Origin of the sequence: Clostridium thermosuccinogenes, assembly GCF_002896855.1 — a bacterium.
Taxonomy (GTDB): Bacteria; Bacillota; Clostridia; order Acetivibrionales; family DSM-5807; genus Pseudoclostridium; species Pseudoclostridium thermosuccinogenes.
Window position 1 is genome coordinate 3,460,293 of sequence record NZ_CP021850.1, and the last position, 115,343, is coordinate 3,575,635.

General features: G+C 41.9%; 90 protein-coding genes, 2 tRNA genes, 5 pseudogenes and 1 other annotated feature (2 of these 98 cut by a window edge). Of the genes and pseudogenes, 24 read left to right on the plus strand and 73 right to left on the minus strand.

The features are described 5' to 3' along the window. The 17 genes from spoIIAB to CDO33_RS15360 form a co-directional block, all read right to left on the minus strand. Positions 1 to 210, minus strand: the 5' portion of a protein-coding gene (gene spoIIAB / locus CDO33_RS15275; RefSeq protein ID WP_103081387.1) for an anti-sigma F factor. 234 nt of this gene lie to the left of the window's left edge; the window shows 210 of its 444 coding nt (coding positions 1-210); the start codon lies at positions 208 to 210; the stop codon falls past the left edge of the window. Positions 211 to 224: 14 nt separating this feature from the next. Then, entirely contained in the window at positions 225 to 560 is a 336-nt protein-coding gene (spoIIAA, locus tag CDO33_RS15280) for an anti-sigma F factor antagonist (protein ID WP_103081388.1), read from the minus strand. 284 nt (positions 561 to 844) lie between these two features. After that, complete coding sequence (gene whiA / locus CDO33_RS15285; RefSeq protein WP_103081389.1) at positions 845 to 1,810, minus strand: DNA-binding protein WhiA; 966 nt, start codon at positions 1,808 to 1,810, stop codon at positions 845 to 847. A 49-nt stretch (positions 1,811 to 1,859) separates the two neighbouring features. Continuing rightward, positions 1,860 to 3,191, minus strand: a complete 1,332-nt coding sequence (locus CDO33_RS15290; protein WP_103081390.1) for a gluconeogenesis factor YvcK family protein — start codon at positions 3,189 to 3,191, stop codon at positions 1,860 to 1,862. Next, positions 3,188 to 4,063, minus strand: a complete 876-nt coding sequence (gene rapZ, locus CDO33_RS15295) for an RNase adapter RapZ (RefSeq protein WP_103081391.1) — start codon at positions 4,061 to 4,063, stop codon at positions 3,188 to 3,190. The genes CDO33_RS15290 and rapZ overlap by 4 nt, the downstream gene beginning before the upstream one ends. Before the next feature lie 5 nt (positions 4,064 to 4,068). After that, positions 4,069 to 4,983 carry a UDP-N-acetylmuramate dehydrogenase gene (murB, locus tag CDO33_RS15300; RefSeq protein ID WP_103081392.1) on the minus strand — a complete coding sequence of 305 codons (915 nt, stop codon included), beginning with the start codon at positions 4,981 to 4,983 and terminating at the stop codon, positions 4,069 to 4,071. A gap of 212 nt (positions 4,984 to 5,195) precedes the next feature. Then, entirely contained in the window at positions 5,196 to 5,927 is a 732-nt protein-coding gene (locus tag CDO33_RS15305; protein ID WP_103081407.1) for a phosphatase, read from the minus strand. 44 nt (positions 5,928 to 5,971) lie between these two features. Continuing rightward, on the minus strand, positions 5,972 to 6,907 hold the full coding sequence (hprK, locus tag CDO33_RS15310; protein ID WP_103081393.1) for an HPr(Ser) kinase/phosphatase: 936 nt from the start codon (positions 6,905 to 6,907) through the stop codon (positions 5,972 to 5,974). Between the two features lie 129 nt (positions 6,908 to 7,036). Further along, positions 7,037 to 7,110 (minus strand) — tRNA-Gly (locus CDO33_RS15315). Positions 7,111 to 7,285: 175 nt separating this feature from the next. Then, a tRNA-Gly gene (locus CDO33_RS15320) sits at positions 7,286 to 7,360 on the minus strand. A gap of 390 nt (positions 7,361 to 7,750) precedes the next feature. Further along, positions 7,751 to 9,493 carry a glutamine--tRNA ligase/YqeY domain fusion protein gene (locus CDO33_RS15325; RefSeq protein ID WP_103081394.1) on the minus strand — a complete coding sequence of 581 codons (1,743 nt, stop codon included), beginning with the start codon at positions 9,491 to 9,493 and terminating at the stop codon, positions 7,751 to 7,753. 99 nt (positions 9,494 to 9,592) lie between these two features. Continuing rightward, positions 9,593 to 11,047 (minus strand): glutamate--tRNA ligase, encoded by a 1,455-nt coding sequence (gene gltX, locus CDO33_RS15330; RefSeq protein ID WP_103081395.1) that lies wholly within the window; start codon positions 11,045 to 11,047, stop codon positions 9,593 to 9,595. 431 nt (positions 11,048 to 11,478) lie between these two features. Beyond that, entirely contained in the window at positions 11,479 to 12,225 is a 747-nt protein-coding gene (locus CDO33_RS15335) for an OmpA/MotB family protein (RefSeq protein WP_103081396.1), read from the minus strand. A gap of 8 nt (positions 12,226 to 12,233) precedes the next feature. Continuing rightward, entirely contained in the window at positions 12,234 to 13,061 is an 828-nt protein-coding gene (locus CDO33_RS15340; RefSeq protein ID WP_103081397.1) for a motility protein A, read from the minus strand. Positions 13,062 to 13,765: 704 nt separating this feature from the next. Next, complete coding sequence (gene gdhA / locus CDO33_RS15345; protein ID WP_103081398.1) at positions 13,766 to 15,103, minus strand: NADP-specific glutamate dehydrogenase; 1,338 nt, start codon at positions 15,101 to 15,103, stop codon at positions 13,766 to 13,768. Between the two features lie 963 nt (positions 15,104 to 16,066). Further along, positions 16,067 to 17,461: an NADPH-dependent glutamate synthase gene (gene gltA, locus CDO33_RS15355; protein WP_103081400.1), complete on the minus strand. Its 1,395-nt coding sequence runs from the start codon at positions 17,459 to 17,461 to the stop codon at positions 16,067 to 16,069. Further along, positions 17,454 to 18,299, minus strand: a complete 846-nt coding sequence (locus CDO33_RS15360; protein WP_103081401.1) for a sulfide/dihydroorotate dehydrogenase-like FAD/NAD-binding protein — start codon at positions 18,297 to 18,299, stop codon at positions 17,454 to 17,456. Before CDO33_RS15360 ends, gltA begins: the two co-directional genes overlap by 8 nt. A 480-nt stretch (positions 18,300 to 18,779) precedes the next feature. On the opposite strand from CDO33_RS15360, the gene metF reads away from it, so the two are divergent. Then, positions 18,780 to 19,703, plus strand: a complete 924-nt coding sequence (metF, locus tag CDO33_RS15365; RefSeq protein ID WP_103081402.1) for a methylenetetrahydrofolate reductase [NAD(P)H] — start codon at positions 18,780 to 18,782, stop codon at positions 19,701 to 19,703. Between the two features lie 241 nt (positions 19,704 to 19,944). After that, positions 19,945 to 20,559 (plus strand): annotated as a pseudogene (locus CDO33_RS21350) (transposase family protein); the annotation flags it as partial. A gap of 100 nt (positions 20,560 to 20,659) precedes the next feature. Here CDO33_RS21350 and CDO33_RS15370 read toward each other — a convergent pair. The 3 genes from CDO33_RS15370 to CDO33_RS15380 all read right to left on the minus strand — a co-directional run bounded on the left by CDO33_RS15370 (position 20,660) and on the right by CDO33_RS15380 (position 23,435). After that, on the minus strand, positions 20,660 to 21,463 hold the full coding sequence (locus CDO33_RS15370) for an ExeA family protein (RefSeq protein ID WP_103083289.1): 804 nt from the start codon (positions 21,461 to 21,463) through the stop codon (positions 20,660 to 20,662). Then, entirely contained in the window at positions 21,456 to 22,790 is a 1,335-nt protein-coding gene (locus CDO33_RS15375; RefSeq protein ID WP_103083290.1) for a DDE-type integrase/transposase/recombinase, read from the minus strand. Before CDO33_RS15375 ends, CDO33_RS15370 begins: the two co-directional genes overlap by 8 nt. Before the next feature lie 78 nt (positions 22,791 to 22,868). Then, the gene (locus CDO33_RS15380) at positions 22,869 to 23,435 is read right to left on the minus strand and encodes a DUF6431 domain-containing protein (RefSeq protein WP_103083291.1); all 567 of its coding nucleotides are present in this window, start codon (positions 23,433 to 23,435) and stop codon (positions 22,869 to 22,871) included. A gap of 167 nt (positions 23,436 to 23,602) precedes the next feature. Here CDO33_RS15380 and CDO33_RS15385 point away from each other — a divergent pair. The 9 genes and pseudogenes from CDO33_RS15385 to tnpC all read left to right on the plus strand — a co-directional run. Next, a pseudogene (locus CDO33_RS15385) lies at positions 23,603 to 24,211 on the plus strand (transposase family protein); the annotation flags it as partial. 394 nt (positions 24,212 to 24,605) lie between these two features. Next, entirely contained in the window at positions 24,606 to 25,589 is a 984-nt protein-coding gene (locus tag CDO33_RS15390) for a hypothetical protein (RefSeq protein WP_133158712.1), read from the plus strand. 76 nt (positions 25,590 to 25,665) lie between these two features. Next, positions 25,666 to 26,592 (plus strand): annotated as a pseudogene (locus tag CDO33_RS15395) (IS256 family transposase); the annotation flags it as partial. 171 nt (positions 26,593 to 26,763) lie between these two features. After that, positions 26,764 to 27,156: a transposase gene (locus tag CDO33_RS15400; RefSeq protein ID WP_151898661.1), complete on the plus strand. Its 393-nt coding sequence runs from the start codon at positions 26,764 to 26,766 to the stop codon at positions 27,154 to 27,156. 8 nt (positions 27,157 to 27,164) lie between these two features. Continuing rightward, positions 27,165 to 27,929: an IS3 family transposase gene (locus CDO33_RS15405; RefSeq protein ID WP_338053270.1), complete on the plus strand. Its 765-nt coding sequence runs from the start codon at positions 27,165 to 27,167 to the stop codon at positions 27,927 to 27,929. 99 nt (positions 27,930 to 28,028) lie between these two features. Continuing rightward, positions 28,029 to 28,156, plus strand: a pseudogene (locus CDO33_RS21355) (transposase); the annotation flags it as partial. Positions 28,157 to 28,702: 546 nt separating this feature from the next. Then, positions 28,703 to 29,050, plus strand: a complete 348-nt coding sequence (gene tnpA / locus CDO33_RS15415) for an IS66 family insertion sequence element accessory protein TnpA (RefSeq protein WP_103083352.1) — start codon at positions 28,703 to 28,705, stop codon at positions 29,048 to 29,050. Then, positions 29,044 to 29,400 (plus strand): IS66 family insertion sequence element accessory protein TnpB, encoded by a 357-nt coding sequence (gene tnpB, locus CDO33_RS15420; protein WP_103083353.1) that lies wholly within the window; start codon positions 29,044 to 29,046, stop codon positions 29,398 to 29,400. The genes tnpA and tnpB overlap by 7 nt, the downstream gene beginning before the upstream one ends. Before the next feature lie 76 nt (positions 29,401 to 29,476). Next, a complete protein-coding gene (gene tnpC, locus CDO33_RS15425; protein WP_103083333.1) occupies positions 29,477 to 31,060 on the plus strand; it encodes an IS66 family transposase in 1,584 nt (527 codons plus the stop codon). A 37-nt stretch (positions 31,061 to 31,097) separates the two neighbouring features. Here the strand turns inward: tnpC and CDO33_RS15430 are convergent. The 5 genes and pseudogenes from CDO33_RS15430 to CDO33_RS15450 all read right to left on the minus strand — a co-directional run. Beyond that, positions 31,098 to 32,240: pseudogene (locus CDO33_RS15430) on the minus strand (IS256 family transposase); the annotation flags it as partial. Between the two features lie 97 nt (positions 32,241 to 32,337). After that, positions 32,338 to 33,063: an IS21-like element helper ATPase IstB gene (gene istB / locus CDO33_RS15435; RefSeq protein WP_103083303.1), complete on the minus strand. Its 726-nt coding sequence runs from the start codon at positions 33,061 to 33,063 to the stop codon at positions 32,338 to 32,340. Next, entirely contained in the window at positions 33,056 to 34,561 is a 1,506-nt protein-coding gene (gene istA, locus CDO33_RS15440) for an IS21 family transposase (RefSeq protein WP_103083304.1), read from the minus strand. Before istA ends, istB begins: the two co-directional genes overlap by 8 nt. A gap of 578 nt (positions 34,562 to 35,139) precedes the next feature. Next, positions 35,140 to 36,627, minus strand: coding sequence for a hypothetical protein (locus CDO33_RS15445; RefSeq protein WP_103083265.1), 1,488 nt, complete (start codon positions 36,625 to 36,627; stop codon positions 35,140 to 35,142). Positions 36,628 to 38,544: 1,917 nt separating this feature from the next. Next, positions 38,545 to 39,783 (minus strand): transposase, encoded by a 1,239-nt coding sequence (locus tag CDO33_RS15450; protein WP_103083335.1) that lies wholly within the window; start codon positions 39,781 to 39,783, stop codon positions 38,545 to 38,547. Between the two features lie 717 nt (positions 39,784 to 40,500). Between CDO33_RS15450 and CDO33_RS15455 the strand changes: the two genes are divergently transcribed. Continuing rightward, positions 40,501 to 41,907, plus strand: a complete 1,407-nt coding sequence (locus CDO33_RS15455; RefSeq protein ID WP_242973957.1) for a [Fe-Fe] hydrogenase large subunit C-terminal domain-containing protein — start codon at positions 40,501 to 40,503, stop codon at positions 41,905 to 41,907. Positions 41,908 to 41,918: 11 nt separating this feature from the next. On the opposite strand, the gene CDO33_RS15460 is transcribed toward CDO33_RS15455, so the two are convergent. Continuing rightward, the gene (locus tag CDO33_RS15460; RefSeq protein ID WP_103082834.1) at positions 41,919 to 42,818 is read right to left on the minus strand and encodes a site-2 protease family protein; all 900 of its coding nucleotides are present in this window, start codon (positions 42,816 to 42,818) and stop codon (positions 41,919 to 41,921) included. Further along, positions 42,815 to 43,681 carry a M23 family metallopeptidase gene (locus CDO33_RS15465; RefSeq protein WP_103082833.1) on the minus strand — a complete coding sequence of 289 codons (867 nt, stop codon included), beginning with the start codon at positions 43,679 to 43,681 and terminating at the stop codon, positions 42,815 to 42,817. Before CDO33_RS15465 ends, CDO33_RS15460 begins: the two co-directional genes overlap by 4 nt. A 436-nt stretch (positions 43,682 to 44,117) precedes the next feature. Between CDO33_RS15465 and CDO33_RS15470 the strand changes: the two genes are divergently transcribed. Continuing rightward, positions 44,118 to 44,801, plus strand: a complete 684-nt coding sequence (locus CDO33_RS15470; RefSeq protein WP_103082832.1) for a hypothetical protein — start codon at positions 44,118 to 44,120, stop codon at positions 44,799 to 44,801. A gap of 162 nt (positions 44,802 to 44,963) precedes the next feature. Here the strand turns inward: CDO33_RS15470 and minE are convergent, their stop codons facing one another. The 9 genes from minE to CDO33_RS15515 form a co-directional block, all read right to left on the minus strand. Further along, a complete protein-coding gene (gene minE / locus CDO33_RS15475; RefSeq protein WP_103082831.1) occupies positions 44,964 to 45,248 on the minus strand; it encodes a cell division topological specificity factor MinE in 285 nt (94 codons plus the stop codon). Between the two features lie 13 nt (positions 45,249 to 45,261). Further along, positions 45,262 to 46,062: a septum site-determining protein MinD gene (gene minD / locus CDO33_RS15480; protein ID WP_103082830.1), complete on the minus strand. Its 801-nt coding sequence runs from the start codon at positions 46,060 to 46,062 to the stop codon at positions 45,262 to 45,264. 257 nt (positions 46,063 to 46,319) lie between these two features. Then, positions 46,320 to 46,994, minus strand: a complete 675-nt coding sequence (gene minC, locus CDO33_RS15485) for a septum site-determining protein MinC (protein WP_103082829.1) — start codon at positions 46,992 to 46,994, stop codon at positions 46,320 to 46,322. 25 nt (positions 46,995 to 47,019) lie between these two features. After that, positions 47,020 to 47,535, minus strand: a complete 516-nt coding sequence (gene mreD, locus CDO33_RS15490) for a rod shape-determining protein MreD (protein ID WP_103082828.1) — start codon at positions 47,533 to 47,535, stop codon at positions 47,020 to 47,022. After that, entirely contained in the window at positions 47,532 to 48,380 is an 849-nt protein-coding gene (mreC, locus tag CDO33_RS15495; protein WP_103082836.1) for a rod shape-determining protein MreC, read from the minus strand. Before mreC ends, mreD begins: the two co-directional genes overlap by 4 nt. A 19-nt stretch (positions 48,381 to 48,399) precedes the next feature. After that, entirely contained in the window at positions 48,400 to 49,422 is a 1,023-nt protein-coding gene (locus CDO33_RS15500; RefSeq protein WP_103082827.1) for a rod shape-determining protein, read from the minus strand. A 33-nt stretch (positions 49,423 to 49,455) separates the two neighbouring features. Further along, positions 49,456 to 50,163, minus strand: coding sequence for a RadC family protein (radC, locus tag CDO33_RS15505; RefSeq protein ID WP_103082826.1), 708 nt, complete (start codon positions 50,161 to 50,163; stop codon positions 49,456 to 49,458). A gap of 33 nt (positions 50,164 to 50,196) precedes the next feature. Beyond that, the gene (locus CDO33_RS15510) at positions 50,197 to 50,772 is read right to left on the minus strand and encodes a Maf family protein (RefSeq protein WP_103082825.1); all 576 of its coding nucleotides are present in this window, start codon (positions 50,770 to 50,772) and stop codon (positions 50,197 to 50,199) included. A 208-nt stretch (positions 50,773 to 50,980) separates the two neighbouring features. Further along, entirely contained in the window at positions 50,981 to 51,919 is a 939-nt protein-coding gene (locus CDO33_RS15515) for a hypothetical protein (protein ID WP_242973956.1), read from the minus strand. A gap of 225 nt (positions 51,920 to 52,144) precedes the next feature. Between CDO33_RS15515 and CDO33_RS15520 the strand changes: the two genes are divergently transcribed. Then, positions 52,145 to 52,774 carry an adaptor protein MecA gene (locus CDO33_RS15520; RefSeq protein ID WP_103082824.1) on the plus strand — a complete coding sequence of 210 codons (630 nt, stop codon included), beginning with the start codon at positions 52,145 to 52,147 and terminating at the stop codon, positions 52,772 to 52,774. Between the two features lie 242 nt (positions 52,775 to 53,016). Here the strand turns inward: CDO33_RS15520 and CDO33_RS15525 are convergent, their stop codons facing one another. The 7 genes from CDO33_RS15525 to CDO33_RS15555 form a co-directional block, all read right to left on the minus strand. Beyond that, on the minus strand, positions 53,017 to 54,390 hold the full coding sequence (locus tag CDO33_RS15525; RefSeq protein ID WP_151898662.1) for a VanW family protein: 1,374 nt from the start codon (positions 54,388 to 54,390) through the stop codon (positions 53,017 to 53,019). A gap of 38 nt (positions 54,391 to 54,428) precedes the next feature. Then, entirely contained in the window at positions 54,429 to 55,283 is an 855-nt protein-coding gene (locus tag CDO33_RS15530; protein WP_103082822.1) for a PRC-barrel domain-containing protein, read from the minus strand. A gap of 52 nt (positions 55,284 to 55,335) precedes the next feature. After that, positions 55,336 to 56,334 (minus strand): ABC-2 transporter permease, encoded by a 999-nt coding sequence (locus CDO33_RS15535; RefSeq protein WP_103082821.1) that lies wholly within the window; start codon positions 56,332 to 56,334, stop codon positions 55,336 to 55,338. Positions 56,335 to 56,727: 393 nt separating this feature from the next. Then, a complete protein-coding gene (lon, locus tag CDO33_RS15540; protein ID WP_479690690.1) occupies positions 56,728 to 59,181 on the minus strand; it encodes an endopeptidase La in 2,454 nt (817 codons plus the stop codon). A gap of 246 nt (positions 59,182 to 59,427) precedes the next feature. Further along, on the minus strand, positions 59,428 to 60,840 hold the full coding sequence (locus tag CDO33_RS15545; protein ID WP_103082820.1) for a DUF4129 domain-containing protein: 1,413 nt from the start codon (positions 60,838 to 60,840) through the stop codon (positions 59,428 to 59,430). Between the two features lie 82 nt (positions 60,841 to 60,922). Continuing rightward, positions 60,923 to 62,068, minus strand: coding sequence for a DUF58 domain-containing protein (locus CDO33_RS15550; RefSeq protein WP_103082819.1), 1,146 nt, complete (start codon positions 62,066 to 62,068; stop codon positions 60,923 to 60,925). Between the two features lie 17 nt (positions 62,069 to 62,085). Beyond that, complete coding sequence (locus tag CDO33_RS15555; protein WP_192875022.1) at positions 62,086 to 63,042, minus strand: AAA family ATPase; 957 nt, start codon at positions 63,040 to 63,042, stop codon at positions 62,086 to 62,088. A 196-nt stretch (positions 63,043 to 63,238) separates the two neighbouring features. On the opposite strand from CDO33_RS15555, the gene CDO33_RS15560 reads away from it, so the two are divergent. From CDO33_RS15560 to CDO33_RS15595, 8 genes are all read left to right on the plus strand, one after another. Further along, positions 63,239 to 64,477 (plus strand): transposase, encoded by a 1,239-nt coding sequence (locus tag CDO33_RS15560; protein WP_103083335.1) that lies wholly within the window; start codon positions 63,239 to 63,241, stop codon positions 64,475 to 64,477. Between the two features lie 282 nt (positions 64,478 to 64,759). Next, positions 64,760 to 65,767, plus strand: a complete 1,008-nt coding sequence (locus CDO33_RS15565; RefSeq protein WP_103102802.1) for a substrate-binding domain-containing protein — start codon at positions 64,760 to 64,762, stop codon at positions 65,765 to 65,767. Position 65,768: 1 nt separating this feature from the next. After that, entirely contained in the window at positions 65,769 to 67,286 is a 1,518-nt protein-coding gene (locus CDO33_RS15570) for a sensor histidine kinase (protein WP_103080987.1), read from the plus strand. Between the two features lie 13 nt (positions 67,287 to 67,299). Further along, complete coding sequence (locus CDO33_RS15575) at positions 67,300 to 68,910, plus strand: response regulator (protein ID WP_103102803.1); 1,611 nt, start codon at positions 67,300 to 67,302, stop codon at positions 68,908 to 68,910. 19 nt (positions 68,911 to 68,929) lie between these two features. Beyond that, positions 68,930 to 70,006, plus strand: coding sequence for a sugar ABC transporter substrate-binding protein (locus CDO33_RS15580; RefSeq protein ID WP_103080989.1), 1,077 nt, complete (start codon positions 68,930 to 68,932; stop codon positions 70,004 to 70,006). Between the two features lie 229 nt (positions 70,007 to 70,235). Next, positions 70,236 to 71,360 carry a sugar ABC transporter substrate-binding protein gene (locus CDO33_RS15585; RefSeq protein WP_103080990.1) on the plus strand — a complete coding sequence of 375 codons (1,125 nt, stop codon included), beginning with the start codon at positions 70,236 to 70,238 and terminating at the stop codon, positions 71,358 to 71,360. Positions 71,361 to 71,453: 93 nt separating this feature from the next. Then, on the plus strand, positions 71,454 to 72,974 hold the full coding sequence (locus CDO33_RS15590) for an ATP-binding cassette domain-containing protein (protein WP_103080991.1): 1,521 nt from the start codon (positions 71,454 to 71,456) through the stop codon (positions 72,972 to 72,974). 11 nt (positions 72,975 to 72,985) lie between these two features. Continuing rightward, entirely contained in the window at positions 72,986 to 74,161 is a 1,176-nt protein-coding gene (locus CDO33_RS15595) for a sugar ABC transporter permease (RefSeq protein WP_103080992.1), read from the plus strand. A gap of 253 nt (positions 74,162 to 74,414) precedes the next feature. On the opposite strand, the gene CDO33_RS15600 is transcribed toward CDO33_RS15595, so the two are convergent. After that, positions 74,415 to 75,599, minus strand: coding sequence for a flavodoxin domain-containing protein (locus CDO33_RS15600; RefSeq protein WP_103080993.1), 1,185 nt, complete (start codon positions 75,597 to 75,599; stop codon positions 74,415 to 74,417). Between the two features lie 315 nt (positions 75,600 to 75,914). Here CDO33_RS15600 and CDO33_RS15605 point away from each other — a divergent pair, with 315 nt between their 5' ends. Further along, positions 75,915 to 76,469, plus strand: coding sequence for a biotin transporter BioY (locus CDO33_RS15605; protein WP_103080994.1), 555 nt, complete (start codon positions 75,915 to 75,917; stop codon positions 76,467 to 76,469). A gap of 513 nt (positions 76,470 to 76,982) precedes the next feature. Here the strand turns inward: CDO33_RS15605 and tuf are convergent. The 24 genes from tuf to CDO33_RS15725 all read right to left on the minus strand — a co-directional run bounded on the left by tuf (position 76,983) and on the right by CDO33_RS15725 (position 107,244). Then, entirely contained in the window at positions 76,983 to 78,185 is a 1,203-nt protein-coding gene (gene tuf / locus CDO33_RS15610) for an elongation factor Tu (RefSeq protein WP_103080995.1), read from the minus strand. Between the two features lie 178 nt (positions 78,186 to 78,363). After that, the gene (fusA, locus tag CDO33_RS15615) at positions 78,364 to 80,442 is read right to left on the minus strand and encodes an elongation factor G (protein ID WP_103080996.1); all 2,079 of its coding nucleotides are present in this window, start codon (positions 80,440 to 80,442) and stop codon (positions 78,364 to 78,366) included. A gap of 52 nt (positions 80,443 to 80,494) precedes the next feature. Further along, entirely contained in the window at positions 80,495 to 80,965 is a 471-nt protein-coding gene (gene rpsG, locus CDO33_RS15620) for a 30S ribosomal protein S7 (protein WP_103080997.1), read from the minus strand. A gap of 256 nt (positions 80,966 to 81,221) precedes the next feature. Further along, positions 81,222 to 81,650: a 30S ribosomal protein S12 gene (rpsL, locus tag CDO33_RS15625; protein ID WP_103080998.1), complete on the minus strand. Its 429-nt coding sequence runs from the start codon at positions 81,648 to 81,650 to the stop codon at positions 81,222 to 81,224. Between the two features lie 48 nt (positions 81,651 to 81,698). After that, positions 81,699 to 81,941, minus strand: coding sequence for a ribosomal L7Ae/L30e/S12e/Gadd45 family protein (locus CDO33_RS15630; RefSeq protein ID WP_103080999.1), 243 nt, complete (start codon positions 81,939 to 81,941; stop codon positions 81,699 to 81,701). A 393-nt stretch (positions 81,942 to 82,334) separates the two neighbouring features. After that, the gene (gene rpoC, locus CDO33_RS15635) at positions 82,335 to 85,844 is read right to left on the minus strand and encodes a DNA-directed RNA polymerase subunit beta' (protein ID WP_103081000.1); all 3,510 of its coding nucleotides are present in this window, start codon (positions 85,842 to 85,844) and stop codon (positions 82,335 to 82,337) included. 17 nt (positions 85,845 to 85,861) lie between these two features. Further along, entirely contained in the window at positions 85,862 to 89,596 is a 3,735-nt protein-coding gene (gene rpoB / locus CDO33_RS15640) for a DNA-directed RNA polymerase subunit beta (RefSeq protein WP_103081001.1), read from the minus strand. Between the two features lie 541 nt (positions 89,597 to 90,137). Continuing rightward, a complete protein-coding gene (gene rplL / locus CDO33_RS15645) occupies positions 90,138 to 90,524 on the minus strand; it encodes a 50S ribosomal protein L7/L12 (RefSeq protein ID WP_103081002.1) in 387 nt (128 codons plus the stop codon). A 43-nt stretch (positions 90,525 to 90,567) separates the two neighbouring features. Further along, positions 90,568 to 91,095 (minus strand): 50S ribosomal protein L10, encoded by a 528-nt coding sequence (gene rplJ / locus CDO33_RS15650; RefSeq protein WP_103081003.1) that lies wholly within the window; start codon positions 91,093 to 91,095, stop codon positions 90,568 to 90,570. Positions 91,096 to 91,265: 170 nt separating this feature from the next. Next, positions 91,266 to 91,405: a sequence feature (ribosomal protein L10 leader region), on the minus strand. 45 nt (positions 91,406 to 91,450) lie between these two features. Continuing rightward, complete coding sequence (gene rplA / locus CDO33_RS15655) at positions 91,451 to 92,146, minus strand: 50S ribosomal protein L1 (protein ID WP_103081004.1); 696 nt, start codon at positions 92,144 to 92,146, stop codon at positions 91,451 to 91,453. A 213-nt stretch (positions 92,147 to 92,359) separates the two neighbouring features. Next, positions 92,360 to 92,785, minus strand: a complete 426-nt coding sequence (gene rplK, locus CDO33_RS15660) for a 50S ribosomal protein L11 (RefSeq protein WP_103081005.1) — start codon at positions 92,783 to 92,785, stop codon at positions 92,360 to 92,362. A gap of 62 nt (positions 92,786 to 92,847) precedes the next feature. Then, positions 92,848 to 93,366, minus strand: coding sequence for a transcription termination/antitermination protein NusG (gene nusG, locus CDO33_RS15665; protein WP_170045810.1), 519 nt, complete (start codon positions 93,364 to 93,366; stop codon positions 92,848 to 92,850). A gap of 36 nt (positions 93,367 to 93,402) precedes the next feature. Next, positions 93,403 to 93,627: a preprotein translocase subunit SecE gene (secE, locus tag CDO33_RS15670; RefSeq protein WP_103081007.1), complete on the minus strand. Its 225-nt coding sequence runs from the start codon at positions 93,625 to 93,627 to the stop codon at positions 93,403 to 93,405. Positions 93,628 to 93,717: 90 nt separating this feature from the next. Then, on the minus strand, positions 93,718 to 93,867 hold the full coding sequence (rpmG, locus tag CDO33_RS15675; RefSeq protein ID WP_103081008.1) for a 50S ribosomal protein L33: 150 nt from the start codon (positions 93,865 to 93,867) through the stop codon (positions 93,718 to 93,720). Positions 93,868 to 94,217: 350 nt separating this feature from the next. Next, on the minus strand, positions 94,218 to 95,030 hold the full coding sequence (locus CDO33_RS15680; RefSeq protein WP_103081009.1) for a family 1 encapsulin nanocompartment shell protein: 813 nt from the start codon (positions 95,028 to 95,030) through the stop codon (positions 94,218 to 94,220). Positions 95,031 to 95,044: 14 nt separating this feature from the next. Then, complete coding sequence (locus CDO33_RS15685; RefSeq protein WP_103081010.1) at positions 95,045 to 95,401, minus strand: demethoxyubiquinone hydroxylase family protein; 357 nt, start codon at positions 95,399 to 95,401, stop codon at positions 95,045 to 95,047. A gap of 188 nt (positions 95,402 to 95,589) precedes the next feature. Beyond that, positions 95,590 to 97,557, minus strand: a complete 1,968-nt coding sequence (locus CDO33_RS15690; RefSeq protein ID WP_103081011.1) for a glycoside hydrolase family 3 C-terminal domain-containing protein — start codon at positions 97,555 to 97,557, stop codon at positions 95,590 to 95,592. Between the two features lie 270 nt (positions 97,558 to 97,827). After that, on the minus strand, positions 97,828 to 98,721 hold the full coding sequence (locus CDO33_RS15695) for a carbohydrate ABC transporter permease (protein WP_103081012.1): 894 nt from the start codon (positions 98,719 to 98,721) through the stop codon (positions 97,828 to 97,830). A 15-nt stretch (positions 98,722 to 98,736) separates the two neighbouring features. Beyond that, entirely contained in the window at positions 98,737 to 99,690 is a 954-nt protein-coding gene (locus tag CDO33_RS15700) for an ABC transporter permease (RefSeq protein ID WP_103081013.1), read from the minus strand. Positions 99,691 to 99,740: 50 nt separating this feature from the next. Then, positions 99,741 to 101,384 carry a type 2 periplasmic-binding domain-containing protein gene (locus CDO33_RS15705; protein WP_103081014.1) on the minus strand — a complete coding sequence of 548 codons (1,644 nt, stop codon included), beginning with the start codon at positions 101,382 to 101,384 and terminating at the stop codon, positions 99,741 to 99,743. A 117-nt stretch (positions 101,385 to 101,501) separates the two neighbouring features. Next, a complete protein-coding gene (locus tag CDO33_RS15710; protein ID WP_103081015.1) occupies positions 101,502 to 103,436 on the minus strand; it encodes an FAD-dependent oxidoreductase in 1,935 nt (644 codons plus the stop codon). Positions 103,437 to 103,446: 10 nt separating this feature from the next. Next, the gene (locus CDO33_RS15715; RefSeq protein ID WP_103081016.1) at positions 103,447 to 104,223 is read right to left on the minus strand and encodes a 3-ketoacyl-ACP reductase; all 777 of its coding nucleotides are present in this window, start codon (positions 104,221 to 104,223) and stop codon (positions 103,447 to 103,449) included. Positions 104,224 to 104,696: 473 nt separating this feature from the next. Continuing rightward, positions 104,697 to 105,689 carry a hydroxyacid dehydrogenase gene (locus CDO33_RS15720; RefSeq protein ID WP_103081017.1) on the minus strand — a complete coding sequence of 331 codons (993 nt, stop codon included), beginning with the start codon at positions 105,687 to 105,689 and terminating at the stop codon, positions 104,697 to 104,699. A 226-nt stretch (positions 105,690 to 105,915) separates the two neighbouring features. Further along, on the minus strand, positions 105,916 to 107,244 hold the full coding sequence (locus tag CDO33_RS15725; RefSeq protein WP_103081018.1) for an oxidoreductase: 1,329 nt from the start codon (positions 107,242 to 107,244) through the stop codon (positions 105,916 to 105,918). A gap of 140 nt (positions 107,245 to 107,384) precedes the next feature. Here CDO33_RS15725 and CDO33_RS15730 point away from each other — a divergent pair, with 140 nt between their 5' ends. Beyond that, complete coding sequence (locus tag CDO33_RS15730; RefSeq protein ID WP_161496467.1) at positions 107,385 to 108,188, plus strand: AraC family transcriptional regulator; 804 nt, start codon at positions 107,385 to 107,387, stop codon at positions 108,186 to 108,188. Between the two features lie 592 nt (positions 108,189 to 108,780). On the opposite strand, the gene CDO33_RS15735 is transcribed toward CDO33_RS15730, so the two are convergent. The 5 genes from CDO33_RS15735 to CDO33_RS15755 form a co-directional block, all read right to left on the minus strand. Next, the gene (locus CDO33_RS15735; RefSeq protein WP_103081020.1) at positions 108,781 to 109,803 is read right to left on the minus strand and encodes a sugar kinase; all 1,023 of its coding nucleotides are present in this window, start codon (positions 109,801 to 109,803) and stop codon (positions 108,781 to 108,783) included. Between the two features lie 12 nt (positions 109,804 to 109,815). Beyond that, positions 109,816 to 110,781, minus strand: coding sequence for a bifunctional 4-hydroxy-2-oxoglutarate aldolase/2-dehydro-3-deoxy-phosphogluconate aldolase (locus CDO33_RS15740; RefSeq protein WP_103081021.1), 966 nt, complete (start codon positions 110,779 to 110,781; stop codon positions 109,816 to 109,818). A 393-nt stretch (positions 110,782 to 111,174) separates the two neighbouring features. Next, a complete protein-coding gene (gene ilvB, locus CDO33_RS15745; protein ID WP_103081022.1) occupies positions 111,175 to 112,842 on the minus strand; it encodes a biosynthetic-type acetolactate synthase large subunit in 1,668 nt (555 codons plus the stop codon). Positions 112,843 to 112,921: 79 nt separating this feature from the next. Beyond that, positions 112,922 to 114,586, minus strand: a complete 1,665-nt coding sequence (gene ilvD, locus CDO33_RS15750) for a dihydroxy-acid dehydratase (RefSeq protein WP_103081023.1) — start codon at positions 114,584 to 114,586, stop codon at positions 112,922 to 112,924. A 285-nt stretch (positions 114,587 to 114,871) separates the two neighbouring features. After that, a protein-coding gene (locus CDO33_RS15755; RefSeq protein WP_103081024.1) for a CvpA family protein crosses the window boundary here: on the minus strand, positions 114,872 to 115,343 show its 3' portion. The gene runs 227 nt beyond the window's last position; 472 of the gene's 699 nt are visible here — the last part of the coding sequence; the start codon falls outside the window, past its right edge — the gene reads right to left on this strand; the stop codon is at positions 114,872 to 114,874.

Sequence of the window (115,343 nt, forward strand, 5' to 3'; positions counted from 1 at the left end):
TCTGCACTCCATCTTCACATAACCTATTGTATCTTCATATCCATGTATTATCGCATTAGTCACAGCTTCCGAAACAGCGGTCTTTACATCCGCAAGCTCTTCCATGGTAGGGTCCAGCTGTGACACAAATGCTGCCGCCACAACCCTTGCAAAAGACTCATTATTCGATTTGCTAAGGAACTCTATCTTCATCTCATTTATCGGTTGCATTTAAATTTCCCCCTCTACATACTGCTTACCGCATCATCCACGGTATTAAATAAAGGTATAATTTTCGGTATCCCTGCCATCTCCAGTATCTTCTTTATCTGGGCGTTGGGATTTACTATGGCAGCCTTTCCCTTTAGCTTTGATATGTTTTTGTATCTGCCTACTATCACTCCGATGCCGGAGCTGTCCATAAACCCAACCTTCGAAAAATCAAACACTATGTTTTTCGTCGTTGATTTTATCATCTGCGCATCTATCTTATCCCTTATATATTCAGCAGAATGGTGGTCAAGCTCTCCAATTATCCCGATTACCAATGTCGAACCTCTATTAGTAAATTTGACTTGCAAGAAAAATCCTCCTCCTCCGTGCAGTAACCGTTGGTACAATATACTTTTTGACTGAAAATTACAAACCGGTCCACGTTATATAATTCTTCATATGAGTTGATTTACCTTCCGTGAAATATGTAATTTTTTGCCAATTATTAAAAAGATTTCGCTATGAAATGACAAAAAGCCGTAATATACGGCCTTTTAATGAAAAATATGAAAGAAGAGAGCAACTCGTACCGAAAGAATCACACCCTGCTGTCCAATTCTCCCCGGACAGCTTATAATTCACACCAACCTTTTTAGCTTTCGGTGAGCCTTTCTCTTAAATTGTCGGCAATTTCGTCCAGTTTTCTCAACCTGTGATTGACGCCGGATTTGCCTAAAGGAGGATTCAGCATTTCTCCCAGTTCCTTGAGGCTTGCATCGGTATAATCCAAGCGTAGCTCAGCAATCTCCCGAAGTCCTGGCGGAAGCTTTTCCAAGCCCCCATGATCCCTGATGAACTTGATGTTTTCCACCTGGCGGAAGGAAGCATTTACTGTTTTTTCAAGGTTTGCAGTTTCACAATTGACGATACGGTTGACATTGTTGCGCATTTCTTTTATGATCCGCACATTTTCCAGGTCCATCAACGCGGAATGAGCCCCGATGATATTCAGAAAATCCACTATGTTTTCCCCTTCCTTCAGGTAAATAACATAGGATTCCTTTCTCTTTATCACCTTTGCATTCAATCCGAAGCTGTTAATAAGCTTGCTGGTTTCCACAGCTAGAGCTTTGGAGTGGCTTGTAATCTCCAGATGGTATGTCTTTTCCGGATCGGTTACCGAACCTCCGGCCAGAAAAGCTCCCCTTAAAAAAGATCTTCTGCAGCATTGGCTTTTGAATGCTCTCTTCCAGTCCAAAGAGCTGTTGATCTTCTCGGCTCCTTTCTCGTCTACAGTCAGCATGCCTATTTTTTTTAGTATATGCTCAGCTCCCATGGAGGAAGTAATTATCAAAATGTAAGATGTATGCCTTTTTAGCCGGTTGCTTTTTCTGGCTATCACTTCGGGATATATATTAAAATACTTTTTGATATAGGTAAAAATCCTCCGGGCAAAGGCAGCATTTTCCGTCACTATCTTAATATTGGCTTCACCTTCACCCAAAAGCCTGACCGTGCCGCTTACCCTTACTACAGCCGCCAGCTCTGCCAGCAGGCAGCAATCCTTTTCCAGTTCTATTCTGCAAAGTTCGTTTTTCACATTTGACGAGAACGACAACGCCTGCACCTCCAACCAAACAACCGCCCCACCGATGCCTTGCCGCGGTCTATATTACCCTGCTTTTCAGCCTGTCTTTCACATAGTAATAGTCTATTATACGCTTTTTATCCTTTGCCAGAACTTTTTCTGCCACCATGTCGATAATTACGCTTGCCAGTTTGTTGGCATCATGTCTTACAAGATTGTTCCTTATGCTTACAAAATCCCCTTGAATTATACTGACTCCGGCCTTCTTGATTTTGGCATAATCCACCTTCACCAGCTCTGCCCCATCGTCCAGATAGTTCTTTTTCAAATCGTCAGGTATATCCGCTGTATTTACAATGCAGTAATCCACTATTCCGGCAAAGGAATGGTCTTCAATAGCCTTTATATGGTCGTATACGGTATATCCTTCCGTTTCTCCGGGCTGGGTCATGACATTGCATACATATATCTTTACCGCCTTGGATTTCTTTATCACATCGCACACACCGTCAACCAACAGATTGGGTATAATGCTGGTATAAAGACTTCCCGGGCCAAGAATCACCAAATCGGCTTCCATTATGGCATCGAGGGCATCCTGCAGCGCCTTCGCATTCTCAGGCTCCAAATACACCCTTTTTATCCTTCCGGGATGGGTGGTATTGTGCTTGCCAATTTTAGACTCACCCCGGATTATATATCCATCTTCCAGTTCGGCACATAGATTTACGTCATCCAAGGTCACAGGGAGCACATTTCCTGTAACTGCAAGGACATCGCTCATTTTGCGCACAGCTTCTTCAAAACTGTCGGAAATGTTATTCATAGCTGCAAGAAAGAGATTGCCAAAGCTCTGGCCTTTTAGTATTCCATCTTCAAAGCGATACTGAAGCAGCTTTTCCATTATGGGCTCCGTATCCGCCAGGGCGAGCACGCAATTTCGTATATCCCCCGGGGGAAGCATTCCAAGATCCTGCCTTAAAATACCGGAGCCTCCGCCGTCATCTGCAACGGTAACAATTGCGGTTATATTGGAGCTGTATGCCTTAAGTCCCCTGAGCATGGTTGAAAGTCCGGTGCCGCCGCCGATGGCAACAATTTTAGGTCCCTTGATGAGTATCCGCTTCTCATACAAAAGGTCACTGAGCCGGTCGGCATCTAAAGATACCCTGAAACCACCGCCATAGGAAATTATTTTGATAAAAGCCTTTGTAGCATATTTGATGGAAAAGAATATATCAATACATCCGGATATTATAAGTATGACGGAAAGCACTATTTTCTCTATACTGGGATATATCTCTGTTATCAGAAACGATAATCCGACGCTGATGCATGCAATACCTGCCACGCCCAGCGCAATCCATCTTTTCAGCTTTATACCCGGCCTGAACCACTCAATCAACCTCATTTAACAGCACCCCTGCCGTCCTTTTCAATATCTCTGTGGTCTATTACAACGCTGTGCTGTCTCTCCAACAGCATATTATAAACCTTGTCCCCGATGGCCACCGACCTGTGTCTTCCTCCGGTGCATCCAATGCCGATAACCAACTGGGATTTTCCTTCTTTGATATAATTTGGTATCAAGAATTCCAGCATATCTATCAACTTGGCCAAAAATGTTTCTGTTTCACTGCATTCCAATACGTAACGTTTTACGGCTTCATTTTTTCCTGTGAGCTTTTTCATGGATGGTATATAATATGGGTTGGGTATAAATCTGACATCAAATACGAGATCGCAGTCAATGGGTATTCCATATTTAAAACCAAAGGTTATAATGCTGATGATTATACCTTTAAAGCTCTTTCCCTGGGAAAAAATACTGAATATTTCGTCCTTCAGCTGCCTCGTAGTAAGATTGGAAGTATCTATTACATGGTCAGCCCTGTCTTTAATTTCCTGCAGTATTCTCCGCTCTTCTCTTATGCCTTTGATGACTCTGCCCTCAGGGGCAAGGGGGTGACTTCTTCTGGTCTCCTTGTACCGCTTTATCAACACTTCGTCCGAAGCTTCAAGGAACAGCAGCTCGTAGGCAAAACCCGCCTCATTCAACGCCTGAAGCCCAGGAAACAAGTCCTTTAAAAGTGCGCCACCCCGGACATCTATAACCAGGGCTACTTTGTCAATGCTCTCACTGCTTTTGCTGCATATTTCTGCAAATTTGGGGAGCAATGCCGGTGGCAGGTTGTCGACGCAAAAATATCCCAGATCCTCCAGATACTTTACCACCTGGCTTTTACCGGCTCCCGATACTCCAGATATTATTACAAATCTCATTTAAATCACTCTTCTCCAATTATTTTGACTTCTGTTTGCAGATCCACTCCAAACCTGTCTTTCACCGTGTATTGTATATGTTTTATGAGATTGATGATGTCCTCGGCTTTTGCATTATCTATATTTACAATAAATCCGCAGTGCTTTGTGGAAACCTCCGCTCCTCCGATTCTGTATCCCCTTAATCCGCAATCCTGTACTAGCTTTCCGGTGTAATAACCTTCCGGACGCTTAAAGACACTTCCTGCACTGGGCAATTCCAATGGCTGTGTTTCCTTGCGCCTTCTTTTAAATTCATCCATGAGAGCTTTTATCTCGTCGACAGAACCCTTTTTAAGCCTGAGCTCAGTCTTTAGAACTACTCCGCCTCTCGTCTGGATAAAGCTGGTCCTCTTGCCAAATTGATGCTCACTTCCGCACACCGTTCGGATGTCTCCGTTCATATCCATGTATTCTGTTCTTTCTGCCACATCTCTGATCTCACCGTTATACGCTCCCGCATTCATAGCTATTGCACCGCCCAGCGTGCCGGGTATTCCCTCGGCAAACTCAAGACCGGTCAGACCATGTTCCATTGCAATCCTGGAGAGCTTTGAGATCAATATTCCTGCTTCGGCTTCGATGACATCACCTTTGACCGTGTAACGGCTAAAATTGTCCAGCAGTTTTATTACTACTCCTCTTATCCCTTTATCCCTAACTACAAGGTTCGTACCATTCCCCATTATGAAGAACGGAACCCCCTCGTTCTTCAGCAACTTGACTATTCGGCAAACATCTGCCGTATTCTTTGGGGTAACTAATATATCCGCAGGCCCTCCTACCTTAAAGGAGGTATGATTTTTCATCGGTTCGTCAACAAATACATTTTCAGTTCCGGCAATTTCCCCCAATGCTCCAGCAATATAATTTTTGTCCAATATATCCAGCTCCCTCGGAAATAATCATTGATTAAGATTGTAATATCCGCAGCATGCAGATACTTTCACAAGCAAAATGCAAAATCTCCTGTTTTCATTATATTATATTATAAATTATAATAGGCATAGTAATAAAATAATAATCTGCATGATACCAGCAAAAGGAGTTTGAATAAAGCCCCCTTCATCAGGTCATTTATGGCTGATATTGATCATCTAACACCGATGCCCAGCCTTTTCTTTCTCTCCATCAAAAACTCCTCCATCTTTTCGGTTGAGGTATTGAGGACAAGCTCTTCCGGCATATCGACATCCTCAAGAATCTTACAAACTTTTTCAAAGACTCCCACATCAAAGCTTATATGAGCATCGCTTCCGCAAACCACTCTCACACCATTTTCCTTGCACCGGTAGGCAAATTCTCTGCAGTTTTCCTCGCATCCCTTTCTCACTCTAAAGGAAGCATTGTTTATCTCTATTAATTTGCCGTTTTCCTTTGCAGCTTCAACCACCTTTTGAATATCAACCTGAAAAGCAGGGTTCCCAGGATGGGCTACCACATCGACATAGGGATTTTTCAGAGCATTTATCAGCGCATTGGTGTGCTGCTCAACCGTAGCGGGAGTTATGCAAACATCATGAAGGCTCGCTATGACAAATTCAAGCCTTGCCAGATATTCATCCGGCATATCCAGCTTCCCGGAATAATCAATTATGTTGGCTTCCACTCCTCTGATAATTCGAACTCCATATAATTCCTTGGGAATTACCTTGAGGTTTGCAAAATGATATAACTGCGGTGCTCCCAGCATCGCCGGTCCGTGATCGGTGACTGCAAACATCTTTATTCCGTTATTCGAAGCTTCCTTCGCCATTTCCTGCACTGTACTGTAAGCATGTCCGCTGGATATTGTATGCGTATGTGTATCAACAACTAATTTCACCGGCTGCAATCCTCCTATATAATGCAAAGTCATGTTCATGTTTACTACAGATTTTCAGATCCCTTGCTTATCTCCTTCATAAATCTTTCGTTAAGCACCTTCGCTGCATTGTAACCCATATTCTTCTGCCTGTTGTTCATGGCAGCCACTTCCATAATTATCGCCAGATTTCTTCCCGGTCTTACGGGAATAGTCAAAGAAGGCACCTTTATACCGAGTATGTCCGTATATTCATCCACCAAACCCAGCCTGTCATAGTTTTTATTAACATCCCACAGCTCCAGGTGAACTACAAGGTCGATGTTTTCTGTCATTTTTACGGACCCTACGCCGTATAGGTTCTTTACATCCAGTATGCCTATGCCCCTTATCTCTATAAAATGCCTGATTATATCCGGGGCTGTGCCAACCAATGTCTTGTCCGACACTCTTCTCACTTCCACCGCATCATCAGCTACAAGACGGTGGCCTCTTTTAACCAGTTCAAGAGCCGTTTCGCTCTTGCCGACTCCGCTTTCACCCAGCATCAAAATTCCTTCGCCGTAAACTTCCACCAGCACTCCATGCATCGTTGTCCTCGGGGCCAGCTGCACATTCAGATACCTTATCAGCCCTGACAAAAATTTGGATGTCACATCATTGGATCTCAAAACCGGAATATCATAACGCTTTGATACTTCCAGCATCTCAGGAAAAATATCCAGTCCCCTGGCTACTACCATGCACGGAAAACCGCATTTGAAAAAATTATCGAGTCTGCTTAAGCGCTCTTCCGGCGTAAGACTTGCCAGATATTCCGTCTCACCCTTGCCAATAATCTGAATCCTGTCGTTTCCGAAATATTCCAGATAGCCAAACAATTGCAAACCCGGCCGGTTTATATCGGAAGTCGTAATCTGTATATCATCAACCCTGTGGCAGTCACTTACATCCTCCAACTGAAACTCATCCATTATCTCCCTAAGACTAACAGAAAACACCCAAAGCACCCCCTGACACAAATATTGTAAATATTATAACCTAAAAAAATATATAAATCCATTAGTTAAATCTACAAATATGCTTCTTCCGTGCATGCAAAAAACCATCTAACCGAAGTTAGATGGTTTTGGAGCGGGTGAAGGGAATCGAACCCTCACAATCAGCTTGGAAGGCTGATGTTCTACCATTGAACTACACCCGCATACTGGAAAATATATACTGTATTCCAGAAAGCTTAAATTAAATTTTATACTTCATTGATAAATTTCAAATTGCCTGTGCTAAATACCGGCAGCTTCATTTCCAAAACCTACACTGTAAATAAATTCACCTGACATTTAATAGCTGCCTTAAGCACATAGCATTTATAAAAATATTGGAGCGGGTTACGAGATTTGAACTCGCGACTTTCACCTTGGCAAGGTGACACTCTACCACTGAGTTAAACCCGCATCTTCAACACGCAAGAGTTATTATACATGCTATCCTGAGCTTTGTCAAGAAATAAGTTTAGGGAATTTTAAGGAAATCCATACAGTTTAATTGAAAAAGTTATTTCCACCCCATCCGATTTATATATTGGCACTGTCTTCTTAACAAGGGACATATCAGATAGCCAAAGGGAATTTTACTCTTCATTTCACCGGAAATTCATAAAGCCTCTCATACAGATTCAACTGTAAAGGAAAAACCATATTGCAATCCCGGAATGATGGAATTCAGACAGCCGAAAAGGTGTATGATTTTTATTTAACTTAAGGCTCAAAAATCAAAGTGATTCCGGCTTAAGTTTACACTCCGGAATCACTTTATCACACCAAATTCATTGAATATTCACTTTGTTACTCCTTCGATGCCACCTTCGCCCAGGTGTCTTTCAAAGCAGCAATGCGGTTGAATACCAGCTTTCCGTCAGTGGAATCAGGGTCCACACAGAAGTAACCCATCCTTAAGAACTGGAACCGGTCCCCAGGTTTCGCACCTGCCAGATTGGGTTCAACCTTGCAGGAATGCAGCACTTCCAGGGAGTTGGGGTTGAGATTGGATATGAAGTCCATGCCTTCCTTTTCCTCTCCCGGGTTTGGATTGGCAAACAGGTTGTCATACAGGCGGACTTCCACATCAATTGCATGCTCTGCAGAAACCCAGTGCAATGTGCCTTTAACCTTGCGTCCGTCCGGAGAATTTCCGCCTCTGGACAGGGGATCATAAGTACAATGCAGCTCCACTATTTCACCGGTGCTTTCATCTTTTACAACCCTTTCACACTTTATGAAGTAAGCATTTTTAAGCCTTACCTCCTGTCCCGGAGCAAGCCTGAAAAATTTCTTGGGCGGATTTTCCATAAAGTCATCCTTTTCAATGTATATGACCTTGGAAAAGGGGACTTTCCTCGTACCCATGCCAGGGTTTTCCGGATTTATTTCCACATCAAACTCTTCTACCTGGCCGTCCGGATAATTGTCAATAACTACTTTCAAAGGACGGAGTACTGCCATTACACGGGGCGCTCTTGCGTTCAGGTCCTCCCGGATGCAATGCTCCAGCAGGGCAAAATCCACCGTGCTGTTGCTTTTTGCCACACCGATGCGCTCGCAGAAATCCCTTATGGCTTCAGGGGTATACCCTCTCCTTCTAAGTCCTGATATGGTGGGCATTCTTGGGTCGTCCCAGCCTGACACATAACCTTCTTTCACCAGCCTCAGCAGCTTTCTCTTGCTCATCACCGTATAAGTGAGGTTAAGCCTTGCAAATTCAATCTGCCTCGGGCGGTTTTTCAGGTTCAGTGCTTCAAGGAACCAGTCGTATAAAGGTCTGTGGTCTTCAAACTCCAGGGTGCATATGGAGTGGGTGATGCCCTCCAGATAATCCGACAAGGGATGGGCAAAATCGTACATGGGGTATATGCACCATTTGTTTCCGGTTCTGTGGTGGTGAGCCCTAAGTATGCGATACATTACAGGGTCTCTCATATTGAGGTTGGGCGAAGCCATATCTATTTTTGCCCTTAAAACCCTCGATCCATCCTCAAACTCTCCTGCTTTCATGCGGTAGAAAAGATCAAGGTTTTCTTCCACACTCCTGTTCCTGTAAGGGCTTTCCCGGCCTGGTTCGGTCAGCGTTCCGCGGTATTCCCTTATCTCATCGGCCGTCAAATCGCAAACATATGCCTTGCCCATCTTTATAAGCTCAACGGCAAAATCAAACAGCTGGTCGAAATAATCGGAAGCATAGTACATTCTGTCTTCCCAGTCAAATCCAAGCCACTTGATATCTTCCTGGATGGATTCCACATACTCGGTGTCTTCCTTGCTCGGGTTGGTATCATCGAACCTGAGATTGCAAAGCCCGCCATTTCTCGCTGCCAGTCCGAAATCAATGCATATGGCCTTGGCATGCCCTATATGCAGGTAACCGTTCGGCTCCGGTGGAAATCTCGTATGCACCTTGTTATACCTGCCGGATTTTAAATCTTCATCTATTATATCCTGAATAAAATTGGAATAACCTGGAACTTCTTTGTTCTCAACAGTTGATTCGGGATTTTTTCTTTCAGGATTGTTGCATTCTGCAGTATTACTCATTGTCCTTTACTCCTCCTTGTACATATACATCGGCATATTCCTACATATACATCGGTATATTCCCATATTCACATCACTACAACTGAAACTATTCCACGCCTAAGCAGATAATTTCTCAATGCCGATTTTAATTCTCCTTATCGTCTCTTCCTTCCCAAGGATATCGGCAATCTCTATAGCACCTCCGGGCGTTACCAGCTTTCCTGATATGGCTATTCTTATCGGCCACAACATCTGGCTGTTCTTTATGCCCATCTTTTCCACCAGCTTCAGCAATTCATCGTGTATCGTCTGCTCATTCCAATCTTCAATTGCTTCAAGAACAGGCACTGCAGCTTTAAGGCTTTCCAGAGAGTTTTCCAGATTGGTCTTCGACTTTTTGTGGACATACAGCTCCTTGTCATAATCCGGCAATGCATCAATAAAATCGACGGTTTCAGGTATGGTCTTGAGAACTTCTGTCCTTACCTGCAGCAGCTTGCTTATCTTCATAAAATCAATGTTCTTATTGGCTATAGCCTTTTCATAATAAGGCTTTGCCAGATTATTAAATTCCTCAAGGCTTAATTTTCTTATATATTCGCCGTTAAACCAGTTGAGCTTTGCAAAATCAAAAGCCGCCGGCGATTTGCTGATGCCATCTATGTTGAATACTTTTTCTAACTCTTGGAGAGAGAATATTTCCTGGTTGGTCCCAGGACTCCAACCTAAAAGAGCCACATAGTTGACTATGGCTTCCGGCAGATACCCCATTTCCATCAAATCCTCAAAGGAGGCATCTCCTGCCCGTTTGCTAATCTTTGCTCCATCCGTCTTTGTTATCAAGGGAAGGTGTACATAAGTAGGTATCTCCCATCCGAAGGCCTTATACAGCAAATTATATTTCGGAGTGGATGAAAGGTATTCCGAACCTCTGACAACATGGGTTATTCTCATCAGATGGTCATCTATCACGTTGGCAAAATTGTAAGTCGGCAGGCCATCGGATTTAATCAGTATCTGATCCTCCAGCTCGCTGTTGTCCACAGTGATGGTTCCATATACCGCGTCCTCAAAGGTAGTCACACCGGATTGAGGCATTTTCTGCCGTATAACAAAAGGCTCCCCGGCAGCAAGCTTTCTTTCAACTTCTTCCTTGCTAAGGCTTAGGCAGTGACGGTCATATCTGCATGTCATTCCCGCCGCTTCCTGCTCCTCCCTAAGCTTGGCCAGCCTCTCCTTGGTGCAGAAGCAGTAATATGCATCTCCCTGCTCCACCAGCTTTTTTGCATAGGGCATGTATGTATCCTTCCGCTGGCTTTGCACATAAGGTCCGTATTCTCCGCCTATATCCGGCCCCTCATCATGCTTTAATCCTACCAGCTTGAGAGTTCTGTATATTAAGTCGACAGCTCCTTCCACATACCTTTCCTGATCGGTATCTTCGATCCTAAGGATGAACTTCCCATTGTTCGACTTTGCTATAAGGTACTCATAAAGAGCAGTCCTTAAGTTTCCAATATGCATGTAACCTGTAGGACTTGGCGCATATCTCGTCCTTACTTCCACTGCCATAAGTAATCTCCTTCTTTCTGCTAATATGTAATATTAAAATCATCATAATATATAACACTTAATAAAATAAGCTTGATACTAATAAAGCGTGATATCAAGAAACTCTTTTTGCAAATAAGTCTGATATCAGAACTTCATAATAAAATATTTTGCTCTTTCCAAGGATGCCCTGCTTTTTCTAGAGCCTGCAAAAGCTTGTCCGCACTCTCTCCCATCCAATTTAGGAGCCATATATTCAGATAAATAATATTTTAATTTATATTATAACAAATTGCCATAGTTTTTTGCATTAAATTGCTCTTGGAACAGCATGCTTTTGCAGGATGATAGTCCATACCCTTAAGGCTGAGTTTCGCTATTGGCGTTAAGATATATTGCCAGTGCCAAATACCCATGCAAAAAACAGGCGGTATTTTTCAAACCGCCTGCTTTTATTTTATAATCACTATGTCTATCCTTCTGTTTTTCTGCCGGTTGGCCTCGGTATCATTGGGTGCCACCGGTCTGAATTCCGCATTGCCTGTAGGCGTTACTTTTGCCGGGTCCACACCGCAATTGGCTATCAGGAATTTCACCACATTGGTAGCTCTCTTGGTGGATAGCTCCCAGTTGGAAGGAAACTGAGGGGTATTTATAGGAAGACTGTCCGTATGGCCTTGTATCAATATTTCATTATCCAGCTTTGCCAGGAAATCTCCCAGTTTTTTAAGTACTTCCTCACCAGAGCTTTTTATGTCTGCTTTTCCCGAATCAAACAGGATGAGGGAATTAAACCTCAGCGTAACTTCTGTCGTTTCTTCGATAACACTGATATATTCATCCAACCCCAGGTCGCTTATTGCCTTGTCAACATTGATTTTAAACTCCTCCAGGGTCATGTCCTCGCCCACTGAAGCGTTGCTGGTTACTGAATCCTGCCCGCCCACAGCATTGTAATCAGCTATAAGGCTTACCAACGACTGCCCGTTGTTTTTCGTATAGATTTCCCCTTTGCTCATTTCCAGATAGCTGCTTTGCATTGATCTTGCGAATTGCTCAAATTTTGCTCTGTCAACCGTCGCAAAGGAAAATAGCAGCACGAAAAGGCACAAGAGGTTTGTCACAAGATCGCTGTATGTTGTCAGCCAATTGCCGGCTTCTACGCCGGAACCATCGGTCCTTTTTCTCAGACGTCTCATCTTTCACCTCATCCTAACGTTGAACTAAAATTCGGTTGAGCCTTTTCTTCCCTTTCATCACGTTCCTGGGTTAACTCATCATAACGCCGCTTTTGCTCGGGCGAAAGGAAAGTCTTGAGTTTTTGCTCCATTATCCTCGGGTTCTCACCAGCTTGTATGGATAGAATACCTTCTACTATCAACCTTTTTTCATGCAGCTCTTCCTCGCTCTTTATCGCAAGCTTGTTGGCAATGGGCAAAGCGATCAGGTTTGCCAGCACGCTGCCGTAAAAGGTGGTTATCAGGGCAGTCGACATTGCAGGCCCAAGAGAATCGGGATCATCCAAAGATTTTAGCATTACGACAAGCCCGACCAAGGTACCTATCATACCCCATGCAGGAAACATCGCACCCAAAGTTTTATACATTCCCTGCCCTCTTTTATGACGGGCTTCTATGCTTTCCAGCTCCAAATCCATGGTTTCAATTATTACATCGGGCTCTACTCCATCGACTACAAGCTGTATAGATTGCCTCATAAACTCATCATTAATATTTTCCATTTCTGCTTCCAGTGAAAGCAGACCTTCACGCCTAGCTTTATGGGAAAGGTCAACCAAGGTCTTTACTGTCTTTTCCAACTCAATACCCTTGTCCCTAAAAGCTTTTGCTGTAACCTTCAAGATCTGAATAGCTTCAGCAGGACGATAGCTCGTCAAGGTGGAAGAAACAGCTCCTCCTATTGTGATGAGAATAGATTTTAAATCCCAGTAAGCTGAAGGTTTACCACCTAAAAACATAGGAACAATAATACATGCTGTACCAAAAATAAGACCTAATAAAGTAGTTTTATCCATTGCAATCCCCTAATCTATCAGTTTTTATTGAGCTACCGCATAAATTTTGGCAGCTTCAAGTGTCTCATTATTTTATTCGGCATTACCATTAAAATATATTAGCTTTTTATTAAACTCAAAAAATATGTAATTACGCTTTTTTTCATAAGTAAATTGAAATATGCCCGTATTGCTTGATTTCGCTAAATATGTAAATGTTGCTTTTAATTCAGAAATGAACAATGATACCTTAAATTATTTGATTTCATAATAATTGCGCAATGTTTCTTTTAAATATAAATGAGTAAAAATCAGAAATGTGTAAAGATATCCTTGAACTACTTGACTTTTAAACACGTAACATTGCTCTTTATTTGGAAATAAGAACGGTATGCTTAAATTAAATGATTTCATATAAAATTATGTAATGTTGTTCTTTATTTTAGCAATGAGTCATGATAAACCTGAGTTGCTCAGTCTTATAAAACGTGCAATGCTGCTTTTTATTTAGTAATGAAAAATGACATATCTGAATTAATTGGTTCATAATAATGCGTAATTCCGCCCATTATTTTAATAAAAGCAAAAATATGACTGAATTACTTGATTTCATAAAAACATGCAATGTTACCTTTAATTAATATGCAGAAAGGTCATAGGACTATGAGCAATCCTATGACCTTTAATTAAAATGCCGATTAGCAACTTACAGCTTCAGATCAGTATTAGTATGCTATACCCTGAGCATACATGGCATTTGCCACCTTCAGGAATCCGGCAATGTTTGCACCCATTACCAGGTTGTCTTCATCCCCGTATTCTTTGGCAGCACTGCTTGCACTCTTGTATATGTTGATCATTATGTTTTTCAGCTTGGCATCCACTTCTTCAAAAGTCCATGAATACCTCATGCTGTTTTGGCTCATCTCCAGCGCAGATGTAGCTACTCCTCCCGCATTTGCTGCTTTTGCAGGGCCAAATATCAGCTTGTTTTCAAGGAAAACATTTATCGCTTCCGGAGTAGAAGGCATGTTTGCTCCCTCACCTACTGCGAAGCAGCCGTTTTCCACCAGAATTCTTGCGGATTTTTCATCTATCTCGTTCTGGGTAGCACATGGAAGAGCTATATCGCATTTTATGGTCCATATGCCCGAGCAGCCTTCAGTGTATGTCGCATTCGGATGATACTTGATATATTCGCTTATTCTCTTTCTTTCTACTTCCTTTATCCTCTTGACCGTATCAAGCTTGATTCCCTCGGGATCATATATGTAACCATTGGAATCGCTGAGGGCCACAACGTTAGCTCCCAACTGCTGAGCCTTTTCTGTTGCATATATTGCAACGTTGCCCGATCCGGATATAATAACCGTTGAACCTCTGAAGGATTTTCCTTTAGCCTTCATAGCTTCATCCATAAAATAGCACAGACCATAACCTGTAGCCTCTGTTCTGGCAAGGCTTCCGCCCCAAGTCAGACCTTTTCCTGTCAATACTCCGGTAAAGTCATTGTTCAGTCTTTTGTACTGACCATACATATATCCGATTTCTCTGCCTCCGACACCTATATCCCCTGCCGGAACATCGGTATCAGGACCTATATGCCTGCTCAGCTCCGTCATAAAGCTCTGGCAGAACCTCATAACTTCTGCGTCGGATTTGCCTTTGGGGTCAAAATCACTTCCACCCTTGCCTCCTCCAATAGGCAGTCCGGTCAAAGAATTCTTGAATATCTGCTCAAATCCCAGGAATTTGATTATTCCCAAGTTTACCGACGGGTGAAATCTCAGTCCTCCTTTGTAAGGACCTATGGCACTGTTAAACTGAACTCTGAAGCCACGGTTAACATGTACCTTGCCGTTGTCATCAACCCATGGAACTCTAAAAATGATCTGTCTTTCAGGTTCAACTATCCTGTCGAATATTCCAGCACTGACCCATTCCGGATGCCTTTCCGCTACCGGCTCCAATGACTCCAGGACCTCTTTCACAGCCTGGTGAAATTCAGGTTCATTCGGATTTCTTTTTATAACCTGATCCATAACGCTTTGCAGTATTTTCATGATGATTCCTCCTGATATAATTAAAGTAATGTATGTTTTATTGTCAAGCAACTAATGTAAATGCTTTAATAACTTTTATTGCCTAACATTAAAATTAAACGCCATCAACAAAACAAACAACTTAAAGCAAACTTAAGCCAGTAAAAATTTGCCAAAGTGCTCAATGCAAAAATTGCACAAACCATAACCTGCAACGAAATCCAGGCTGGTGAAACAAACCGGCTTGGTACTTTGCAGGTGTATCAATATTTTTTTGTTGTCTGTGGTATACGCCGTTGCACACCATAATAATATCAGGGAAAATAAGATTGGCCTGAAATGGTATTACCTAGTTCATTTGTAATCACAAACAACTAAAAAAATTATAGCAAAAGGATTAAAAATATGCAAGATTAATATGGAAAAGTTTCATTTCACATCTAAAATATTCTTTTCTATTTGCTTTTTGTATTCAATGTTTTGTTTGCAACATGCTGTTTTTGATAGATTTTGCAGGTTTTAATCCATAAGTTTGCCTTTTATTTGAAGGTGCAGGATTTGCATACCAGCTTCCTGGTAGATTCATAAAACAAGACTTGTTGAAAATCATGCCAAATCGCCTATTGTAGTTCATATAGAGCCATCTTGCCTAATTTCATGCTAAATTGCCTGATGCAGTCATATTCACAAACCTGCCAAAATTCATTCTAAACTACCTTATGTATTTCATATACAAAAACCTTCTTAATCTCATTAGTAAAACACCTGCTGTATATCATATGTACGAGCCTGCTAAAATTCATGCTGAATGCCGCCATATTTTCATGACCACTGCATAAAAAATCCCAACCTTCACTTCTTTCATATAGGAACTTCGGGTTGGGACCAGTTATCAGATCATATATTCGTTTGAAAGCATGAAATGACGCCACAGCAGGCAGCATTCCACCGCTTATTTATCTTCAAATTTTTAATTTAATAAAACTATTTATTCCTCAAATATTCATCAATAGCTTTGGCAGCTTTTTTACCTGCACCCATGGCAAGTATTACTGTTGCAGCCCCCGTCACAGCATCTCCTCCTGCAAATACACCCTTCTTGCTGGTGGCACCGGTCTCATCGTCGGCTATTATACCTCCCCACTTGTGGCTGTCAAGGCCCTCTGTGGTTGACACAATGAGAGGATTGGGGGTCTGTCCTATAGCGATTATAACTGTCTCCACATCCAGAACAAATTCCGAGCCTTTTTTAGGAACCGGCCTCCTTCTGCCTGAAGCATCGGGTTCACCCAGTTCCATCTCTATGCACTCTATGCCTTTTACCCATCCGTCTTCAGTTCCGAGAATCCTTGTGGGGTTGCTTAGAAGCTTAAAAATTATTCCTTCTTCCCTGGCATGGTGTATCTCTTCCAACCGGGCGGGCATTTCTGCTTCCGAACGCCTGTAGACTATATAAACATATTCAGCGCCCAGCCTCTTTGCGCTCCGGGCAGCATCCATGGCCACATTGCCGCCGCCAACTACAGCGACATTCTTTCCTACCTTTACAGGTGTGTCGTATTCAGGGAATTTATATGCCTTCATGAGGTTTATCCTCGTGAGGAACTCATTGGCTGAATAAACTCCATTGAGGTTTTCGCCTTCTATGCCCATAAAGCTCGGAAGCCCTGCTCCTGAGCCGATGAAAACAGCCTCAAAGCCTTCCTTTTCCATGAGTTCGTCTATGGATAATACCTTCCCTATAACCATATTTGTCTTTATCTCTACCCCTAAGCTTCTGACATTATCAATTTCTCTCTGAACCAAAGCCTTGGGAAGCCTGAATTCAGGTATGCCATACATTAAAACTCCTCCCGGAGTATGGAAAGCTTCAAAAACCGTAACGTCATAGCCCATCTTTGCCAGATCGCCTGCACAGGTCAAACCTGCAGGACCGGACCCTACAACAGCCACCTTTTTATTCAGCTTCTTAACCTTTTCCGGTTTTACCTCCCGGTTTGCCATGTACCAGTCGGCTACAAAGCGCTCCAGTCTTCCGATTCCAACGGATTCTCCCTTCTTTGCTCTTACGCACAGCTTCTCGCACTGGCTTTCCTGAGGGCATACCCTTCCGCATATTGCCGGAAGGCTGTTGGTTTCTGTGATTTTATAATATGCTTCCTCAAACTTTCCTTCCGCCACAAGCTGTATAAAATCAGGAATCTGCACATTGACAGGACATCCGGCAACACAAGGCCTGTGTTTGCAGTTGAGGCACCGTTGGGCTTCTTCCTTTGCCATGTCTTCCGTATACCCCAGGGCAACCTCGAGGAAATTCTTGTTCCTCACATTTGGTTCCTGTTCGGGTATTTTAACTTTATTCAATGACATATTAGGCATTCTTCATTCCCTCCATCCTGCATTCATGCGCTTCCAAAACCCGCTTTTCTTCGTTCTTGTACATCATCTGCCTTCTCATGGCCTCGTCAAAATCAACTTCATGCCCATCAAAATCCGGGCCGTCAACACATGCGAACTTCGTCTTTCCTCCCACGGTCAGGCGACATCCTCCGCACATGCCGGTACCATCTATCATAACAGGGTTCATGCTTACCAGTGTTTTTATTCCATACTCTTTTGTAAGCTTGCTTACCATCTTCATCATTATCAGCGGTCCTATGGCTATGACCAAGTCGTATCTATTGCCCTCTTCTATCAGCTTTTTCAGCATATCGGTAACAAATCCCTTGTTTCCGTTGGAGCCGTCATCCGTGGCAATAACCAATCTATCGCTCACTTCTGCCATCTCTTTTTCCAAAATTATCAGGTCTTTGTTTCTAAAGCCTGTTATCACATGCACTTCTGCGCCAAGCTTATGCAGCTTTTTAGCCTGTGGATATGCAATGGCTGTACCAAGCCCACCACCTATGACCGCCACCTTTTTATAACCTTCCAGGTGGGAAGCTTTACCAAGGGGGCCTACAAAGTCCAGAAGATAATCGCCTTCTTCCAATGTACCTAATTGTTTTGTCGTCTTTCCGACTTCCTGGAATATTATGGTTACAGTTCCTTTCTCTTTGTCACTGTCGGCAATTGTTAAAGGAACCCTTTCTCCATTTTCATCTATCCTGAAAATTATGAATTGTCCCGGTTCAGCCTTCCTTGCAACATATGGAGCTTCAATCTCCATAAGCTTCACTGCAGAATTAAGAACTTCCTTGCGGACTATTTTGTACATCAACTCTCCCCCTCACTTTCGCACCATGACAATTGAATATTTACATTTTATTGTATATCTCAAAGCTATTCGAGTCAACTGGATATAACTTGTCCCAGGCCTTTTCAAATTTGCCTGCGATTACATATTTTGCTTATTTAGATACGGTACGACAGCAAATCACTGGTAATCAGAAGGTGTCTTAACAGGAAACAGTTTAGATTTTACGTTTTATTTAAATGAATTTAAGTGAAAATGAATGAATTTAATTATTTTTTAGATATACTTGACTGTATTCCATAAAATGTTATAATTGATTTTAATATTTTTACATCATCAAGCTGTTTTATAATCCATACACTGCGCTTAAAATTCTATTTTTAATGCTTTATATTTACATCACCAAGAAAAATCTACCTGGTGATTGGCTGGTGAGCCAACCCGAAAATTAATTGGTATTGCTTAAAAATGTATTATATATAAATGGAAGGGAAGTAAAAGATGAAAATCGTAAAGCTGTTTAAAAATAAGCGTCCGGTAGTGTCCTTTGAGGTTTTCCCCCCAAAGCCGGATGTTCCTATTGAGAATATATACGACTCCCTTGATAAGTTCAAAGATTTGAACCCGGATTATATAAGCGTTACGTATGGTGCAGGGGGAAGCACCAGGGGAAGGACTGTTGAAATAGCGTCAAAAATAAAGAATGAACTGGGTATCGAAAGCATGGCCCATTTTACCTGCGTAGGCCACACAAAGGAGGAAATATGCGCGCTCCTCGATCAGATGCGCAGCCATAAGCTTGAAAACATACTAGCTCTGCGGGGAGATCCTCCTCTTAATCAACCTGACTTTGATTTCAGTAAAAATCCCTACAGGTATGCCAACGAGCTTATACGTGAAATAAAGGTAAAAAACGGCTTCTGCATAGCTGCTGCCGCTTATGTTGAAGGCCATGTGGAATCCGCGCGGATAAAGGATGATCTGATCAATCTAAAACGCAAAGTTGATGAAGGTGCAGACTTCCTTATCACCCAACTGTTTTTTGATAACCGGATGTTTTATGATTTTCTGGATAAGCTGATCTCACTGAATATAAATTGTCCGGTAACGGCAGGTATCATGCCGGTCCTCAAAGCCGACCAGCTTAAAGTCATTGCTGCCAAAAGCGGCTGCTCAATACCTGCCCGACTGGTACTGCTTATGGATAAATATGCTGATAATCCCGAAGACCTTAGAAAAGCAGGAATTGAATATTCGGCAGCACAAATAAGGGACCTGGTGGAAAACGGTGTGGACGGTATTCACCTCTATACTATGAACAGGCCTAAATCCACCCGGAAAATCCTTGAACAGGCAGGCCTTCTTTACAGGATGCACCAAGAAGCCTATGTAAGTAAGCAACTTTCTAGCTTTCCTTTATTTTAATCTCAAAAGTAAATCTATTGATTCTTTAATATCTGAGCGAATTTCATCCAATTGCTTTATATATTGGATAATTAGTTAATAGTATTAGCGAGCTTATGATTTTATTTAAACTATTAGTATTATGTATTTAAAAGTAAATAATTGTATCACCAAATTAATGGTAAAACAAAAGCATAAGTTGACGTAATGTGGTAGTTTTGAATTGCCGAGAAACAAAGCTATTTCCACGGAGGTCAAACTTATGTCTGAGATAATAATAGAGCAAAGCCAAGAAATTATCAGCTGTATAAATATGATATATTTAACTCATTCTGTAGCTTTATGAGACCATATGGTTCATATGGTCTTAGGCATTATTACCACCGAGGGAAGCAAAGATGCTTCTGCGATCTATTCAAAACATACCCGTAACCGGGACAGGAACTGCGGCTCAAGGTTTCTCGGAGAGTACAAGTGGAGCAATGAGTATGTTGACCACAAGTGAATCAAGCATTCTCTTAATATCGTCCGAAACAATATAGCGGAGTGGGATGTTGGTTTTCTCATCATAGACGACTCTTTGAGTAAAAAAATAAGCCTACAAAACAGAGTGAAGGTCTTGACTATCACCACTCCCATAGTGACAGAAAAACTATGTGGTATCGCTGCGTAGTTACTTCCCACTATAAAATCTCCGAATACTCACTGCCGGTTGATTACAAAATCTACCCAAAGAGGGATTTTTTGGTATTGAAACAAAGAAGAACTTTAAGAAAAACAATAGCTTGCAATACAGCTTATTAGTAAATTTACACCGGTTACAGAAACAACGTACTTATTGTTGGATGCTTGGCATACATCGGGAAAACTGATGCTGTCGCTGTTCGGCCTCTTTGACCGCAATCTGCTCATTCTTTTTGACCGCTAGTTTTGCTCATTAGCCCTGTCCGCAGATGTATACGGACAGGGCATATTAACTACCAGTTCAATTCTTCCTCAACAATAAGCCTTACCACATGATCGTCTATGATTTTTTTCTGTACCTGTGCCCCATGTAAAAGGCAAGCTGTACACGCCCGGTTGATTTTTCGCGGTACTCCATGAGAATATTCATATATCTCGTCTACCGCCATATCCGTAAATATCTCCCGGCTTTCTCCTGCATACTCCAGGTGCTTTCTTATGTATTCACCGGTTCTTTGCCGATCATATGGCATCATATGATATCGGATATCTATTCGCTGGCATATTGCCTCATATATCTGCTTCTTCAGGATGTCCTTCAACTCACTCTGGCCTACCAGGATTAAACTCATTGGGTTATACGAATCCATCCTGAAGTTTAGTAAAAACCGGATTTCCTCCAGCATCTCCCTTGAAAGTAGGTGTGCCTCATCTGTGATGATTATAGGAATACGTCTCTGTATTTCAATCAGGTTGCTGATCTCTCTCGTTAGTTGTCGTTTTGCATCGCTCCTGTAGAATTTCGCTTCACATCCCAGCTGGTTCAATACTTCCCAGTAAAAATTCCTCGGTGTCAACGCCGAATCGCTTATGTACATTACCTTGTACCGGTTGCTGTCCAGCGCCCCAACAAACTTCCTTATGGCTGTGGTCTTTCCTGTACCAACATCTCCCGTTATCACTGCAAACAACCGGTTCCGGGCCGCATACTCAAGCCTGCTGCAGACCTCTTCCAGCTCCGGATTGCTATACAAATGCTTCTCCGGTATATCCCGGGTGAACGGCGTGTGCAGAAAGTTGTAGTACTGCTCAAACATTTCTGTCACCGCCCTTCATGCTCCTGAAGGTTAATGCTCCGGTCTGCCGTTTTTGCCTCTTTTCATTCTCGCTCTCATATATTTTTAATAGCCGTGAATGAGTCGCCGATTTCGTTGCTGGTGTTTTTTCAACCTTTGAGCAGTATTCCCCAACCTTCAGCGGGGTTGCTGTCTTTCGGCGCTCACCATTGTACCATATCTCCAGAAGGCTCATATCAAAAGGATCATACCGCACATCCACTTTTTTGCCTATGTATTCGATTCCGGCTTCATATTCTATCCCTTGCAGCTTGAAACAGCCTGTGTTGTCAACTTTCCTTGTATCTTCCCATAAAAATGCGTCCCGGCATTCTTCAGGAGTTGCAAACCGCACCTTCTTTGGATCACTTGCATACGCCTGCGATGGAGAAACCCCTTTTAAACTGCTATGAGGCTTCCCGTTGTACCCTTCATCCAGCCATACCCGAAATTTGCGGTTAAGTTCCTCCAGGCTTTTTGCTTTCTCCAGCGATATCTCCTGGAAAAACTCTTCAACTGTGGCATTGAACCTCTCAATCTTGCCTTTGCTCTCCGGAGAATACGCCTTTGTGTTCATGTGACGGATTCCCAGCTTTGCACATGCTACTCTGAACCATTTCGAGATAAATACCTTGCCATTGTCAACGTATACTGCCTCCGGCTTGCCGTATTTCAATATTGCCTTGCGAAAACTGTCTTCCAATATCGGAAGCCTCTGATTGTCGTAAAATTCTGCATGACACACCAGCCTCGTCGCATCGTCAATAAATGCCACCATGTATGTCCGTTTCTTACCGCCGTCGGCAGTCGGTATGTACGGACCGTATTTGATATCTGCCTGCCACAATGTGTTCCTTCCGTTTTTGACGAACCGGCGGGCTGTCGTTCCTTCTATACGAACATTTCTGAAGTCTTTTGCACCAAAGCCCATCTTCAAAAGATGCCTGGACAAGGTGCTTCTGGAGACACTTCCTTTTTTGACAATCCCTTCGCCTTCAAGGATCTTTATGATCCTCCTGACACTTCTCTCCGGCAGTTCCTGTTTTATTTCGATTGCCCGATCTAATATTTCCTGAGATATCGCTCTTTGTTGCCCTGTATCTTTTCGTATCTTTGGTAATAGCCCTTCGTAACCATTCTCCCGGTACGCTGCAAGATACCTCCGAAGTGTCCTTTCCGAAATTCCTTCCCTCTCAAGTATCTCCTGCCGTATTCTCCGCTTTTCCGCCTCATCCAGATCCGGCTGCAATAGCGGCGATATGATCTCATGTTTCTTTAATGCTTTTTCCAATACTTCATTGTTTATCATTTCGATCCCTCCTGTGCTTTTTCCTAAAGCCTATCAGAAGGGAACTCCGGACAGCTACGCAAACTATGTGGGAATTTTCTATACAAATACTCCTGCCAGATGATTTGTTAGCCACATATTCGTTTCACCTATGGCAAGATGGCTGCTTTCTATCTGCGGCAGTAACCCAAGCAGCCGCTCAATCATGTGGAATACCTTTGTTTCTATCATCTCCAGCTCATTGACAAACTTGCCATAATACCTGTACAGTATAGCTCTTAATGCTCCTGCAGCTTGCCGCCCCCGTTGCCTGAATTCTTCTACCCACCGCCTTAATGTGGATATGCTGGCGGCAGTCTCAATCTCCTCAAGAGGTATACCGTCCTCCTGGTCCCGAAGGACCAGCTCGCTATCACAAGCCGAGTAATGCTTATACGGCCTGATGAAATCCGGTATGATTGCATGTGTCTTCCCACACTTGCTACAGATTACACGGAATATGTTAATCCATTCAATTTCCTCGCCCATATGCACATGACGTGCATATCTGTCATGAAAGGTTGTTTTCCCGCCGCATTTCGGGCATATCAACTCCAGCCTTTCCAAAAATTTTAAACAATTTCTGCGATACTCCTTAACATTCCGCCCCAGATATGCTATTATCATATTACAAATGTGTTAAAGGGCTTTGAGGGTTAGGTGCTGGAACACTTAACATATATATTCAAAGCTCTTATCATATCCTCCTTTTTTTCTTCCAGGAAGATATTAGCATACGTGCAAACGGTCACGCAACTTGAGCAACTCCGGGACATTTATCCGGGGCAGAAACACTGATGCTCCATGCGTTAAGAAAAGGTTATCACACCATTGGAATAATAAAATCCAATAGAGTGATTTACCCTGGAGGCATTAAAACAAGTGTCAGAGAATTTTCTACCTTTATCAATAGAGACGAAACCAGCTTAGTTACAGCAGGTGACGATACTTACTACGTTTACAGGTATGAGGGTAAAATCAATGACCTTGAAAATGCAGTTATCCTATTCTGCTGGAGCAAGTGCGATTTATCCGATAAACCAGCATTTATACTAAGTATGGATGTTAGCCTTGCCACCTCCGAAAGCCTTTTAAATTACCAGAATCACTGGGATGTTGAAGTGAGTTACTGGTATCAAAAGAATTCTCTTGGGTTTGATGAATACCAGGTAGAATCCCTAACCTTAATAAAGCGCTTATGGAGCATGGTCTTTATGACCTACACTTTCCTGGAGCTTTTCAGGGGTTCAAGCAAGAAATCCATAAAGCTTCAGAATTTGAGAGATACTATAGGGCATTTCCGCAAACAACACTTGGTTTCAACTTCCAAGCTTGCATATACTTGTGCAGTTAAAAGGGTATCTGTCGATGCTGTTGTTGCCAAGCTAGGGATAGCTGCATAAACATTTACAATTTACTGCACAACTACACTTTATTTTAAATAGAATTTCTACTTTCATTTAGCAGAACTGAAACAGTTTTTCACAAGTAACTTCTACTTTTCTAATTTCTACTTATTTGCAAAGTTAAATTCCGCTGTCTATGAAATTGAGGTCGAAATAACTTTTTCAGTTAAACACAATAAATTGATACCACTTACATATTATTGTAGTATTGAATATTATATTTCGAAGCTGTATAATATAAGCAACATTTGTTAACTATGGTTTAATATGAAAGAATATAGCGAATGGAACGGATAATATTATGATAAGTAGAACTCGAAAATCAATTTTATTTATGTCCTTTACCCTTATAATCATATTTCTGTGTATGCTATTTAAAGATCAAATAAAATTGAATATAAAGAATAATGAATTTTGCAATAAGGTTTTCTTTCTAATAAATAATGAGATTAACAATGTAAGAAAAAACATAATCAGAAAACATGTAAATCTTGATAAAAATCAGTTACTACTATATAGTCCAAGTACAAGTGAACTTGAAATTTACAGTTTGCTACCAGATAATAATATTTTGACCACGAAGTTTATAAAGAAGGATTGGGGAACGTGGAATATTCAGGGTTGGTATATCGTTTCCGATAATAATATTCCTTCAAAAAGCTTGCATTTACTAGCAGGTGGTGGAACAGACTGGGAGTATGTTTTTAGAGTTGCCAAGAATTTTGGAGATGCATATGTTTTTTCAGGAGGCAACCATGGTAGGGAGAGTTTAGAGGACATAAGATTATTGAATGCTGAAGATGGCTCCGAATTGAAGTTACAACCTGGAGAAAAAGTCAAAATAAATGCACTTAAGATTGTAGAAAATACGTTTTTAACTTTTGATGAAGCACTTACTCAAAAATACTCTGAAGTGCAAAGGACTTATATAATTTTTCCAACTAAGATTTTACTTGAGACAGATTTTAATTTCATATATGATGTATATATGGGCACATCATATGTCTGCATGTTTCCGACGACAAAAGAGCATGGAAGATATATAAGATTTGATGATACAGCTAGAACTTATGAAACACCTAAATCAGGAGATACTTTAACAGAAAATGGGCATACTAATTATTTAGGATATGAAAAATCACTTTCAGCAACTATTTGGGGAGACAGTGTATATAAATATGAGTTTAAAATACAAATTGATAATATAGATATGGTTGATGGATTTAAAAACAAGCTTAAAACATTTTACTGGGATGTAAATAAAATAGGTAATAAATTATATTTTTCTAAATTTGATAATGATGAGTATAAAAAGATTGAAGCTGGAACTACATGGCATAATGTGTCTAGTTGGGAAATAAACCTCAAAAATTAATTATTGTGATAGGGTAGTGTCCTAAGTTTTGTTTAAACTTAATGAAAATATTTTTTGGTGTTAGGATGCCAGATTTTTGGGCATCCCAGTTGGAGACGAGGGTGCAGGCATAAAGTCTGCACAAGACATCCAGGATGCTTTGAAAGACCTTTTGGGTAGTACAATCCAGAGTATGCTAGAAGCTGAGATGGACGAGCATCTTGGGTATAAACCATATGAACGCACAGATAGTACAAATTCCAGGAATGGTACAAAACCCAAGACTATACGTAGTTCATATGGCTAAACGGAAATCGATGTTCCTCAAGATCTAGAAAGTACATTTGAACCTAAAATCGTTAAGAAGCGTCAAAAGGACATTTCCAATATAGATGCCATGTATGCCAAGGGGCTTACAACACGGCAAATATCCGATCAGATTAAAGAAATATATGAATTTGAAGTTAGTGAAGACATGGTTTCAGATATCACAAGCAAACTTTTACCTGAGATAGAAGAATGGCAGCAAAGACCCCTATCCAGCATATATCCGATAATATTTATTGACGCAGTTCATTTTTCAGTAAGAGATAACAACGTCATCAAAAAACTTGCTGCTTACATTATACTTGGCATTAATCAAGATGGACAAAAGGAAGTCTTAAGCATTAACATAGGTCAAAATGAGAGCAGCAAATACTGGCTTAGTGTACTTAATGAGCTAAAAAATCGCGAAGTAAAAGACATACTAATTCTATGCGCTGATGGGCTTAGTGGCATCAAAGAATCCATAGCGGTAGCTTTCCCTAATACTGAATATCAACGCTGTATAGTTCATCAGGTCAGAAACACCCTGAAATACGTTGCGGACAAGGACAAAAAGGAGTTTGCAGCTGATTTGAAGACAATCTACCACGCGCCTACTGAGGAAACCGGATATGAGCGTATGTTAAAAATAACAGATAAATGGCAGGATCGTTATCCAAATGCTATGAAAAGTTGGGAGGCAAGCTGGGATGTCATATGATATGAACCCAAAATGTTAGACAAAATAATATGGAGAATGGAGGAAATGAGGATGAAGTATACATCAGAATTAAAGAAAGAGGCTGTCCGATTAGTCTTATAAGAAAATAATACTGTCATAGCTGTAGCGAATGTGCTGCAAATAAGTGATTCTTCTATAACATTTTGGGTGAGATTAGTTAATGAACATGGATACGAAATTTTAAATAAAAAGCCATCCAGGAATTATAGTGGTGATTTCAAAGTTAATGCGGTAGAATATATGCATAAACACCATTTGTCATTATGTGAGGCAGCTCCTGTCTTTGGTATCCCTACAACTAGTATTCTTGGTAAATGGGAAAAAATATATTATGAGAAAGGACCGCAGGGCTTAAGGGAATGGAAGCCTTGCAGGAAACCCAAAATGAATAAAGACCGCATTAATAATCCTCAAAATATCGAACCTACGTTAGAAAAAAATCTTATCGCTGAAGTAAAGCAGCTGCGTATGGAGAATGAATTCCTAAAAAAACTCAATGCCTTAGTTCTGGAACGCATAAAGCGAGAAAGTGCGAAATAATTAATGTCATCAGTGAACTAAGGCAGAGTTACGATTTGATGGCGTTATTGAAGTTGGCTGGGATAGCAAGAAGTACATACTATTATTATCAAAAACGTATGAAGCAGCCGAGTAAATATGAAAGTATTAGAGCAGAAATAAAGCGCATTTATGCCGAAAATCAGAGAAGATATGGATATCGCAGAATCTGCATCGAGTTAAAGAATAGGGGTATCCAAATAAATCATAAAACGGTATTACGCTTGATGAAGGAGCTTGGTTTGCGTGCTATAAAAAATAAGAAAAAGTATAAATCATATAAAGGAGAAGTTGGACATATAGCTCCTAATATAATTAACCGGGACTTTAATGCGAGTTCTCCAAATCAAAAATGGGCAACTGACATAACAGAATTCAGAATACCTGCTGGTAAACTATATCTTTCACCAACAATAGATTTATATAATGGAGAAATAGTCAGTTATAGTATTTCAAGAAATCCGAATTTTAAGCAAACTATGGAAATGCTCGATAAAGCATTTATCAAAATTCCAAAAAATACAAATCTGATTTTGCACTCGGATCAAGGATGGCAATACCAACAGGTTCGTTATCAAGAACGATTGAGGGAAAAGGGAATTACACAAAGCATGTCAAGGGAAGGAAATTGTTTGGATAATGCTGTGATGGAAAATTTCTTCAGTTTATTAAAGAATGAAGTTTTTTATGGGAATGAGAGCAAGTTTTCCACATTGAGCGACTTAAAGATTGTGTTGGAGGAACACATAGATTAATATAACAATAGAAGAATTAAAAACCGGCTTAAAGTTGTCGCCGGTACAATATAGACTTAAAATGGGAGCATAATTAAAGTCTAACATTTAGGGCTCATATCAATATGTCCAATCTTTAAGTTTTCGTCAGATGTGCGCAAAGTAATATACACACAACCAATTCCATAGAAAGTCCTAATAGTACTTACCGCCGTTTAAACCGTCAAAGAAGCGTATTTCCGAGTGATAGGTAGTGTCCTAAGTTTTGTGTAAACTCAAGGATAATATATTTTTTGGTGTTGGGATGCCAGATTTTTTGGTATCCCAGTTGTTTTAACTCTATCATTCGCTTATATTTTAGTCAATACATATTTGTGATTTCTGATTAGATTACGGAATCCTGAAAAGGCTTTTATGCCGCGAAAGCCTCTTGATAATGAGTAAAGCGGCATGTTAGGCTATCAGCCAGGCATCTTCCATGCTGCAGAGGAGTACTCCCTTGTTCAGAATGGGTGGTGCCTGCAGATGCCTTGTAACATGCCAGCAAAGGCTCATTGTCAAGAGGATCGTGGAATAAATGCCCGTAGCTTTATATGTCTTTTTCTGATATCCGCCCGTCAAAATAAATCATAAGCTGATCAAGAATGGTACCCCAACCTTGGTAAGCGCTTAATATAAGTGCGCATAGAAGTTTATCCGTCCATATGAGATAATCCATCCAAAAGTCTTTAGACTTTTTCGAGTTTTTCGACTCTGACTAAAAAGTCTAGAATCTCTAAGGAGGCTATCTCAATATGGATAAAATCACAAATGCCAAAACTGAATTCCGACTCAAGCAGTGGAGCAAGATTATCCAAGCCTGCCAAACCAGTGGAATGACAGTTGTCAGTTGGTGCAGCCAGAACAATGTAAAAATTAAATCGTACTACTACTGGCTGCGAAGAATCCGCACCTTGGCGTGTGAGACCGGATCACTTGTACCTCAGAAACCGGAACAAGAAATTGTCCCAGTACCATTTCACCAGACAAAGGTATCTGCAGCAGTCACAATCCACTTGCCTTCTTTTTGTGTTGATATACATGACGGAACTTCCAGAGAAACCATCGAGGCAGTTCTGTCGGCATTGAAAAGCATATGTTAGGCGATATTACAAGGGCAGAAGATATCTACATTGTCTGCGGGTACTCAGACATGAGAAAGTCAATTGATGGATTAGCGGCTATTATCAAAGAGACATTTGGCATGGATCCCTTTTCTCCGAGCCTGTTCCTCTTCTGTGGGAGACGTCGTGATCGTCTCAAAGCTCTCTTCTGGGAAGGAGACGGTTTTGTACTGCTATATAAGCGTCTTGAGAATGGGAACTTTAAATGGCCCCGTACACCGGAGCAAGCAAGACGGCTTACCCAGCAGGAATTCCGGTGGCTGATGGAGGGTCTGACGATAGATCAACCCAAAGCAATACGAAAAGCAAGAACAGGCGAAATCTACTGATAAAAAAGTGCGTAAAAGTATTGATTTTACAGCATTTAAGCTGGATTTTTCAGGTGAAATATGGTACAATTATCTTATGCAAAAGATAAATTTTACAGGGCTTACGCCAGAACAAATTGAATATGTTTCCACTCTGGAAAAAATAGTGGAAAACCAGCAAATCCGTATCAACCAGCTTACAGAGCTTCTTATCAAATCCCAAAAAGCTCTATACGGCCAATCCAGCGAAAAGCGTCGTTATGTTTTAGGAGAAGACAACGATCAAATCTCACTTTTCAACGAAGCAGAGGTCGAAGCGAACAACAAAGCAGAAGAACCTACCGTACAGACAATTGTGGCTGCCCATACCAGAAAACCTAAAAGAACAAAGGAAGAACTGGCACAGACAGTTCCTGTAGTGGAGGTTGTTTGTGACCTTGACGAGGACAAGCGCTCTTGCGGTATTTGCCAGGCTGACCTTAGATATCTGGGCAAGGAGCATGTCAGGGATGAACTTGAGATTATCCCTGCCCAAGTAAGAGTATTGAGATACATTCGTTTTAATTATGTGTGTACCGTCTGCGAGAAGGAAACCGGAGATGCCAACATTGTCAAAGCGCCGGTTCCAGCCCCGGTCATGAAACGCAGCCTTGCTTCTGCCTCAACAGTTGCTTATGTTATGTATCAGAAATATGCCAACGGAATGCCTTTATACCGGCAGGAGAAAGACTGGGCAAATCAGGGGGTGACACTTTCCAGAGCCACCCTGGCAAACTGGATCATACGTCCAAGCCATGAATGGCTTGAACCAATGTACAATGCCATTCATAAGCACTTGATTTCCGAACCCCTGATTCATGCAGACGAAACTGTACTGCAGGTATTAAAAGAACCGGGACGGAAAGCAACGACAGAATCGCGGATGTGGGTCTACACTTCCGGGCGAAGTCCAACCCCGGCTGTTTTATTTGAATACCAACCGACACGATCCGGCCAGCATGCCCGAAGATTTCTTGAGGGTTTTTCGGGTTACCTTCAGACAGATGGCTATAGTGGCTACAATGCAGTGCCTGATGTTATACATTGTGGATGTTGGGCTCATTTACAACGCAAATTCGAAGAAGCAATTCCCCAGGGGGCTGACACTAAGACTTCCAAGGCGGCTATCGGATATGATTATTGTAACCGTCTGTTTGCCATGGACAAGAAATGGGAGGAACTATCCGCTGAAAGGCGGTATGAAGAACGACTTAAAAATATGAAACCCCTTCTTGATGAGTTCTGGGAATGGGTGCAACAACTAAATCCGCTGCCAAACTCCAATCTGGGGAAAGCGATCACATATGCATTGAATCAAAAGGAATCATTGAATCGTTTCCTGTTGGATGGACGAATCGAGCTTTCCAACAATCGAGCCGAAAATGCCATTCGTCCGTATGTCACAGGCAGGAAGAACTGGCTGTTTGCCGACACAACTCGCGGAGCCAAGGCCAGTGCTATTGTCTACAGCATGATAGAAACTGCCAAAGCAAATCAACTTAATCCATATATGTATTTGGTGCATCTACTGACAAATTTACCAAGCTTAAAGGAATTGACGCATGAATCTCTGACACCTTATCTACCGTGGTCACCTGAACTACCCTCCTGGTGCCGTAATGATTCATACAAGGCACCCTAAAATTAAGCGCTTACCAACCTTGAATCCGTCCGGATCATTTTTTTGTAATATCCCGTACAGCCAGATAGAGGGCCTTAATAAGAGCATCATCAGAAGGATATGCTGATTTTGTCTTTGTAACCTTGCGAAGCTGTCGATTGAAGTTTTCAATCGCGTTGGTAGTATAAATGATTTTCCGTATTTCCCGAGGATACTTGAAAAAGACACTAAGCTCTTCCCAGTTATTCCTCCAGGATCGAACAGCATTAGGGTATTTGCTTCCCCATTTCGATTCAAATGCGTCTAACTCCTGTAGTGCCAAGGCTTCAGTAGCAGCCTTGTATATCGGCTTTAGATCAGCTGTGAATGATCTTAAATCCTTGTAAGAGATAAATTTGGTTGAGTTCCTTATCTGGTGAACTATACACCTTTGTATTTCAGTCATAGGAAAAACGGCCCTAATGACTTCAGAAAAACCATTTAAACCGTCAACAGAGGTGATAAGGATATCTCTGACACCCCTGTTCTTAATTTCGTTCATTATGGAAAGCCAGAATTTACTACTTTCTGCTTCTCCAATCCACATCCCGAGGATATCCTTCTGGCTTTCCAAATCTATCCCGATAGCTATATATACAGCCTTCTTTACAACAATCCCGTCTTTGCGAACGGAATAATGGATTGCATCCATAAACACTATAGGGTATACGCTCTTAAGCATACGACTTTGCCATTCTTTGATTTCAGGTAAAATTTTATCTGTTATTCTTGATATTAGTGTTGGTGAAACTTCGATGCCATATAGTTCTTGGAGATGGGTCTCAATGTCTCTGTTGCTCATCCCTTTTGCGTACATAGAGATAATCTGACCTTCAATACCCTTGATTTCAGTTTGGTTTTTCTTTACTATTTGCGGTTCAAATTCACCATTACGATCTCGTGGTATATCAAGCTCGATTTCACCGTATTCAGAACGTACAGTCTTTTTGCTGTATCCATTTCGTGAATTATCAGTTTCTTTATTTTGGACATCATACTTTTCATAATCTAATTCTTCATCCAGTTCGCTATTTAGCATCCTCTGAATGGTGCTTCCCATAAGGTCTTTCAGCATGTTTTTGATGTCATCTGTGTCTTTGATGTTATACTCCTTGATAAGCTGATCCAGGAGTTCATCTGAAAAATAATCTTCTTGCTTCAATGGAAAAATTGTGTTTTGTCAACTAGAAATGCATCAAAATGACAAGAAAAATGCAGCACCCAAGCAATCCAATTTTGTTAATATAAGGTATGAATTTTTATCGTACTTTCATCAAGGAGTTCTCTAAACGATTACTTGAACCTTCAAATACAATTAAGTGGCTGTGATGAATAATTCTATCAATGATTGCGCTTGTTAGCTTTTCATCGTAGAAAATACTGTTCCATTTACTGAATTCTAAATTAGTAGTAATAATTAGACTTTTGCGTTCGTAACAGTCTGATATAACCTGAAATAAAAGTTGCGCTCCCTCTTTTTCAAATGGAATGAAACCCCATTCATCGCAAATAATCAAATCTGCCTTATTCAATTGCTTCATAAAACGTTTAAGGCTTCCTTCAGCTTTGGCATCCAATAGTTGATTAACAAGTGAAGATGTGCGGAAAAACCTTACCCTTTTCCCACGGTTACAGGCTTCCACACCCATTGCCGTAGCCAGGTGAGTTTTCCCAAGCCCAACAGATCCATAGAGAATCAGGTTTTCCTTTTTGTCAACGAAAGAAGCTGTTTTAATAGCTTCTACATCGATAGTATTGGGTATACTCATCTTTTCAAACCGAAAGTCTCCAAAGGTTTTCAAGACATCAAATTGCGCTTGCTTCAGCAGGGCATTTTTACGATTGAGTTCTCTGGCCTCTATTTCCATAGCCAAAAGCTTAGCAAGAAATTCCTCATGGGTCTCGGCCTCAATCTGCGAATAATTCTTGGCAATTCTTGAGCCAAGTTTTAGAGTGTTACAGTAGGCAGCAATTAGTTCATGCATGAGGAAGCCCCCTCTCAAGCAGGTCGTCGTAGATTGAGTTATTCACCTCATATGACAGACAAGGGATTTCATCTTTCACAACAATATCAGGTATGGGAGCATTTGCGAAGACCATACTGTAATAACGGGCCCATATACTATCCAAGTCTTGTATACCTTTTTGAACACAGTAGTTAAAAGCATCCACTGCTGTTTCAAGCTCACTGTTAGCAACCATCTTCTTCAGCATTCTTAGGGTAGCTTTCTTTTGCTCGTAATCACAGCCAGAAAGGTACTCCTGCAATGTTTGGGGCAACTGCTGAAAAAAGCCGGTATATTTTATGGCATTTGGTCTGTTACTCATCAGTACCAGATAGGGTTCCCATTTCATAGATTCTTTTTGTTTTCCATATAATCGGTTATGCCATTGAACAACCTGATACTGATCATCAAGAATCCAGACATTGAAAGCATTGGCTTTCACAAAAAGCTCCCTTTGAGCATGCTCAGGACTGGCAGAGTATTTTCTGTTTTCAAAGTTCACTTTCCCGTATTTATCGGACTTCACTTTCTCAAGACGGTAGATCTCATACTCAGCTTTTGGCAAAGGTTTCATTGCTTTCTTATCCTGTTCAAACAGAGTTTTAATGAGGATATCTTTTAAGTAGTGCTTACGATGCATATCTTCATCACATTCGATCAGCAGGTTCTTATTAAATTCTTGAAGGTCTTTGAATTCCGGCACCGGAACCAGCATATTTCTTCTTGAATAGCCTACCTTGTTTTCCACATGCCCTTTTTCATGCCCACTGTCGGGATTGCAGAAATTACTCTCAAAACCATAATGCAGTCGAAATCTGTTGAATGCGTCTGTAACTTCCCTCTCACCGTTAGTCAATATCTTCTTTACAACAGCCTTATCGTTATCAAACCATATACAGGTGGGAACTCGTCCCATGTGATTGAATATATTTTGCATACCCTGGAGCAGGCATTCAATGTTGGTTCCCTTATAGGCCTGTATGTAACCGCCATTGCTGTATGGGAAAGACATGGCCACATAGCAGCCTTCATATCGAATCCCGTTTTCCACAAATTCTGCCATTCCAAAGTCTAACTGCGCCTCCCCGGCAGGATGATAAAGCGGGATATAGCTTTCATTGCTTCCATATAGTTTTCGTTTCTTTTCTGCTACATATCTGGCAACAGTTCGATATGATACAGTAAATTCATCTTTGTATAACTTACTAAGCCGATTATATATTCTTTTGGCTGTATGTCTCTGTTTCCTTGGTGCCTTTAAATCGGCTTCCAGCCATTCATCAATAGTTTTTGCAAATGAGTCAAGTACACTTTTGCTGTTCTTTTTTCTGGTTAATGGTTTTGACCAATCATCCTTATCCACATATTTCTGGACAGTTCTGAAGTTAAAACCGGTTATTCTTGAAATTTCTCGTAAGGATAAGCCTTTCTTATCCGATAAATCTTTGATATACTTAATATCAGCCATTGTTAGCATCCTTTCCGTACCCCCTTAGCATTGACAACTAAAGGGTACTATTTTTAATTGGGTGCTGGCAATGTTTTTTTTCTTCTATCAAAATCATGAATAGCTAAATATGCCTGCCGTTGACGATAGAAATCAACCGCAGTGAAAGTTGTATTAATATTTACTGTAAAATATTCTCAAATTTGTTTGGCAAGCTGCTGCACTTTTACGTGGCAACTTGCTGTACTTTTATTTTACAATACACAGAAAAATCGAAAAGATTACTATTGCCTATCCTGCTTCCGATTGATATCTATCGCTCTTTCCTACAATTACTATGATGAGTATTATATACCTTAAACCTTTCTGACCTATATAATCTTCATCAATATAATACTTTGACATATGAATTAGTCTTTATCTCTTCTGAAAGAAGCTTTTTCATAGCTTACCATATAGGGGTAGCAATGTTATATTTTTATCTAGCTATAGCTATAACTTTTTAAAAACTACCTGCATAGCAGGTGATACTCATAATACAAAAATGTTTCCAATCGTGTATTATCGAATAACTACACGATTGGAAACACGTTACTGATAATAGATATCTAGTTAGTAAAGCTAATTTCTAGTGGCATAGTGCTTTGACCACTTATGACAACATAGTAGACTACTTGTTGACCTTTGGGAACTGAATTGATAAATGTAACTTCAGGGTTACTTTTATTTAATCTAGCTTTAACTGGCGTAGATATACCAGTACCAGAAACTGTTACAAACATGTTACCACCAGTAGAAGTATTAGGATTTTCTGCAAGATTGGTATTAACTTTTGGGTTACATTTAATTATTCCTTTTACAGTACCTGAACTGCTTATATTACTAAATATAATTTTATATACTACTCCATAGTTCTGAGCGTTATCTTTTGATACACCGCTACTATCTGTTATTGTTATTTTTTCACCAGGATTTATATACGGTGCATCATAGCCTCCTATTGCTATATTATAAGGTGTACTAGGAGTTATTGTTGTTGTTCCTGTATTCCAAGTATAAAGCATTGCACCTGCTCCAGAACCACGTAGACTGTCTCCTGTTCCTGTTGCACTAACAGCTTTAGATACATTACCAAGGGTATAATCCTCTTTACCAGAATTCATTATATATGTATCACAATATAAGCTTACTCCTGTAGGAATAGAAATATCTATCACACCATTAAAAGTGTTATATACTGGGCTGCTTGGGTAGGTTGTGTGATAAGGCACTGTATATAAGCAAATCCATTTTGCAGAATTGCTTGGTATAGTTACTGTTGAAGTAAAACCTGAGTCATCAGCTTTTTTCACCATTATCATCCAGTCGGCCCATACTTCAGCCATTGCCATTGAACTCTCTGGCCAAGCTTTATAACTTCTTCGGTTTAGTGTAACTGTTACAGGCGAACTTGATGTGTTATAAAGAAGAACGCCGAACCTCATGTTTTTACCATACAAGTTTTGATGTTCCCAATATATGTTTGCATTACCTTGTATAAGGCTTCGTTGTAAAAAGTAACCGTTTTCTCCCAACTCATTAGCTGCATCTAGCTGTTCTGGAGAGTTTGATATACAGTATGTGTTTAAAGTGGAATTATTGCTCTTAGTATCTTGTTTTGTAAAGGAAACAGCTTCAAGTACTTTTACATTTAATGTATAACTTATGGAAGTACTTGAAGAAACTTCAACATAGTATTTCGTGTTAACTGAATCAGACGTTCTATAGAATATCATCCTGCTTAGTGAATACCACCCACCCGATTTTGTTGAAACTTCAGTATTTGTAGACTTGTTTTTTAATTTTAGAACACAACCATTTCCTGCTGAGACACCACTTAAAGACAATATTACCATTTTATTTGCAGGGATATTCATGTCAATATCATGAGTAGTTACACTACCACTAGATACACTACCTTGTACTGTGCCTTCTCCTAATGTTAGAGAAATTGAATTACCTACTGCTGCATGAGCTATCCCTGGTGGTATTAATTGAAGGAGCAGTGTTAATGATGTTAAAACAGAAAATACCTTAAGCTTATTTTTCAGCTTCATAATAGATACCTCCTATTAAACAATAGATTTATAGATTATTGCTAAACTCCTGAAACATTGAGATTTCAGGCATTTAACCGTTATTTAAGTAGGGATTATTTCCTGTTTTACCGAGATGTATTTATCCCACTAATACCACAATAGAGCAAATCAAGAAAGCATAACACAATGTTTGAGTAATTATCTGCTCTCGATGACTTACCGAAAGTAGCCTATCAACTACATTTTGATCTTTTGAAAGCCCATCTTAAAATCTAGAATTTGTTGCCTCCTCCATACGTTTTCAACTATTACATTTGTTTCGGTTTTGATTACAATTACTCTCTTTTTAACTACATATGCGCATTGCTCATTTAAAAGCTTTTCTCAATCCCCACTGATGCCCTATGCTGCTAATTCTAAATGTCTTCCAAGAACTTAAGACCCTCCGTAGTTTGGCAACAAGGTCTTTGACAAAACCATTCTCTCAAGGTTAAATCAAACTTTATAAATGATATAGAAAATTCTTTTCATGCTATGGTCAATTTAGCTGAACCAATCTTTCAAAAATATGATAAAGAAGATCTATTGCCTTAATTATTGATACTAAAAGATTTAAGTCTATGGCAGAAAGAATAACCCTAAATTCTCCAATGCCATCGTGAAACTTCTAGAACTACTATAACTCTGGAGCATTGATTATTCCTAAACCTACATTTGCAAAGCTGCCAAAGCTCAAACGCTCAAACTTACAGAGTCAAATTCTGAGGCCAAGCTTCAGTATATAAATGAGCATTTCACCTATACCCTGAAATGAGCTATTATATAAAACGGTACAGGCATTATCCGTCATATATAATTCTGGGATTCATTCATTGAGGATAAAATATACTCCTTTGATCACGAAGAAGATAAATAAAACTCTGACACTAAAATCTTCAAGTCTGCCTTAGATAATTTTTTCAAACGATACCCATTCTCGAAACTACTTAAAGATATTCATTGGTGATTCTGGTTACGATTCCAATATAACTAAAGGCATACCTATACAAACGTAAACTTATCTCATTGATTTCTTTGAGTCCAAGAAATTCAGGCCATACTCGTTCTCTGTCTGATGATGTTGATGGACCTCTGGTTTGTCTGTCGACTCAACCTTACCTTTGAAATTTGACTGTAAATAAAGTGCTAAAACCGCTTTTCCAGGCCCAAATACATGTGTCTAAATGCAGTGGAACTTTCAAAGAGTATATCAGCTCCTGTAAACATCCTTGCACTGACAGCAAATAAGGTTATGTACTATAAATAGCCTCGATGATATCTATTCCCATACCTCAAGATATTCAGAATAGAAGGAAGAAATCTCAGGTGGTAGGTAATTGCTGAAAAGATAATCTCAAGACTTAAGCTGCCTCTCAGAATGGGTAACTCCTACACCTGAAAACCCAAACTACTAAGACTGGTCTCTATATGAGTGATATCGCCAATCAGGTTATTGTCTATGTGGCTTACTAAGCTAGTTTGCACGACAAGTCAAAAGCGTCAAATCCATAACAGAATAATTCAAAAAACTTTAGGTCCTGAGGTTCTTGAATTATCCTGCTCACAATAATAAACTTGGTACTGCAGACTTTTTCGTATGCTCTTTTTCTCTTTTCCTGTAATATCTTTTTCATTTGTCAATGAGCAAATTACTTTTCTTTCCAGTATAATAGATCCCAATGCGCATACTGATGTAAGATTACAGAATCCTGTAAAAAAGTTCGAGCTTAGTAACTTTCTAATATTAGATTTTAGAATAAAAACTAAATTTATCTGCTTTTCTTATTAGCATTAGCTATCTCTAAAAACACGAAATATTATTACAGCTTAATAATATCAAGCTAAATTACATACAGTACTTACGCAAAACAAAATGATCCTTGAAAAATAAAGATTTCACGCACTTAATTTGTCCCAAATGGTTGTTGCGAGAGGATTTGAGACAGTATTTACCTCTTTACCTGTCCGGTCTTTGGATGTTACATTAATAATGTACACAATACCGTTGACTTTAACCTGGACAATGTCCTGCAGGAAGCTGATGGTTTCACCCATGGTATTCAAATTATTCTGTATCTGCAAAATCTGCACGAATACAGAAGTTATGAACACCAAGGAGAAGTGACCCTCAAGTTTTCTAATAGACCGGACTTGAACTTTTTCAAAGTTCAGAAACTGCTTGATGTCTCTGAAGAATACTTCAATGTCCCAACGGCAAAGGTATTTCTTGAGGATGTCTTGAGCAGCTACACCGGGCAAGTCAGTAATGATAAATCTGGTGTTTTGGATAGATGCGTTATAGCCGTTTTTGACTATTGCCATCATGGTGTTACCCACACCAGGTAAGATTACCGATAAAGCCTTGATGTAGAAGCCTGTACCGGGGTAGTACCTGTACTGTTTCTTGCTAAACAGCAGGCTTATGGTCTTAACGTTAAAGTTAACCCTGTTGTTGTACAGCACTTTGCGGTTATTCTTTATCATGCAGACATAGTGGTAACCGCACTCTGAGAGCTTTTGCAGGAGCTCTTTACAGGAATACCAGGTGTCGAATGTGACGTATTCGGCAGCCAAACCAAATTTGTGGGCGAAGGATATCATACGTATGGCTAGTTCAACCTTGGTATGATATTCTTCACACTTTTCTTCCGGTTTCCATATCCGAAACGCCACGGGGATTTTAATCCAACCATTAGACCATAGAAGGACTACAATGTGCATTCCCCAGACATACCGATTATTTGTGTGATCGTATACATAAGATGTCGGGAAAATGCTCTTGCCGAAAGGCTTCCTGATAATCACATCATCGATGATCAAATATCCAAGACCAGCCGTTTGTGACTGTATTGCCTGGATGAACAGGATCATGATATTTGTGTTATTAATAGAAAGCAACGGCAGCAGCCTTGTTATGGCATCATGGGATACCCAGTACAGCTTCTGCGCAATATATGTTGCTGTAGGATTATTAAACAGGATTATACCCATACATGCTGCAACGAAGACCAGTGTATACTTCTCAGGGAACAAAAACTTATCCAAATTGAACTTTCTCACCAGTTCAGTAATAATATCGTGAATGCCGTGCTTGGCAACGGTTATGTCGGAAATGCAATTTTTGGTAGACCTCATGGAACCCCTGCCAAAAGAATAGCATAATTCGAAAACTGGTGAATAGCTGTAATATATGGAAACCTCAATGCAACAACCTTTTAAGCTATATTCTGTTTTCAAAGTGCTGATATGACTTGTTTATGTTACTTTTGCGTAAGTACTATTACATATATTAATTGAGGAGCTTGTACACCTAATATCAATGTTATTTTTATGCCATTGTTATAAAGTTTTTTATAATTAAGTGACCACCTAAACCCATAATAAAAATGATAATTAATCAAAATAAATAAGTAAATTTTACAGATTAACTATATTCATACAGCATATACAATAGAATGAATTAACCTCTAAATTTGGATTCACTGTTAACTAATGTAAGTATATAATATTACATATTCTTTTAGAAATCAATATAATTTGATGTTCTATTTTCTAGACACTTTTCTTCATGTTAATATTTGCAGAACATTTTATGAGTCAATTTTTTTGCAAATGATTTCTACCTGTAGGAAATTTCTTTTAGAAAGGGAAGGAATTTAATGATTTTATTCTGCACACAACTTACAATTAATCTATATTATGGTAGATCTTTACGAGCCTTTTATAACTATGGCATGGGCTGAATTCCGGGAATTTCTTTAATTAAATATGGGCATTATACTAATTGGCAACATGGCCGATAACAATTATATATATAACAGCCAAGAATATATAAAAAGCTTATTGAGGGGAATGATTACGATAGATAACCGGTTTAGTGATTTTCAGGAAAAAAGAATGAAGATATTCGGAGAGCTGGTCAGAAGATACTGGAACGGGAAGCTTAAAAGCAACTATGATTTGAACGAGCTGGCCCAGGATATCAAGGAAAGATATGGGTTCACCGATGACGACATGCCGTTTATAAAAGATCACATAAGGATCGCCATGGGCCTGGATCCAAAGGGAGACTCCGAATTCAAGGACGAACTGGACATCATAAAAAAATCAAAGGAAATTGGCGTACCTGTGATTGCCAGGATACAGGGATCGTGCGAACACTGCGGCCATGATAGCTGCCGGTGTGAAGACGTATGTAAATACGAAGCTCATATTTATAGAAAAAGCGAAGGACCGGTTATTGTGGAAAATAAATGCCTGAGCTGCGGAGAATGCGTTACTGCCTGTGATTTCGGAGCCATAGCAGACAAAATCGAGTTCCTGCCCTTGATTGACCTACTGAAGGATTCCAACACTCCGGTGTTTGCTTCGGTAGCCCCGGCCGTCGTCGGACAGTTTGGAGATGACGTCTCCATGGGTCAGTTAAGGACAGCATTGAAGCTCATAGGCTTCACCGACATGGTTGAAACTGCATTATTCGCAGATATACTAACAATCAGGGAAGCCTTGGAATTTAACCACCAGGTAAAAAATGAAGGGGATGTTTTCCTTACCAGCTGCTGCTGCCCTGTATGGTTCAATCTGACAAAGAAACAGTATCCGGAAGTTTTCAAGCGCATGTCCCCATCGGTATCGCCCATGATAGCCTCCGGAAGAATCCTGAAAAAGCTGTACAAGGATGCCAAAGTTGTGTTTATATCACCTTGTATCGCAAAAAAAGCAGAGGTCAAAGAACCGGAGCTGAAAGGCGCCATCGATTTTGTAATCAATTTCAGGGAGCTGTCCGAAATCTTTTCGGCCTTGGACATTCATCTGAAGGACCTGCCCGGCGATGAAAAGGACCATGCCTCCATGGGCGGAAGAATTTATGCCAGGACCGGAGGTGTGAGCTTTTCCGTTAAAACCGTAGTAAACCGGCTGGAGCCGGAAAGGGTTATTAAGCTTAAGTCGAAAAGGGTGGACGGTGTTTCTGCGTGCAACAAGATACTGAGCGACCTGTCCAACGGAGTGGATATCAATGCCAACTTTGTTGAAGGGATGGGCTGCAGCGGTGGATGCGTAGGCGGACCAAGGACAAACATTGATGTCAGCAAGGCTACCCGGATGGTAAATGAGTTTGGTGAAGACTCTTTAATCCTCACGCCCTTTGACAATCTCAATGTAATGAAAATTCTCAAACAGCTCGGGATTAACACCATCGAAGAAATAATTGAGGACAATGAAGTGAACCGTCTGCTGACAAGGAAAACAGAGCTTTGATTGCTGTTCCTTCACCCCTGCTTGTTTGACTCTGACTTTTTTATAAGCTCATCGAAGGTGATGTCTGTAGTGTTTTCAAACAGGGCATCTATTATTTCCTGCTCTGTAAACGTCTTTACCAGCTTCAGGTCATCATCCAGGACATGGATTATATGAAACCTGTCAAAGTCCATGTTCTTTATGATTTCGCTCAACATGACGTTTTTAAGAACCACCAGGTCCCGGGCCTGATAAACACCTTTTCTAACCAAGCGGGAACGTCTGTAAATAATGCTTTTTACATTCATCAATGCAGCCTCCGTTTCATCCCACCTCAATGAGATTATTATATAAATGCTTATAAAAAAAATGCTGAAGTTATAACTGTTTATGTAAAGCTGAGCTATTCCCAGCAGAAATATAAAAGCAGCAAAAATCAAAGATATCTTTTTAGCATACCTGCCTGCCGGCAGAAATCCGACCTTATCGGCCATTGCAGTTTTTAATATTCTGCCTCCGTCCAAAGGTAAAACCGGCATGAGATTAAAAACAGCAAGATATATATTGGTTGATGCTATGAGATTAGCAACCTTTGAGCCGGGTAAAAAGCAAAGGCCGAACAGGTAAGCAGCCACTGAAAGCAGAATATTGGTAAAAGGACCTCCAAGATATACCATCAGCTGTTTTCCCGTATCAGGCATCTCATCTATTACCGCGTTTAGGCCGACGGGAATTATTCTTACAGCATGAACCTTCACTTTCAGCAGGCAAGCCAGCGCAATATGTCCCAACTCATGCAGCATAATGCTTATAAAGGCTGCTATGAATGTTTCAAAATAACCTGTCAGGTACATTGCGGGAATGATGGCAAAAGTGAAAATATTTATTTTTATATCGACCTGTCGGAATTTGAAAGCAAGCTCTGTTTTCACTCAACCTGAACCTTCAGCAAGTCCATGGGATCCAAATACTTGCCATCTTTCAGTATTTCAAAATGCAGATGGGAGCCTACGGAAACTCCGGAGTTGCCAACCTCTGCAATGACTTCTCCAGCCTGCACCTGCTGGCCTTCCTTCACCATAATATGCCAGCAGTGAGCATATTTGGTTGATAGGCCTCCGCCATGGTCAATTACCACATACTTCCCATATTCAGGAGATATGCTTACCAAAGCCACCTCGCCATCCAAGGCGGATTTTACAGCCTCTCCGTTTTTCGTTTCCATATCTATGCCTGTATGGAATTTGTCATCCCTTTCTTCATTGCTTATGCTCCCAAAACCTGACACAACAACGCCGTCTACAGGAGTGATAAATTCATAATTCTCCCTGATGGTCTCCAATACCTCTGCTGATGCGAGTTCAACCTTTTTTGATGTATCATTGCCGGTTTCTTCTAAATAATCGTATCCCCCAGGGTCCAACCCATATCTGTTGGAGTCGTCTCCGGAAACATCATCGGGAATATTGCCTCCGACAGGAGTATCATGTTCCCCTTCTTCGCTTTTTTTATCAATGCCCAGATTGGCGAGAGCCCCGTCAACCCACTGGTAAATACCTTTAAGATCTACTTCATGCAAAATTGCTGCTTTTAGTTTATCGCTCAGGAAGTTGGTAACCGGGGTATTGATGCTTCTGATAAGTCCAACCACAACCAGTATGGCCAGACATACTATAATCTTAAGGACAAGCTTCTCCGCCATGCTCATGCTGGCGTTTTTCTGGCTCCTTCTTCTTCTCCTTATTGCCGCACTATTCCGTGCATATCTAGGTCTGGCAATCACATCATCCATCATACTGCTGCACCTCTTTTGAAAATTGCTAAAGCACGGTCTGCCGGAAGTACCTTGCTTTTTTATCCGGCTGTTTCCTTTTAAACCACCGTATTTCCTTCGGTTTACTAAATTATATTTTTATTGAAATAGTTTTATTACAATAAACTTGTCATGCCGGAAAGTTAAAAAATCAACTCAAAATGACCATCACTAAAGACCTGATGAAATGAACACAACGCTAAACCTGTTGATAATTGGATATTTTTATAATAAAATTTATAAATAGGTACTGAATAATTTAACGGTTCGGCATGGCGGTACAGGCAGATACTTCATCAGAGGTATCGCCATCAACAGTGTTTTTCCATTTTAATATAGCTTTAGGAGGCATGATCTGGCCTCTTGATAAGTAAATGGAAACTCTGTGAACCTAAAATTAATTGGTGAGGGATGGCACATGAGAAATAATAATAGGAGAAAAACTCGCTCCTGGGGATTAATTGTTTTTATGTTTATTATTTTCTTTCCTGTTGGCATATACATGATGGTAAAGAAAGTCACAACGGAAAAGCATAATTACATAAAAAACGGAAAAGCTCTAAAAGCTTTTGGCTGGTCATTTTTTGTTATGGGCACAATTTTTGTAATGTCAGTATTGGATGGCTCATCAACATACGAAGGATCCGGAGAAGTCGTGAGCTTCAGCGATGCCTTTCCTATAATAGCGTTTTTTTATATCTTCAGTGGCGTTTGTATTCTTAAAGGTAGGAAATATGTCAAGCGAGGATTGCGTTTTGAACGCTATGAAGCAATAGTGAATTCAGGAAAGATCTACAGCCTTGAAGGTATAGCGTCCGCTTTCCCAACTGACTATAAAACTGCATGCAAGGATTTGCAGGAGATGATTGCCGCAGGTTTCTTCCCTTTTTCTTATATCGACTTGGATAAGAAAATGCTGATAACACCCGAAACACCATCCGCTCGTAAAGATTCCGGCAAGCAGGATGCTTCCGAACCGGGATTGGGTAAGGCAAAAGTGGTCAAATGCCCGAACTGCGGAGCAACCAATGCAGTATATTCTGAAGCTGTAGCCAAATGCAAATATTGCGATTCGCTTCTGGAGGCAAACGCCGCAAAGTGACAACAGTGACAACAGCTAAGTGACAACGCACAAAATAAGCCGCTCTTCAAATCGAAGTGCGGCTTGCTTTTTCAATTAGTCGTCAAACCTCTCTAATTTAAGTTGCGTAGGCACTCTAATAATAAGCAAAGCAGTTCCCTTCCACTGGCTTTGCTTCCAAATCTATTTTCCGCTGCTCTTAACATTTTTTATAGGAATGTTGGCAATCAGGGCGGGCACTACTCCATCCCCTTCATCGCTTTTAGTTCGCGTAAGCTGTATGTCAAGGCCACTCTCATCAACATCCATATAGTTTTTTATGACCTTTATGATTTCACCTTTAACCATTTCAAGGAATTCAGGAGAAACATTTGCTCTGTCATGTATCAGAACCAGCTTTAGCCTCTCTTTTGCGACATCCTTTGAATTCTTTGATCTTCCAAATAACTTTGATAAATCGAGCAGCATAGGTTTACTCCTTTCAAGACGTTTTTAAACCGAAGAGCTTCTTTATTTTTTGCATTATACCATCGTCAACTTCCATATCCATAATCGGCACATTTTCCCCCAGAATCCTCCTCGTGATGTTCCTGTAAGCTTGTCCTGCCTGGGATTTTTCATCGGTGACGGCTGGCTCTCCCTTGTTGGTTGATATGACTATCTTCTCATCATCCGGAACAACGCCTATAAGGTCAATAGCAAGAATATCAATAATGTCATCTATGGACATCATATCCCCACGTTTTACCATATCAGGCCTTACCCTGTTTATGAGAAGTTTTGGATTCCTAAGTTCATTTGCCTCCAGAAGACCTATAATCCTGTCCGCGTCCCGGACAGCCGAGACTTCAGGAGTGGTTACAACAATAGCTCTATCAGCCCCGGCAATTGCATTTTTAAAGCCCTGCTCAATGCCTGCGGGGCAATCGATGATTATGTAGTCAAACTCCTGTCTTAATTCATTGGTCAGATTAATCATCTGCTTCGGAGATACAGCTGACTTATCCCTGGTTTGAGCAGCCGGAAGAAGGTAAAGACCTTCATAGCGCTTGTCCTTTATCAGAGCCTGCTTTATCCTGCAAGCGCCTTCCACAACATCTACCAGGTCATAAACTATTCTATTTTCCAACCCCATAACAACATCAAGGTTCCTAAGACCTATATCCGTATCTATTAAAACAACCTTCTTACCTTTTAAAGCCAGGCCTGTTCCAATATTGGCGGTAGTTGTAGTTTTACCTACGCCTCCCTTTCCCGAAGTTATGACTATGACATCGCTCATTAATGGTTACCCCCTAGTTCATCGAATGCAGAATCAGCAATGAGAAGCGGAAATTTTGCAATTTATTTAAGTACAAAGATGCCGTAACATACCGGTACGGCCTTTAGCAGTAGCAACTCATCAGCACTGCTCTATTTTGAATTCTTTTCCCGAATGCCTATAATAAAATAATATCTTTGTTTTATAGTTTTGTCAATTCTCCAATCCATGGCCTGCAAAAAAGCTTAAATGGCTGTGCAGGCCTGGATTTCGACAGGTCATCTCTGGGGAAGGAAAGATTCTATGTATACAATGTCATCCTTCACATATGCCATTTCCGGTACAAGAATGTTTCCGGAGCTTTTCCCATCCGGTGACCGGGTAATGACATCAGCTATTCGAAGCTGCATAGGCTGCAAGTTCAGGGCTACGACTATTGCTTCCTTGTTTCCATCGGCTCCGGCGTGCACTATACCTCTAAGCGCTCCCACTACTACTACGTTCCCGTTGGCAATTACCTCTCCACCGGGATTTACGTCTCCAATTACCACCAGGTTGCCTTTCGACTCAACCAATTGACCGGATCGTACAGTGCCCCTATAGAATTTTGCCGGACCTTCATCAATGCCTTTAAAATAGAACTTGTTTATTTTGATTTTCTTATGGCTTGGCGCGTATTCGACGGTTTCAGGAGCCTCCTGTATATCCTCTTCAATTTTCCTGATTTCAGCTCCCGACCTGCGCACTAATAGTTCAAGAATCCGGTTCTCTTCATCTTTTGTAAGCTTCTTTCCTCTGTACTTTACATTGAGGGATACTCCCTTAAAAAATCTTCCTGCCGAATCTATTTTATTTGCTATCTGCTCCAAAATCGATTCAAAATCACTTTCTTCCTTCATTATTATAAATAAATCATTGACCGTAGCTTTGAACATAACACTACTCTCAGGCATTTGACAAGTCCCACCCTTTATATGCTTAATATTTTCTGGAAGCCCTTCCTGCATCCTCAAAAGCATAATGCAGCTTCAACATTATTATGAACAGCGGAATGGATAAAACGCAGTTATAAACAGCTTCAGGCAAAATTACAGCCTTCAGGGGAAAGAGAAGGTCTCCCTTTCCTTTTAGAAAAATGCTGAAAAAGTACACGGTATATTCATATGTAAAAGTAGCAACAAAGGTAAAAAATACGGCAATCAGGAAGTTCTCCCTGTAAAGGCGCTTGTTGACGGAACCTATTATGAGTCCGATATACATGCACAGCAGTGTATAAAATCCGATAAGTTTACCGGAAATTACATCCAGGCATAATCCGGACAGAAACCCAATGACTGCTCCTTCCATATTGCCTCTGAGCAAGGCCGTCACCACAACAAACGCCAGCAAAAGATTCGGTTTTACATTAAATACTCTTATGTAGTCCAAAACGGTGGATTGTATGAGCCCCAATACAAACAAACAAGCCGAATAGGCAACTATCTTTCTCCTCATCTTTCTTCATTACCTGTCTCAATATTTTTTGTTTTATCTACAAGGACGAAAACTTCTCTCAGCCTTCTGAAGTCGACTGCAGGTTCAACCACGGCATATCTGCTCAGTTCGGTGCTTCCCTGCCGGATTTCCTTCACTTTTCCGATTAATATGCCTTTGGGAAATATTCCTCCCACTCCTGAAGTTTCAACGGTATCGCCCACCTTCAAATCCAATTCGACAGGTATGCGGTCCATCCTCAATAGCCCCTGATCCTTCAGTGTTATGTCACCGCGCACTATTACTATGTAATTGGAAACCATCGCGCTGACAGCGCTCTCCACATCAATTATGGAAATTACTTTCGATGATAAGGGCCCGGTCTGGTAAACACTTCCAACAAGACCTTTGCTGGTTATGACGGGGGAATCTATTACCACTCCGTCCTTCGTTCCCGAGTCTATTGTGAAGATATTGAACCAGTTACCTACATCTTTTGCTATTATGTTTCCACCAATGCTTTCATAATCGCTAAATTGATCTTTCAGATTCAGGGTTTCCCTCAGCATCTTGTTTTCTTCCCTTAATCTGTTTAAATCCCTGCTATCTCTTTCCAGTTCATCCAGCTTTGCTCTTAATTCATCATTCTCCTTTTTCAGCTGCTTCATATCCTCAAAATATGTAAATATACCCCCTACCTTGCTTTCCAGAAAGGCAACGGCTTTCTGAAAGGGATTCAGAGGCGTACCAAGAGCGTTTCCCACAGTGTTCACTGCACTGCCCGCCCTTGAGGATATACCTATAATAACCAGCACTGTTATGGTCACCAGTGCCAATATGAATAATTTACTCTTAAAAAGGCGCAACAAAGGATTTGTCTCCCTTCTACTTCAGCTTTTTAGGAGAAATAAGTACCTTTTTCAGCACTTCAATTTCGTCAAGCACTTTACCTGCGCCCAATGCAACACAGTCCAGAGGATTTTCCGCTACGGAAACCGGCATGCCTGTTTCCTCATTTATCAATCTGTCCAGTCCGCTCAATAGCGCTCCTCCGCCTGTAAGCATGATTCCTTTGTCCATAATGTCCGCTGCAAGCTCCGGCGGCGTCTTTTCCAATGTGAATTTTATTGAATCAACAATAGCGTTTATAGGCTCTTTTAAAGCTTCGTTTATTTCGGAGGACGTAATAACTATATTCTTTGGAAGTCCCGTTATCAAATCCCTTCCTCTGACTTCAATGGATTCCTCCTTAGGCTTTGGATAAGCACCTCCGATGCTCATTTTTATATCCTCGGCTGTTCTTTCCCCTATCATTAAATTATATTCTTTTTTAACATAGTGCACAATAGCCTCATCCAACTCATCCCCGGCTATTCTCAAGGACTTGCTGGTAACAATTCCTCCCAGGGAAATAACGGCAACCTCACTGGTACCTCCCCCTATGTCAACCACCATACTGCCTGAGGGTTCCTCCACCGGAAGGTTTGCTCCTATTGCCGCTGCCATAGGCTCTTCTATCAGGTACGCTTCCTTGGCACCTGCCTGAAGAGTAGCTTCCTCCACTGCCCTTTTTTCCACCTCCGTGACTCCCGAAGGCACGCATATAACTACTCTAGGTTTGCTGAACAGCGCTTTTGGTGCTGCTTTATTAATGAAGTATTTCAGCATGCTCTGGGTTACGTCATAATCTGCAATAACCCCATCCTTCATAGGTCTTATGGCGACAATATTGCCCGGAGTCCTGCCTATCATCTCCTTGGCTGCATCCCCTACTGCCAGTATTTCGCCGGTTTTTACGTTAATTGCTACAACAGAAGGTTCTCTAAGGACAATACCTTTGCCCTTCACATGAACTAATGTATTGGCGGTTCCCAAATCAATTCCTATATCTCTGGAAAATAAGCTCATATTCTTCTCCTCTTCCTTTTACAAAATTCTGTCCTACATCAATCCTTTTTCTTTAAGACTTACATATCTTCCATCCCCGATTATTACATGGTCCAGAACCTTTATTCCCAATATTTTACCACTGTCTACAAGTCTTAAGGTAGTATCCACATCTTCGGTACTCGGTTCAGGATCTCCGCTGGGATGATTATGTACAAACAAAAGGCCTGCACACCCACTTTTAACCGCTTCGCTGAAGACTTCCCTAGGATGCACTATTGAAGCCGTAAGGCTTCCGACGGAAATGTCCATACACCTTATCATATGGTTCTTGGCATTAAGCAGAATTACTTTGAATACTTCCTTTTTTAAATGTCTCATTTCCTCCATCAAAAGCTTGCTTACATCTTCCGGTGTTTTTATAACAACCCTTTTGCCGGAAGTGTAAGTCGATGACATTCTTTTGGACAATTCTGCCAACGCTTTTATTTGAATAGCTTTGACCCTGCCTATGCCATTTATTCTTCTCAGCTCTTCTAAGCCTATGTCATGCAAGAAGGCCAGCCCTTTATTGGACTTGTCCTGTTTTAGTATTCTCTGGGCAAGAGCAACGGAAGTTTCATTCCTGCTGCCCGTTTTTATAATTATTGCCAACAGTTCTGCATTTGAAAGCATTTCCGGGCCATATTCCTCCAATTTCTCATATGGCCTTTCACATACAGGCAAATCCTTCATTTTCAATCTATAGTTAACATCGGGCATATCTTAAGCTTCCTCCCAGTCATTTCAACTGTACTAAAGCAATCTTACTCCGAAATTCTCCAGCATGGTGCCCAGCTTCATAAGAGGAAGTCCCACTACATTGAAATAACAGCCTTCAATAGCTTCAACAAGCAGTGCACCCATCCCCTGGACGCCGTAAGCTCCGGCTTTATCCATGGGCTCCTTGGTGCGGATATATGAATATATTACATCATCCGTCATGCTTCTCATCTTTACCCTGGTCTTTACATGGTCCTTAAGGCTTACCATGTCCCCGGCATTTATGATGGTGACTCCTGTGATCACTTCATGCCAGCTTCCCTGCAAGCGTTTTAGCATTTCATAAGCTTCTGCCTCATCCCGGGGCTTTCCCAAAACACCATCCTTGACAACAATGGTGTCAGCTCCGATAACAAGGCAGTCCCTTTTCAGCTGCTCTGCTATATAAAGCGCCTTGCTGTAAGACAACTCCTCAGCTAAAACTTCAGGCTCCCAGCTTACATCTATTTTCTCTTCTATATTTGAAGGCATAACACTAAAAGCTATACCTACCCGCTTCAATAGTTCGGAACGTCTGGGAGAAGCCGATGCAAGAACAATTTCCTTCATAACAGCCAAAATCAGCTCCCTTTTAGCCCATCCTCCGGGAAAACAGCTTGCTCAAGGCAGGCAGCAATCCCTTTGACGTTTTCAATAGCATAAAATCCTTTTTCTTAAATTTCTACAATTTTTTATTCTATTTTATTATACTACTCAAAAAAATACAATTAAATAGTATTTAAATTTTAAAGCCCTATTGCATAAAAGAAAATATCTTTCATTGCCTCAGGTTGGTCTGGGGTCTTGCAGCATTGTCATGCCCGAAGGCTTCAATACCGCTTCTTTGTTCCAGGGATTTCTTTACCTTCGGCATTATTATGCCTATGCTGTCGATTATTTTGCTCACTTCACCCGTGCTCAAGCTGTTTATGTCTTCGGCCTCAAAACCGCTTTGCCTTATTACCTCCTTCATTACCGTGCCATCATATGGGTCAGCTCCAAGGTTTTTGATTTTTGCTTTCAGATAATTTATCTGCCTTTCAGTGGCCTTTTTCGGAGCAGCAGTCTGGACGCTTCCGCTCTTATCCTGTGTTGCCTCTATTTTTTTCTGTACTGCAGAGAATTCTTCATCCAACAATCTTGCCTCTCCCGGATAGAGCCAGTCGTTTTCACCCATCAGCTTCCTTATGACCCTGTCGCATGCCCCTGTGATGGTTTTTTCCAGGCCGAATTCCTTGTCATCAAGGAGATCTTTTCCGATTTCAAAAAGCTCCCAGTCGGAGAGAACAAACTGGGGATTCTCCCAAGCGACCTCTTTTCTGCTTTCCTTTGCCGTCCTGCCTTTTCCATCCTTGATGCCGTTTTTTGATTGTATCCTTTCGGCAAGATACTGCTGGTACCTGTTATAATAATCTATCTGCTTTCCATCGGTTATAACCTGCCCGCTTTGCATGTGCCTTCCCCTTACCTTGACCAGCAAAGCAGGAAGGCTTATAAATCCCAGGCCCGGAAATTCTGCGCCATTATCTTTCAACTGGTTAACCTCGATATCCTCTATGGAAATACCCTTTTCCCTGGCTTTTTTGAAAAGCCCTTCGGCCTTATAACGCAATTCTCCTCCAATGCCCTTGTAAAAATCCTTTTCCGTATTATACACAACCTCTGTCTCACCGGCTTCATTTTCCTCCGAACCGGACCCGGTAACAAAATCATCCATATTGCAAAGCCCCTCCTTTCAAATAATAGTTTTTATTTATTATTTGAGCAAGTCAGTTAATTTACAATAGTTTTTATTTCATTATCAGGAAAAGGTATTCATTTCTTTACATAAGGTTGTAAAAATTTTTATACTTCTCTTTTCCTGTAACTATTAGTATAATATAATAAAGCTTGTTACAATTATATTGTTCGCATATAAAATTAATGGAATCGTGGTGATTTTATGAAAATTGAAAGAATAGGGGAGAATAAAATAAAAATTACTATATCTATGGATGACCTGGAAGAAAGAAATATAGATTTGACTTCTTTAAATTATAATTCCCCGGCAGCTCAGGAGTTGTTCTGGGATATGATGGAAGAGGCCGAAGCCCAGTTCGGGTTCGATTTGTCGGACTCACAGCTGGTAATAGAGCCTGTACCTGATTCCGATACCGGTTTTATAATAATGATAACCAAAGTGGACGATGACGAAGAGAGTTTTGAATCTATACAGAAATATATAAAGAACAGATTTAAAAGAAACGATCTCAAAGCAAAAAAGAGAAACCGCAAGGTTTATTCTTCTCTGCTCATTTATTCCTTCAGGGAGTTTGATGACTTGTGCGAGCTGTGCAAGAAAATCAGCTCCATGTACTGCGGGGACAGTTCGGTGTATAAGTTGAAAGGCATCTATTATCTGGCTCTTACCCGGAACTGTTTTACCGCAGGAGATGCAAAGATGCTGGAAGCACTCCTGGGAGAGTATGGCCGCAAGGTGCACAATCCGGGATTCTTTGAAGGCTATTTGAATGAATATGGGGAAACAGTGATTGATCATAACTCCATAGAAGTGATAAATAAATATTTCTAAAAACCAGCAACTTATTTGTTGCTGGTTCAGATTATTAACCAACCACCAAGTTAAGTTGCCGACTTGGTGGTTTTTACTTTTATTCATATAATTCTCTAAGCTAAGGTATGATTTATAATTTAATTTGCTTTTATCTAAAATCAGCTTGATCCAAAATAAATTACTCCTGGACTTTATTTGCATTTGCCATCTGTCGTTTCGATAAAGAGCCTTCTTTTCTTTTATCCATATTTGACCTTCTATTATTTCAATCCGGTATCCTCTTCCCATTTTGTATCGGGTCCGATTTCCACGACTTTGTCAATGGCGTCGTATTTGTCATTATACAAAAACTCTCGTCCTACCTCTTTTCCGTCTTTTTGCATTACCCTGTATACATTAACCTTTAATCCTTCCCTTCCCGGGAAGACCACTCTTTTCTCGCCTTGTTGGAGCTGCCGGCTTTCCACGTTCACCACGGCAGGTGAAAACCTCTGGATCACTTCGGTTTCTATCCTGTAATCCCGATCATCTCCGATTTCATCATTTCCGACAATGCTCACCGTAATCCTGTTATCTGCAACCTCGGCGAAAATAAACAATTTGGACTTAAGGCTGTTTTTAAACCTTAGATCCATTTCTCCTTCCAGGATTCTTGCATCCAAGCCTGGTTCCATATAATCAACCACCTCACCGTGAGGAGTCCTCACAATGCCGGAGTGGTCGATGCCAGCCATAAGCACGGCTTTATACAGCGTAGAAGCTACAATATTATATCCTTCATCATCTTCCTTTGCCGGACTTCCCATTTGGTTAAGGCACCGGTTAAAGGAGAAAGTATCGTCTTCAGCACCGCAAGCTTCCACGACAACTCCGTTTATCGCCTTGGCTGCAAGCACGGCAGAATTTATGTACGACTGGGAGCTAATATCTGTGGAACACTGGGAAATTATCAAATCCGCATCCTCAAAAAACCCGGAGGTATATTGGGGATGAACAACTTTCACCTCATAATTATCCGAAACGTTAAACTCTATAAGAGAATCGGGCAAATTTCCCATTTGAGCCTTAAGTTTGTTAATTGCATTATCCACATCGAGGGTTATCCCTGAAGAACCGTCCTTCTTTACAACTTTTCCGTCCTTAATATATACTGCTGCATTGACAGGCTCAGTGTTGACAGCCTTAGCAATTTCGGACACTTTTACTCTCAGCTTTCCTTCATTATAGTTGATGACCGGTCCTATCTGATTTCTGGTGCCATAAAAAAAACAACCGTTAATTACCCCCAGCACCCTATGGACGAAATCCTTTCCAAAGGCATTGCAGGCTGTTTCCATGCCGTTAATGGATGCATCTATTTCACCATAATCAATTTTGAATTCCCTTTTCCCGTCAAGCTTTATCGTAATACTGCCGCCATGCAAAATACCCTCGTAATATTGTGAAACTTTCTTCGCTGCTTCCTCACGGCTTAAAGAACTTATGTTTATACTTCCTACATATGTATTTGAGGGAATTTTATTTTCATATAATAAAAATATTGCCATGAGACCGAAGAAAATGGCAAGTGTTGTCTGAAAAGCCAAAAACAGGAATAGATTTTTCAGATTTCCAAGCTCAATCACCTTCTTCACTCCTGCTCAAAAAAGGGTTTCCTCATATGTATAATCTGTTATGCCTTATTGTTCATTGCCAGGTCTATCAGCTTGCCCTCCTGCGTTGCTTTGCTTATTATCTCTTCCGTGATGTCCATACCCTCGCTGACTATAATATTCCCAAGGCTATCGGTTATAGTTTTCGTAGCCTTTCTTCCCTTTAAATATTGAATCTGTTTTTCTTTAAACAGGCCGGCTGCATTATCCTGATATGCTTCCGGTGAATTGCTGTTGTTATTCACTGATAGCAGCTCGCTGGTATTTTCCGGCGCACCAGGCATTTCCGGACTGACGCCTGTTATTACAGCCTCATCAGAAAACTCTAGATTTTTTTTTTCAGCATCTGCTGCCGCTTTTTCCGACATCAGCTGTTCTGCATCATTCAACAGGGTTTCTTCAACATTCTCCGCTACAACTATAAGATTTTTTCCGAAAGTTATGACACTTTCCCTGGGAATAATCTTTATCTGTTCCTCAGCTGCATTGGAAATAAACTCAAGGCCAGCAATGCTGCACCGATTGTCTTCATCGATAAATATATCTCCCGTCTCTCCTATCAGTCTTCCTTTTTTTGTGAGAATCCTGGTGTTTTTCACTTTGACATCCTTTTGAAGAAGGTCGACAGCAGCAGGCATTTTGCTTATTTCCTCCATATCACTGCTGTTTTCAATTGTAAGGGCATATCCTCCTATACCAAGCACCTTTTCGGTGGGAATGACACTGGCTCCTAAAATCTGCGTACCGTTATCTACAATGACAAAATCCACGGCACCCTTTTCCGCGTTAACAACCAGTTCCTTCACCTTTCCCACTTCCGAACCGTCACAGATACTTATAACAGGTAAACCTATCACCTCTTGAGTTTTTTTCATTTACTCCCACACCCCTTCATATATATCAAATATGATCACGTCCAACAGAATCTCACAAATTTCTTTCTATTCTTTCTCTTACCGATGCATCCATCATATCTCCATATTTATATCCACAGTCCTCCAAGAACTTTCTGGACATTTCCACACGGCCCAGTTCCTTGTAAAGAATGCATATATCCGCAATAATTAATGAAAGAATTTCTCCCTGGGGCTTTAAATCCAATGCACGCATATACTGTGCGATGGCCGCCTCCAAATCTCCCTTTATCTTGCTGTCAAATGCTTCATTGATCAAATCGCTTAAACATGAACCATTTCCGGGATTATCCTTTTCTTCCAATGCCGGCGCTGCCTCTTTAATCGGCTCCTCTCCATTTTTCGTCTCCCCGGCATATGCTTTTACACCTTCCGGAATTGCTTCATTCACCGGTATTGTTACACTTGCCGTTTCAATCTGACAAACCGGTTCCGGCTCCCTTCCTTCCTCAGCATTTTCGACTGTAGCCGGCATATTTTTCTCCCGATTCTGCCCGTCCGGTGTCAGGGCACCATCTTTTTCGGTTTCCACCAAGGTTTTGGGGGATTCAGATATTGCAGCGGCAGCCGCTTCGCCTGGGGCTACATTGACATTCTCCCAAGTTTTAACTTCTATTCCCATTTTACCAATATTTCGTGCTCTGTCAACAAATTTTTCAAATATGTTTCTTATATAGTTCATTGCTTTATTTATAGTCATATTCTCTCCCTTATGATCCGCTATTCGTGCAATCCCTGTTGTGAGGGCTACAAGCATTATAACATATACTATGAAGGTCAAGAAAAGTGCAAGATAAAAATTGCTCCAGGAGAATTCTATAGTGTTTTTTTGCCGCAGGAGGCCGCCGACGACAGAAAATGTAACAGGAACCACAATACTGATTGCTATTGAGCCGATGAAAGAAATAATTGCGGCGTTAAGCCCTAATTCATCCTTCCCGCTTTTCCTTCTGAAAAACAAAACTGACGTAATAGCGACTGCTGCTGTGGCAACAATTAAATATATAACCATACTTCCACGCTTCCCCTTGTTGTATTTTTACTCTCATGATAAACTGCGGAATCCACGACCATAGATATAATTGCTTATTTACCATGAACGGCAGAATTATGTCTACTTCGTAAACATGAATATTTCATTTGAATTATCGAAAAAAAATTCTGAAACCTTAATAGAATCTTCATAAGCTATCACTTCTTCATAAATGAGCATAAAATTCCGTGACCGCTCATGTCTGCAAAGTGCCAGCAATGTATAAAAAACATCCATGTTTTCGTGCTAAAGCAAATAAAAAAAGAGATATGGAAATCTCTCCATATCTCCTGATTGCTATTGGGATGGCAAATGCCACCCAGTAAGGACTTTGTCTCAACATAAAAACCTGCCATGCTTCAAGGATCTAAGCTACTGCTGAATCATATCCGTGTTTTGATCGGCATCGCCCAGTATTGCCTGTTCTTCGGCAATTATCATCTTATCATCTTCACTTTTCATGCTGCTCGCCTTTGTCTTATCTTTTTTATTGTTAACCAGGGCTGCGCTCAAAACAGATTCCATCTTTTCCACAGGGATAAATTTGAGCTTCTCCCTGACATTTTGTGGTATATCCTCTATATCTTTTTTATTGTCCACAGGAAGGATTATTGTATCGATTCCGGCTCTGTGGGCTGCCAGAACCTTCTCTTTCAAACCGCCTATGGGCAGCACCCTTCCCCTCAGAGTGATTTCACCGGTCATAGCCACGTTCCTTCTCACCGGCATACCCGTCAATGCCGACACCATAGCCGTAGCCATGGTAATACCCGCCGAAGGTCCATCCTTAGGTATAGCTCCTTCAGGCACATGTATGTGGATATCGTATTTATTGTGGAAGTCCTTATCTATACCCAGCTGCTCCGCTTTCGATCGTATGAAGCTTATGGCAGCCCGGGCGGATTCCTTCATTACATCCCCCAATTGACCTGTAAGCTCCAGCTTGCCATCACCGCTCATAAGATTGACTTCGATAGATAATGTGTCACCGCCAACAGGGGTCCAGACCAAGCCTGTGGCAACACCCACTTCATCCTTTTCCTTAGCCTTGTCATACCTGTATACCTTCACACCGAGGAATTTCTCCAGATTATTGGAGGTAACCTTAACGGACTTCTTTCCGGTGGATACCAGTTCCTTGGCAGCTTTACGGCATACTGTAGCTATCTGTCTTTCAAGGTTCCTGACTCCGGCTTCCCTTGTGTAATAGTTTATGATATCCCTTACAGCCTTTTCATCAATCTTCAAATTTGCCTTTTTTAGGCCGTGGGCCTTTATCTGCTTTGGTACAAGGTACTTCATCGCAATATTGACCTTTTCTTCCTCAGTATAGCTGGTGAGGCTTATTACTTCCATCCTGTCCAGCAGTGGCCTCGGTATTGTGTCAAGATTGTTGGCCGTTGTGATGAACATTACGTCGGAAAGGTCGAAGGGCAGCTCCAGGTAATGATCCCTGAAAGCAAAATTCTGTTCTGCGTCCAGTACCTCCAGCATCGCAGAAGCCGGGTCACCCCTGAAATCACTGCTCATCTTATCAATTTCATCCAGCAGCACCAGAGGATTTTTCGATCCTGCCTGCTTCAAAGCTGCTATTATCCTTCCGGGCATCGCTCCGACGTAGGTTCTTCGGTGTCCTCTGATTTCTGCTTCATCCCTCACTCCGCCCAGCGACATTCTCACATATTTTCTGTTCAAAGCTCTTGCTATTGACTTGGCTATAGAGGTTTTGCCCACTCCCGGAGGTCCTACCAGGCAAAGTATCGGGCCTTTGAGGGCGCTCTTGAGTTTTCTTATGGCCAGATACTCGATAATTCTATCCTTAACTTTTTCCAGTCCATAATGATCCTCATCAAGAATTTTCTTTGCCTTATCCAGATCGATGATCTCCTCCGTGGATTTATTCCAGGGAAGATCCAATATCCAGTCCAGATATGTTCTTATGACAGAGCCTTCTGCCGACCCGGAGGGCATCTTGAGCAGGCGATCCAGCTCTTTAAGAACCTTGTTTTCTACCTCTTCGGGAACTTCGGCTTTTTTCAGCCTTGCCTTGTATTCCTCCACTTCACCGCTTATACCGTCCCTGTCACCCAACTCATTCTGTATTGCTTTCAATTGTTCCCTAAGGTAATATTCCTTCTGGGACTTGTCTATCTGCTTGCGCACCTTCGCATTTATTTCTTTTTCAATTTCCAGAATTTCAATTTCCTTCAGCATCAACCGGAACAATTTTTCGAGTCTTATCCGGGGATGGAATTCATCGAGAATTTCCTGCTTCTGTTCTACCTTAAGTGTAAGGTTGGAAGTTATCACATCCGCCAACTGCCCATGATCCTCTATGGAATTGACAGTCAACAATATATCGGGTGAAATTTTGTTGCTAAGCCTTACATACTCCTCAAAGGTTGACAGTGTACTTCTTTTAAGGGCTTCTATTTCATCTTTGTCATCTTCATCATAAGTGTATATCTTTTCTACAACCTCAGCCATGAAGAAGGGCTCTGTTTGCGTAATTTCGCCTATTTCAGCACGGCTTATGCCCTCCACAAGAACCCTGATGGTATCTCCTGGAAGCTTAAGCAGCTGCTTTACTTTGGATATGGTACCTACCCTATATATATCTTCTTCGGAAGGCGAATCAACTCTTGCGTCCTTCTGCGTCACCAGCAGGATCAACTGATTGTTTACCATAGCCTCTTCCAGAGCTTTTATGGATTTTGCCCTACCCACGTCAAAAGGCAAGGTCATATATGGAAACACCGTCAATCCGCGGAGGGGCAAAAGCGGTAGAATCTGCTTCTTTATTGCTTTATTTGACTCTATCATCATATCATCCCTTCAAACTCTAATAAAAATTGCCTCCAATTTATTACAACAGGCAGATGCAACTATACGCCGATTTAGACTAGCTACCTCTGCCTAATACCATAATCGTAACAATTATAACCTTTAACCCTCATCATTTCAATTGTTTTATCTGGAATATGAGGGAACTCTTTGGCTTACAGTAGCATTCGATACTATCAAAACACCATACTCTTCCCTCTCCAGGAACACCTTTCCTGTCTTGTAAACTCATCTGGGCTTCCGATTCGCTTTTGAAAGGCGTTCCATCACTGTGCTTAAGCACGCTTCCGCCTGGTCCATCTCTTTCGCGTCCGGGACAACATCACCATACCTCACCTTTTCATAAACCTTTGTGATACCTTCTATGGAAATATCTTCACTTCCGGCTTTTCTGCATATTTCACCCGGGGTATCCGACCTTGCAACTCCAATGCCTGCCGCATTCAATACATCCAGTATCATGCCGTATATATATCTGACCTTGGCTGCCGGATTTGTTATTTTCTTCAGTCCTCTCATGCTCCACCGGAGCTTTTCTTCCGATTTTTTCCTTTTTCCGGCGGAATTTTTAACCGGCTTTATTTCAACTACCTCATCGTTATAATCTTCCTCTTCCGGCTCAACTTTATCCGTGCTGCGAAGAATATTCAATACAAACATCCATACCTTTTGAAAAGCTTTCCTGACAGCCCGCAAGATGACCGGCAGAGCTTTATATATAAGATATATAAAAATAACAATAAATATCCCTTTGAGTATCAAATCCGCAACCGGATTCATGCCGCTCTCATCACCCAAATCCGGGAGCTGTGGGGGCTGCGCCTGACCAATGATGCCGTCCGTTTCCGGAGCACGGCTGAATAGAAATTCCAGCGCTCTCAAAAACAGCACTATTCCTTTGCGGACGACATTGTTGAGTATATTCAGGAAAAATACAATAATGCCTTTAAGGTTTAAAAACAGCAGAGTGATGCCAAACAGTGTCAAAACCGAAAATATGTTGAATTTCCTAATATCCTTTGATACTCCGGCCAGACGCCTGTTCATATGGAGGAATACACTGTCTATTCCGGCCTGGTTGAATACTATCATGGATGTCACCGTCAGGATATATGCATAGAATATAAAATTCAGCCTTATGTCCGAAAATGAGCAAATTGCTGTCGATATGGCTATAGTAATGATACCACCGTACAATTTCGTCCGGTTCAAAATATCATCGAACTCTCCATACCGGGCCCTCACTCCCACTATATAGAAAATCAACGCTGCTATAGCCTCAAAGGCAGCTCTGAATATTCCGTCCCTTTGAAATACCACAGCCGCTATTGCCGCCGGCACCAACGCTGCAATATGAACTACCAGTCCGCTTAGAAACAGCGCCGTGGCATGTTTATCCAATATGAACTCCGCCACCTTTCCCGAAGCCAACCGGGAAAAAAAGGCGGAATTCTCCCTTATAACAGCCGATGCGATGAAAAATCCGGCTGTCATCAGAATTGATGCAAGCAAAAGGGACAGCGCTCCGCCATCTGTTTTGAATAATAATGCCCTGACGGTGATTACTGCGGGGTAAATAAACGAAAACACCCCCAGCAGCGCTGTTGCCTTTAATGCATATGTTCTGAAGTTCTCATGCATTCATATCCTTCCCTGCTCTATTGATATTGTATCCACCTTTCAACTAAAACCAGCTTGCTGTGCCGGTATTTCGAGCCTTAGCTCATGCCTGCACTGCATAATCTTTTTCCGAATCCGTCGACAAAACATAGATGTTCATGTCTTCCGGCACTTTTGCACCTTCCGGTTCTTTCAAAAGCAGGATGGAAATCCGGTTGTCAAGCCTTTCCAGTTCCCTCACATGCTCACATATGGCATCGGTGAGATAGCAGGTTATTATTATGACATCGCAGTTCCGTATCTTTCCCTCCATCCAGCTTAAGAAATCCTGAAAATCCTTCACTCTCTTAAGCTCCAGCTTTGCCAGTATCTCCATGAGCATTGAAACATGCTCCCTGCCGGCAGCTTCTTCAGTAAATACCATCTTGCCGTCATCGTCGATTGTGGTGCCGTTGGTAGCAAATCTCACCGGAGCCCCCGACATAAGGGACGAATCAAAAATCGATGCCGCCACCTTTATTCCATACTCTACCAATTCCTTGTCGATGGTGTTGTAATATTCATTTTCTATGGATTGAATATTGAGCATAACAGTAAGGCTCAGCCGGGATGTATAATCGTTATTCCTGACCATAAGCCTGCCTTCTTTTGCTGTAGCCCTCCAGTGTATTCTGTTCATAGGGTCCCTCGGAGTATACTCCCTGGCTCCTGAAACTATAAAAGGGTCATCTATGATCCAGCGTCTGACTATCCTTTCCCCCTGGAGGTAGTTGATTGGAATAAAATACTGCTCAAAATCCACGACAGCCGGGTATACCTTGAGAGTCGCACCCACCTTGACCGGCATTGAGTTTGTTCTGAAACTCAGAAGATCACCGCTTACCAGAGTGGACGTATCTATATTATATATACCCCTTTTCAGGCACTTTACCTTCCATCTTCGGATTATCTTCTGATAGCTTTTTAATACGAAGCTGCTGGTGGCATAGCGGCTCTCCTGGTTGACAACCGAACGGGCACCTGCAAAATCCAGCCAGCGGGATGTGTATATATTGGCCTTAAGCCACGGTACAGGCAGCACTTTCCTGTTTTCCACCGTCTCTACCAAAAATATCTCATCCCCTTCATGAGCTTCCTTAACGCTGAACTCACATTTATATATAAGGTTTTTAAAGGCAAGCTTCCCAAAGATCAAGCTTTGCATCCCTATTACCGCAAGGACGATTATGATAAATGCCAGGATTTCCATTGGCTTTTCTCCCTCAATTATATTTCCTCCGTTGGAACAGGAATCTCCTTCAAAATATCCGATAATACCGCTTCCGATGGCTTAATGCCTTTGGTTGTGACTGCATGCCCTCTTAGTATTATCCTGTGGGCAAGCACTGGTAAAGCCAGATGCTTGACATCATCGGGGATGACATAATCCCGCCCTTTCAATGCAGCATATACCTGGGCTGCCTTCATAAGGGCAAGGCTTCCTCTTGGACTGACACCGAGGATGATTTTCTCATGGTTTCTGGTAGCCTCTATGATACTTATTATGTAATCCTTTACCGCATCATTTACCCTTACCGAAGCAAAAGCTTCCTGAGCTTCAACTATCTCCTCCGACGAAGCAACAGTATCTATATCCACCGACGAGGTTTTTGCCTGGAACCGGTCCAGAATTTCCTTACCTTCCTGCGCTGTCGGATATCCCATCCTGAGCCTCATCATAAACCTGTCCAGCTGAGCTTCCGGCAGCGGGAATGTTCCCTGGGTCTCCACAGGATTTTGGGTAGCTATGACAAAAAAGGGCTTGGCAAGGATTTTCGTATCCCCGTCTATAGTCACCTGGCGTTCCTCCATGCATTCAAGAAGGCTTGACTGTGTTCTCGGGGTAGCCCTGTTGATTTCATCGGCCAGAATTATGTTGGTAAATATGGGGCCCTGTCTGAAAACAAATTCCCCCTGCTTCTGATCAAAATAATTTATGCCTGTAAGATCGGTGGGCAGTAAATCCGGTGTAAACTGTATCCTCTTGAATTCACAATCTATCGACCGGGCAAGGCATTTTGCCAGCATGGTTTTGCCCACTCCGGGCACATCCTCCAGCAGTACATGGCCCGAGCAAAAAAGAGATATTATCACAAGATCGATTATGTCATCCTTACCGACAATAACCCGGGAAATATTAGATTTGATTCTTTCACCAAGACTTTTTACCTGCTGCAGTTCCAATTTCAACACTCCCTTATACCGGAAAAATGGTAATAAAATTAAATCATATAATAGTACTTACGCAAAAGTAACATAAACAAGTCATATCAGCACTTTGAAAACAGAATATAGCTTAAAAGGTTGTTGCATTGAGGTTTCCATATATTACAGCTATTCACCAGTTTTCGAATTATGCTATTCTTTTGGCAGGGGTTCCATGAGGTCTACCAAAAATTGCATTTCCGACATAACCGTTGCCAAGCACGGCATTCACGATATTATTACTGAACTGGTGAGAAAGTTCAATTTGGATAAGTTTTTGTTCCCTGAGAAGTATACACTGGTCTTCGTTGCAGCATGTATGGGTATAATCCTGTTTAATAATCCTACAGCAACATATATTGCGCAGAAGCTGTACTGGGTATCCCATGATGCCATAACAAGGCTGCTGCCGTTGCTTTCTATTAATAACACAAATATCATGATCCTGTTCATCCAGGCAATACAGTCACAAACGGCTGGTCTTGGATATTTGATCATCGATGATGTGATTATCAGGAAGCCTTTCGGCAAGAGCATTTTCCCGACATCTTATGTATACGATCACACAAATAATCGGTATGTCTGGGGAATGCACATTGTAGTCCTTCTATGGTCTAATGGTTGGATTAAAATCCCCGTGGCGTTTCGGATATGGAAACCGGAAGAAAAGTGTGAAGAATATCATACCAAGGTTGAACTAGCCATACGTATGATATCCTTCGCCCACAAATTTGGTTTGGCTGCCGAATACGTCACATTCGACACCTGGTATTCCTGTAAAGAGCTCCTGCAAAAGCTCTCAGAGTGCGGTTACCACTATGTCTGCATGATAAAGAATAACCGCAAAGTGCTGTACAACAACAGGGTTAACTTTAACGTTAAGACCATAAGCCTGCTGTTTAGCAAGAAACAGTACAGGTACTACCCCGGTACAGGCTTCTACATCAAGGCTTTATCGGTAATCTTACCTGGTGTGGGTAACACCATGATGGCAATAGTCAAAAACGGCTATAACGCATCTATCCAAAACACCAGATTTATCATTACTGACTTGCCCGGTGTAGCTGCTCAAGACATCCTCAAGAAATACCTTTGCCGTTGGGACATTGAAGTATTCTTCAGAGACATCAAGCAGTTTCTGAACTTTGAAAAAGTTCAAGTCCGGTCTATTAGAAAACTTGAGGGTCACTTCTCCTTGGTGTTCATAACTTCTGTATTCGTGCAGATTTTGCAGATACAGAATAATTTGAATACCATGGGTGAAACCATCAGCTTCCTGCAGGACATTGTCCAGGTTAAAGTCAACGGTATTGTGTACATTATTAATGTAACATCCAAAGACCGGACAGGTAAAGAGGTAAATACTGTCTCAAATCCTCTCGCAACAACCATTTGGGACAAATTAAGTGCGTGAAATCTTTATTTTTCAAGGATCATTTTGTTTTGCGTAAGTACTGTCATATAAGTTTATTATAAATCAAATCCTATGGGAAAGTATATATAAATTGGCAATATTGTATTAAGAATGCTTTTATGGGTTATAAAGCGATGAAATATCTATTATTGCAGTATCAAAAGCGGTAATCCAATTTTTGCATCATGAAATTGCAGTACCGTTGTGTTATACTATATTGTTAAATATTGTTTTTGATAAAATGCGCCCTTTGTATGTATAATTGTGAGGGAGGGATTTCCTGTGAAAAAAAAGCATTATGTAGTCCTGCTTTCTGCTATGATTTTGCTTATTCTTGCAATTACTTCATTTATATATTACAGCATTAATACCGCCCTTGCTTCTGTCGATCAGAATGCCGGAATAATAGTACCGGACAAGGAGCCTGTCTATCACTTCGCAATGATCTGTGAGAACGTCGATGATCCTTTTTGGCTCTCCATAAAGAAAGGTGTGGAAAAGGCTTCAAAGGAATTCAACGTGGCTGTCGAGTTTAATGGGCCAGGCATTTCAAATATGGATGAGCAGTGGAAATACCTGGATGTGGCTATAGCATCCAGAGTGGACGGAATAGTAACTTACGTATGGGATGAAGATCAAGCCGGTGAGCTTATAAACAAAGGCGTGAAAAAGGATATACCTGTTGTCACTATTGGCAGAGATGCCAAGGCCAGCATGAGAACCGCATTTGTTGGCATGAATGCGTATAGTTCCGGCGTTCAGCTGGGCAGAATGGCCCTTGCCGCCACAGGCGATGAGGGTGATGTTGCTGTGCTTATTGGTAAAAATCAGGTTGGCGGAACAATGCTCCAAAATCTGATGATTTCAGGTATTAAAGACGCTTTTAAGATACATGACCGGATTGATTTTAGTATAATTGAATATGATGACTTAAATTTTTTAGGCATCGAGGATACCATAAAAGATTTGCTGACCAACAGGCCCGAGCTGGATACGATAGTGTGCACGACTGCAAGCGATACCATAGCTGTTGCCCAGAGATTAATTGATCTTAACAAGGTAGGCTACAATATAATCGGCTATGGTGATTCCCCGGAGCTATTGCGCTATATAGACAGCGAAGTAGTTTTTGGCACCGTCACAGCCAATCATGAACAAATGGGTTATGATGCTATCCGCGCACTGATGGATATAAAGGAAAAAGGCAGAACGTCAGCCTATTTTACAGTGGAAACACGCTTGATAACAAAAGCAAATGTCGATGAATATCTGAAGCCTGGGGAGGACTGAAATGCGTTTGTGGAGAAGGCTTAAGCAAATATGGAACAATAGCAGCATCAAGAAAAAGCTGATACTATATTTCATGGCGACTATCATGCTTTTAAGCGCTACCAATATATACCCCTATTACAGCATCAGTGTGCTTATGAACAAAATGAGCGGAACTTTTGAGATGAATGTAAAACTGAATAGCCTTCATAAAAGCCTGGAAAAGCTTGATTATGCCTATGAAAACTACCTGACTACAAAGCACTCCAAAAACCTTAGCGACTACTACAAATATTCCAGCGAGTTGAGGAAAGAAGCAGAGTCCATAGAAATGAACTATTCGAGCATTGAAAACATACTTATGATGAAAAATATCAAGAATATGATATCCACCTACCTGGAGGAAATAGATGCTGCAGTAACCGCCCGAAGAGGAAGGATGGTGGATGAATATCTTTTGCACTACAGGGAAAGCGCCAGGATTCACCAGTATATCAACGAGTATATTCAAAAGCTCAATAATACCCTGTTTTTGCAAAATACCGACCGTTATATGTCGGTGAAGAGCAGATTTAATATCGTGCATATGCTGAACATAGGTATAATTTGCTCCATCATCGCATTAAGCATATTATTAATACTGTGGTTTACCTATAGGATCACAAATCCAATATCAGAACTTTCCAAGGCTGCCGATGAGATAACTCACGGGAATTTCAACGTGCCCAGCGTAAAAGTGGACTCCAATGATGAAATAGGAGTCATGGCAGAAGCCTTTAACCGCATGACAGGCAGCATCAGGCAATATATAAACGAAATCAAGGAGAAGGCCGAGCTTGAGAGCCGCCTGAAAGAGCAGGAGATGGAAAACCTGATAATGAAAAGCAACCTTAAGGAGGCAGAACTCCATGCCCTACAGGCACAGATCAATCCTCACTTTCTGTTCAACACTCTTAATGCCGGAGCCCAGATTGCAATGCTGGAGGGCGCTGACCGTGCCTGTTCCTTTATCGAAAGCGCGGCCGAGCTTTTCAGGTATAACCTGAGGAATCTGGATAAGCCTGTGACAATTGGAGATGAGATCAGGAATGTTGAAAATTACACGAAATTGCTGAATGAACGTTTTGGTGACAGAATTGAGTTTTATTTGAGCAAAGACGAAAGCATACTGGGAGTCAAGATACCATGCATGGTACTCCAACCCATTGTGGAAAATGCCTTTATTCATGGTATTGGTGATTTAGAGGAAACAGGAAGGATATGGGTAAAAGCCGAAAGGCGCGGGCAAAATGCAGAAATTTCCGTAAGAGATAATGGAAAGGGTATGCCCCCCGAAAAGATAAAGGAAATCCTAAATGGAGAGGCACACGATAAAGCAACTGCTGAAAGTGCACATAAAGGGCATACTAATGGTATTGGATTAAATAATATTTTGAGCCGCTTAAAGATTTTTTATGGCAATGATAAAGTTTTGAATATTTACAGTGAACCTGGCAAAGGAACGGAAGTTTTACTGCGAATACCTATTAATCAGGATTGATTGGGGGATAATTATGTATAAGCTGATAATCGCCGATGATGAAAAGATAGTCATTGATTCACTCAAATATATAATAGAAAAAAATTTCAACAATATAGAAATTATCGCTACCGCCAGATCCGGGCGCGAAGTCATAGAAAAAGTCGATGATGCTGTTCCTGATATCATATTCATGGACATCAGGATGCCCGGAATTAATGGTCTTGAAGCCATAAAAGAAATAAAAAGCCGTCATAAGCAGGTTGTCATTATTGTTTTAACAGCCTTTGATCACTTTGACTTCGCGAAAGAAGCCATCAATCTCGGTGTCATCGAATACCTTTTGAAACCGGTAAACCGGACAAAGGTTGTGGAAGTCATTAACAAGGCCATCGAAATTGTAAAGACTGAAAAGGAAAAGCGCAGAATAGAACTTGAATTGAAGGAAAAGATGGAATATATAGTTCCAATATTGGAAAACGGGTTTATTTACTCATTGATTCTCTTCGATGATAACAGGAATGAACTTCTAAACTACAAACAAATTTTTGAAATTGAGGAAAACGGCGGATATGTGATGACCGTTGAGTTTGGAGATGAGGAAAAGAATGGAGAGCTGGAGAACAAAATCGGCTACAGCGTGCGCAGCCAGCATTTTTATCCCTTTCTGAAGGATACCATCAATACCTTGCATAAGTGCATAGTAGGTCCTGTAATGCTGAACCGTGTTGTTGTATTTGTTCCCACCAATTGTGATACGGATGAATTTTCAGCACGCCAGGAAGCATTGTCCATTGCCGAAAGCCTTTTTCAAAAGCTTTCCAATAAGCTGAAATGCAGCTTTAAAATCGGCATCGGAAGAACCTATGATAATTTCGAACTGCTTCCGTCATCCTACGAAGAGTCGTTGAAAGCATTGCGCTATCTCCAGAGCAGCGGCGTTATGCACTATATGGATATCCCCTCAAGAAATCCACAGATGTCCCAATATCCGGAGCACAAGGAAAAAACGCTATTGCAGAAGGTGGCTCTTGGAGATGCTGTTGAGAGCGTGAATGCATTGAATTATATTTTCGATTGGCTGGTAAGCAATTATAGTAATCAGCCTTTAAAGATTAAAAACAAGCTTTTGGAGATTGTTTTTCTGGTCAACCACATGGCATGGGAATACGGTACTGATCTCGAATCAGACGAAATCGGCTTTCTTGAGGAAATGCTGTCTATAAATGATCTCACTGAGCTCAAGCTGTGGTGCAGAAATAGAGTGGAGAGCGTTGCCGCACAGATAAATTCCTATCGGGATTACAAAATTGGAGATCTGACCAGGAAAGCAAAAGAATATATAAAAGCGAATTATTCCAAGCCCATAACTCTGGAAGATATATCCAGGGAAATAAATGTCAGCCCCCAGTATTTCAGCAAACTATTTAAAGAAGAAACAGGAGAAAACTTCATAGACTATCTCACCGGTATCAGAATCAAAATTGCAAAAGATTTGCTGGAAAAAAGTGAAATGAGCATTAAGGAAATTTGCTATAATATAGGATACAGCGACCCGAATTATTTCAGCAGGATATTTAAAAAAGTGGTGGGAGTAGCACCCACAGAGTATAAGGAAAGCTTTTTTAGATCTGAATTAAACTGATATTCGAGGAGATGTTAATGTGTATTGTCTGAGGAGATTGGCAATCATCCTGTTGCTGATGATTTTTTTACCGCTTGTGTTGAGCTCATGCAGCAAAACAAAAGAAAACGGACCGGATGGTAATGATCAAAAAGAAAAAAAGATAGTAATAGGCTATTCAATGGATACTCTGGTTCATGAGAGATGGCTTCGGGACAGGGACATCTTTATGGCAAGAGCCAATGAGCTTGGTGCAGAAGTGATTTTGCAGGTAGCTAATAGTGATAGCGCCGAACAGGAGAAACAGGTGCAGTATCTTCTTGATCAGAACATTGATATACTGGTACTTGTGCCTCATGATGCCGATGAAGCCACAGATATGGTAAAAGCTGCCAAAAACAAAGGAGTAAAGGTCATCTCTTATGACAGGCTTGTAAAGAAAGCAAATGTCGATTTGTATATATCCTTTGATAATGTAAAGGTGGGAGAGCTTATGGGACAAGCGGCAATAGAGAATTCTCCTACAGGCAATTATCTGATATTGAATGGTTCAAAAAAGGATAACAACTCCTTTATGTTTAATAAAGGCTACATGTCAGCTCTGAATTATAGAATTGAAAGCGGCATCATTCAGGTGATAGGCGAAACATGGGTAGATGACTGGATGTATGAGAATGCTTTATCCTTTGTTGAAGAAGCTTTGCGCTCCGGAGAGCGAATTGATGCAATAATAGCTGCCAATGATACTTTGGCGGGGGCATCGGTGCAGGCATTGGCTGAGAAAAGGCTTGCAGGAAAGGTGACCGTGATAGGACATGATGCCGATCTGGACGGATGCCAGAGAGTGGTAGAAGGCACCCAGTATGCAACCGTCTATAAACCCATCGATGTAATTGCCAGGACAGCCGCAGAGTTTGCTGTGAAAATGGCAAGAGGAGGGTTGATACAGGCAAATGATACCATAAATGACGGCAAATATGATGTTCCCTATTACAAAATCGAACCGATTCTTGTCACCAGTGAAAACATGGTTGATGTCATCATCAAGGATCAATTTCACAGGCTTGAAGACGTATATATGAATATACCAAAATCCCAATGGCCTAAAATAGATTAGCTTGTCATGCTGCCGGCACAACAGATAAAATAGGATTTTTCAGGGAGAAGCTGCCTCAAAAGGCAGCTTTTGCTTTACCTTACCTTTTTTAATGTTAAAAATCTCGTGGTCACTTCTCTCAAAATTCACACAGATAAATAATATGCAGATTGGCGTTAACTATGTCCAGACGGTGCGGTGTTATAATGAACTCAACAAAGGCGAAGACGCCAAAAAAGGAGGATTTCTAATGAAGCGTTACTTGAAATTTGTGACATTTATCGTTTCAGCAGTTATGCTTGCAGCAATGTTTGCCGGGTGTTCAGCAGGCAATTCAGGCAATAGCAACTCCAAAGGCAAGGTTGATATCGGCATAGTTCTGCCGACAAAAGATGAACCAAGATGGGTTCAGGATGAACAAAGATTCAAGGAAGCACTGAAAGACACTGATTACTCCGTGGAAATACTGTTCAGCCAGGGTACATCGGCTAAAGAAAAGGAAAACGTGGATGCCTTGATTGCAAAAGGCATAAAAGTATTGATCATTTGTCCTCAAGATGGTGATGCCGCAGCTGCAGCTGTAGAAGCAGCTAAAAAGGAAGGTATCAAGGTAATATCCTATGACAGGTTGATTACAAACACTGATGCAATTGACTATTATGTGACTTTTGACAGTATAGCTGTAGGTAAGGCGCAAGCTCAATACCTGGTTGACAATGCAGAAGGCAGCGGAAATCCGCTCTACCTGTATGCCGGCGGTGCTTTTGACAATAACGCATTCCTCTTCTTTGAAGGTGCCTGGAGCGTATTGCAGCCGAAGATTGCTGATGGTACTTTCGTTATTAAAAACTCCAGCGAGGCGGTTGCTTTACAGGATAAGGCCACTTTGACCAGAGAAGAAATGAGCAAGATCATCGGCCAGGTAACAACAAACTGGGATTTCAATGAAGCAAAGAACAAGGCTGAAGCTCATTTGACTTCTGCTTCAGCTGCTGATAAAGGCGATGTATTCATACTCGCTCCCAATGATGGTACTGCTCGTGCAATAGCAGATGCATTCAAGGCAGACTCTGCAGTAAAGAGCTATGTGATAACCGGTCAGGATGCTGAAAAAGCTTCCATTCAATACATCATTGATGGCAAACAGTCAATGACCGTATTCAAAGATGTACGTACCCTTGTTAAAGATTCAATATCCATGGCAATTGCTCTGTTAAAGGGTACCACACCTGAAACCACCGGTTCATACAACAACGGAAAGATTGATGTTAAGGCAAAACAGACTGAGGTTATTGTTGTAGACAGCAAAAATGTTAAATCCGCATTGATTGATTCAGGTTACTATTCAGCATCTGATTTCACAGGTTTAAAGTAATAGCAAATAATTAGTACAGGCAGAATAGTGATAGCAGCAGCCATCACTATTCTGCCGTTCTAAGGTTTGCTTATCAAAGGAGCGTTAATGATTATGGTCGAACACATACTGGAAATGAGAAACATTACCAAAGAGTTTCCCGGAGTGAAGGCTTTAAACAACGTGAATTTCAAGGTTAAAAGAGGAGAAATTCACTGCCTCGTAGGTGAAAATGGCGCAGGAAAATCAACACTGATGAAGGTTTTAAGCGGTGTTTATTCTCATGGGGAATACACTGGTGATGTTATTTTCAATGGTGAAGTTCAGAAATTCACAAGCGTCAGGGACAGTGAGAAGGCTGGTATTGCGATCATATATCAGGAATTGGCGCTTGTTCCGGAAATGACGGTATATGAGAACATATTTTTGGGGCATGAAATAAGAAGGGGCGCTGCCATCGACTGGAATGAGACCATATTGCAAGCCGGAGAAATGTTAAAAAGAGTAAAGCTTAATGTTAATCCTGCAGTAAAAATAAAAGACCTGGGTGTAGGAAAGCAGCAACTGGTTGAAATTGCAAAGGCTTTGAGTAAGGATGTAAAGCTGCTTATTCTGGACGAACCCACAGCAGCTTTGAACGAAGATGACAGTGAAAACCTTCTAAAACTGTTAAAAGAACTGAAAGCACAAGGTATAACTTCAATCATGATTTCCCATAAGCTTAAGGAAGTTATAGCTATCGCCGATACCGTAACTGTTTTGAGGGACGGTCAGACGATTTGCTCCCTGGATGCTAAAAAAGGGGAAATCACTGAAAATGTAATTATAAAAAATATGGTCGGCCGCGAGATTGATAATATCTATCCAAAGCGGAATTTCAAACCATCGAATGAAACAGTTTTCGAGCTTAAGAATTGGAGTGCATATGATCCCGGACTCGGGAGAGAAATACTTAAAGATATAAACTTGAATGTGAAAAAGGGAGAAATTGTCGGAATAGCCGGATTAATGGGTGCCGGACGAACTGAACTCGCCCAGAGCATTTTCGGTAATGCGGCAGAGTATCAGCTAAAGGGCGATCTGATAATAAAGGGACAAAAAAAGGTTTTCAAACATCCTGACGATGCTATCCGCGCAGGAATTGCCTATGTTACGGAAGATAGGAAAGGCAACGGTCTGATATTGATTGATGATATCAAGCAGAACATTACATTGGCTAATTTAAAATCCATATCAAAAAATGGTGTAATAAATCAGAATGAAGAAATAAAAGTCGCAAATGAATATAAAGCATCACTTAATATTAAAGCACCCGGTATCGAGCAAAAGGTTGGCAATTTAAGCGGTGGAAACCAGCAGAAGGTTTCTCTGGGTAAATGGTTGTTTGCCAGACCTGATATTCTCATACTGGATGAGCCTACACGTGGTATAGATGTAGGCGCCAAGTATGAAATATATACGATAATGAATGAGCTGGTAAGACAGGGTATGAGCATCATAATGATATCCTCCGAACTTCCTGAAGTCTTAGGTATGAGCGACAGGATATACGTGGTTTCGGAGGGTAGGATTACCGGTGAATTATCAATAGAGGAAGCCACTCAGGAAAGAATCATGGAGCTGGCAACAAATTAGGAGGAATGGTCATGAAATTTGTCAAAGAATCACGAACTCTGATTAAGCAAAACATACGCGATTATGGAATGTATATCGCCCTGTTTTTGATAATGTTGACATTCACTATTACAACTGACGGATTGTTTATTTCCTCAAGAAATATAAGCAATTTGATTAATCAGACGGGATATATCGCCGTGCTGGCTGTCGGTATGACTCTGGTCATAGTCATCAGACATATTGACCTTTCAGTTGGTTTTGTTGCCGGTTTTCTAGGGGCAATAGCAGCTATTATGCTCACAAAGATGGGGTTGTCGGTAATAATAACCATTCCCGTAATCCTGCTGCTGGGAATCCTGATTGGCCTTGTTAATGGATTTCTGGTTGCAAAATTGGAGATACCGTCCTTTGTGGCGTCTCTCGCCGGGATGCTGGTTTTTAGAGGAGCGCTTCTCCTTGTGACTGAAGGAACAGGAACTATTATCATCAATAATGAATTTTTCAATGCTATAGGAAATGGCTTTATACCCGATATTGCCAACGTTGGAAACTTCCATCTGCTTACGCTCATTCTTGGAACGCTGGCTATCGCACTTTATGTATGGAGTGAAGCCAGAACCAGGGCAAACAAGAAAAAGTACAATTTTGAAGTGACTTCCCTCGGCATGTTTATACTCAAAATAAGCTTTGTGTCAGCCTTAATCGCCTGTGTGACTTGGATACTTGCCGGCTACAACGGCCTTTCATGGACTGTGGTGGTAGTGTTGATCGTAGTGGCTCTATATCATTTCATAAGCACCAAGACGGTTTTGGGAAGGCATATTTATGCGGTGGGTGGAAATCCTGAAGCAGCAAAATTAAGTGGTATTAATGTAAAGAAAATAACATTCATAGTATTTGGATCTATGAGCATGCTTGCTGCGCTGTCAGGCATATTATACACTTCTCGCCTTCAGTCAGCAACCACTACAGCAGGAACCTTGTTTGAGCTTGATGCTATTGCAGCCGCCTATGTCGGAGGAGTATCCGCAGCCGGTGGAGTTGGTAAGGTAACCGGCTCCATTATCGGGGCATTGGTTATGGCTTCATTGACCAGCGGTATGAACCTTATGGGTGTGGGAATCTCATATCAGTATATAATTAGGGGAGCTGTCCTCGCTGCTGCCGTAATCTTTGACGTTGCAACCCGCAAAAGAAGAAAATAATGCGAAAAGCATGAAAAAAGAGTGTGCAAAGAGTGCGCGCAGAGATGTAAGAATATCGGATATAATGGTGACAATATACTGCAACCTACGGTGTGATATAACGAGCTAACGAATAACGAGCTAATGAAATATTTTGAAAAGCAGACTAATTAAAAAGCAGCTTATTATCCTTAACGGATAAAAGCTGCTTTTTGGTTGTTATAGAACTTACCGGAGTATTTTATTCAGTTAATTTCAAGGTCATTATCGCTGCCTATGCGTTCATGGCCTTTGCAAATTTGTCTCCCATCTCAACAAACATCTTAAGCTCATCCTCCGTAGGACGATACTTGATTTGGAGAGGCTCATGCAGAATCTTCAATCCTGCTTCCTCCAGGGATTTGCTTATTATCTTTGGCGCTTCCCCGCTCCATCCATAGCTTCCAAAAGCAGCGCCTACCTTGTTCTTAAATCTATGGCCTTTTATTTCATCCAGGAGCGCGGAAATTGACCGTAAAACCGTGTTATTTACAGTGCAGCTGCCTATTATTACTCCCTTAGCCTTGAATATTTCGGTAAGCACATCACTCTGATCCGATACTGAATTGTTATACAGCTTGTATTTGATACCGTTTTTAGCCAAACCTTCCCCTATCGCTTCGGCCATCATCTTGGTAGCGTTATACATTGTGTCATATATAATGACAACAGTTCCTTCATTGTAATCCTGAGACCATTCATAATACTTGTCTATTATTTGAACAGGATTCTCTCTCCATATGACCCCGTGGCTCGGAGCAATCATATCTATCGGAAGATTTAAGGCTCTTATCTCCTCTATCTTCTTCTTAATCAAAGGACTGTACGGAGTAAGGATATTGGCGTAATACTTGATTGCCTCCTGATACAGTTCGCAGGTATCGATTTCATCATTGAAAAGGGATGCCGGAGAATAATGCTGTCCAAAAGCATCATTTGAAAGCACCAGGTTTGCTCCCTTTACATATGTAAGCATGCTGTCCGGCCAGTGTATCATCTGCATCTCAACAAAGACCAGCTCATACTTTCCGGTTTTTAAGGTATCACCGGTTTTTACAACATTGAAATTCCAATCCTTATGGAATTGCCTCCTGATTGCATCAGCTCCATTTTTAGTGCAATATATGGGAATATCCGGCCTCTTAGACATCAGATATCCAAGGCTGCCGCCATGGTCAGGCTCAGAATGATTTATAATAATTGCATCTATATTGTCTATGCCGACTTCCTTTTCCAGCTTGTCCACAAATTCCTCTTGATAGGGGTCCCAAACTGTGTCAACCAGGACCACCTTTTCATCTTTAATGAGGTATGCATTATAAGTAGAGCCTCTATGGGTAGACAACTCATGTCCGTGGAACTGCCTTAGTTCCCAATCTTTTATTCCTACCCAGTAAATATCGTTTTTTACCTCAATCATAAGCAAGCTCCTCCTTTAGTTTCAACTTCAATAATAAATATTCCCTCACAGTGGCATTTTAAACATAATAGAATACGAGTCTATTCATCTGGAGCATAATTCCTATTTTAGAATAATACAAACTCCCATATGAATCAATATGTTAAGGAAACATTATGTTCCATCACCTCTTAGGTTTTCAATCAAAACACATCCCCCGGCGCATCGGAAAATTAAATTTATCTTTAGAGATATATTGACAGAAAAAGGAGTCTGTTATATTATTCTTATTGTCAACCTAAATTTTTAAAATAGTTAACAATTCAAGGAGGTCTTATGAAACTAAATTTGAAAGATATTAATGTTATTGCTTTATTCACTGCAGTAACGGTGATCCTGGCTCAGATTTCCATCCCAATACCCTTTTCTCCGGTACCGATCACCCTTTCCATTTTCGGAGTATTCCTTTCATCATTGATATTAGGAACCAGAAACGGTATCTTATCGCAAATCGTTTACATTCTGCTGGGTTTGGTAGGTGTTCCGGTATTTGCCGGTTTCAGAGGCGGGTTAAATGTCTTATTAAGTCCCACAGGAGGGTACATAATCAGCTATCCCTTCATGGCTCTGGTAATAGGTCTGCTGGTCAGCCGCAAGAAAAACGCATCCTTTATCACAATGACCGGAGCGCTTCTGGCAGGATTGGTTGTATGCTACACTTTGGGCACTTCATGGCTTGCAGTGAGTGCCAAGCTTGATGCGGCCAAGGCGATATCCGCAGGAGTGATACCCTTTCTTCCCCTTGATATTGTAAAGGCAGTAATTTCCGCAGCATTGGGGCTTCAGATAAGAAATGCCCTGACCAGGGCAGGCCTGGTTAGCGCCGGATAATATAATGTGCTGCTAGTAAATGAATGATAATAAATCCCATCATAAAGATGCCATTTTAGGCAAATCCTCTTTGGAATCTCCTTTGGGAAATTACTTTTGGAGATTCCTTTTCTATCTGATGAGGCAAAAAGATAATTAGCTTTGGCAGTAATGAGAGTTGTAAGGGCTTCCGGAAGCTTTATACCGATGAATAAATATAGAAAGTAAAAATAACACCTATCCGCTTTGCAGCCGGATGGGTGTTTTTGCATTTGATTTCCCCTCAGAAGCCAAATAAGCTACTCATGTAAAGTATTAAACGCTTTATGTATTTGCTCGTTTATTTATTGTATTTTACCATACTCATATACATTACACCGTACACTGATATATTTCATCTATATATGATTTTATGCAGCACGATTTGTCTTCTTCATACTTGTTAATAAAAGACGGTGCAGCCAAAAAGCTACACCGTCTTTTATTAAATTACTTATGACACGCTTTATCGGCGGTCATTTTTATATTTTAAAATTACTCTATTATCTCAGTTACAGTTCCTGCTCCAACAGTTCTTCCGCCTTCACGGATAGCGAACCTCAAGCCGGCTTCCATAGCTATAGGAGTGATGAGCTTGATTGTCATGTTAACATGGTCACCAGGCATGCACATTTCTGTACCCTGAGGCAGTTCAACTACACCTGTAACGTCGGTAGTTCTGAAATAGAACTGAGGTCTGTAACCATTGAAGAAAGGAGTATGTCTTCCACCTTCTTCTTTGGTGAGAACGTAAACCTGTGCCTTAAAGTGAGTATGAGGTTTGATTGAGCCGGGTTTTACCAAAACCTGTCCTCTTTCAACTTCATTTCTCTGAATACCTCTTAAGAGAGCACCAATGTTATCTCCGGCAACAGCCTGATCCAGCAGCTTTCTGAACATTTCAACACCGGTTACAACTGTCTTCCTGGGAGCATCCATTAAGCCGACGATTTCAACTTCGTCACCAACTTTTACTGTTCCTCTTTCTACCCTACCAGTAGCAACAGTACCACGGCCGGTGATGGAGAATACGTCCTCGACAGGCATCAAGAAAGGCTTGTCTGTCGGTCTTTCAGGAGTAGGAATGTATTCGTCAACTGTCTGCATCAGCTTGAGAATAGGAGCGTATTCAGGAGCATTAGGATCTGTTGAAGTGCATTCCAATGCAGCCAAAGCAGAACCTCTTACTATCGGAATCTCATCTCCAGGGAAGTCATACTGGCTCAAAAGCTCTCTGAGTTCCATTTCAACCAATTCGATAAGCTCTTCGTCATCTACCATATCACACTTGTTAAGGAAAACAACTATGTATGGTACTCCAACCTGGTGTGATAAGAGAATGTGTTCTCTTGTCTGAGGCATCGGACCATCTGCAGCTGAAACAACCAGGATAGCTCCGTCCATCTGAGCAGCACCGGTGATCATGTTCTTAACATAGTCAGCATGACCGGGGCAGTCAACGTGAGCGTAGTGCCTGTTTTCAGTTTCGTACTCAACATGAGCGGTATTGATGGTAATACCTCTTTCCTTCTCTTCCGGAGCAGCGTCTATCTGATCATATGCTCTATACTCTGCTCTTCCGAGATAGCCTAATACTTTTGTTATAGCAGCTGTCAATGAAGTCTTGCCATGGTCAACGTGACCAATTGTTCCAATGTTAACATGGGGCTTAGTTCTTTCAAATTTAGCCTTAGCCATTAAAATTCTCCTCCCTTATATCAGTATTTTACTGATAGTTAATTAATTTATTAATTTTTATGAAAAACCATATGCAATAAAACTATTGCATATTGGTTTTTCAAAATTTAATATTTAAAGATCTTAAGTTCAATGTACCGATAAAATCATTTCGGTACTTGCCTTAATAAAGCTAAACTTACTTTGAAGCTTTGCCATTAAGAATTTGCTCCTGAATGCTCTTGGGAACTTCTTCGAAATGGCTTGTCTGCATCGTAAAGGTACCTCTTCCCTGAGTTCTTGAACGCAGGGTGGTCGCATATCCGAACATTTCAGACAGCGGCACGAAAGCTTTGATGTTCTGAACACCGGATACTGACTCCATACCTTCAATCCTACCTCTTCTTGAGTTCAGATCGCCCATTACGTCTCCCATGTATTCATCAGGAACGAATACATCAACCTTCATTATAGGCTCCAGGAGAACTGGGTCAGCCTTTTTGCAGCCTTCCTTGAATCCCATGGAGGCAGCAATCTTAAAGGCCATTTCTGAGGAGTCAACTTCATGGTATGAACCATCAACAAGAGTAACTTTTACGTCAACTACGGGGTACCCACCCAGAACACCATTATTCATGGCATCCTGAATACCAGCATCTATAGCCGGTATATATTCCTTAGGAATAGCACCACCGACGATCTTGTTGACAAATTCATAGCCGGTTCCAGGTTCCTTAGGCTCAATTTCCAGCCAGCAGTGACCATATTGACCACGACCACCGGACTGTCTTACAAACTTACCTTCGGCCCTTACTGCCTTGCGGATGGTTTCCTTATATGAAACCTGCGGATTTCCTACATTAGCCTCAACCTTGAACTCCCTCATCAGACGGTCAACTATTATGTCAAGATGCAGTTCACCCATACCTGAAATAATAGTTTGTCCTGTTTCAGGGTTTGTATAAGTTCTGAATGTAGGATCTTCTTCAGCCAGCTTCTGCAAAGCCAGGCTCATCTTTTCTTGTCCATCTTTTGACTTCGGTTCAATGGCTATTTCTATAACCGGTTCCGGGAATTCCATGGACTCCAAGATAACTGGATTTTCTTCTGTGCACAAGGTATCACCGGTTGTAGTATCCTTCAAACCTACTGCGGCAGCTATGTCTCCGGAATAGACCATGTCTATTTCCTCTCTGTGGTTTGCATGCATCATGAGAATTCTACCGATTCTCTCTCTCTTGTTCTTAGTTGAGTTAAGAACATAAGATCCGGAGCTCAATTTGCCTGAGTATACCCTGAAGAAGCACAATTTACCCACATACGGGTCGGACATAATTTTGAATGCCAATGCAGCAAACGGGCCATCGTCATTTGCAGGCCTTTCAATTTCCTCTTCGCCATCCAAAGATACACCTTTTATTGGTGGTATATCCACAGGAGACGGCAAATATTCTACAACTGCATCCAGCAATTCCTGTACACCCTTATTTTTGTACGATGATCCGCAAACCACCGGTACGCACTTCAAAGCTATTGTTCCGGCTCTTATTGCAGCATGTATCTCTTCCTCTGTTATCTCTTGTTCCTCGAGATATTTCATCATCAATTCTTCGTCTAGTTCAGCAACAGATTCTATCAATTTATTATGGTATTCTGTAGCGAGATCTTTCAAATCTTCAGGAATAGGCTGTTCTTCAATAACTTTACCCAAGTCATCCCTGAAGTAGTATGCCTTCATTTTTATAAGGTCTATTATACCTGCAAAGGTATCTTCACTGCCTATAGGTATCTGAATCGGAACAGGATTGGCTTTCAATCTGTCCCTTATCATGTCAACGCATCTGAAAAAGTCTGCTCCCACTATATCCATTTTGTTAATGTATGCAATACGAGGAACGCCGTACTTGTCAGCCTGTCTCCAGACTGTTTCAGTCTGCGGCTCAACTCCTCCCTTTGCACTAAAAATTGTTACTGAACCATCGAGAACTCTGAGAGATCTTTCTACTTCCACAGTGAAGTCAACGTGCCCCGGCGTATCTATGATGTTAATTCTCTTTCCTTTCCAGAAAGCAGTAGTCGCAGCAGATGTAATCGTGATACCTCTTTCCTGCTCCTGTACCATCCAGTCCATGGTTGCAGCGCCTTCATGCACTTCACCAATCTTATGAACCTTTCCGGTATAAAACAAGATACGTTCCGTGGTAGTCGTCTTCCCAGCGTCAATATGAGCCATTATTCCGATATTTCTAGTGTTCTCTAAGCTATATTCTCTGGGCATTAATGCCCTCCTTTCTCTCTTTTCGACAGTTCAAAAATTTTTAAATGTGATTTTACCATCTGTAATGAGCAAAAGCCTTATTAGCTTCAGCCATCTTATGAGTATCTTCCTTCTTCTTGAAGGCTCCACCCATACTGTTAGCTGCATCCATTATCTCGGCGGCGAGCTTTTGGCTCATGGTCCTTTCGCCTCTTGTACGAGCATAATTGACCAGCCATCTTATTCCCAATGCTTGCCTTCTTTCAGGCCTTACTTCCATTGGTACCTGGTATGTTGCTCCTCCGACCCTTCTTGCTTTAACTTCAAGAACAGGCATAACATTGTTCATCGCCTGCTCAAAAACTTCAAGAGGATCTTTGCCTGTCTTTTCCTTTATTATATCGAAAGCATCATAGCAAATTCGCTGAGCAATACCCTTTTTGCCGTCCAACATAACTTTGTTGATAAGCTTTGTAACTGTCTTATCATTATATATCGGATCAGGCAGAACATCTCTTTTGGCTACAAATCCTTTTCTTGGCACCTTACTTCCCTCCTTCTTGATAATAATGTATGGAGTTGGTTCACAGCAATGCTCTGAAAACCCCATATGCTTATATCATAGGTACTCGTGGCTTTTTCACCACGTCAGTGCTCTGTAACTGCCATTTAAAATTTATATATATTTAAACGACGTACTTAGCACTTATTTTTTGCATATCATATAACTTATATTTGTGTAATATTTTGCTATAAAAAATCATACTACACAAATATATCGTGCATTGCACGTCATATGATTACTTCTTAGCAGCCCCAGCCTTTGGCTTCTTAGCGCCATACTTGGAACGACCCTGCATTCTCTTTGCAACACCTGCCGTATCCAAAGTACCCCTGATAATATGGTATCTAACACCAGGGAGGTCCTTAACCCTACCACCTCTTATAAGAACAACACTGTGCTCCTGAAGATTGTGGCCGATACCAGGAATATAAGATGTTACTTCTATTCCATTGGTCAAACGAACTCTGGCAACCTTTCTCAAAGCTGAATTAGGCTTCTTGGGTGTAACAGTCTTAACGACAGTGCAAACACCGCGCTTTTGAGGGCTATTCAAGTCAATAGTCTTCTTCTTCAGGGAATTAAAACCTTTCTGCAAAGCAGGAGAAGAAGATTTCTTCTGAGTAACCTCTCTTCCCTTTCTAACCAGCTGATTGAATGTTGGCATCAATACACCTCCTTTCAACAATTTATCTATATGGTTTCAGATCAAAACCTATTTCAGCAGACATGCTGCTGAGGCTCCAACCTCTATCCCGCAAGCTTTTCCTAATTGTTTCATTGTGTCCACATATACTATCTCAATAGAACTGTTCTGCGCCAGCACCTTGAGATTGCCTACTACTTTTTCATCAGCATCCTTTGCTATGAACAGTAACCTGGCAGTTCCAGCTTCAACAGCTTTTAAAGACTGTTTTATTCCTACAGTTTTCCTACCATTTTTTAATTCATCAAGCACTGTTTAACCTCCTGTATGCCAACAGAAAACCTTTTCCTGATTTTGCCTTCACAAGCTTGATTAATCTGAGAAACCAAAAGCAAATAGCACTGGTTTATATCATGAGTCTTTGGGTTCTCATCTGCATAGCACTCCGATTTTGACACTAAAACATTTTATCACCGCAAAGACACATTTGTCAAGTCGTCAATAATGGAAGGCAGGAAAAGGATATAGGAAGCATTTGAGGACTATTAGCAACATTCATAATGCCTTTCACAATCTAAGTTAAGCAATATATAAACATCCTCAGGTAATTATACAGAATCTTTGGATATTTCCGGGATGCGGAACCATGATCCCGCATCCCGGCATTTTCTCAATTCTTTAGGCATACAGCCTTTGAATATCTTCCTACTTTTCTGCTTTGTCTTCCACAATTTGAATACTTATGTCCTTGTATCTGCTCATTCCTGTTCCGGCAGGTATGAGCTTTCCGATTATAACGTTTTCCTTCAGACCTATCAGAGGATCCGTCTTGCCCTTTATGGCTGCCTCCGTCAATACCCTTGTGGTTTCCTGGAAGGATGCTGCGGAGAGGAAGGAATCGGTAGCCAGCGAAGCTTTTGTTATACCTAACAGGGCCCTCCTGCCGGTAGCAGTTCTGAGACCCAGTTCTGCCACCCGGTTGTTCTCCTTTTCAAACTCGAACATATCCACCAGTCCGCCCGGTAACAGATTTGTATCTCCGGGATCCTCCACCTTTACCTTTCTCATCATCTGTCTGACTATAACTTCAATATGCTTGTCATTTATATCAACACCCTGCAGTCTGTAAACTCTCTGAACTTCCTGCAGGAGATAAGCCTGAACGCCTTTTACTCCCTTGATCTTCAATATGTCGTGAGGATTTACGGAACCTTCTGTCAATTCATCTCCTGCCTCTACGACGTCACCGTCGGAAACCTTCAGTCTCGAACCATAAGGGATAAGGTAAGTCCTCGAATCGCCGTCCTCGGATGTTACGATTATCTCCCTCTTCTTCTTTGTTTCGGACAGCTTGACCGTACCGTCTATCTCGGAGATAACAGCCAGTCCTTTCGGTTTTCTTGCCTCAAACAATTCTTCTACACGGGGGAGACCCTGGGTGATATCTTCTCCTGCAACACCGCCCGTATGGAAAGTTCTCATCGTAAGCTGAGTACCCGGCTCACCTATGGACTGAGCAGCTATTATACCTACCGCCTCTCCGACATTGCACTCTCTGCCTGTTGCGAGGTTTGCTCCATAGCACTTGGAGCATACACCCAATTCTGAATGGCATGTGAGCACAGATCTTATAAGTACCTTCTTTATTCCGGCCTTCTCTATTTTTTCTGCCTGGGCATCATTGATCATTGTATCGGCAGGAACCAATACCTCTCCGGTTTCAGGATGAACAACATCATCTATGGTATACCTTCCTACCAGCCTTTCTGCCAATCCTTCAATAACCTCATTGCCATCTTTTATTGCGTATACTTCAATACCCTTCTTAGTTCCACAGTCCACTTCTCTTACTATAACATCCTGGCTGACATCAACCAGACGCCTTGTCAGGTATCCGGAGTCCGCGGTTCTCAATGCGGTATCCGCCAGACCTTTTCTGGCACCGTGGGTCGAGATGAAGAACTCCAGCACGTTCAGACCTTCACGGAAGTTTGATTTGATAGGCAGCTCTATTGTCCTACCGGTGGTATCCGCCATCAAGCCCCTCATACCTGCCAGCTGTTTAATCTGGTTTATGTTACCTCTCGCACCTGAGTTGGACATCATGTAAAGAGGATTCATCTTATCGAGGTTTTCAATAAGAGCGCTCTGAATATTATCCGATGCTTCGTTCCATGCTGCTATGACAGAGTTGTAACGCTCTTCTTCGGAGATAAGACCTCTCTTGTACTGCTTTGTGATATTCTCAATCTTTTCCTCCGTCTCTTTCAGATAGCGGGCTTTTACTTCAGGTATAACCATATCGGATACGCTTATGGTGATGGCTCCCTTGGTAGAGAACTTGAAGCCCAAAGCTTTTATATTATCCAGTACAATAGCTGTTTCGGTAGTTCCATGCTTCTTTATGCACCTGTCAATGATCTTACCCAGTTCCTTCTTACCAACAAGGAAATCCACCTCAAGATCAAAAGCTTTTTCCGGGTCAGTTCTGTCCACATAGCCCAAATCCTGAGGGATGGCACTATTGAATATAAATCTTCCAATAGTTGAGGTGACAATGCGGGACATAGGCTTGCCATCTATTTCTTTTCTGACCCTCACGCCTATCCTGGCATGCAAACCGATTACGCCGTTGGTGTATGCCAGCATAGCTTCATCATAGGATGAAAAGACCTTTCCTTCTCCCTTTTCTCCTTCGCGGTCTATGGTCAGGTAATAGCAGCCCAAAACCATATCCTGTGTAGGAACTGTAACAGGTTTTCCATCCTGAGGCTTCAACAGGTTGTTTGCCGAAAGCATGAGGAATCTGGCTTCTGCCTGTGCCTCTGCAGACAATGGTACGTGCACAGCCATCTGGTCACCGTCAAAGTCGGCGTTGTAAGCAGTACATACCAGCGGATGAAGCTTTATTGCTCTACCTTCCACCAATACGGGTTCAAAAGCCTGAATACCCAGCCTGTGCAGCGTTGGAGCACGGTTCAGCAGAACCGGATGTTCCTTTATAACCGCTTCCAGCACATCCCAGACTTCATTTCTTACCTTTTCCACCATTCTCTTTGCGCTCTTTATATTATGGGCCAATCCGTCATTAACAAGCTTTTTCATTACAAAAGGTTTGAAAAGCTCCAGAGCCATTTCTCTTGGCAAACCACACTGGTATATCTTAAGCTCCGGTCCTACAACAATAACTGAACGCCCGGAATAGTCAACACGTTTACCCAGCAAGTTCTGACGAAAGCGACCCTGCTTTCCTTTCAGCATTTCAGAAAGGGATTTAAGAGGCCTGTTGCCGGGTCCGGTTACAGGTCTTCCCCTTCTTCCGTTATCAATGAGAGCATCTACAGCTTCCTGCAGCATCCTCTTTTCGTTCCTGACGATTATGTCAGGAGCTCCAAGGTCCAGAAGCCTTTTCAGACGATTGTTTCTGTTAATTACTCTTCTGTAAAGGTCGTTCAAATCTGATGTTGCGAATCTGCCACCGTCCAGCTGAACCATAGGTCTCAGTTCCGGAGGTATTACGGGCACGGCATCCAGTATCATCCACTCGGGCCTGTTTCCTGATGTCCTGAAAGCCTCTACCACTTCAAGCCTTTTTATGAGTCTTACTCTTTTTTGCCCGGTGGCGTCAGCCAGTTCAGCCTTCAATTCTTTTGAAAGCTTCTCCGGATCAATTTCCATAAGCAGCTCTTTGATAGCTTCTGCACCCATTCCGGCACGGAAGTTATGTCCGAATTTTTCAACACTGTCCCGATATTCTTTTTCAGAAAGCACCTGCTTCTTGGACAGAGGGGTCTGTCCGGGATCTATTACGACATAAGAAGCAAAGTACAGAATTTTTTCAAGAGCCCTGGGCGACATGTCCAGGATCAATCCCATCCTGCTGGGTATTCCTTTAAAATACCATATATGGGATACCGGGGCAGCCAATTCTATGTGCCCCATTCTTTCCCTTCTTACCTTGGAACGGGTTACTTCAACTCCGCACCGGTCACAAACAATACCTTTATACCTTATTCTTTTATATTTTCCGCAATGGCATTCCCAGTCCTTCTGCGGTCCAAAAATTCTCTCACAGAAGAGACCATCCCTTTCGGGTTTCAGAGTTCTATAATTAATAGTTTCCGGTTTTTTTACTTCACCTTTGGACCATTCCCTGATCTTCTCAGGAGAAGCCAAACCAATTCTAATGGATTCAAAGTTGTTCAATTCAAACATGGCGCCATCTCCCTCCCTTAAAAATCGTCGTCGATATCATCGTCATCTTTGAAATCGTCGTCAGAGAAAAGGTCATCTACTAGATTTTCATCGAGGTTATCATCAGTGCCGATATCTTCCAGGTCAAAATCATCTAACTCGATGTCATCATCCATTGAATCTTCAGCTACATCATCATAATCCGGTATTGCCTCTTCATCTTCTCTGCCTTCTATATTAACATTCAATTCCTCAATGTCATCATCGACGGATTCTTTAATGGTAATCTCTTCCTTATCCTCCGAGTAGACTTTGACATCCAGTGCAAGGCTCTGAAGTTCTTTTATCAATACCTTGAAGGATTCAGGAATACCCGGTTCAGGCACGTTTTCGCCTTTTACAATAGCTTCGTAAGTCTTAACCCTTCCGACAACGTCATCCGACTTGACGGTGAGGATTTCCTGCAACGTATATGCAGCTCCGTATGCTTCCAGAGCCCAAACTTCCATTTCTCCGAATCTCTGGCCACCAAACTGGGCTTTACCACCCAGAGGCTGCTGGGTAACCAAAGAGTACGGTCCGGTGGAACGGGCATGTATCTTATCGTCAACCAGGTGGGCCAGCTTCATGAAGTACATGTAGCCAACCGTTACCCTGTTGTCAAAGGGTTCTCCGGTTCTTCCGTCATAAAGCACTGTCTTTCCATCCTCAGCCAGTCCTGCTTTTCTCAATGTTTCAACTATATCCTGCTCCGTAGCTCCGTCAAATACCGGTGTGGCTATTTTCCAACCCAGAGCTTTCGCAGCATATCCCAGATGGACCTCCAGCACTTGTCCGATATTCATACGGGATGGAACGCCCAGAGGATTCAGCACTATTTCCAGAGGTGTACCATCCGGAAGGAAGGGCATATCCTCTTCGGGTAAAATTCTTGAAATAACACCCTTGTTACCATGCCTTCCTGCCATTTTGTCACCTACGGATATTTTCCTCTTCTGTGCGATGTACACACGGACGAGTTCATTTACTCCCGGTGGAAGTTCATCTCCGTTTTCCCTTGTAAACACTTTAACATCTACTATTATGCCATATTCTCCATGAGGTACCTTAAGGGAAGTATCCCTGACCTCTCTGGCCTTTTCTCCGAATATTGCCCTTAAGAGCCTTTCCTCTGCTGTAAGCTCGGTCTCACCTTTTGGTGTAACCTTACCCACCAGGATATCGCCGGCTCTTACTTCAGCACCTATCCTTATTATTCCCCTTTCATCGAGATCCTTTAAGGCATCCTCTCCTACGTTGGGTATATCCCTCGTAATTTCTTCCGGACCAAGTTTAGTATCCCTGGCCTCAGCCTCATACTCTTCTATATGAATGGATGTAAATACATCATCCTTAACCATTTTTTCACTGATCAATACAGCGTCCTCATAGTTATAACCTTCCCAGGTCATGAAACCTATGAGCACATTCTTGCCAAGACCTATTTCGCCGTTCTCAGTTGACGGGCCGTCGGCTATAACATCCCCGGCTTCAACAACGTCTCCCTTACGCACTATAGGCCTCTGGTTTATACAGGTGCTCTGGTTCGAACGCAGGTATTTCAAAAGCTTATATTCGTCTCTTTTTCCATCCTTGGTCCTAATAATAATACTTCTGGCGGAAACCTTTTCAACAACACCTGCATTTTTAGCCAGCACAACAACGCCCGAGTCCCTGGCGGCCTTATATTCAATACCGGTGCCGACAATAGGAGCCTGGGGTTTTATTAATGGCACGGCCTGACGCTGCATGTTGGAGCCCATGAGAGCACGGTTTGCGTCGTCATTTTCCAGGAACGGAATCATTGCTGTAGCAACCGATACTATCTGTTGAGGCGAAACATCCATATAGTCGATTCTTTCAGCATCATACTGCATTATTTCATCCTTATATCTTGCCACAACCCTCTTGTTTATAAATCTTCCATTCTCGTCAAGAGGTTCATTGGCTTGGGCTATTATGTATTTGTCCTCTTCGTCAGCCGTAAGATAAACAATTTCATCAGTAACTACTCCCTTTTCCTTGTCAACCTTCCTGTATGGCGCTTCAATAAAACCATACTCATTTATTCTCGCATAAGTACTGAGGGAGCCTATCAAACCTATATTAGGACCTTCAGGAGTCTCTATCGGGCACATACGGCCATAGTGGGAATAGTGAACGTCACGAACCTCAAATCCGGCTCTCTCTCTGCTCAATCCTCCTGGTCCCAGAGCGCTCAGCCTTCTCTTATGAGTCAGCTCAGCCAGAGGGTTGGTCTGATCCATAAACTGAGACAGCTGGCTGCTTCCAAAGAATTCTTTAATAGCAGCAGCTACCGGCCTTATATTTATTAAAGCCTGCGGAGTAACAATATCTATATCCTGGATGGTCATCCTTTCTCTGACAACCCTCTCCATTCTTGCCAAACCTATCCTGAACTGGTTTTGCAGCAGCTCACCAACCGAACGGAGCCTCCTGTTTCCGAGGTGGTCTATATCGTCGGTCTCTCCTATGCCATAATTCAAATGTACAATATAGTTAATCGAAGAAATAATATCTTCAGGAGTAATATGCTTAGGAATGAGCTCGTGAATGTTCTCCTTCAAAGCTTTCTTGATGCTTTCAGGAGTGTCATTCTGCTGCAAAATATCCATAAGCACGCTATATCTTACTTTTTCAGTAATGCCTATGTCTTTAACATCAAAATCAATAAATGCATTTATGTCAACCGTTCCGTTTCCTATGACTTTTACCTTTTTACCTTCGATGTCTATGTAAACTACATTTACGCCCGAGTTCTGTACGGCATTGGCTTTTTCAGCGCTGATGTACTCTCCCTCTTCGACAATTATCTCACCAGTATGAGGATTGACAATGCTTTCACCAGCCTTCAGCCCGGTTATTCTCGCTGCCAGGGAAAGCTTCTTATTGAATTTGAACCTTCCTACCTTTGCCAGATCATATCTTTTCGGATCAAAGAACAGACCGTTCAAAAGGGAACGAGCGCTTTCAACCGTTGGAGGTTCACCCGGTCTCAATCTTTTATATATTTCCAGCAATCCTTCTTCTTCAGTTTTAGAGTTGTCTTTCTGAATAGTCGCCAGGATACGGTCATCTTCCCCAAGAAGCTCCATGATCTCCATATCGGTTCCGTATCCCAATGCTCTGAGCAGAACCGTTATAGGAAGCTTTCTGGTTCTGTCAATCCTAACCGACAGTATATCATTGGAATCAGTTTCGTATTCCAGCCATGCTCCTCTATTGGGAATAACCGTATTCGAATATAATTTTTTTCCTACCCTGTCAAACTTCATGGCATAATAGATGCCCGGTGATCTAACTAACTGGCTTACAATAACCCTTTCGGCACCATTTATAACAAAGGTACCATTATCCGTCATCAATGGGAAATCTCCCATGAAGATTTCCTGCTCCTTAACTTCACCGGTCTCTTTATTGATCAGGCGTACCTTGACCTTAAGCGGAGCAGAGTAAGTCGTATCTCTCTCTTTGCATTCCTCAACACTATATTTGGGAGGTTCATCCAGAGAATATGAGACAAACTCCAAAATCAAGTTGCCAGTATAGTCGGTAATAGGGGAAACATCCCTAAATACCTCCATTAGACCCTCTTCCAAGAAATTTTTATAAGAGTTCTTTTGTATTTCTATAAGATTTGGCATATCGAGGACTTCATCAATTTTAGAATAGCTCATCCTGATGTTTTTTCCCAAGCGCACGGGATGTACCATTAAATATCACCTCATAAGTAATTACTTTTTGCCTAAAAACTAAATTACATAATAAAAAAGCATATATGTAATCAAGACCTTTAATAATATGGATGACACACCTTTATCCGGTAATACAAGCAGGTGCGCCCCGTTATATCGGCCAGCGTCGAACACATGACAGCCAACAATTTTTGAATACGCTTGCCTTATATTAATAAAAGCCCTGTAGATAACATATCATAACTGTGTACTGCATAATTTGTAATATATCTACACATACTATGAATATCCAATATACAAATCATTAAAATATTATTAACATTTATTGTCTTAATTATTCCTCTGTGGTATAATCAATTCGTATTACAGGACATTACATAAAGCAAAAATTTACAAATTGGCATAATGTACCGTAATTATAATGCAGTTTATTATTCTAACATAATGTGGTCATGGTGTCAATCTTTCATCAATTAATTATTTAAATATTTTTAAATGACTAAAAGAGGCTCCGCACAGAGAAGCCTCTTTTTGGTTTAGTCAGATTGTCAATTGCTTATTATTTAATTTCTACAGTAGCTCCAACTTCCTTGAATTTAGCTTCTATAGATGCAGCTTCTTCCTTGGAAACATTTTCTTTCAGAGTCTTAGGAGCTCCGTCAACAAGATCTTTTGCTTCTTTAAGTCCAAGGCCTGTAACTTCTCTTACAACCTTTATAACCTTGATTTTATCTGCTCCAACTTCCTTCAGAATCACGTTGAATTCAGTCTTTTCTTCTGCTGCAGGAGCTGCTGCACCGCCTGCTACAGGAGCTGCTGCAACTGCAACCGGAGCTGCTGCTGATACTCCGAACTCTTCTTCCAGAGCTTTTACCAATTCTGACAATTCCAATACTGTTAATGCTTTAACATCTTCAATCAACTTTGTAACTTTTTCACTAGCCATTATTAATATACCTCCATTAAATAAATATTGATTTTTAGATTAATTAGCTTTTCTGCTGAGCAATTGCATTTAATGCAACTACCAGTCCTCTTATATTTCCATTCAAAACATTTACCAAACCAGATATAGGCGCGTTGAAACCACCCAGTACCTTTGCGATAAGAACCTCTCTTGACGGCAAATCTGCCAGAGCATTGATTCCTTTGACATCGATAATCTTTCCTTCTACGACACCAACCTTGAGCTCAAGAGCCTCAAACTTCTTAGCATACTCTGACATCACTTTGGCAGGAGCAACAGGATCTGTAGAGCTCATTGCTAACGCCGTAGGACCTTTCAGATAAGGGATCAGATCTTCAAGACCATTCTCTTTAGCAGCCAAGCTGGTAAGAGAATTTTTCACAACCCTGTATTCAACTCCGGATTTCCTCAGAGCACTTCTCATTTCCGTGTCCTGTTCAACGGTAAGGCCTCTGTAATCGGCAAAAACCATAGCTTTTGCATCCTTGAATTTTCCGGATATTTCTTTTACTATCTCCTGTTTTGCTTGAAGGGTTTTTTCACTTGGCAATATTTCCACCTCCTTCTCTTTTTATAAAGAATGAAGAGCAAAGAGTATAAAGTGCAGAATAAAGGATATCCTTCTTTCTCTATACCGGATGATCAATTCTTTATTCCCGGCACTTAAATCTTAATTCTCAATTCTTCCATATCCAGCTAACAAACAACTTTTCAAACCCAGAACATAATCAAAAACCCTCGTATGCGCATAGACATACAAGGGTTATAATCTCCGTCAATCAGATATCACCTCGGTAGGAAGGCCATCAGGCCAATTACACTTTCGTACCTACTGTCTATGGCATACGCTCTATTAAATTAAACAAACAATAATATGATATATCAAAAATCTCGTTTTGTAAAGATTATTCTACAAGTTTCTGATTATTTATTTTAATACCAGGGCCCATGGTTGATGCAATCACAACACTCTTGATATACTGACCTTTTGCAGCTGCCGGTTTTGCTTTGATTACGGCGTCCATAAGTGTTGTGAAGTTATCCTTGAGCTGTTCCACTGTAAAGGATGCCTTACCAATAGGACAACGTATGTTGTTTTCCCTGTCAAGCCTGTATTCGATCTTACCGGCTTTGATGTCAGCTATGGCTTTTGAAACATCCATTGTAACAGTTCCTGATTTCGGGTTTGGCATCAATCCCTTTGGTCCCAAAACCTTACCCAGTCTACCAACCACACCCATCATATCCGGAGTGGCAACTACAACATCAAAATCGAACCAGTTTTCATTCTGGATCTTGGCAACCAAATCCTCAGCGCCTACATAATCAGCACCGGCTTGTTCTGCCTCCTTGGCTTTTTCTCCTTTTGCGAAAACCAGCACTTTAACCTTTTTACCGGTTCCGTGAGGAAGCACAACAGCGCCTCTTACCTGCTGATCCGCATGCCTTGAGTCAACACCCATCTTCATATGAACCTCAACAGTCTCATCGAACTTTGCTTTTGCTGTTGCCTTTACAAGTTCCAATGCTTCTGCCGGGTCGTAAAGCTTTGACTTGTCAACAAGCTTGATGACTTCTAAATATCTTTTTGATCTCTTCATTATTATCCTCTCCTTCGTGGTAAAATTTGTCGGAAACCATGTTTCCTCCCACACCTTAGCAATTTACAAACGATGATGGACGACTAAGCAGTCTGTAAGCATAACTATATGCCCTTACAAAGCAAACTTACAGTCCAAATCCGGTTCTGCCTTTTGGGCAGAATCCAAAATCTCTGATTAAAGAGTCATCTATTGCAAATTGTCAACCGGCCATTAGTCCTCTACTACAATTCCCATGCTCCTTGCCGTACCGGCGATCATTCTCTCGGCGGCTTCTATAGTGGCAGCATTTAAGTCCGGCATCTTCATCTCGGCGATCTTTCTTACTTCCGCCCTCGAGATCTTTGCAACCTTTTCCCTGTTTGGCTTACCGGAACCGCTTTCGATTTTGCATGCTTTCTTCAACAGTACGGAAGCCGGCGGAGTTTTTGTAATAAACGAAAAAGATCTGTCCGCATAAACAGTTATTATTACAGGTATAATCAAACCTGCATCCTTTGCAGTCCTTTCATTAAACTCCTTACAGAATCCCATTATATTTACGCCATGCTGTCCTAAAGCTGGTCCAACCGGTGGAGCCGGAGTAGCCTTTCCCGCAGGAATTTGAAGTTTTACGTATCCAGCAATTTTCTTTGCCATAAATTCCACCTCCCAATTTTTTCATAACATATATAAAGGGCAAAGGTAAACCATTGCCTCATTTATATCTTCTGAATCTGAGTGAGCTCCAACTCAACAGGAGTTTCCCTGCCGAACATGGATACTGATACTCTTACCTTTTTCTTTTCATAATTAATTTCTTCAACAATTCCAATGAAGTTCTCAAGAGGACCGGAATCAACTCTTACGCTGTCTCCCACAGCATAATCCAGATCAGGAGTAAATTCCTCCACTCCCATCAACTTTACTTCTTCATCAGTCAAAGGCACAGGCTTTGATCCCGGACCAACAAATCCGGTTACTCCCCTGGTATTTCTTATGACATACCAAGACTCATCTGTCATGATCATTTTCACCAGGACATAACCAGGAAACACTTTCCTAAGGGTGGCTTTCTTCTTTCCATCCTTAATTTCAATTTGCTCTTCCATAGGAACAACAATATCGAAAATGTAATCCTGCATATTCCTGTTTTCCACGATCTTTTCCAGGTTAGCCTTCACCTTATTTTCATAACCGGAATAGGTATGTACCACATACCATTTTGCTTCCTCAGACATATCACCAAGTTGCATTGAGTTCCATGTCCTCCTTTATTATCTCATCAAAGTGACCTCAATGAGCTTGCTTAATCCAGCATCAACCACCCAAATAATAATGCCAAAGAATAAGCAGAATCCTATTACTGTGGCAGTATTTTTAATCAGCTGATTCCTGCTAAGCCATATAACCTTTTTCAGTTCTAGTCTTACTTCCCTGAAGAACTTTACAAATCCCTTACGAGCCTTGGCAAGTTTGGAAACTTTAACGTTATCAGCCATATCGACACATCTCCATATACCTTATTTTAATCCATAGGCACCAGTCAAAGCATATCAACCTTAAATGCCCAATGCAACATTCTACTTATATTATTTAGTTTCCTTGTGAACTGTATGCTTATGGCAGAATTTGCAATACTTTTTCATTTCAAGTCTGTCAGGGTCATTTTTCTTATTTTTCATGCTGCTGTAATTCCTTTGCTTGCAGTCGGTACAAGCCAATGTAATTTTAACTCTCATTTCCTAACACCTCCAGCGTGGGTATATATAGCATTCTGTAATATATTTTAGACATAAAAAAAAGACCTATTTATTGAAGCAATCACTAATTTATCATATAAATTATATAAAGTCAAGCATTTTTTCATGACATCATTTTTTTAATAGCCTTGCATCCACGCCGTTAAGTCCTGTCTAGCCAGGAAATTCAGGACAAGTTTTGGGGAAATTTCCTCCGGCATATCCTAAAAACAGCCGAAGGAAATTCTCCATTCAAAATACGCACTACATACCATTTTGCATTCCCAGGCATGTCATCAAGACCCATTGATTTTCATGCCCATATATTATGTTTTTTCCCCTGCTCCATCTTATTCAAACGCAACGACGGCCTTTTTGTTCTTTATTCTAAGCAATACGGTTTCTATTATGCGGAAATAGTGGTTCAAATCTCTTGTCTCAAGATAAGCCGTAACCATATCCTGACCAATTGCCAAATCCATATACTGCTTCTCTGCACAAACCAATATCGCATTGTTCATGCCTAATACCGGTGTAGTGAAAATATTTCCGTTTATCAGCTTCTGCAGCCGGTCATATTCTGTAATTCCAGTACCCGGCTGTATTCTCTGCAATTGCATAAAGATATCAGGACTGACAATGAGCGCCTTCCTGCCCACCAGGCCATACTCTACGAATTTGGCCAGACCTTTCGCCACATCTCTCACAGGGTTTTCTCCCTCATTCCAGTCCCCTTTTTGAAGCCTGGTAATGCCTTCTTCTGTCAGCAAACCTTTATAGCCCATCTCTTCATTGCCCAGAAAGATGAGCTCATCCTCTTTTCTTGCACATTTCGCTGCCGCCTTCATCGCAGCCGACAAGTCAACAGGAAGCCCTGATTGCTCACTGGCCTCCAGGTCCCTCCAAAGCAGTGAAAAATCCTGTTTTATAAGCGGAATATGTTCATATCTTCTTCCCTTGATCTTTACCAGTCCGTCCCCTGTCTCCTCCAATTCTGAAAGATCATCCACATTGATGCTCTGTACGCCTGCGCCTAAGGGTCCGTAAATTTCAAGAAACCTTCTGCCCACCAGGGTTTGCTTTGCCATGGAAACAACCGCATCATCAATTTTACTCCAAAGCTCAGAAGATATCGGTGACCCTTCTCTGGATAAATAATCCATGTTTCCGTCCCTCCTTACTCTTTTACCAGGCTCCCTACCGTAGTATTGGGTTTGGTGGTACCTTTTGTACTGATATTCAATTTTTCAAGCATTTCCTTGACCTCTTGCTGCCCCTCTGCAAATCGTTCCGCTTCATCCGGATCCAGATATTGAAGCAGAGTCATGAGTTCGCCCACATGAGCTTTTTCTTCATCCCTTATATCGGCAAGCACGGTTTTTGCCACAGGATCGTCGGTTGCCTGGACATGGGCATCATACACAAAAATTGCCTCAAGCTCCCCGGCAATGTCCAATCGTATAGCCTGGATCAGTTCTTCCTTTGTTATTTTCCTCGGCAGATTACCTGCAAATGGATTTGCAAAACTAGCCATATTTATCCTCCTAACCTTTTACCCTTTGATAGTGCCAGCCTTTTAATAATCCTTTACACCATCATGGGATTATATTGTTACATTTACTTTTTATTATATATACCCTATATTGCCAATTAATATCACAATATATATGCAAAAAAGCAACCTGCCGGCTTTAATTCCGACAGGTTGCTTTTTGCTCCGTTCTATTTTATGAAAAATTCTATGTCCGATGTATCATCAAAAAGTTCCATAACATCCTGGCACATATCAACTTGCACCCTCATTGCTTCGCCGCGTTTCAAAAATACTTTTTGAAATCCAACAAGCCTGCAGTTAAGGCGGCTGTTATTTCTGTCCCGGGCAAATACTTTTATTACTTCGCTTCCGTCATAATCCCCTTCATTGGTTATAGTCAAAGACGCCTTCTGGCTGTCAAAGCTCACATCGGTTATCGAAAATTTCGTGTAGGACAATCCATGTCCAAAGGGATAAAGGGGTTTACCCTTAAAATACTTATATGTCCTGTTTTCCATGGAATAATCCCTGAAATCCGGCAAATCCTCCGTAGATCTGTAGAAGGTTACCGGCAGCTTTCCACTGGGGGATACTTTACCGAATAAAATATCGGCGACGGCATTACCGCCTTCCGCTCCGGGGTAGAAAACCTGGAGCACCGCATTACAAGCCTCATCAGCTCTTGTGAGGTTTATGCAGCTTCCGGAAACATTAAGGAATACAATGGGTTTCCCCACCTTTATAATTTCCTCCAAAAGCCTTTTTTGTGATGCCGGAAGCTCTATATCCTTTTTGTCACCGCTGTCCGCTCCATTATATGCATCTCCTTCCTCACCCTCCATGGATGGGTTGAGGCCCATGCACATAATTACAACATCGCTCTTCTGGGCTGCAATTATCGCTTCCCGCAACGGCTGTTCCTGCCAGGAGTGAATCTCATCACTATAAATATGACATCCCCGGGCATAGTATATCTTCGCATCGGTAGCATCCTGTATTCCCCTCAGAATGGTTGCATACCTTGAAGGAGTGCCTTCATAGTTGCCCAGCAATACCGATTTGTCATCGGCGTTGGGTCCGATTACTGCGATAGCCTTTGGATTCTTCAAAGGAAGTATTCCGTCGTTTTTAAGCAGCACAACGCTTTCCTGAGCCATCCTCCGGTTAAGTGCACGATGTTTGTCGCATTCCACCACATCATAGGGTATTTGATCATATACGCAATCATCATCAAACATTCCCAGACGGAAACGTGCCTCAAACAACTTCTCTACCGCTTTTGTTATGGTTTCTTCGCTGACCATTCCGGCGGCCACTGCTGCCTTTAACCATTTGTAGGCATCACCGCAGTTTAATATGCAACCGTTGTTTACTGCCAGGGCAGCACTTTCCATAGGAGTTTGTGTAACTTTATGGTATTTGTCGATGTCGCATATGGCACCACAGTCAGACACAACATACCCGTCAAATCCAAAAGTGCCGTACAGCATTTCTTTTAGATATGTTTTGCTGGCACATGCCGGTTCTCCGTTTATCCTGTTGTAAGAACCCATAACAGCCGATGGATCGGCATTTTCTATACAGTATTTGAAAGCCCACAGATAGGTTTCTCTCAAATCCTTATCGCTTACCACGGCATTAAAGGAGTGCCTTTCTCCTTCCGGGCCGCTGTGTACAGCATAGTGCTTTATGGTTGCATCCACCTTGCGGTGCTTTGGATCATTTCCCTGCAACCCTTTTATAAATGCAACACCCATTTTACCTGTAAGTAGAGGATCTTCTCCGTAAGTCTCATGGCCTCGTCCCCATCTGGGGTCACGGAAAATATTTATGTTCGGAGACCAATACGTGAGCCCTTGATATATTAAGGTGCTGCCAAATTTCTTGTATTCATTGTACTTTGCCCGTGCTTCATCAGATATAGCCGTAGCTACATCATACATCAGCTCTGTATTAAAACTGGCGGCCATTCCTATTGGCTGAGGGAAAACCGTTGCGGTTCCGGATCTTCCCACCCCATGGAGACATTCATTCCACCAGTTGTACTCTTTAACCCCCAACCTTTCAATTGCAGGTGCGGTATGCATCATCTGCGAGCACTTTTCTGCCAGCGTCATCTGAGCTACAAGCTCTTTTGCCCTCTGCTTATAATCCATATATTGTCATCCTCCTTAACTTGCGATCGCGTCCGGTCGGATTTGACCTCTGGTTGATACCCTTCATAATCTATACTCAAAGCCTCAGCTTCTTATGATATGAACGACATCAACATTATATCTCTTTTTTATGCATATATCCATCACTTTTTGGATTATATGCATATTTGCATCAAAGCCGCCGGATGCATCGCAAGAGCTTTAAATCGAACGGAGAATAAGAATTTTTCCTGACATCAGGCATTGCCTTTTATAAGATCGAGGGTATTATCAGCCTTTGACTGCCCCAATCAAAGCACCTTTCACAAAATACTTCTGAAGGAAAGGATACAGGAACAGCACCGGAACCGTACTGATCACTATCGCAGAATATTTGATGGTCTCGGCAAATTGATTGATCTGGTCGTCCTCCGTTGCAGCCGAGTTCAATATGTTCGAGTTTGCTATAAGAACCGCACGCAGTACATTCTGAATCGGAAGCTTGGTGTTATCCTGTATATACAGTGATGCGGAGAACCAGCTGTTCCAATGTCCAATGCCGTAATACAGAAGCAGAACTGCAATGGTCGGCATAATCAACGGAAGAATTATTCTAAATATGATCAGAATATCATTTGCACCATCTATATAAGCTGATTCTGTCAGACTGTCCGGTATTCCTTCAATAGCTGTTTTGCAGATTATCGCGTTGTAAACGCTCATGGCACCGGGAAGAATCAATGCCCATAATGAATTGAAAAGGCCCAGCGAGCGCACATTCAGGTAAGTGGGTATCATACCTCCGTTAAAAAACATCGTAAACATGATGATTGCAAGAATGGGCTTTTTGAAGAGCACCCTTTTTGCTGCCAGAAAGTAGCCGCAGAACAATGTCAGTATGATGTTTATAGGCAGCGATACCCCCAATACAATCAATATGTTTTTATAGCCGCTTAACAGCAGAGGGTGTTTGAAAGCCAGCTTATATGCGCCAAGATTAAAGCCTTGAGGGTACCAAAGGGCACCTGGGTTTGCCAAAAGCTTGACATTATTGCTGAATGAGGCACACAGTACATAGTACATAGGGTATAGGGTTATGAACACGAGGGCAAGCATAAAAATCGTATTTACTACATCAAAGACAATGTCACCTTTCGTCTTTTTGATTATATTATAATTTGCCATTTTCCATCTCTCCCTTTAGAACAAACTCGACTGTGTAACCTTTTTACTTAAGGTGTTTGAGATCAGCAGGAAAAATACATTCACCACCGAGTTGAACAAACCTACTGCCGTACTATAGCTGTAAGCGGTATTGATGATACCTTTCCTGTAAACATATGTCGATATTACATCCGCCACATCATAGATTGCTTCTGAATAAAGAAGCAGGATTTTTTCATAACCGACATTCAATAAACCGCCCATGCGCAAAATGAATAAAACCGTAATGGTAGGCATCAGACCCGGCAAAGTTACATGGATCATCTGCTTAAACCTGCCTGCGCCGTCAATTCTTGCAGCCTCATACTGCTCCTGGTCAATACTGGCTAGAGCAGCCAAATATATTATGGAATTCCAACCCATATTCTTCCATATGTCAGAGATGACATATATAGGATAAAAGTACTTGCTGTCCATCAGAAAATTCTTTGCCTCTCCTCCCAGCGCTACGGAGATTTGGGAGAAGATACCGTCGCTCTGGCAATAAGTCTTCACCAGTGAGCACACCACCACCAGAGAAATGAAATATGGCATATATGTGATGGTCTGTACCGTACGCTTGAACCAGGAACTGCGAATTTCGTTCAGCAGAAGCGCCAGAATAATAGGTACCGGAAAACCGAACAGAATGTTTAGCCCGCTGATGGAAATAGTGTTCCTGATCAGGCGCAGGAAATACACATCATTGAAAAAGTTTTTAAAATGTTTAAGGCCAACCCACTTGCTGCCGTCAATACCCAATGCCGGACGGTAATCCTTGAAAGCGATGATCAAGCCGTACATTGGTTTATAGGCAAAGACAGCAAGATATATAATGACCGGTAAAATGATAAGATATTTATATTTGTTGAGTTTAAAATCGTGAATAATGGTTCGGCCTAAAGTCCAGGTTCCTGCTCGACTGTCAGAAGTACGATTTTTGATCGCCATTGCTTATCCTCCCGTTATTCATATTTCACCATTATTATGATCAGGCGCAATTATCGGGCAAGGAATCTGTCATAGGCTTCCTGACGTATTTTGAGAACAGTAGGCAAGCCCATTTTGTTCAGCTGCTCCACAAATTGATCAAATTTGTCAAGAGGCTCTGCGCCGGTGATAAAGTTAACAGCCATTTCCGATACATATGTGGAAAGCGAACTTACCAGTTCATCCAGCGTATTGCTTTCTTCTGTTGTCAAAGTAACTCCGGAAGGATAAACCCATTTAGCTGTGACTTCTTTGTTGGGATAATACCAAAGGTCGTTTGCTTCAACGGATGCTTTGCTGTTCTTGAGGTATAGCAGCTTGGTTGCCTGGATACATGATCCGCTCCATGTAGCTCCGCCGTATTTCGAAATCGCATTGTTCAGTCCGTCGGGATCATTTGTAACAAGCTCGGTATATGCAGGCTCTCCATTCTCATCATAGTCCCAGGAAACGCCTTTTTTGCCGAAATTCCAATAGAGGTGACCTTCATCAGTGTATGCATAATCCAGAACGCGCATTGCTGTCTCGAGCTTATCATCAGGGCAGCTCGTGGTTATAACAGCAGCTACATTACCAATACCGTAGCCACCAAATACCATGGATAATGTTCCGTCATCCCCAGTGGGATATTGCAAGCCTATCCACTCTGCTCCGTTGCCTGCTTTTTCCGCATCGCTTCTCCAGTTGGTAAGCTGGCCCATAGAAGTTATGGAAATACCCATCTTTCCATTCAGCGCTTTAGTCTGAGCAGCAGCATCATCCATTGTCATGACGTCCTGGTCAAGCAGACCGTTTCTCCACCACTCATTCAGCTTAGCCATGTAATCCTTCCATTCCTTCTGTGCTTGAGCAAGCTGTACCTTGCCATTATCATCGATATACAACTGGAAGTTAATCGCACCATAAGCTCCAAACGCGCCACTGATACCGGTGGTATTGAAGCGGCTCCACGCGAAGCTTAAGACTGCGCCATATTTGTCCTTGAACGCCCGAATAACTTTATCCCAGTCAGATATGGTCTTTGGGGCTTCAAGTCCCAGTGCATCCAGCCAATCCTTGCGGATTACCGGACCCAAGTAAGTATCATTCCAGCCGCCGTCTTCCCTGAAGAAGCCATAACCATAGTATTTACCGCTGTCTGTCTTCATGAACTTGTCATAGATTTCGTTGGATTTCAGGAATTTGTAATAAGCCGGTGAGTAAGCCTCCATGTAGTCTGTCAAGTCTCGGACAATGCCTTCCTCCATATAGCGCTCTATATCCGACATGACACTATAAAAAATGATATCCGGCAGATCTTCGCTGGCCAGCATCAGATTGAATGCCTGATTCGGATCTGTTCCGGCTGTGGGAAACTGCCACTCGATGGTGACGCCGGTCTGCTCCATAAGACCCATGTGAAATGGCGATTCCTCATATGAAGCAAAGGCCTCATTAAGAGTGTAGCCTGTTCCAACCCACCATGTGAGTTTAGTGTCCTTCTTGTTCATCGGGTATCCGGTAAATGTGGATTCTGTTGTTTTTTGCTCTGTTGAGGATTTATCAGTAGATGTAGTAGGTGTTCCTGACGAACCTTTATCGCCGGAGCATCCCGACATTACTAAAGCTGCAAGCATGACTACCACTAAAAGGACTGATAATAACCTTCTTTTCATTGACAATCTCCTCCTTTTTGAAAATAAATTTATGCTCAAAAGCCCAAAGGCTCGAGAGATCTATGTTCAAAGCCACAAAGCAGCTTGTCAATATTGCAATTAACATGAATTTACCGTTTACCCGGAATACTCCTTCCAGACGTTTTCAAACCAATCCCTTGTCCTGGGTAAAGGCCGTACTTTTTCCACCGATGAAACTGCCTTGTTTTCATAAAAGTCAGTAGTTATGAGACTGTCCTTAAAATCATTTTCTCTGGTGTCATAGCGGATATATGGAATTTTGTTATGCACAGGCTTTCCTTTCTCGCTCAGCACTATAGCCGAGCCCCTGCTTCCCATCACTTCTGCGCAGGTTTTCACAGCAGAAAGGATTGCCATCTGCGTTATCATGATATCCCTGAGTCTTAACGCCTGGGGTATCTGCCTGTAGCTTCGGACACTAATCCTTTCGTAAAAGCCCGACAGTTCCTTTTCCAGCTCAGGGACATATTCTTTTACCTTATCGAGGTCCCTAACATGGGCGGCAATTTCGCTCATTTTTTTCTGCAGGCTGGTTCTTTTGCCGGCTATATCGCACTCTCTCCCCTTATTCACCAACTGCTCCAGCCTGCTTGCAAAAGCTTCGATAACCGTTTTAAACTGTGCAATGAACTCATCCGGCGATAAAAGCCGTTTCTCAGGCAAACCTGCGATATGCTGCGCTGCTCTCATAGAACCTACTTGTGTCGAATTAAGAGCAGATCCGCCAGGCCTGTATACCCCAAAGGTTCCTGCGGCTTCTCCGACAACATATAAGCCTTTTATACTGCTTTCCCAGTTCAAGTCTACCGCTACACCGCCGTTGTTATGTTGGGCACAGACTGATACCTCAAGCATTTCGTTGTATAAATCAATACCATGGGATGCATATAGCTCAATTGCCTTTTTGTTCATTATTTCCAAGCGTTTTATAGGAGTTGGCACAAGAGCATGGGAATTTTTCAGATATTGCATAGCAGCTTCACTAAGACCGTCAAAACCATTTTCCAGTCCTGTCGGATCTTTTCTGAAATCCATCAGGACCCTGTTTCCCTTGCTATATATTTCGTGATGTATGATGATGTCAATGATGGAGGAACCTTCAATCTTTCTTACGTCAAATGGCCACTGGTATCCCTTCAGGAATACCATGTCCAATGCCTGTTGCGGGGAATCAAAATAATCGAGCAGCAACTCCCTTTCATTCCCGTATTTATCAATCGACACATACCGAGGCAGAACCTGCTGGTATGTTCCGGAAACATTCCATCGGAATTTCGTGGATGCAATGCCGTATTGCCATTCATTTAAGTTTACAGCCTTCGCTCCGGCTTCCAGCAGGATACCGCTGCTTCCCGTCTGACTCGAGGGATAAACCGTATTGTAGTATACTCCTGCCGGCCCTCCGGTTGCAGCTATGACATGGTTCACAATAAAAACCGCAAGCCCCATGTCCGTTTCTGAAATTCTGTCCTTGTCTATGGCGATGATTCCTTTTATGGCATTGTCCTCTACGATATAGTTTACCACCTGCATCCTGTCATATATTTTAATGCCTTTTGATTTTACCGATTGCTCCAGCTTTTCCGTCATTATTTTTGATGTCAGGGGTCCGCAGGAGGTGGCTCTTTGCTTGCTGTCATGGTCTGTTTGATATCCGACGTATTCCCCGTATTTATTTGTAGGAAAGGGAACTCCTAAGTTTACCAGCTTCATGAATGCCCGAACGGATCCTGCAGCTTCTGCCAAAGCTGTGTCCCCGTTGACACCTCCGCCGTCAAAAAGGTCTTTTGCCAGGTCATATATGCTGTCCCGGCAGTCGGATGCCAATGCAAGCTTATAATATGTCTGCTTATCGCTGCCGGTGTTCCTTGAGGTACCCATATTGATCCCTTCGGTTATGACGGCTATATCTCTTTTCCCAAGATCATACAAGGTATCTGCAGCATTGAAGCCGGCACACCCGGTGCCAATCACTGCTGTATCTACGGAAAAAACACATATGTTTTGGGATGCTATATTGAACCTTTCCATTACAATCTCCTCATAACCTTCTTATATGAAAACCACCGTCTGCATTTATCACCTGTCCCGTAGCGAAATCCAGCATTCCTGAGCAGGCTGCCATAACACATTTTGCTACGTCTTCCGGCATTCCGAAACGCCTTATCGGGGTAATTCCTTCCGCGATCAGCTTTTCATATTTGCCTTTTACCACTGATGTCATATCGGTCAGTATAATGCCTGGTCTGACCTCAAATACAGGTATATTGTATTCAGCCAGCCGGTCGGCAAACAACTGGGTCACCATGGAAACGCCGGCTTTTGATATGCAGTAGCTGCTTCTTTCCGGTGAAGAAGTGTAAGCGGAAATGGACCCGATGTTTATTATGCGGGGATGGTAATCCTCAAGCCCCGATTGCATTGCCTTTATCATGAGGTTTGCCGCCTTCTGACACATAAAATATGTGGCTTTCAGATTTATGTTTATTGAACGGTCAAAATCTTCTTCCGAAGCCATCAAAATGTCCTCCCTCTTTAAAGGCGCGACACCGGCATTATTCACCAGGACATCGATGCGCTCGTATTTTTCCATGACTAGGGAAAATAAATTGTCCCTGTCCTGTTTATTGGAAACATCGCACCGTATGTACTCCGTCGACAGCCCATCTGCATGCAGGCTGTCCATTAGTGGGGACGCTTGTACTTCGTCAGCAGTAGCTGAAATAACAACTGTATAGCCATTGCGCGCTAATTCCTTCGCAATGCCCAATCCTATTCCTCGCCTTGAACCTGTAACAATCGCGATTTTTTTTGCCATATCATGCTCCTCTCAGCTCATCCCACACTTCAGTAAGCAAAAGTTTAAGAGGGATTTTGATTTATTATGACATTTTCATAAAGATACCGGCGGCAGTAAATTCATTTTACCTAGGGATTCGGTGGGGGCAGCCCTTCCGAATAAGGCTGTCATTATATTTTGCGTCGATTTAAGCTCTCATTCAAGTAGGAAAGAATACCTTGTTGAGTATTTGCTAAAGTGAAAATCCAGTTTTACCACCGGGTAGAGTTTTATTTAACATCAGCTTGAAGCTTCAAGCACGAATTTTAAATATTTACGTTCGGCAAGATTCAAATCTGCATATATATATATATCATACAATTTGCCCGGCTTGTTCGGTATTATCTAATTGCTTTAATATATGCAAAATTTGCTTTTAATGGCATTAAATCAAGAATATTGTGCATGCACTAAATAATTCAAACCCTTGAAATGGCACGGTATCAGCCTTCTTATGCCAAAATTGCAGCCTTTTCCTTGGTAATTGACCATTTCAGTGGTTCCCCATTTATATAACGCTTAAGCTCATCTACCATATACCTACCCATCCTTCGACATTCGCCATCCATGGAACCGGCAATATGGGGAGTTAAAACCACGTTTGGCAGCGTATACAGGGGAGATCCCACTTTAGGCGGCTCAGGCCATGTCACATCCAGAACTGCTTGCAAATCCTGCCTTTTCGCAAGAACTTCTATCATTTCCTCTTCATGCACAACAGCACCTCTTGCAGTATTTATAAAAGAAGCACCGGATTTCATCATCATGAAGTGTTTTCCTTTTATCATTTTCTCCGTCTCCTTAAGCCATGGAGTGTGCAGTGACACCACATCGGATCTTAAGAAAACCTCATCCAGAGAACATAATTCAACTCCAAGTTCATCGGCTGTTTCTTTCCGCACATAGGGATCATAAGCGATGACCTTTACGTCAAAAGGTTTGAGAAGCTCACACACACGACGCCCCACCATGCCTAACGATATTATCCCAACAGTGGTGCCATAGGCGCCTGGTACGGTGCTGTGGGGAATATATCTACCCTGCTGCTTCACTGAAAGAGCGTAATACCATCCGCGTTTCAGGCAGAAAAGTATCTGGGATAAAGCATACTCAGCCACCGGAATGGCATTGGCTGCGTATGCGCTGGTGACCAGTATGCCCCTATCCCAGAATTCATCCCCGGTGAAATATTTGATTGAGCCGGCACCATAAAATACTGCTTTAAGCTTGGGTGCGTATTTAAGAAATTCTCCGTCCATTACCGGCGCTCCCCATCCTGAAAAAATAACATCTGCTTCTTTAAGGATTTCAGGATGCTCCTTTATGGAATCTCTTGTTTGAGGCGCGGCATAAATATCTACCATTTTGCTTATGTCGGATTGCTCTTCAGGTCCGTATATTTTTTCAAACGCCAACCTGTCCAGAATATAGAGTCCTTTTAACATGACTGATACCTCCCGATTTCTGCATTGCTCTTTTCAAAAGCTGTCTGACACACCGGTTCAGTATACTGTGTGAAGCATACCTTCACCTTATGGCTAAGGTGAGTGTTGCTAATGATTTTGCAACCATTATACCAAAGATTTCGACATATGGGCTGCAATTTTAAGTATTTAACCGCTGCCAATTTCATGCAGCTATGAAAACAGCAAACTATTGTTGAAGTGGCTTTTATTTTACTGCTAACTTCAAAGCTTTGAAAAATTCTGCATATATCCCATCCCTTATTACACAACCTGCATTTCCGGATGTTCTCATCAATTGGGTGCACTTTCCGCAAGTAATGCAGCACTTCTCAGGGGCCAGATAGCCGTTTTTCAGGATATCATTGGCAAAGTTGGGATATGCAAAGGACATCCTGCCAAAGCCTGCTATGGAGAAGTACCGGTTTTTGATTGCTCCGGCTGCAAGATGGGGAGAAAACTGCCTTAAGTATGTCAGTCCCGAACCTATCACCACCAGATCCTTGAATTGCCTTTGCACTGCTTTGGCACAGTTTACGAGCCTTTCCACTCCTTTTAGCGGATGTTCGGAACATTCGTATGCAGTAAAGTCGGAAGGCCGGTTCACGTGCGGGTTCACATAAGGATTTCCTATGGTGATGTCTATCATGCCCATTCCCATTTTGTTGTGCAATATGTCAATCAGCTTAAGAGGTTCGGTCATATCCGGTTCCAGTCCGTCCCTTTCATTCACGCCAAAACCGTGAGGGTATGGAAACCCGTCATATACATTTAGTCTTGAAGTTACTATAAATTCGGAGGATGTGTTGGCCATAGCATTTGCCACACTATTTACCATAAACCTGATCCGGTTTTCAAAGCTTCCGCCGTATTCACCCTTTCGCTGGTATGCAGACAGCAGCTCATTGTTCAAATATCCATGACACGCTTTGATGTCAACTCCGTCAAAGCCTATGCTTTCTGCAATTCTTGCTGCATTTCCCATTTTGATTTCCAGTCTTTTCAGCTCATCATCACTGATAATGCTTTCCTGGCTTATAGGTTTATCCTTCTCGAATAAAGGTTTGTTGCATGCAATCACTGGTCTGGGGGTTCCGTCAGGTCGTGATTGCCTTCCGGAATGTGTAAGCTGCATTATCACTACAGGTTCAAACCCATTGGTTTTAATGCAGATTTCTTTGATATTTTCGACTATCTCCCGGAACTTGTCGGCATTCTTTTCATCCAGCATCAGCTGTCTGGGATTTGCTCTTCCTTCATGCTGTACGGCAACAGCCTCAAACCATATCAGGCCGGAGCCGCCTTTTGCAAATCTCTCGTATCTGCGTTTTGTAAGCTCACCGGGAGTGCCGTCCAGATTCCCATCAGCTCCTTCCATCGGTTGGACGGCAATTCTGTTGGCAATTTTCCTTCCTTTCACGGAAATACTTTCCGATAGAATTTTTATATCGTCATCGAGCGGTAATTCCACCCTTAAATCCTTAAGGGCAGATTGTAAATCATCCATAGATTTGTAGGCAAATCTTTTTGTGTTCACATTCGATACCTCATTCATCATTTTTTGGTTTTGCATTCAGTTTTACAGTATTACAGTATTTATGATATAATCTAATTAGCGCATGAAGTATTGCCTATTTGTTTTTTAATATGAAAAATTTGCTTTTTATGAGGTGTGAAATGTCAGATGTATCCAAAAATTTTATCGTGCTGCAATGCCGCTATAATGACAGGATAACTCCTTACACTCAGCATTTTCATATGTCCTATGAAATGATATTCATAAAGAAGGGGACAATAAACCTCGTAATCAACAAAAAAAGTTATGATATCCCTGAAAACAAGCTGGTATTTATCAGCAAGCTGGAGGAGCATTCCATAAGAATTTTATCTCCCGTATACGAGCGCTATTATGTAATAATCTCCTCCGACAAGCTGGACAGATATATCATGGATCAAAAACTCCTTTCCGTTTTTAAAAACAGGCCTGAAAATTTCATTCATCACATGGATGCTCCGGAAAATACTGAAGAGATAATGAAGCGTATAATTCATGAATACCAAAACAGGGATTCCTTCAGCGAGGATATAATTTACTACCAGATCAAAGACCTGCTTGTCCAACTGTACAGGGCAAACAAGGATCAGTTTCCCATTCCCGAAAAGCATATCAAAGCTGAAGTTTATGCGGTTCAGCAGTATATTGATCAAAACTTCAGGGAGGATTTGAAGGTTTCTGATCTGGCAAACAAGTTCTACATCAATGTCTATTATCTGACTCATTCCTTTAAGGAGCTTACCGGTTACAGCCCAAAGCAATATATACTCCTCAACAAGTTATCTTACGCAAAATCTCTGCTGGCGGACAGAGAGCTTTCCATTGAGCAGATTGCCATAAAGGCAGGTTTTTATGATTCCAGCAGTTTTATCCGGAGCTTTAAAAAAGAGTACGGTAAAACGCCTAACAGCTACAGGAACCAATGAGACTGGTTTCAAGACCATGAACCCGCTAAAGGAAAGGCTTTTCTATACCGGATCAGATTTGTAAGATGATTTCATTCTATATTATCTATGAATTGCACTCTATATAATCTATAAAATTGAAGCATTACCCGGCAATAAAAAATGCTAACAAAAAATAACAAATCAACTCAGTTATCGAAAAATTCACGAAGTTTGCGCTATGAAATATACATTATGATACTATGCTGTTTTTGAGGGATTGCCAATTTGCGCCATCAACTAAATAAATATAGGAATGAATTCAGCTAACAGCGGACACATTGATTATGTAGAAAGATTTCGCTGCCCTGAGCCTGCGCTACAGGACACCAGAGTACGTACAAACAGCTGTAATGACCCATAATACAGAAGTTCACTGTGAACAAGCAAATCCGGTTGTTTTATGCAATAATGCATGTGCTTTATATCCTGCCGGGACAATAATCATCCATTTCCATTAGCTGAATTCAAACCAATTTTTATTTAATATGCAATTTTTTAATATATTTCTAAAATTTCCACAAGCATTTTGCTGCCGCCGGTCATCTCCGGAAAGAATTCAACGGCTTGCACGTTAACGCTGTACTCTGCCGGAACCGTCGCCTCCTGCAAGGGATTTGACTTCATCCACCGATACATGGTTAAAGTCCCCTTCAATGGAGTGTTTAAGACAGCTGGCGGCAACCGCAAACTCCAGGGCTTCTATAGCGGACATGCCCTTAAGAAGGCCGTATATGAGGCCCGCACCGAAGCTGTCGCCTCCGCCTACCCTGTCAACAATATGCACAGGATAGGTTTTCGAGAAAAAGCACTCTTTTCCGTCATAGAGCATGGCTGCCCAATTGTTGTCACTGGCAGAAATGGAGCTTCTCAATGTAATAGCCACCTTGGACAAATTAAAAGTATCGGCCAGCTTCCGGGCTACTTTGCTGTATCCCTCATGGCTGAGCTTTCCACCGGAAATATCCGTATCTTCCGCACGAATTCCAAATACCATTTCCGCATCTTCTTCATTGGCAATGCACACATCCACATACTTCATCAGCTCTGACATGGTCCTGCCGGCCTGCTCTCTTGTCCATAGTTTCTTGCGGTAGTTCAGGTCGCAGCTTATGGTGATGCCTTTTTCTTTTGCAGTTTTGCAGGCTTCCACGCATATGCCGGCAACATTTGGTCCGAGGGCGGGAGTTATTCCCGTAAAATGGAACCACTCAGCTCCTTCGAAGATTTTATCCCATTCAAAATCTTCCTTCTGAGCTGTGGCAATAGAAGAACCGGCCCTATCGTATATAACCTTGGAAGGCCTTTGTGACGCTCCTTTTTCAATAAAATATATTCCTAACCTGTCCCCTCCCCGGACTATCCATGAAGTATCCACACCAAATCTGCGAAGAGAGTTTACGGCAGCTTGGCCGATTTCATGCTTTGGCAGCTTTGTCACAAAGGCGGCATCCACTCCGAAATTGGCCAGAGATACCGCTACATTCGCTTCACCACCGCCATATGTCGCTTCGAAGCTGTCTGCCTGAACAAACCTTAAATATCCCGGAGGAGCCAGTCTTAACATTATCTCCCCAAACGTAACTACTTTTGCCATACCCATACCTCCTCATTTCTTCTGGACCAGGTGTATTGCAAACCCACCTGCATCCTTTTTCAAGTAGATTGATTGCAGGTTGCCCTTTTCATCATATTTAGCCGTGTTGTCCATAAATTCCACACCTTGCCTTTTGAGATAGCTCACCGCTCTTGCCACAGAATTTGTACCGATGGCGATATGTCCATGCATCCCAAGGAATGGTGATTTCATAACCTCTATATTAGGTCCTGCAAAAAATGAACTGTTGCCATCCTTTACTTTTAATCCAAAAGTCCTTTCAAAAGCTCCTGCCACCTCACCGGCTTCTTCTGCGCTTAGCATATTGATGCCTATATGTGCGGCTTCAAAACCCAGCATAACATCAACAGCTTCTTTTACAAGGCTTTTAATTTTATCAAATTCTCCGTTGTTTATGAATTCTTCTTTGACCATCCAGCTTCCGCCGCAGGCAAGAACCTTTTCATGAGAAAGGTATGAGATGAGATTGGATGAATCGATTCCTCCGGTGGGTATGAATTTTATACCCGGATAAGGCGCCGACAAGGCTTTTATTGTTTTCACTCCCCCATATGCTTCCGCCGGGAAGAACTTAACAACATCCACCCCAAAGGAAATGGCTCTTTCTATGTCAGAAGGAGTAACACATCCCGGAGTGACAGTAATTCCACGGTCTATACAATGTCTGACAACGTCCTGGTTGAAACCGGGGCTTACAATAAACTTGGCACCGGCTTCTATGGCAGCATCCACCTGATCGGTTGTAAGCACCGTTCCCGCACCCACCAGCATTTCAGGAACTTCAGCAGTAATTCTGGCTATTGCCTCTTTTGCATGCGATGTCCTGAAAGTTATCTCCGCTATCGGCAAACCTCCATCGTAAAGCGCTTTTGCCAAAGGCACAGCCTTATCAGGATCGTTTATCTTGATGACCGGAACAATGCCTGCATCACCGATCCTTTTTTGGATATCTTTCATTTTTATACCCCCTATTCGTGTAGGATGACATTTTAATATGCCTTACACTATGAGTTCTTTGATTTACTTCTGAGACGTGTACCTGAAAAAGTGAATGCAAAACAGAACTATTGTCTAAACCGTTTTTCGGGGACAAAAGATATCAAGAGGTATTTTAGTGAACAACCGCTCAATTTATAAAAGATTTGCCAACACAAATAATATATCATAAATATATGAGTTTGAAAAGTGATTCGAAATTTTATCCCATATATTCCCTATAATATTTTGCTCCAGCGACTTATATAAAAACCTTTGCCCCAAACAAAAAAGCAGCTATAGGCTTATATAGCTGCAGTTTTTATAGTTTCACCTTTTCAAGGTTTCACACTTTCATACAAGGGCATTTTAATTCTACTCATCTATGAGCTCGTTGATGGGAGCTCCTGGAGGTACTATAGGAAAAACCTTTTCATCCATATCTATTTCAAAATTTATGAGCACCGGTCTGTCTTTGGAAGAAAGTGCTGTTTTTAACGCATCATCCACCTCTTCCGGTTTGCAAACGTTTATGCCCTCAGCTCCGAAAGCCTTGGCAAGAGCGACGAAGTCTGTTCCGCCTCCGATGGTGGTAGAGGAATATCTGCCGTCATAGAAAAGGTTCTGCCATTGCCGCACCATACCCAAGGCATGGTTGTTCATGATAGCAATTACTACCGGAAGTTTGTACTCCACCGCCGTGGCCAGCTCATTGCAGTTCATGCGAAAGCTCCCGTCACCGGCTATATTTATGACCTTTCTTTCCGGCCTGCCCAACTTTGCGCCGATGCACGCCCCAAGGCCATAACCCATGGTTCCGAGCCCTCCTGAAGAAATGAACTGCCTCGGAAAAGAGTATTTGTAAAACTGGGCAGCCCACAGCTGGTTCTGTCCTACTTCGGTGGTAATCAGAGCCTCTCCCCCCGTCAGCTCATAAATCCTCTCCATGATGTACTGGGGCCTTAACACGCTATCCTGTGCATACTTCAAAGGATATTTCGCCTTCCACTCATTAACCTGCCTGTTCCATTCGGTATAGTCCCTTTCATCCACATTGTCTGTCAGATATCTCAATATCTTTTTTATGTTGCCTACCAATGGGTAATCAACGGAAATGTTCTTTCCTATCTCTGCCGGATCGATATCTATATGCATAATTTTAGCCTTGGGAGCAAACCTGTTTACATTGCTTATCACCCTGTCACTAAACCTGGCTCCTATGGCTATGAAAAGATCGGCTTGAGAAACGGACAGATTGGATGTCTTTGTACCATGCATTCCAATCAGGCCGGTAAACAGCTCATGGGTTCCGGGAAATGCCCCCAGCCCCATAAGGGTGGCTGAAACAGGTATTTTAAGCTTCTCAGCCAGCTTTATTACTTCCTCTCCGGCATTTGCAATGCCTACTCCGCCTCCCACCAGGAGGACCGGCCTTTTTGCTTCTTTTATCGCTGCTGCCGCGCCATCCAGCTTGCTTTTGCTTACACCAACAGGAGCCTCTTCATGCTTCCGAGGCGCCTTTGGTTCATATTCGGTAACCGCAGCCGTAACGTCCTTGCATATATCCACCAGCACAGGGCCGGGCCTGCCATCCTTCGCTATATAAAAGGCTTCCCTTATGATATCCGCAAGCCTGGTAACGTCCTTCACAATGTAGTTATGCTTAGTTATAGGCATGGTTATTCCGGTTATGTCAACCTCCTGAAAGGAATCCTTTCCCAGAAGAGACGTAGCCACCTGGCCGGTAAAAGCCACCATGGGCACAGAATCCATATAAGCAGTTGCAATGCCTGTCACAAGATTTGTCGCTCCCGGCCCCGAGGTGGCGATGCAAACCCCAACCTTACCGGTCGCCCGGGCATATCCGTCCGCAGCATGAGCAGCACCTTGTTCATGGGACGTGAGTATATGTCTGATATCATCTTTTGCTTTGTAAAGAGCATCATATATGTTGAGCACTGCACCACCAGGAAATCCGAATATCGTATCAACTCCCTGTTCCTTCAGGCACTCGACAAAAATCTCAGCTCCGGTCAATTTCATAGCTAACTCCTCCGTGATACATCAATACAAAAAGTCTGAAATCAGGCAATCAAACAGATAATTAATGCTTCGAGCAATATCAATTACCTTTTAAAATTGCCCCCGTGCTGGCTGATGTAACCAGCTTGGCATACCTGCCCAGATAGCCTTTGGTAATCTTCGGCTGTGGAGCTTTCCAGGCAGCCATTCTGCTTTTAAGCTCCTCATCGGGAACCTCAACGTTGATGCTGCCTTTTGGTATGTCTATGCTAATGATATCTCCTTCCCTCACAGCTGCGATAGGGCCTCCTTCCATGGCCTCAGGGGATATATGTCCAATGGCGGCACCTCTCGTAGCTCCGGAAAACCGCCCGTCGGTTATCAAAGCCACGTCCTTATCAAGGCCCATGCCTGCTATGGCAGAGGTGGGGCTAAGCATCTCCCTCATTCCCGGTCCTCCCTTGGGGCCTTCATAGCGGATGACCACCACATCTCCTTTTACAATTTTCCCGCCATATATTGCCCGGATTGCTTCTTCTTCCGAATCAAACACCCTTGCCGGCCCTGAATGGACCAACATCTCCGGAGCAACCGCAGAACGCTTTACGACAGCACCGTCCGGTGCAATGTTTCCTCTCAGAATTGCGATACCCCCGGTAGGGCTGTACGGATCGTCAATGCTTCTAATTACGCTGTAGTCCCTGACTTTGGATTTTGCAATGTTCTCGCCGACAGTTTTGCCTGTCACTGTCATGAGATCAAGATGCAGCAGTCCTTTTTTGGAAAGCTCATTCATAACAGCCTGCACACCACCAGCGGCATACAGATCCTGCACATGGTGATGGCCGGCAGGAGCCAGCTTGCAAAGGTTTGGTACCCTGCTGCTTATTTCGTTGATTATATCAAGATTTATTTCAATACCCGCTTCATGGGCTATAGCCGGAAGGTGCAGCACGGAGTTTGTGGAGCATCCTAAAGCCATATCCACTGCGAGAGCATTTTCAAAAGCTTTCTCCGTGAGTATATCCGAAGGCTTTATATCCTTCTCCACCAGCTCCATTATTTTCATTCCAGCCATCTTGGCAAGTCTTATCCTTTCGGCATAAACAGCCGGTACTGTGCCGTTGCCGGGAAGTCCCAGACCCAGCACCTCAGTAAGGCAGTTCATGGAGTTGGCGGTGAACATGCCGGAACATGAGCCACAGCCAGGGCAGGCATTATCTTCGTATTCCCGCACTTCCTCCTCCGTCATAGTCCCTGCCTTATATGCGCCTACAGCTTCATATACGCTGTTGTAATCCAGCTGTTTTCCATCGTGCATTATCGACAGCATGGGACCGCCGCTTATGAAAATGGACGGAACATTTATTCTGGCAGCCGCCATAAGCATTCCAGGCACTATCTTGTCGCAGTTGGGTATGAACACTATGCCGTCGAAGCTGTGAGCCAGACCCATGGACTCACAGGAGTCGGCAATAAGCTCCCTGGTGGCCAGGGAATATTTCATCCCCGTATGCCCCATGGCTATGCCATCACATACTCCGATAGCCCCAAATTCGACGGGGGTACCTCCTGCCATTCTTATTCCCGCCTTTACCGCTTCGGCTATTTTATCCAGATGTATATGCCCCGGTATGATTTCACTTTTTGAATTGGCTATCCCTATAAGGGGCCTTCTTATTTCTTCGTCAGTATATCCCATTGCTTTTAAAAGTGAGCGGTGGGGAGCTTTTTCCACACCTTTCTTGATAACATCGCTTTTCATATTCTGGAACCTTCTTCCCTATTCTTATTTAACCTAGTGCCAAAAATTCCCTCACTTCAGTGACGGGAACTTGATTGACACGGTTCATAATAGTGACTTTGCCGGCGGAGCCAAGAGACCTCCACCGAATTTCTGTATGAGAATAGCCGGGGCAACCCGGCCATTTAATTTATAAACATTCTACTACTTCCACATTAAATGTGTCCAGAGGCTTTGTTAAAAAGGTTATTTTCATTAATTTAACTTATGCTCCGTCGTAATTTTCATTAAAAATAAAATATTATTCTATTCCGGAAACATCCAGTTCATGATGAGATTGTTTTCATAAAAGTAGGAAGCAATCAGCGATTTGTCCACAGCTTCGTAAAAGCCGTGAAACCAGGGAGCGGAACTAAAAAGCATCGTTATCGCAAAGATCAAATAAACGGTAAAAAGGCCTTCCAGTGAACCGAAAGCAAGGCCTCCCAGCTTGTCCATCTGCCTGAATAGAGGCAACTGGGCGATACCCCGAAGTATGACTTTTAAAAAGGCCAGGCCAATCCTCACAAGAACATACAATATTATGAGGCTCATAATGTCAATAACCATCCGGGCAAGTTCCCCACTTATGGCATCCAATATCCTTCCTCCATCAATCAGCTCCGACATGCCCGGTAAGCGGCTGTTAAGCGTACCTTTCAGAAAGCCGGGAAGCTGAAGTCTGCCAACAATGGCATGAGCTGCCGACTCCCCAACCTGTCCTCCGGATGCTGGCACC

What these genes read in the sequence shown, in the direction of transcription:
- CDO33_RS15370 (WP_103083289.1), bottom strand. Translation starts at nt 21,463, where the DNA reads ATGTTTGAGCAGTACTACAACTTTCTGCACACGCCGTTCACCCGGGAT.
- ilvD (WP_103081023.1), bottom strand. Translation starts at nt 114,586, where the DNA reads ATGAAAAGCGATGTTATCAAGAAAGGTGTGGAAAAAGCTCCCCACCGC.
- CDO33_RS15290 (WP_103081390.1), bottom strand. Translation starts at nt 3,191, where the DNA reads ATGAGGTTGATTGAGTGGTTCAGGCCGGGTATAAAGCTGAAAAGATGG.
- istA (WP_103083304.1), bottom strand. Translation starts at nt 34,561, where the DNA reads ATGCTAACAATGGCTGATATTAAGTATATCAAAGATTTATCGGATAAG.
- CDO33_RS15335 (WP_103081396.1), bottom strand. Translation starts at nt 12,225, where the DNA reads ATGAGACGTCTGAGAAAAAGGACCGATGGTTCCGGCGTAGAAGCCGGC.
- secE (WP_103081007.1), bottom strand. Translation starts at nt 93,627, where the DNA reads ATGGCTGATAACGTTAAAGTTTCCAAACTTGCCAAGGCTCGTAAGGGA.
- CDO33_RS15445 (WP_103083265.1), bottom strand. Translation starts at nt 36,627, where the DNA reads ATGAAGCTGAAAAATAAGCTTAAGGTATTTTCTGTTTTAACATCATTA.
- tnpA (WP_103083352.1), top strand. Translation starts at nt 28,703, where the DNA reads ATGGATAAAATCACAAATGCCAAAACTGAATTCCGACTCAAGCAGTGG.
- CDO33_RS15730 (WP_161496467.1), top strand. Translation starts at nt 107,385, where the DNA reads ATGTCAGATGTATCCAAAAATTTTATCGTGCTGCAATGCCGCTATAAT.
- rpmG (WP_103081008.1), bottom strand. Translation starts at nt 93,867, where the DNA reads ATGAGAGTTAAAATTACATTGGCTTGTACCGACTGCAAGCAAAGGAAT.
- CDO33_RS15325 (WP_103081394.1), bottom strand. Translation starts at nt 9,493, where the DNA reads ATGAGTAATACTGCAGAATGCAACAATCCTGAAAGAAAAAATCCCGAA.
- CDO33_RS15550 (WP_103082819.1), bottom strand. Translation starts at nt 62,068, where the DNA reads ATGGAAATCCTGGCATTTATCATAATCGTCCTTGCGGTAATAGGGATG.
- CDO33_RS15690 (WP_103081011.1), bottom strand. Translation starts at nt 97,557, where the DNA reads ATGGATTATAAGCAGAGGGCAAAAGAGCTTGTAGCTCAGATGACGCTG.
- CDO33_RS15585 (WP_103080990.1), top strand. Translation starts at nt 70,236, where the DNA reads ATGAAGCGTTACTTGAAATTTGTGACATTTATCGTTTCAGCAGTTATG.
- tnpC (WP_103083333.1), top strand. Translation starts at nt 29,477, where the DNA reads ATGCAAAAGATAAATTTTACAGGGCTTACGCCAGAACAAATTGAATAT.
- lon (WP_479690690.1), bottom strand. Translation starts at nt 59,181, where the DNA reads ATGATGATAGAGTCAAATAAAGCAATAAAGAAGCAGATTCTACCGCTT.
- CDO33_RS15705 (WP_103081014.1), bottom strand. Translation starts at nt 101,384, where the DNA reads ATGAAAAGAAGGTTATTATCAGTCCTTTTAGTGGTAGTCATGCTTGCA.
- minE (WP_103082831.1), bottom strand. Translation starts at nt 45,248, where the DNA reads ATGCTGCTCGATTTATCAAAGTTATTTGGAAGATCAAAGAATTCAAAG.
- istB (WP_103083303.1), bottom strand. Translation starts at nt 33,063, where the DNA reads ATGCATGAACTAATTGCTGCCTACTGTAACACTCTAAAACTTGGCTCA.
- tuf (WP_103080995.1), bottom strand. Translation starts at nt 78,185, where the DNA reads ATGGCTAAGGCTAAATTTGAAAGAACTAAGCCCCATGTTAACATTGGA.
- rapZ (WP_103081391.1), bottom strand. Translation starts at nt 4,063, where the DNA reads ATGAGATTTGTAATAATATCTGGAGTATCGGGAGCCGGTAAAAGCCAG.
- metF (WP_103081402.1), top strand. Translation starts at nt 18,780, where the DNA reads ATGAAAATCGTAAAGCTGTTTAAAAATAAGCGTCCGGTAGTGTCCTTT.
- ilvB (WP_103081022.1), bottom strand. Translation starts at nt 112,842, where the DNA reads ATGAAATTGACCGGAGCTGAGATTTTTGTCGAGTGCCTGAAGGAACAG.
- CDO33_RS15340 (WP_103081397.1), bottom strand. Translation starts at nt 13,061, where the DNA reads ATGGATAAAACTACTTTATTAGGTCTTATTTTTGGTACAGCATGTATT.
- nusG (WP_170045810.1), bottom strand. Translation starts at nt 93,366, where the DNA reads ATGTCTGAGGAAGCAAAATGGTATGTGGTACATACCTATTCCGGTTAT.
- CDO33_RS15685 (WP_103081010.1), bottom strand. Translation starts at nt 95,401, where the DNA reads ATGGCTAGTTTTGCAAATCCATTTGCAGGTAATCTGCCGAGGAAAATA.
- rpoB (WP_103081001.1), bottom strand. Translation starts at nt 89,596, where the DNA reads ATGGTACATCCCGTGCGCTTGGGAAAAAACATCAGGATGAGCTATTCT.
- gdhA (WP_103081398.1), bottom strand. Translation starts at nt 15,103, where the DNA reads ATGAAAATACTGCAAAGCGTTATGGATCAGGTTATAAAAAGAAATCCG.
- CDO33_RS15590 (WP_103080991.1), top strand. Translation starts at nt 71,454, where the DNA reads ATGGTCGAACACATACTGGAAATGAGAAACATTACCAAAGAGTTTCCC.
- CDO33_RS15455 (WP_242973957.1), top strand. Translation starts at nt 40,501, where the DNA reads ATGATTACGATAGATAACCGGTTTAGTGATTTTCAGGAAAAAAGAATG.
- CDO33_RS15515 (WP_242973956.1), bottom strand. Translation starts at nt 51,919, where the DNA reads ATGGATGATTTTGTTACCGGGTCCGGTTCGGAGGAAAATGAAGCCGGT.
- CDO33_RS15700 (WP_103081013.1), bottom strand. Translation starts at nt 99,690, where the DNA reads ATGGCGATCAAAAATCGTACTTCTGACAGTCGAGCAGGAACCTGGACT.
- CDO33_RS15680 (WP_103081009.1), bottom strand. Translation starts at nt 95,030, where the DNA reads ATGGATTATTTATCCAGAGAAGGGTCACCGATATCTTCTGAGCTTTGG.
- CDO33_RS15570 (WP_103080987.1), top strand. Translation starts at nt 65,769, where the DNA reads ATGCGTTTGTGGAGAAGGCTTAAGCAAATATGGAACAATAGCAGCATC.
- gltA (WP_103081400.1), bottom strand. Translation starts at nt 17,461, where the DNA reads ATGCCTAATATGTCATTGAATAAAGTTAAAATACCCGAACAGGAACCA.
- CDO33_RS15535 (WP_103082821.1), bottom strand. Translation starts at nt 56,334, where the DNA reads ATGGTTATATATTTAATTGTTGCCACAGCAGCAGTCGCTATTACGTCA.
- CDO33_RS15695 (WP_103081012.1), bottom strand. Translation starts at nt 98,721, where the DNA reads ATGGCAAATTATAATATAATCAAAAAGACGAAAGGTGACATTGTCTTT.
- rpsL (WP_103080998.1), bottom strand. Translation starts at nt 81,650, where the DNA reads ATGCCAACATTCAATCAGCTGGTTAGAAAGGGAAGAGAGGTTACTCAG.
- CDO33_RS15520 (WP_103082824.1), top strand. Translation starts at nt 52,145, where the DNA reads ATGAAAATTGAAAGAATAGGGGAGAATAAAATAAAAATTACTATATCT.
- mreD (WP_103082828.1), bottom strand. Translation starts at nt 47,535, where the DNA reads ATGAGGAGAAAGATAGTTGCCTATTCGGCTTGTTTGTTTGTATTGGGG.
- CDO33_RS15720 (WP_103081017.1), bottom strand. Translation starts at nt 105,689, where the DNA reads ATGTTAAAAGGACTCTATATTCTGGACAGGTTGGCGTTTGAAAAAATA.
- rpoC (WP_103081000.1), bottom strand. Translation starts at nt 85,844, where the DNA reads ATGTTTGAATTGAACAACTTTGAATCCATTAGAATTGGTTTGGCTTCT.
- CDO33_RS15600 (WP_103080993.1), bottom strand. Translation starts at nt 75,599, where the DNA reads ATGATTGAGGTAAAAAACGATATTTACTGGGTAGGAATAAAAGATTGG.
- CDO33_RS15375 (WP_103083290.1), bottom strand. Translation starts at nt 22,790, where the DNA reads ATGATAAACAATGAAGTATTGGAAAAAGCATTAAAGAAACATGAGATC.
- CDO33_RS15450 (WP_103083335.1), bottom strand. Translation starts at nt 39,783, where the DNA reads ATGAGGTCTACCAAAAATTGCATTTCCGACATAACCGTTGCCAAGCAC.
- CDO33_RS15530 (WP_103082822.1), bottom strand. Translation starts at nt 55,283, where the DNA reads ATGAAAAAAACTCAAGAGGTGATAGGTTTACCTGTTATAAGTATCTGT.
- rplL (WP_103081002.1), bottom strand. Translation starts at nt 90,524, where the DNA reads ATGGCTAGTGAAAAAGTTACAAAGTTGATTGAAGATGTTAAAGCATTA.
- rplK (WP_103081005.1), bottom strand. Translation starts at nt 92,785, where the DNA reads ATGGCAAAGAAAATTGCTGGATACGTAAAACTTCAAATTCCTGCGGGA.
- CDO33_RS15545 (WP_103082820.1), bottom strand. Translation starts at nt 60,840, where the DNA reads ATGCATGAGAACTTCAGAACATATGCATTAAAGGCAACAGCGCTGCTG.
- rplA (WP_103081004.1), bottom strand. Translation starts at nt 92,146, where the DNA reads ATGAAGAGATCAAAAAGATATTTAGAAGTCATCAAGCTTGTTGACAAG.
- CDO33_RS15710 (WP_103081015.1), bottom strand. Translation starts at nt 103,436, where the DNA reads ATGGAAAGGTTCAATATAGCATCCCAAAACATATGTGTTTTTTCCGTA.
- tnpB (WP_103083353.1), top strand. Translation starts at nt 29,044, where the DNA reads ATGTTAGGCGATATTACAAGGGCAGAAGATATCTACATTGTCTGCGGG.
- CDO33_RS15500 (WP_103082827.1), bottom strand. Translation starts at nt 49,422, where the DNA reads ATGAGCTTATTTTCCAGAGATATAGGAATTGATTTGGGAACCGCCAAT.
- minD (WP_103082830.1), bottom strand. Translation starts at nt 46,062, where the DNA reads ATGAGCGATGTCATAGTCATAACTTCGGGAAAGGGAGGCGTAGGTAAA.
- CDO33_RS15560 (WP_103083335.1), top strand. Translation starts at nt 63,239, where the DNA reads ATGAGGTCTACCAAAAATTGCATTTCCGACATAACCGTTGCCAAGCAC.
- CDO33_RS15510 (WP_103082825.1), bottom strand. Translation starts at nt 50,772, where the DNA reads ATGAAGGAAATTGTTCTTGCATCGGCTTCTCCCAGACGTTCCGAACTA.
- CDO33_RS15465 (WP_103082833.1), bottom strand. Translation starts at nt 43,681, where the DNA reads ATGATGGATGATGTGATTGCCAGACCTAGATATGCACGGAATAGTGCG.
- minC (WP_103082829.1), bottom strand. Translation starts at nt 46,994, where the DNA reads ATGCCTGAGAGTAGTGTTATGTTCAAAGCTACGGTCAATGATTTATTT.
- CDO33_RS15360 (WP_103081401.1), bottom strand. Translation starts at nt 18,299, where the DNA reads ATGTACAAAATAGTCCGCAAGGAAGTTCTTAATTCTGCAGTGAAGCTT.
- CDO33_RS15470 (WP_103082832.1), top strand. Translation starts at nt 44,118, where the DNA reads ATGAGAAATAATAATAGGAGAAAAACTCGCTCCTGGGGATTAATTGTT.
- CDO33_RS15715 (WP_103081016.1), bottom strand. Translation starts at nt 104,223, where the DNA reads ATGGCAAAAAAAATCGCGATTGTTACAGGTTCAAGGCGAGGAATAGGA.
- CDO33_RS15575 (WP_103102803.1), top strand. Translation starts at nt 67,300, where the DNA reads ATGTATAAGCTGATAATCGCCGATGATGAAAAGATAGTCATTGATTCA.
- CDO33_RS15595 (WP_103080992.1), top strand. Translation starts at nt 72,986, where the DNA reads ATGAAATTTGTCAAAGAATCACGAACTCTGATTAAGCAAAACATACGC.
- CDO33_RS15380 (WP_103083291.1), bottom strand. Translation starts at nt 23,435, where the DNA reads ATGATAATAGCATATCTGGGGCGGAATGTTAAGGAGTATCGCAGAAAT.
- CDO33_RS15605 (WP_103080994.1), top strand. Translation starts at nt 75,915, where the DNA reads ATGAAACTAAATTTGAAAGATATTAATGTTATTGCTTTATTCACTGCA.
- radC (WP_103082826.1), bottom strand. Translation starts at nt 50,163, where the DNA reads ATGCCCGATGTTAACTATAGATTGAAAATGAAGGATTTGCCTGTATGT.
- CDO33_RS15740 (WP_103081021.1), bottom strand. Translation starts at nt 110,781, where the DNA reads ATGAAAGATATCCAAAAAAGGATCGGTGATGCAGGCATTGTTCCGGTC.
- CDO33_RS15735 (WP_103081020.1), bottom strand. Translation starts at nt 109,803, where the DNA reads ATGGCAAAAGTAGTTACGTTTGGGGAGATAATGTTAAGACTGGCTCCT.
- gltX (WP_103081395.1), bottom strand. Translation starts at nt 11,047, where the DNA reads ATGGCAGTGGAAGTAAGGACGAGATATGCGCCAAGTCCTACAGGTTAC.
- fusA (WP_103080996.1), bottom strand. Translation starts at nt 80,442, where the DNA reads ATGCCCAGAGAATATAGCTTAGAGAACACTAGAAATATCGGAATAATG.